The 114972-nt window shown below is 72.8% G+C and carries 97 protein-coding genes, 6 tRNA genes and 2 pseudogenes (1 of these 105 cut by a window edge); 35 read left to right on the top strand and 70 right to left on the bottom strand.

Annotation, left to right across the window (positions count from 1 at the left end):
• On the bottom strand, positions 1-493 hold the 5' portion of the coding sequence (locus tag OG896_RS21975; RefSeq protein ID WP_329367880.1) for a hypothetical protein. Its footprint begins 62 nt before the window's first position; only the first 493 of its 555 coding nucleotides appear in the window; it begins with the start codon at positions 491-493; its stop codon lies beyond the left edge, outside the window.
• A 284-nt stretch (positions 494-777) separates the two neighbouring features.
• Between OG896_RS21975 and cutA the strand changes: the two genes are divergently transcribed.
• On the top strand, positions 778-1110 hold the full coding sequence (gene cutA / locus OG896_RS21970) for a divalent-cation tolerance protein CutA (RefSeq protein WP_329367878.1): 333 nt from the start codon (positions 778-780) through the stop codon (positions 1108-1110).
• 20 nt (positions 1111-1130) lie between these two features.
• Here cutA and OG896_RS21965 read toward each other — a convergent pair whose 3' ends face one another.
• Together OG896_RS21965 and OG896_RS21960 are read right to left on the bottom strand one after the other, a co-directional pair.
• Positions 1131-1622: a hypothetical protein gene (locus tag OG896_RS21965; protein WP_329367876.1), complete on the bottom strand. Its 492-nt coding sequence runs from the start codon at positions 1620-1622 to the stop codon at positions 1131-1133.
• 22 nt (positions 1623-1644) lie between these two features.
• Positions 1645-3072, bottom strand: coding sequence for a helix-turn-helix domain-containing protein (locus OG896_RS21960; RefSeq protein ID WP_329367875.1), 1428 nt, complete (start codon positions 3070-3072; stop codon positions 1645-1647).
• Positions 3073-3305: 233 nt separating this feature from the next.
• Between OG896_RS21960 and OG896_RS21955 the strand changes: the two genes are divergently transcribed.
• Both OG896_RS21955 and OG896_RS21950 read left to right on the top strand, forming a co-directional pair.
• Positions 3306-3893 (top strand): hypothetical protein, encoded by a 588-nt coding sequence (locus OG896_RS21955; protein ID WP_329367873.1) that lies wholly within the window; start codon positions 3306-3308, stop codon positions 3891-3893.
• A gap of 42 nt (positions 3894-3935) precedes the next feature.
• Positions 3936-4427: a DUF6907 domain-containing protein gene (locus tag OG896_RS21950; RefSeq protein ID WP_329367871.1), complete on the top strand. Its 492-nt coding sequence runs from the start codon at positions 3936-3938 to the stop codon at positions 4425-4427.
• A 486-nt stretch (positions 4428-4913) separates the two neighbouring features.
• Here OG896_RS21950 and OG896_RS21945 read toward each other — a convergent pair whose 3' ends face one another.
• The 3 genes from OG896_RS21945 to OG896_RS21935 are packed head-to-tail and all read right to left on the bottom strand — an operon-like array spanning position 4914 to position 6548.
• Complete coding sequence (locus OG896_RS21945) at positions 4914-5771, bottom strand: helix-turn-helix domain-containing protein (protein WP_329367869.1); 858 nt, start codon at positions 5769-5771, stop codon at positions 4914-4916.
• Positions 5772-5785: 14 nt separating this feature from the next.
• Positions 5786-6316 (bottom strand): DUF6879 family protein, encoded by a 531-nt coding sequence (locus tag OG896_RS21940; RefSeq protein ID WP_329367867.1) that lies wholly within the window; start codon positions 6314-6316, stop codon positions 5786-5788.
• Positions 6285-6548, bottom strand: a complete 264-nt coding sequence (locus OG896_RS21935) for a hypothetical protein (protein WP_329367865.1) — start codon at positions 6546-6548, stop codon at positions 6285-6287. Before OG896_RS21935 ends, OG896_RS21940 begins: the two co-directional genes overlap by 32 nt.
• Positions 6549-6772: 224 nt before the next feature.
• Between OG896_RS21935 and OG896_RS21930 the strand changes: the two genes are divergently transcribed.
• Together OG896_RS21930 and OG896_RS21925 are read left to right on the top strand one after the other, a co-directional pair.
• Positions 6773-7069, top strand: coding sequence for a hypothetical protein (locus OG896_RS21930; RefSeq protein WP_329367863.1), 297 nt, complete (start codon positions 6773-6775; stop codon positions 7067-7069).
• 100 nt (positions 7070-7169) lie between these two features.
• A complete protein-coding gene (locus tag OG896_RS21925; RefSeq protein WP_329367861.1) occupies positions 7170-7559 on the top strand; it encodes a hypothetical protein in 390 nt (129 codons plus the stop codon).
• A 449-nt stretch (positions 7560-8008) separates the two neighbouring features.
• On the opposite strand, the gene OG896_RS21920 is transcribed toward OG896_RS21925, so the two are convergent.
• From OG896_RS21920 to OG896_RS21900, 5 genes are all read right to left on the bottom strand, one after another.
• A tRNA-Lys gene (locus OG896_RS21920) sits at positions 8009-8081 on the bottom strand.
• A gap of 65 nt (positions 8082-8146) precedes the next feature.
• Entirely contained in the window at positions 8147-8311 is a 165-nt protein-coding gene (locus OG896_RS21915) for a hypothetical protein (protein ID WP_329367859.1), read from the bottom strand.
• Positions 8312-8379: 68 nt separating this feature from the next.
• Complete coding sequence (locus OG896_RS21910; protein ID WP_329367857.1) at positions 8380-10632, bottom strand: DEAD/DEAH box helicase; 2253 nt, start codon at positions 10630-10632, stop codon at positions 8380-8382.
• 181 nt (positions 10633-10813) lie between these two features.
• Entirely contained in the window at positions 10814-11452 is a 639-nt protein-coding gene (locus OG896_RS21905; protein ID WP_329367855.1) for a hypothetical protein, read from the bottom strand.
• 201 nt (positions 11453-11653) lie between these two features.
• A complete protein-coding gene (locus OG896_RS21900) occupies positions 11654-12004 on the bottom strand; it encodes a metallopeptidase family protein (RefSeq protein WP_328465595.1) in 351 nt (116 codons plus the stop codon).
• A 167-nt stretch (positions 12005-12171) separates the two neighbouring features.
• Between OG896_RS21900 and OG896_RS21895 the strand changes: the two genes are divergently transcribed.
• Positions 12172-12247: transfer RNA gene (locus OG896_RS21895), tRNA-Glu, on the top strand.
• A 286-nt stretch (positions 12248-12533) separates the two neighbouring features.
• Here the strand turns inward: OG896_RS21895 and OG896_RS21890 are convergent.
• The 6 genes from OG896_RS21890 to OG896_RS21865 all read right to left on the bottom strand — a co-directional run bounded on the left by OG896_RS21890 (position 12534) and on the right by OG896_RS21865 (position 20473).
• A complete protein-coding gene (locus OG896_RS21890; protein WP_329367852.1) occupies positions 12534-14147 on the bottom strand; it encodes a hypothetical protein in 1614 nt (537 codons plus the stop codon).
• Between the two features lie 296 nt (positions 14148-14443).
• Complete coding sequence (locus OG896_RS21885) at positions 14444-15910, bottom strand: hypothetical protein (protein WP_329367850.1); 1467 nt, start codon at positions 15908-15910, stop codon at positions 14444-14446.
• Between the two features lie 250 nt (positions 15911-16160).
• A complete protein-coding gene (locus OG896_RS21880; RefSeq protein WP_329367848.1) occupies positions 16161-17336 on the bottom strand; it encodes a mandelate racemase/muconate lactonizing enzyme family protein in 1176 nt (391 codons plus the stop codon).
• Between the two features lie 49 nt (positions 17337-17385).
• The gene (locus tag OG896_RS21875) at positions 17386-18717 is read right to left on the bottom strand and encodes an MFS transporter (protein ID WP_329367846.1); all 1332 of its coding nucleotides are present in this window, start codon (positions 18715-18717) and stop codon (positions 17386-17388) included.
• A gap of 149 nt (positions 18718-18866) precedes the next feature.
• Positions 18867-19814, bottom strand: a complete 948-nt coding sequence (locus OG896_RS21870; protein ID WP_443057136.1) for a sugar kinase — start codon at positions 19812-19814, stop codon at positions 18867-18869.
• On the bottom strand, positions 19811-20473 hold the full coding sequence (locus tag OG896_RS21865; protein WP_329367844.1) for a bifunctional 4-hydroxy-2-oxoglutarate aldolase/2-dehydro-3-deoxy-phosphogluconate aldolase: 663 nt from the start codon (positions 20471-20473) through the stop codon (positions 19811-19813). The genes OG896_RS21870 and OG896_RS21865 overlap by 4 nt, the downstream gene beginning before the upstream one ends.
• A 130-nt stretch (positions 20474-20603) precedes the next feature.
• Here OG896_RS21865 and OG896_RS21860 point away from each other — a divergent pair, with 130 nt between their 5' ends.
• The gene (locus OG896_RS21860) at positions 20604-21383 is read left to right on the top strand and encodes an SDR family NAD(P)-dependent oxidoreductase (RefSeq protein WP_329367842.1); all 780 of its coding nucleotides are present in this window, start codon (positions 20604-20606) and stop codon (positions 21381-21383) included.
• A 166-nt stretch (positions 21384-21549) separates the two neighbouring features.
• Complete coding sequence (locus OG896_RS21855) at positions 21550-22218, top strand: GntR family transcriptional regulator (RefSeq protein WP_329367840.1); 669 nt, start codon at positions 21550-21552, stop codon at positions 22216-22218.
• 81 nt (positions 22219-22299) lie between these two features.
• Here the strand turns inward: OG896_RS21855 and OG896_RS21850 are convergent, their stop codons facing one another.
• Entirely contained in the window at positions 22300-22923 is a 624-nt protein-coding gene (locus OG896_RS21850) for a histidine phosphatase family protein (RefSeq protein ID WP_329367839.1), read from the bottom strand.
• Positions 22924-23019: 96 nt separating this feature from the next.
• Positions 23020-25797 (bottom strand): AAA family ATPase, encoded by a 2778-nt coding sequence (locus OG896_RS21845; protein WP_329367838.1) that lies wholly within the window; start codon positions 25795-25797, stop codon positions 23020-23022.
• A gap of 308 nt (positions 25798-26105) precedes the next feature.
• On the opposite strand from OG896_RS21845, the gene OG896_RS21840 reads away from it, so the two are divergent.
• The 3 genes from OG896_RS21840 to OG896_RS21830 all read left to right on the top strand — a co-directional run bounded on the left by OG896_RS21840 (position 26106) and on the right by OG896_RS21830 (position 30256).
• The gene (locus OG896_RS21840) at positions 26106-28391 is read left to right on the top strand and encodes a helix-turn-helix domain-containing protein (RefSeq protein WP_329367836.1); all 2286 of its coding nucleotides are present in this window, start codon (positions 26106-26108) and stop codon (positions 28389-28391) included.
• A 221-nt stretch (positions 28392-28612) separates the two neighbouring features.
• Complete coding sequence (locus OG896_RS21835; RefSeq protein ID WP_329367834.1) at positions 28613-29311, top strand: alpha/beta fold hydrolase; 699 nt, start codon at positions 28613-28615, stop codon at positions 29309-29311.
• A 102-nt stretch (positions 29312-29413) separates the two neighbouring features.
• Entirely contained in the window at positions 29414-30256 is an 843-nt protein-coding gene (locus OG896_RS21830) for an alpha/beta fold hydrolase (protein WP_329367832.1), read from the top strand.
• A 69-nt stretch (positions 30257-30325) separates the two neighbouring features.
• Here the strand turns inward: OG896_RS21830 and OG896_RS21825 are convergent, their stop codons facing one another.
• The 13 genes from OG896_RS21825 to OG896_RS21765 all read right to left on the bottom strand — a co-directional run bounded on the left by OG896_RS21825 (position 30326) and on the right by OG896_RS21765 (position 45485).
• Entirely contained in the window at positions 30326-31009 is a 684-nt protein-coding gene (locus OG896_RS21825) for a response regulator transcription factor (RefSeq protein ID WP_329367830.1), read from the bottom strand.
• On the bottom strand, positions 31006-32205 hold the full coding sequence (locus tag OG896_RS21820) for a sensor histidine kinase (protein ID WP_329367828.1): 1200 nt from the start codon (positions 32203-32205) through the stop codon (positions 31006-31008). Before OG896_RS21820 ends, OG896_RS21825 begins: the two co-directional genes overlap by 4 nt.
• Before the next feature lie 130 nt (positions 32206-32335).
• A complete protein-coding gene (locus OG896_RS21815) occupies positions 32336-34690 on the bottom strand; it encodes an MMPL family transporter (RefSeq protein ID WP_329367826.1) in 2355 nt (784 codons plus the stop codon).
• Positions 34691-34968: 278 nt separating this feature from the next.
• Entirely contained in the window at positions 34969-36342 is a 1374-nt protein-coding gene (locus OG896_RS21810) for a tryptophanase (RefSeq protein WP_329367824.1), read from the bottom strand.
• A 91-nt stretch (positions 36343-36433) separates the two neighbouring features.
• Positions 36434-37576, bottom strand: a complete 1143-nt coding sequence (locus tag OG896_RS21805; protein ID WP_329367822.1) for a tryptophan dimethylallyltransferase family protein — start codon at positions 37574-37576, stop codon at positions 36434-36436.
• 358 nt (positions 37577-37934) lie between these two features.
• Positions 37935-39278 (bottom strand): cytochrome P450, encoded by a 1344-nt coding sequence (locus tag OG896_RS21800; RefSeq protein WP_329367820.1) that lies wholly within the window; start codon positions 39276-39278, stop codon positions 37935-37937.
• Complete coding sequence (locus OG896_RS21795; RefSeq protein WP_328465621.1) at positions 39275-39877, bottom strand: GTP-binding protein; 603 nt, start codon at positions 39875-39877, stop codon at positions 39275-39277. The genes OG896_RS21800 and OG896_RS21795 overlap by 4 nt, the downstream gene beginning before the upstream one ends.
• The gene (locus tag OG896_RS21790; RefSeq protein ID WP_328465623.1) at positions 39852-40223 is read right to left on the bottom strand and encodes a DUF742 domain-containing protein; all 372 of its coding nucleotides are present in this window, start codon (positions 40221-40223) and stop codon (positions 39852-39854) included. Before OG896_RS21790 ends, OG896_RS21795 begins: the two co-directional genes overlap by 26 nt.
• A complete protein-coding gene (locus OG896_RS21785) occupies positions 40220-40621 on the bottom strand; it encodes a roadblock/LC7 domain-containing protein (protein WP_329367817.1) in 402 nt (133 codons plus the stop codon). The genes OG896_RS21790 and OG896_RS21785 overlap by 4 nt, the downstream gene beginning before the upstream one ends.
• Complete coding sequence (locus tag OG896_RS21780) at positions 40618-41748, bottom strand: ATP-binding protein (RefSeq protein WP_329367815.1); 1131 nt, start codon at positions 41746-41748, stop codon at positions 40618-40620. The genes OG896_RS21785 and OG896_RS21780 overlap by 4 nt, the downstream gene beginning before the upstream one ends.
• A 495-nt stretch (positions 41749-42243) precedes the next feature.
• Entirely contained in the window at positions 42244-42897 is a 654-nt protein-coding gene (locus OG896_RS21775) for a transglycosylase SLT domain-containing protein (RefSeq protein WP_329367813.1), read from the bottom strand.
• A gap of 93 nt (positions 42898-42990) precedes the next feature.
• Positions 42991-43566, bottom strand: a complete 576-nt coding sequence (locus OG896_RS21770) for a TerD family protein (RefSeq protein WP_328465631.1) — start codon at positions 43564-43566, stop codon at positions 42991-42993.
• Between the two features lie 116 nt (positions 43567-43682).
• The gene (locus tag OG896_RS21765; protein ID WP_329367810.1) at positions 43683-45485 is read right to left on the bottom strand and encodes an LCP family protein; all 1803 of its coding nucleotides are present in this window, start codon (positions 45483-45485) and stop codon (positions 43683-43685) included.
• A 500-nt stretch (positions 45486-45985) separates the two neighbouring features.
• Between OG896_RS21765 and OG896_RS21760 the strand changes: the two genes are divergently transcribed.
• Both OG896_RS21760 and OG896_RS21755 read left to right on the top strand, forming a co-directional pair.
• Positions 45986-46192, top strand: a complete 207-nt coding sequence (locus OG896_RS21760) for a hypothetical protein (protein ID WP_329367808.1) — start codon at positions 45986-45988, stop codon at positions 46190-46192.
• A 269-nt stretch (positions 46193-46461) separates the two neighbouring features.
• Entirely contained in the window at positions 46462-47946 is a 1485-nt protein-coding gene (locus tag OG896_RS21755; protein WP_329367806.1) for an LCP family protein, read from the top strand.
• Between the two features lie 145 nt (positions 47947-48091).
• Here the strand turns inward: OG896_RS21755 and OG896_RS21750 are convergent, their stop codons facing one another.
• Positions 48092-48913 (bottom strand): hypothetical protein, encoded by an 822-nt coding sequence (locus tag OG896_RS21750; protein ID WP_329367804.1) that lies wholly within the window; start codon positions 48911-48913, stop codon positions 48092-48094.
• A gap of 331 nt (positions 48914-49244) precedes the next feature.
• Between OG896_RS21750 and OG896_RS21745 the strand changes: the two genes are divergently transcribed.
• The 4 genes from OG896_RS21745 to OG896_RS21730 all read left to right on the top strand — a co-directional run bounded on the left by OG896_RS21745 (position 49245) and on the right by OG896_RS21730 (position 60857).
• On the top strand, positions 49245-49595 hold the full coding sequence (locus OG896_RS21745; RefSeq protein WP_329367802.1) for an ArsR/SmtB family transcription factor: 351 nt from the start codon (positions 49245-49247) through the stop codon (positions 49593-49595).
• Positions 49579-52473 (top strand): HAD-IC family P-type ATPase, encoded by a 2895-nt coding sequence (locus OG896_RS21740; RefSeq protein WP_443057134.1) that lies wholly within the window; start codon positions 49579-49581, stop codon positions 52471-52473. Before OG896_RS21745 ends, OG896_RS21740 begins: the two co-directional genes overlap by 17 nt.
• A 317-nt stretch (positions 52474-52790) precedes the next feature.
• Positions 52791-56738, top strand: a complete 3948-nt coding sequence (locus tag OG896_RS21735) for a GH92 family glycosyl hydrolase (protein WP_329367800.1) — start codon at positions 52791-52793, stop codon at positions 56736-56738.
• 366 nt (positions 56739-57104) lie between these two features.
• Positions 57105-60857, top strand: a complete 3753-nt coding sequence (locus OG896_RS21730; RefSeq protein WP_329367798.1) for a discoidin domain-containing protein — start codon at positions 57105-57107, stop codon at positions 60855-60857.
• Here the strand turns inward: OG896_RS21730 and OG896_RS21725 are convergent.
• Complete coding sequence (locus OG896_RS21725) at positions 60832-61635, bottom strand: AraC family transcriptional regulator (protein WP_443057133.1); 804 nt, start codon at positions 61633-61635, stop codon at positions 60832-60834. The two genes, OG896_RS21730 and OG896_RS21725, sit on opposite strands and share 26 nt — an antisense overlap.
• Before the next feature lie 54 nt (positions 61636-61689).
• On the opposite strand from OG896_RS21725, the gene OG896_RS21720 reads away from it, so the two are divergent.
• On the top strand, positions 61690-63150 hold the full coding sequence (locus OG896_RS21720; protein ID WP_329367796.1) for an MFS transporter: 1461 nt from the start codon (positions 61690-61692) through the stop codon (positions 63148-63150).
• 25 nt (positions 63151-63175) lie between these two features.
• Here OG896_RS21720 and OG896_RS21715 read toward each other — a convergent pair whose 3' ends face one another.
• The 10 genes from OG896_RS21715 to OG896_RS21670 all read right to left on the bottom strand — a co-directional run bounded on the left by OG896_RS21715 (position 63176) and on the right by OG896_RS21670 (position 70440).
• Complete coding sequence (locus OG896_RS21715; RefSeq protein WP_329367795.1) at positions 63176-63610, bottom strand: hypothetical protein; 435 nt, start codon at positions 63608-63610, stop codon at positions 63176-63178.
• A 10-nt stretch (positions 63611-63620) separates the two neighbouring features.
• A complete protein-coding gene (locus OG896_RS21710; RefSeq protein ID WP_329367794.1) occupies positions 63621-63905 on the bottom strand; it encodes a hypothetical protein in 285 nt (94 codons plus the stop codon).
• Between the two features lie 4 nt (positions 63906-63909).
• The gene (locus OG896_RS21705) at positions 63910-65331 is read right to left on the bottom strand and encodes a C2 family cysteine protease (RefSeq protein ID WP_329367792.1); all 1422 of its coding nucleotides are present in this window, start codon (positions 65329-65331) and stop codon (positions 63910-63912) included.
• Complete coding sequence (locus tag OG896_RS21700; protein ID WP_329367791.1) at positions 65328-65660, bottom strand: hypothetical protein; 333 nt, start codon at positions 65658-65660, stop codon at positions 65328-65330. Before OG896_RS21700 ends, OG896_RS21705 begins: the two co-directional genes overlap by 4 nt.
• Positions 65661-65853: 193 nt before the next feature.
• Complete coding sequence (locus OG896_RS21695) at positions 65854-67155, bottom strand: MFS transporter (RefSeq protein ID WP_329367789.1); 1302 nt, start codon at positions 67153-67155, stop codon at positions 65854-65856.
• A 109-nt stretch (positions 67156-67264) separates the two neighbouring features.
• Positions 67265-67513: a DUF6191 domain-containing protein gene (locus OG896_RS21690; protein WP_329367787.1), complete on the bottom strand. Its 249-nt coding sequence runs from the start codon at positions 67511-67513 to the stop codon at positions 67265-67267.
• A gap of 156 nt (positions 67514-67669) precedes the next feature.
• Positions 67670-68029, bottom strand: a complete 360-nt coding sequence (locus OG896_RS21685; protein ID WP_329367785.1) for a peptidase inhibitor family I36 protein — start codon at positions 68027-68029, stop codon at positions 67670-67672.
• A 202-nt stretch (positions 68030-68231) separates the two neighbouring features.
• The gene (locus OG896_RS21680; protein WP_329367783.1) at positions 68232-68621 is read right to left on the bottom strand and encodes a cupredoxin domain-containing protein; all 390 of its coding nucleotides are present in this window, start codon (positions 68619-68621) and stop codon (positions 68232-68234) included.
• Positions 68622-68818: 197 nt separating this feature from the next.
• Complete coding sequence (locus tag OG896_RS21675) at positions 68819-69655, bottom strand: ferritin-like domain-containing protein (protein ID WP_329367781.1); 837 nt, start codon at positions 69653-69655, stop codon at positions 68819-68821.
• Complete coding sequence (locus OG896_RS21670; protein ID WP_329374191.1) at positions 69652-70440, bottom strand: ferritin-like domain-containing protein; 789 nt, start codon at positions 70438-70440, stop codon at positions 69652-69654. The genes OG896_RS21675 and OG896_RS21670 overlap by 4 nt, the downstream gene beginning before the upstream one ends.
• Before the next feature lie 356 nt (positions 70441-70796).
• Between OG896_RS21670 and sigK the strand changes: the two genes are divergently transcribed.
• Positions 70797-71384 (top strand): ECF RNA polymerase sigma factor SigK, encoded by a 588-nt coding sequence (gene sigK, locus OG896_RS21665; protein WP_328465671.1) that lies wholly within the window; start codon positions 70797-70799, stop codon positions 71382-71384.
• Positions 71381-72124 (top strand): anti-sigma factor, encoded by a 744-nt coding sequence (locus OG896_RS21660; RefSeq protein WP_329367778.1) that lies wholly within the window; start codon positions 71381-71383, stop codon positions 72122-72124. Before sigK ends, OG896_RS21660 begins: the two co-directional genes overlap by 4 nt.
• A gap of 98 nt (positions 72125-72222) precedes the next feature.
• Here OG896_RS21660 and OG896_RS21655 read toward each other — a convergent pair whose 3' ends face one another.
• The 7 genes from OG896_RS21655 to OG896_RS21625 form a co-directional block, all read right to left on the bottom strand.
• Entirely contained in the window at positions 72223-73239 is a 1017-nt protein-coding gene (locus OG896_RS21655) for a DUF5954 family protein (RefSeq protein WP_329367776.1), read from the bottom strand.
• A 134-nt stretch (positions 73240-73373) separates the two neighbouring features.
• The gene (locus tag OG896_RS21650) at positions 73374-74147 is read right to left on the bottom strand and encodes an HAD family hydrolase (RefSeq protein WP_329367775.1); all 774 of its coding nucleotides are present in this window, start codon (positions 74145-74147) and stop codon (positions 73374-73376) included.
• Between the two features lie 89 nt (positions 74148-74236).
• Positions 74237-76222: an acetate--CoA ligase gene (acs, locus tag OG896_RS21645; protein WP_329367773.1), complete on the bottom strand. Its 1986-nt coding sequence runs from the start codon at positions 76220-76222 to the stop codon at positions 74237-74239.
• On the bottom strand, positions 76219-76896 hold the full coding sequence (locus OG896_RS21640; protein WP_329367771.1) for an acetate uptake transporter: 678 nt from the start codon (positions 76894-76896) through the stop codon (positions 76219-76221). The genes acs and OG896_RS21640 overlap by 4 nt, the downstream gene beginning before the upstream one ends.
• A 214-nt stretch (positions 76897-77110) precedes the next feature.
• Positions 77111-77701: a DUF5753 domain-containing protein gene (locus OG896_RS21635; protein ID WP_329367769.1), complete on the bottom strand. Its 591-nt coding sequence runs from the start codon at positions 77699-77701 to the stop codon at positions 77111-77113.
• Positions 77702-77953: 252 nt separating this feature from the next.
• A tRNA-OTHER gene (locus OG896_RS21630) sits at positions 77954-78055 on the bottom strand.
• 11 nt (positions 78056-78066) lie between these two features.
• Positions 78067-78315 carry a hypothetical protein gene (locus OG896_RS21625; RefSeq protein ID WP_329367767.1) on the bottom strand — a complete coding sequence of 83 codons (249 nt, stop codon included), beginning with the start codon at positions 78313-78315 and terminating at the stop codon, positions 78067-78069.
• Between the two features lie 308 nt (positions 78316-78623).
• On the opposite strand from OG896_RS21625, the pseudogene OG896_RS21620 reads away from it, so the two are divergent.
• From OG896_RS21620 to OG896_RS21610, 3 genes and pseudogenes are all read left to right on the top strand, one after another.
• Positions 78624-78839, top strand: a pseudogene (locus OG896_RS21620) (helix-turn-helix domain-containing protein); the annotation flags it as partial.
• Positions 78840-79004: 165 nt separating this feature from the next.
• Positions 79005-79991 (top strand): transcriptional regulator, encoded by a 987-nt coding sequence (locus tag OG896_RS21615; protein ID WP_329374599.1) that lies wholly within the window; start codon positions 79005-79007, stop codon positions 79989-79991.
• A gap of 130 nt (positions 79992-80121) precedes the next feature.
• Positions 80122-80339, top strand: a pseudogene (locus tag OG896_RS21610) (IS630 family transposase); the annotation flags it as partial.
• A gap of 72 nt (positions 80340-80411) precedes the next feature.
• On the opposite strand, the gene OG896_RS21605 reads toward OG896_RS21610, so the two are convergent.
• A complete protein-coding gene (locus tag OG896_RS21605) occupies positions 80412-80789 on the bottom strand; it encodes a nuclear transport factor 2 family protein (protein ID WP_329367765.1) in 378 nt (125 codons plus the stop codon).
• A 265-nt stretch (positions 80790-81054) separates the two neighbouring features.
• On the opposite strand from OG896_RS21605, the gene OG896_RS21600 reads away from it, so the two are divergent.
• Positions 81055-81306 (top strand): hypothetical protein, encoded by a 252-nt coding sequence (locus OG896_RS21600; RefSeq protein WP_329367763.1) that lies wholly within the window; start codon positions 81055-81057, stop codon positions 81304-81306.
• A gap of 136 nt (positions 81307-81442) precedes the next feature.
• Here OG896_RS21600 and OG896_RS21595 read toward each other — a convergent pair whose 3' ends face one another.
• The 5 genes from OG896_RS21595 to OG896_RS21575 all read right to left on the bottom strand — a co-directional run bounded on the left by OG896_RS21595 (position 81443) and on the right by OG896_RS21575 (position 88559).
• Positions 81443-83341: a sodium/solute symporter gene (locus tag OG896_RS21595; RefSeq protein WP_329367761.1), complete on the bottom strand. Its 1899-nt coding sequence runs from the start codon at positions 83339-83341 to the stop codon at positions 81443-81445.
• Complete coding sequence (locus tag OG896_RS21590) at positions 83338-84027, bottom strand: hypothetical protein (RefSeq protein WP_329367759.1); 690 nt, start codon at positions 84025-84027, stop codon at positions 83338-83340. Before OG896_RS21590 ends, OG896_RS21595 begins: the two co-directional genes overlap by 4 nt.
• Complete coding sequence (locus tag OG896_RS21585) at positions 83991-84875, bottom strand: LytR/AlgR family response regulator transcription factor (protein ID WP_443057262.1); 885 nt, start codon at positions 84873-84875, stop codon at positions 83991-83993. Before OG896_RS21585 ends, OG896_RS21590 begins: the two co-directional genes overlap by 37 nt.
• Positions 84876-84880: 5 nt before the next feature.
• Positions 84881-86071, bottom strand: a complete 1191-nt coding sequence (locus tag OG896_RS21580) for a sensor histidine kinase (protein WP_402448997.1) — start codon at positions 86069-86071, stop codon at positions 84881-84883.
• 127 nt (positions 86072-86198) lie between these two features.
• A complete protein-coding gene (locus OG896_RS21575; RefSeq protein WP_329367754.1) occupies positions 86199-88559 on the bottom strand; it encodes an FUSC family protein in 2361 nt (786 codons plus the stop codon).
• A gap of 309 nt (positions 88560-88868) precedes the next feature.
• Between OG896_RS21575 and OG896_RS21570 the strand changes: the two genes are divergently transcribed.
• Entirely contained in the window at positions 88869-89405 is a 537-nt protein-coding gene (locus tag OG896_RS21570; RefSeq protein WP_329367752.1) for a MarR family winged helix-turn-helix transcriptional regulator, read from the top strand.
• Positions 89406-89499: 94 nt separating this feature from the next.
• Here OG896_RS21570 and OG896_RS21565 read toward each other — a convergent pair whose 3' ends face one another.
• The 7 genes from OG896_RS21565 to OG896_RS21535 form a co-directional block, all read right to left on the bottom strand.
• Positions 89500-90690, bottom strand: coding sequence for a hypothetical protein (locus OG896_RS21565; protein WP_329367750.1), 1191 nt, complete (start codon positions 90688-90690; stop codon positions 89500-89502).
• 246 nt (positions 90691-90936) lie between these two features.
• The gene (locus OG896_RS21560) at positions 90937-91368 is read right to left on the bottom strand and encodes a hypothetical protein (RefSeq protein ID WP_329367749.1); all 432 of its coding nucleotides are present in this window, start codon (positions 91366-91368) and stop codon (positions 90937-90939) included.
• On the bottom strand, positions 91365-92075 hold the full coding sequence (locus OG896_RS21555) for a vWA domain-containing protein (protein ID WP_329367747.1): 711 nt from the start codon (positions 92073-92075) through the stop codon (positions 91365-91367). The genes OG896_RS21560 and OG896_RS21555 overlap by 4 nt, the downstream gene beginning before the upstream one ends.
• The gene (locus tag OG896_RS21550; protein WP_329367745.1) at positions 92072-93286 is read right to left on the bottom strand and encodes a serine/threonine protein kinase; all 1215 of its coding nucleotides are present in this window, start codon (positions 93284-93286) and stop codon (positions 92072-92074) included. The genes OG896_RS21555 and OG896_RS21550 overlap by 4 nt, the downstream gene beginning before the upstream one ends.
• Positions 93283-94461 (bottom strand): serine/threonine protein phosphatase, encoded by a 1179-nt coding sequence (locus OG896_RS21545; RefSeq protein ID WP_329367743.1) that lies wholly within the window; start codon positions 94459-94461, stop codon positions 93283-93285. Before OG896_RS21545 ends, OG896_RS21550 begins: the two co-directional genes overlap by 4 nt.
• A 224-nt stretch (positions 94462-94685) precedes the next feature.
• A complete protein-coding gene (locus OG896_RS21540) occupies positions 94686-95720 on the bottom strand; it encodes a zinc-binding dehydrogenase (protein WP_329367741.1) in 1035 nt (344 codons plus the stop codon).
• A gap of 181 nt (positions 95721-95901) precedes the next feature.
• Positions 95902-96273, bottom strand: coding sequence for a DUF2255 family protein (locus OG896_RS21535; RefSeq protein WP_329367740.1), 372 nt, complete (start codon positions 96271-96273; stop codon positions 95902-95904).
• Between the two features lie 272 nt (positions 96274-96545).
• Between OG896_RS21535 and OG896_RS21530 the strand changes: the two genes are divergently transcribed.
• Positions 96546-98621: a serine/threonine-protein kinase gene (locus tag OG896_RS21530; RefSeq protein WP_329367738.1), complete on the top strand. Its 2076-nt coding sequence runs from the start codon at positions 96546-96548 to the stop codon at positions 98619-98621.
• A gap of 146 nt (positions 98622-98767) precedes the next feature.
• On the top strand, positions 98768-99592 hold the full coding sequence (locus tag OG896_RS21525) for an FHA domain-containing protein (RefSeq protein WP_329367736.1): 825 nt from the start codon (positions 98768-98770) through the stop codon (positions 99590-99592).
• Here the strand turns inward: OG896_RS21525 and OG896_RS21520 are convergent.
• A complete protein-coding gene (locus OG896_RS21520) occupies positions 99578-100183 on the bottom strand; it encodes a TetR/AcrR family transcriptional regulator (protein ID WP_329367734.1) in 606 nt (201 codons plus the stop codon). The two genes, OG896_RS21525 and OG896_RS21520, sit on opposite strands and share 15 nt — an antisense overlap.
• A gap of 189 nt (positions 100184-100372) precedes the next feature.
• Between OG896_RS21520 and OG896_RS21515 the strand changes: the two genes are divergently transcribed.
• Together OG896_RS21515 and OG896_RS21510 are read left to right on the top strand one after the other, a co-directional pair.
• Positions 100373-101164: an SDR family oxidoreductase gene (locus OG896_RS21515; protein WP_329367733.1), complete on the top strand. Its 792-nt coding sequence runs from the start codon at positions 100373-100375 to the stop codon at positions 101162-101164.
• Between the two features lie 333 nt (positions 101165-101497).
• Entirely contained in the window at positions 101498-103246 is a 1749-nt protein-coding gene (locus OG896_RS21510; RefSeq protein ID WP_329367731.1) for a TIGR03767 family metallophosphoesterase, read from the top strand.
• Positions 103247-103262: 16 nt separating this feature from the next.
• Here the strand turns inward: OG896_RS21510 and OG896_RS21505 are convergent, their stop codons facing one another.
• Together OG896_RS21505 and OG896_RS21500 are read right to left on the bottom strand one after the other, a co-directional pair.
• Positions 103263-103781, bottom strand: coding sequence for a hypothetical protein (locus OG896_RS21505; RefSeq protein WP_329367729.1), 519 nt, complete (start codon positions 103779-103781; stop codon positions 103263-103265).
• Positions 103782-103925: 144 nt separating this feature from the next.
• Positions 103926-104768, bottom strand: a complete 843-nt coding sequence (locus tag OG896_RS21500) for a PhzF family phenazine biosynthesis protein (protein WP_329367728.1) — start codon at positions 104766-104768, stop codon at positions 103926-103928.
• Between the two features lie 261 nt (positions 104769-105029).
• Between OG896_RS21500 and OG896_RS21495 the strand changes: the two genes are divergently transcribed.
• From OG896_RS21495 to OG896_RS21480, 4 genes are all read left to right on the top strand, one after another.
• A tRNA-Asp gene (locus tag OG896_RS21495) sits at positions 105030-105104 on the top strand.
• Positions 105105-105108: 4 nt separating this feature from the next.
• Positions 105109-105182, top strand: a tRNA-Phe gene (locus tag OG896_RS21490).
• 206 nt (positions 105183-105388) lie between these two features.
• Positions 105389-109354, top strand: coding sequence for an ATP-dependent RNA helicase HrpA (gene hrpA / locus OG896_RS21485; protein ID WP_329367726.1), 3966 nt, complete (start codon positions 105389-105391; stop codon positions 109352-109354).
• Positions 109355-109400: 46 nt separating this feature from the next.
• Positions 109401-109475, top strand: a tRNA-Asp gene (locus OG896_RS21480).
• Positions 109476-110210: 735 nt separating this feature from the next.
• Here the strand turns inward: OG896_RS21480 and bldC are convergent.
• Together bldC and OG896_RS21470 are read right to left on the bottom strand one after the other, a co-directional pair.
• The gene (gene bldC / locus OG896_RS21475) at positions 110211-110417 is read right to left on the bottom strand and encodes a developmental transcriptional regulator BldC (RefSeq protein WP_003949541.1); all 207 of its coding nucleotides are present in this window, start codon (positions 110415-110417) and stop codon (positions 110211-110213) included.
• A 503-nt stretch (positions 110418-110920) separates the two neighbouring features.
• Positions 110921-111778: a hypothetical protein gene (locus OG896_RS21470; protein ID WP_328465717.1), complete on the bottom strand. Its 858-nt coding sequence runs from the start codon at positions 111776-111778 to the stop codon at positions 110921-110923.
• A 181-nt stretch (positions 111779-111959) separates the two neighbouring features.
• Here OG896_RS21470 and OG896_RS21465 point away from each other — a divergent pair, with 181 nt between their 5' ends.
• Both OG896_RS21465 and OG896_RS21460 read left to right on the top strand, forming a co-directional pair.
• Positions 111960-113102 carry a Leu/Phe/Val dehydrogenase gene (locus OG896_RS21465; RefSeq protein WP_329367724.1) on the top strand — a complete coding sequence of 381 codons (1143 nt, stop codon included), beginning with the start codon at positions 111960-111962 and terminating at the stop codon, positions 113100-113102.
• Positions 113103-113415: 313 nt separating this feature from the next.
• Positions 113416-113685: a DUF3073 domain-containing protein gene (locus tag OG896_RS21460; RefSeq protein ID WP_328465721.1), complete on the top strand. Its 270-nt coding sequence runs from the start codon at positions 113416-113418 to the stop codon at positions 113683-113685.
• Positions 113686-113774: 89 nt separating this feature from the next.
• Here the strand turns inward: OG896_RS21460 and purM are convergent, their stop codons facing one another.
• A complete protein-coding gene (gene purM / locus OG896_RS21455) occupies positions 113775-114848 on the bottom strand; it encodes a phosphoribosylformylglycinamidine cyclo-ligase (RefSeq protein ID WP_329367721.1) in 1074 nt (357 codons plus the stop codon).
• Positions 114849-114972 lie beyond the last annotated feature (124 nt).

The following is a 114972-nucleotide window of genomic DNA, read 5'->3' as shown; positions in this document are numbered from 1 at the left end:
CCTCGCGCAGGCCGATCCGGGGGTTGACGTGGTGGAGGAGGCCGGGCGCGTGGTGGTGAGCCGTCACGTACGCCTGGTCCAGCTCGCTCTGCTCGTCGTCCACCCACGCGAAAGGGCGGCCCTCGGCGTAGTCCACCACGGCAGCCGTCTTCCAGTGGACTCCGTCGGGACGCTCCCGGAGCAAGGCGTCACCGAAGTCCACGAAGGGGAGTTCGGGGAGACCGAGCACCGGGGCGATCCACCGGTTGGCATCGCCCATCCACGTGGTGGCCCAGCACATCTCGTAGCCGAGCCGGAGCAAGTCGCTCCCGTGCTCCGGGTTGAGCCACACCCTGAGGGGCTGCCGAGAAGCCGGGAGCCCCAGGCGTGCCACGGCGGCCAGGTCCTCTCGGGGCACCCTGAGGGTGGTGTACCCGGCGGGACGCCTCTCCGCCTGGGCCGCGTAAGGGTTGAGGGGCCCGTCAACGTCGAGGAACAGTAGCGGTCGGCTCACGCTCTCCCCCTGCCATGCTCCCCGTCGGACAAACCCGCGGCAGCAGCGCCCCACCCGGACGCCGTGGGCCGCGCCAAGAAGAAGTCCTGGCCAGGGTATGCCGGGCGGTGGAGGACGGCGGGCCACCGTCCGGAACCCGCGGGTCAGACGGCGACAGGCAGCCACTCGTTCGGCGACGGGTGTCGGGTGCCGGCGCATCCGCTCACGCATCTCTCACGCAGGAGGAGTATGCCGGACTTGCTGCGACAGGACTCCAGGACTCCGGCGGTGGATAGGCTCGTCGCGTGACCGACTTCGTGCAGGTGTCCACCGCCACCGAGACGCGGGAGCAGGCAGTTAAGTTGGCGGAGTCCGTCGTACGGGCTCGGCTCGCCGCGGGGGCGCAGGTGGTCGGGCCGGTGACGTCGGTGTTCTGGCACCTCGGGGAGTTCGGGACCGGGGAGGAGTGGCAACTACTGCTCAAGACGTCCTCCGAGCGGTATCCCGCCCTCGAAGAACACCTGGTGGAACACCATCCCTGGGACAAGCCGGAAGTCGTCGCCATACCGATCACCGCGGGTTCGCCCCCGTACCTGCGATGGGTGGAGGACAGCACCGCGCCGAGCCGGAACCCGTAGGCACCGACCGTGCAGGGGGCCTACACCCCTGCGCGCTCGGCTCCCGGCGGCCACACGACGTCCACCGGGACGCCTTCCGCCCGCGCTTGCAGGACCACGTCGGCGGTGCCGCCGCCCTTGCCGCCCGGCGGCCGGCCGTTCCATACGGCGACCAAGCGGTCCGCGCGTTCCAGGAGAACACGGTTCGCCGCTTCGTACGCTTCCCGCCCGGCCGTGGCGAAGGGCGCGACGACCACTTCGGCAGCGGCCTGCACCAGCCGGTCGAACGCGGGAGCATGGCCGGGCTTCACCTTTGCCGCCCGGTAGTCCCGGGACGGAACAACCGCGACCAACTCACCGCCGGCGGCGAGGACTTCTTCCGCGAAGAGGGTGTCGGAACCCGCTGCCAGGCACGAGACACCGACGAGTTCGGTGGCGCGATACCGCGTCACCACCTCGCGCAGCGCCTCTCGCACCAAACCCACAGAGGTGCCGGTGAGATCCATATGGCCGGTGACGGCGAGGACGGTCAACGGGTCAGCTCCCTCTCGGAGTTCAGTCAGCAAGGTGCTCGCGAAGCCGCGAGCGGGCCTCTCGAACCGTAGGCGAGGCCCCGTGGCCGACCGTATAGGAATAAAGGTGGGCCATGCCTTCTCTCACGCGGGCGGAGTGCATCTGCTCACCCGCGTCCAAGGCGGCGTGCGTCTGAGCGCACCCGGATACAAGGTCACCGCAGAGGAAGTACGCTTCAGCGAGTCCCAGACGATCGAGTACATGGCTGCGGCCTGCCTCTGGGCCGCGCCGTGCGAGGGCCGCGCGGATCTGCTCACCTGCCTGTGCCGCATGGAGCCGCGGGTTCTGGCGGGCCAGTTCCAGGAGCCTCCCTCCAGTAGTCCCGGTGAGTTCGGCGTCGTCGAAGTAGCCGATCCAGTACGGTTCGTCGGCAGACGCGTCGGCAAGGTCCTGCCGGGCGAGCTCCGTCGCTCTCTCGAACGCCGTAGTACGTCCGAGCGCGGCCATGGCCCAGGCTTCCCGGGTGCGCAGCATGGCCCGTACCCGTGGCCCGGCGACACCACGCGATCCCTCCTGCGCGAGGCGGACCAATTCGAGGGCGTCGTGCGGTCGACCGTTGTAGAGCATCTGCCGGGCCATGCCTGCCAGCACGTTGGCCCCCCACAACCGATCCCCACCCGCATGTGCGGCCCGTAGCGACAGACGGTAGTAGTCCTGTGCTCGTCGTTGGAGGCCGCTGTCCCATGCCATGGTGGCTGCCGTACCAGCCAGATACGCGAGCACGCGGTGGAGGCGTTCCTCGACCACGGGAGCCTGGTGTTCCTCCAGCGTGGCAGCCACTTCAGAGAGCTGTCCGAGGACGGCTCGGCGGCGCAGGCCCCCACCGTAGCGGTGGTCCCACGTACGGAATGCCTTGGCAGACTCCTCCAGTTGCTCAACATCCCCCAGGCCCAGTCGCCCCGGGCGGGTGCGTCGCCGGCCACCTTCACCCGGGTGCATCCAGCCCTCCAGGCTGTCTAGCAGATGCGCGCCCGACACGGTGGTGGCGGCGAGAGCGCGTGCCAGCGTGCGCCTGTTCATCGCGAGGTCCGCGCTGGTGAGCTGGCCCGCGAGTTCCACGGTCACGTCAGTCTGCCAAGGGGAATCCATGTGTACCGGCACCTCCGCCGTGTCGGGTGGGGGTACGACCTCGCCTTCCCACGGACGCGGGGCAAGGCCGACGTAGCCGCCGGGAATGCCCAGCCCGTCGGCGATGCGCACGAGTACGTCGTACGAAGTGACCTGCGTGCTGCCGGACATGATGGTGGACACCTTGCCGGGCGTCAGACCGCAGGCAATCGCGATCCGGTTCTGTGAGAACCCGGCGTACTGCTTGATGATCCGGAAGGCGTCCGCGAAGTCGTGCTCAGCGAGCGCGCGACGCACATCAGCCCTGGTCACGATCTCCTGCGGGATCTGAAGAGCGGGCATGGGAACTCCTGGCGATTCTCCGCGGCCGTGACCGAACGTACCCAGCGTATTACCGAGGCGGTAACACCCGCCGGTACTTCTCTCGGATCACGACCGGGCCGACGCTGGAAGAACTTCAACTTCCACACATCGAGAGAGCGGCGACCCTGTTGATGACGGCATCGAGTACAAGTACGCAGAGCCACTCCGGCCGCACGACGCAACCGGCTCCACCGACCGTGCCTTCTATTGCCGTGCCGTACGTGACCCTGTGGAGCGGGGAGCGGGACGGGCCGATGCCCGTCGTGGCGCGGCGGGACGGGCGGGGCATCCGGTACGCCGACGAGCGGGCGTACGACCGGGACCAGCGTGGCGTGCTGTGGGCGCGTACGCCGTCCCAACCCGGGCGTGGGGAACCGCAGTTCGGGGCGGTCCACAGCCTGCGGCAACGCCTCGCGATGGCCGGGCTGCGCTGCCAGATCTGCGGAGGGCCGGCCGACCGCACCCCCGACGGCGTGCTCTGGCCCATCGACGCCCGCGCCGAGGAACTCCTCCCCGGCGAGGAGGACACCGCCCACCCGCCGGTCTGCCGCCCCTGCGCCCAACGCTCCACTCGCGCCTGCCCCCACCTGCGCGAGAGCCACACCGCCGTCCGCGTCCGGACGTTCACCCCCAGCGGCGTCAACGGCGTCCACTACGTCCCCACCCGCACCGGCCCCAAGCTCGCGGACTCCGGCCCCATCGCCTTCAGCGACGCACGCCTGCCATGGGTCCGCGCCCACCAACTGATCACGCACCTGGCCGACTTCACCCCGATCGACCTCAACGACCCGAATGCCTGACGGCTGTTCCACCCGACCCGACACCCCGCCCGAGGAGCCTGCATGCCCGCCACGGATCAGCCCCGTACCTGGACCATCACCACGGACACCGGCTTCAGCATCAGCGGCCACCTCCCGCCCTGGGCCACCGACGACCCCAGCGAGCACCAACTCCCCGTCGACCGCCTCGGCATCGCCCTCAGCGACATCAACCACCATCAGGAGATCCACGGCCACACCCTCCCGCTGCGCACCCCCGATCCGTGTCACGCCGACGGCCAGAGCGTCACGGTCTTCCGCGGCAGCATCGACTGCGACCCTTACGCGACCGAGCCCGACCTGCGCATCCCTGTCTTCAACTTCCACCTCGTCGACGATTACCGCCTCGAAGCCCTGGGCCCCGACGACATCACCGAACTCGCCACGACCTTCCGAGCCCACGCGGACCTCCTCGACCACCAGGTACGACCCGCCCTCATCCAGGCCCGCCGCGACTGGCAACTCCACGGCACGCTCCCTCGCGCTGCCGCTGGACCCCACCCCTCGGAACGCTGACGTGCGGTGCCCAGGCGACACACCCGGCCCCGCCGGCTCCACCACGAACCCGAGGCCGCCACCTGGGTGCGGAGAAGGCTGGACTGACCCAACGCGCCCTGGCCGCACACATCGCCAAGATCGCCGACGCCCGCGACTGCCCCCTCGTCGTCCTTTCGCGGGTGGAGCACGCCTGGGTGATGCCCCAGCACTCAAACGCGGGCGGCCTGGACCGCAACGTCGCCGCCTTCGCCTCGACGGCCGCGCTCAAGGCGTGGGCCGACAAGACCAGCACCCCGACCAGTCCGGAGGAGGAAAGCATGCCCACCGCCGCCGATGTCCCGGCCTCGCGCCGGGCGGGGGCCTTCGTGCGTTCAGGACCCGAGCATTGTCGTCCGGGTGACGCGCATTCTCGGGGTCTGCCGCTATCGGTGGCCGCGCCTACGGTGGGAGTCCCTCCACTTGGGCGGTGCGATGGACCGGCCCCGTCAACAGCGCGACGGGGCCTCAACACGTCAGGGCGTCGATGGCTCGCACGATCAACGCCCGGGCCTCCGCCCCGTACACCGCCATGGTCCGCAGTCGCTCGAACGCGGCAACGTACTGCGCCACTTCGCTGGGCTGCGTAATTGTCACCTCGGCCGACAGCAGTTCGACCGACACCATCCGGTCGTCGTAGACGTGGAAGGTCTCCTGTGGCCACATGCGGCGATCCGGCGTCGCGGCGGGGATGACGCCGAGGGAGACGGCGGGTAGGGCGCCTGCGGCAAGCAGGTGGCCGAGCTGGGCGGCCATGGCGTCACCGTCGCCGAGCTGATACCGGAGAGCCGCTTCCTCGATCAGAATGACGAACCGGTGCCCTGCCTGATGAATGATCCGGGACCGTTCGACGCGAGCTGTCGCCGCCTCGGGCCCGTCGTTGACGGGGATTTGCCGGAAGTCAGCGATGGCCGACAGGAGGGCGGCCGCGTATCCCTCGGTCTGAAGCAGGCCGGGCACCATGGTTGTGGAGTAGACCCGGAACAGCTCGGTCTGCTGGTACAGGTCGATGACGCTTTCCTGAAGCTGGCGCAGCCCGGCCCGAATCTGTTCACGCCACTCCCGATACATCGACTCGGCGTTGAGGGACTGGGCGATGAGATCGTCTGCGTCTTGGGGCTGACCGCAGGCTGCCGCCCAGCGCCGTATGTCGGTGGCGTTGGGGGCGGTGTGGCCGTTTTCGATCCTGCTGGTTTTGGCGTGGTGCCAGCCGCACCGGTCGGCGAGTTCAGTCACCGTGAGCCCGGCGCTCTTGCGCATGGTGCGAAGGCGCCGGGCCACGGCCTCGCGCGCTGCTTGGGCGGACGAAGACGGGGAATCGGGCATTGGCGACCTGGGGGTTACTTGATGTTGTACTGGTTGTGCGGGACGGCTCGTTCCCAGATTGTCTCGAAGGCGTTGGCGCAGAGTTTGGCGGTGGCCGGGTGGTTGGTGATTTCCTCTCCCGTCCAGCCACCGTCACCGTTGAAGTGGTTCCAGTGGACCCACTCATTGTCGAACAGCCAGAAGTCGTTGCCGGGCAGGGCGACATCCGACGCCTGCCGACGCGGCAGCCACCGTACCTGCTCGCCGGCGCCGAGGTTGACGAGGGTGCCGGCGTGCTCGTACCGGATGTAGTCGGAGACGGGCTCGCTGACGATGCGGGCTCGGCGCATGGTCACGCCTCGGCTGACGGCCTGTTTGACCCATTCCACCCATGGACCCCAGTAGGGCGATCCCGGGTCCGTGTCCCGTTCGCCGGTCGCTTGCCAGTGGGCGAAGTCGTCGGCCTCATCGGCGACTCCGTAGGCGTCACGCATCTCCAGGTGTACCGCTGAGCGAGTGCAGGTCTCGATCAGTTCATCGAACGTCGGGGTGCCCGTCGAGGGCATCGCACGCCTCCCTGATCATCTGCACCATCCTGGCGGGGACACGGACGACGGCCTCATGGTCCGGGATGCCGACGGCATGGCCCGGCACCTCGAAGGCGGCCGCCTCGGCGAGCGTGTCCTCGTCAGGCTTCCAGCCCTGGAAGACGAATTCGCGCTTCTGTTGGTCAACCCACACGGTGGGGCTCGACTTGGCCCCGGTGTCGGGATCGATCCCGAAGAATTCTAACGACATGGCGACCTCCTGCTGAGTGACGTGCAGTTGTGCGCACCACGGTCACCCCTTGCAGGGTGTGGGTCAAGAGGGCATCGCAGCAAAGGTCGCCAAGTCGATGGGCTACTCGCACATTTCTGCACATCGCTTTCGTGTACGCACAGGACGCTCCTACCGTCGGCAGCAGAATGCCCCGCGACCGTGCGACCGGTCCGGGGTGTGGCCACGCCAGCAAGGGGCGCAGCATGCGGCAGTCCACGGTTCGGCGGTCCGCCGTCGGACGTCTGCTCGATGCGGAGCTGCGTATCCCGCGGGTGCGGTCACTGGAAGCGGCGTGCGCCGAATTGGCCGCTCGTCCGCTCGACGTCACGCTCGCCGAGATCCGCCAGGCCCTCGAAGGGCAGGTCTCCGGCGAGGGCAGGCGGCGCCTGCACGTGCTCGTCAGCACCCTGTACCACCGCGCCGGCGCCTCACTTGACCTCACGATCGCGCTGCGCACCGAGATCGAGGCGGCACCGGCCGCCCCACCCACCGAGGAGTGATCACCATGTCCTGTGGCGTTCCCGGCTGCCGTAAGGGCGGCTGCACCACCGACCCCAAACCCACCACCCCGCCCACCCGCAACCCGACCGAGTCCTGACGATGTCGACCGCCCCCGCAGGAATCCACCACGCCCACCCGCCGATCGTGTGCCGCTCGACGACGCTCCTGCCGCTGAGCACGCTCGCCGCCGCCGTGCGGATGACCGCAGACTCCAGCGCCGTCGACAAGGCCGTGCAGTGCTGCCTCCACCACAAGACCGGCACGCACTACGGACTCGTCGCCGAGATCGACCCGACGCACGCCGTGTGGGCCGTCTGGCGACGAGACGGCAACCCGCACCTCCGAGTCCTCGCCGACTGCCCCGAAACGAGCCCGGACCGGATGGACGGCTGCGCCCTGTACGTCCGACACCGCGGCGCCCACACCTGGCAGACGAGCAGCACCAGCCACAGCCCGCCCCGCTCCGCCATGACCGTCCCGCCCCGATAGCTGCCGCGGTTGGTCCCGCGGCACGGCCGCCCGACATCAAACGGGCGACCACCGGCCCCGGCGCACGCGCCGACCCCTGCCGCGCCGGGGCCACCCACCACCAGCCACACCCGAGGAGACGGGCATGCCCACCACCCCCGCGCCCGAGCCAGACGAACGACATGGCCGATATCGCCCAACTCGCACAGGCCGCCGGCGACGCGAGGCAGCCGCAGCGGAGATCAGGAACATCTCCGACCAGCAGCAGGAGCCCTGACCACCAGCGCCCGGCAGGCCCCCCAAGGCGGCCGGGCGCGGGTCTTGCCGTCCTCGGCAACCGTTCCCGCCTGAGCAACGGTTGACCGCCGGGGGTCCGGACCAGCCCCGACCCTTTGCGGCGTGACCTCCTCCCAGCCCCCCGAAACACCGAGGACCCCAGGCGACCTGTGGTCTGACCTGGGGTCCAGCGGTAGGCCGCGTGGGACTCGAACCCACAACCAATGGATTAAAAGTCCACTGCTCTGCCAATTGAGCTAGCGGCCCGCACCGACAGCATAACGGGGTGGGGGGTGGGAGGGGTGCAGGGATTCGCGGGGGGTCGGTGGAGGTCAGTCCGGGGGCGGGTGGAGGGTGAGGAGGGAGAAGAGGCCGGCGGCGGTCACGAGCAGGGCCGCGACGGTGAAGACGGTGTCGATCCGACCGAAGTGGACCCCGAGCAGGGCGCCGTGGAAGTGCAGCAGGACGGTGCTGGTCAGGAGGGAGACCAGAGCCATGGACAGGACAGAGGCGAACGCGCTCGGCGAAGGCGGGCCCGGACCAACTGGATTACCGGAAGCGGCGGTCAGCCGTTCCGCTTCCACCGCGGCTTGCGGTCACCGTACGACGTCGGCGCGTTGTCGCGGCTGTACGACGACGACGGGCGGCTGTCGCGCTCGCCGCTGCCGCCGAAGGACGGACGGCGGTCCCGGTCGCCGTACGACGGGCGGGAGTCGCGGCGGTCGCGGTTGAACGGCCGGTCGTCGCGCCGCTCGTAGGACGGGCGCCGGTCGTCGCGGTTGTACGCGGGACGGGCGTCACGACGGTCCCGGTCGCCGTAGGACGGACGGGAGTCGCGGCGGTCGTCGCGGTTGTACGCCGGGCGGGCGTCACGACGGTCCCGGTCGCCGTACGACGGACGGGAGTCGCGACGGTTCCGGTCACCGTAGGACGACGAGGACGAGGACGAGGAGGACGGGCGGGAGTCGCGGCGGTCGTCCCGCCGGTCGTCGCGGTTGTACGCGGGGCGCGCGTCACGACGGTCGCCGCCGCGGTCGTCCCGGCGGTCGCGGTCGTTCCGGTACGAGGGACGCGAGTCGCGGCGGTCGTCCCGCCGGTCGTCGCGGCGCTCGAAGTTCCCCCGGTCGTCGCGCCGTTGGTACGACGACCGCTCCTCGCGCGGCTCGGGCACGGCCGCCGCGGCGGCCGCGGCGGCGGCTTCCGCGGCGAGTTCGGCGGCCTTCGCGGCCACCGCCTCCTCCGGGTCCTCGCCGCGCTCGCGGGCGGAACGCGCGGTGAGCCGGTCCGCCTCCTCGCGCAGCTCGTTCGCCCGGCGCTGCACCCGCTCCAACTGCTTGGTCAGCTCGGCGACTTCGCGCTCGGCCTGGGAGGCCGCGTTCTGCACCGCGTCGGCCTGCACGTCGGTGAGCGAGCGCGCGCCGGTGATCCGGGCCACGTCGTCGTCGAACACGCCCGCGCCGCCGATGACATGGCGCGAGGCGTCGACGCCCGCGTCCTCCATCAGCCGGAAGATCTGCTTGCGCTGGTGCGGCAGGGCCAGCGAGACGACCGTGCCGGACTGGCCGGCGCGGGCGGTGCGGCCCGAGCGGTGCAGGTAGTCCTTGTGGTCGCCGGCCGGGTCGACGTTGAGCACCAGGTCGATGCCGTCGACGTGGATGCCGCGGGCGGCGACGTCGGTGGCGACCAGCACGTTGACGTGCCCGCCCTTGAAGTCCTCCAGGGTGCGGGTCCGCGCGCCCTGGGTCATGCCGCCGTGCAGCGCGTCGGCGCGCACGCCGGCCTCGATCAGCTGCTCGGCGACGCGGTCGGCGCCCATCTGGGTGCGGACGAAGATGATGGTGCGGCCCTTGCGGGCGGCGATCGCCGCGGTGACCGGCGCCTTGTCCTTCGGCTTCACGACGAGCACGTGGTGGCTCATGGTGGTCACCGCGCCCTGGGCGGCGTCCACTTCGTGGGTGACCGGGTCGACCAGGTAGCGGCGGACGAGGGTGTCGATCTCGTTCTCCAGGGTGGCGGAGAACAGCAGCCGCTGGCCGCCGGCCGGGACCAGGTCCAGGATCTCGGTGACCTCGGGCAGGAAGCCCATGTCGGCCATCTGGTCGGCCTCGTCGAGGACGGCGATCTGCACCTGGTCGAGCGAGGCGGCGCCCCGGTTGATCAGGTCGCGCAGCCGGCCGGGGGTGGCGACCAGCACGTCCACGCCGCGTTCGAGGGCGTAGATCTGGTTCTGCATGGAGGTTCCGCCGCAGACGACCTTCATCTTCAGGCCGAGCACGTCGCCGTACGGCTGGAGGGCGTCGGCGACCTGCATCGCCAGCTCGCGGGTCGGGGTGAGGATCACACCGCGGGGGTGCTTGCGCTCGGTGCGGCCGCCGGAGAGCAGCGTGAGCAGTGGCAGGCCGAAGGCGAGGGTCTTGCCGGAGCCGGTCTGGCCGCGGCCGAGGATGTCCTGGCCGGCCAGGGCGTCCGGGATGGTCGCGGCCTGGATCGGGAAGGGGCTGACGACCTGGTTCTGGGTGAGCTTGCGGACGATGGCCTCGGGGAGGCCGAGGTCGGCGAAGGTGACGGTGGGCTCGGCGGGCTCTTCGGCCTCGGCGGCGTCGCTGAGCTCGTCGGCCTCGGTGGCGTCGGTGGGCGCCACGGCGTCAGTGGACCGCACGGCGTCGGCGGACCGCACGGGCGCCGCGGACTCCGCGATCTCGGCCGGCTCGTCGGCGACGGTCACGGCCGTGGTCACGGTCGCGGTGGTGCTTGCCGTGACGGCGGCGTCAGCCGCGTTCTCGGGCAGGGTGGAACGGTCGGCACTGTCATTGGACATGCTGAAGCTAAACCTCTCGGAGACTTACGGCACGCGCCAGCTCCGCAGGTTGCTTACAACCGCCTCGATGCGGTCAGCCACAGGAGAAAAGGAACGCGCCACGGGGCGCGTATCAATCAGGCGCCAGGCAGGTGGGATCAAACGATCTACCAGCATACGCATCAGGCGTCACTTTCGCGAATCACCTGTTGAAAGCACGTACGGGGCGGTGTTTCACGGCGTCCGCGCCCGCGTCGGCACCGGCGGAATCGCCCGCCCCGCCGACCCCGCCAGCACCCGCGGCGTCGCCCGCGCCCGCCGTCGGGTCGGCGGGTCCGGTGGGCGCCGCGGGGGTGCTCGGCGGGGCGGGGTCCGACGGGCGGCCCGAGGGCGCGGCGCTGGTCGGTACGGCGGTCGGCGAGCCCTGGGCGGTCGGCCGCGGCTTTCCGGTACCGGGCGTGACGCCGGTCACCCGCGTCGCGCCGCCCGACGGGGTCGCGCTGCTGCCGGGCGAGGCCGCGCCGTCCCGCCCGGAGTGCGGCGACTTCCCGGCGTACGCCCCGCCCCGCTGCGGCGCGTACGGTCCGCCGCCGGACCGGGCGTCCGCGCCCCCCGCCGCGCCGACCGGGGCCCGGGTGGACGCCTTCGAGTCGGGCGACTCGCCGCCCGTGCTGACGCAGGCGGCCACGCCCGCGGCCACGAGCGTCACCAGGGCGGCGGCGCGCACGCCGGCGCGGACCGCCGCACGGGGCGGGCGCGGGGGGCGTACGGGATCGGAGGCGGGCTCGGCCGGCCCGGCCGGTGGGGCGGGGGATGTGGGGGCGGCGGGGACTGGCAGCACGTCGGCACCTCGGGTGGGGGTCGGAGCCGGGGCGCGCGCACGTCATGCGGCTGCGCCGGCAGCTTCTCGCTCCGCCGCGCGCGCCCGGGGGTGTCGCCCTGACCAACGCGGACGCGGCCCGCCAGGACACGCCCGCGCCCGCCCGGGCCGCCAGGACACGCCCGGGCCGGGCCGGGGCCCGCCCGCACCCGGTACGTACGGTCAGCCGTAGCCCAGCGCGTGCAGCCGTTCGTCGTCGATCCCGAAGTGGTGGGCGATCTCGTGCACGACGGTGACCTCCGTCTCGGCCACCACCTCCTCCCGGGTGGCGCACATCCGCAGGGTCGGGCCGCGGTAGACCGTGATCCGGTCCGGCAGCACCCCCGCGTACCACTCGCCGCGCTCGGTCAGCGGGGTCCCCTCGTACAGCCCCAGCAACTCCGGGCTGCCCGGCTCCGGTTCGTCCTCGACGAAGACCGCCACGTTGTCCATCAAACGGGTCAGCTCGGCGGGGACCCGGTCCAGCGCCTCGCCGACCAGTTCCTCGAACTGCTCCCGGCTCATCTCCAGCACGCCCCCATTCTTCCCGCCCCGCCCCCGCCCATCCCCCGCAACCCGCCCCCGCGCCGGCACCATCCGCACCGCGCCACCCCGCCCAACCGTTTTGCCGTTCCCCCGACCCATCCCCTATGCTTCCGGGGTCCCCGAAGTGCGCCGCGAGGCCACCACGGCAGGCCCCAGCCCTCATCGTCTAGTGGCCCAGGACGCCGCCCTTTCAAGGCGGTAGCACGGGTTCGAATCCCGTTGGGGGTACCACAGAATTCCGCGCGTTCGCCTGCTGGGCCGCCGCGTGCCGGAGGGCATGAGCCGCACCCGGCCGCCTCGGTTCTTCCCACGGCTTCCACCGCTTCCACCGCTTCCACGACGGCACCGCCGCGCCTTGGACCAGGCGGCGCAGCGAGCAGATCCGCGCGCCCTCGGACTGCACGACCTCGGAATGCCCGCCCTCAGATCCGCCCACCCCGGGACCGCGCATGCCGCGGCCCGCGGGGCCGTTCCCGGAGTGAACGCCCCGCGGGCCGCGGTGGTGGGGTGAGTGCGGTCAGGCGCGGACGCGGGTCCTGCGGCTGCGGGCGAGGGCGAAGACCGCGCCGCCGAGGGCCAGGGCCGCGGCGGAGGTGAGCGCGATGGTCATCGTGCCGTCGCTGCCGGTGTGGGCGAGCGAGCCGGTGGCGGCCGGGGCGTCGCCGCCCGTGCTGCCGGAGCCGCCGGAGGTCCCGGAAGTCGTGCCGGTCTGGGTGGAGTTCTGGTTGCCGCCACCGGTGCTGCCGGAGCCGCCGGTGGAGCCGGTGCCGGTGCCGGTGCCGGTGGAGGCGCCTCCCGGCACCTTCACGGTGAAGGCCGCCTTGTTGTTGCCCAGGTGGGTGTCGTACGGCGGCGTGCCCAGGTCGGCGAGCTGCGCGACCACGGTGCCGCTGGTCGTGGCCGGGGCGTCGGCGTCCACCTTCACCTTGAAGGTCAGCTTCTGCGTGTGGCCGCTGTCGAAGATGCCGTCGAGGTCGCAGGTGTACTGCGGAGCGCCGAGCGCGGGATCGCGCGTGCCGTTGTCCCACGGGACGCACCCGGCCGGCACCTGCGTGGCGGTGGTGCCCTTGGGGATGTCGACCATCACCGTGAGCTGGTCGTCGTACGTGTACCGGTTGACGGAGGCCGGCCCCAGGTTGGTGGCCGTGGCGGTCAGCGTGGCCGTGTCGCCGGGCTTGGCCGTGGCGGTGTCACCGGTGAGGGCGATGTCGGCGGTGTTGGCCGCGTAGATGCTCTGCCGCCCCTGCCGTCCCTGCTGATCAGGGTCGCCCGGCTGCGCGTTGCCGTCCGGTACGAGGGTCAGGTCGCCGGCGCTGGTGCTCTTCGGCGTCGTCGGCACGCTGCTGGAGGTGACCGTCGGCACGTAGGTGAAGATCTCGTAGAGCGCGGACTTCTTCACGTCGAGCTTCAGCGGCGTGGACAGCCGGTACTTCTTGCCGGGTTCGATCGGCGTGGAGAAGTGGCATGTCGCGACCGTCGCCTCCCACTTCCCGGCGGCGTCGGCGTAGTCGCAGTTCGGGAAGTGCGTCGCGAAGGACAGGCCCGGGGAGATCGCGAACCGGTAGTCCGTGGTCGCGGCGGTCAGCGAGCCGATGTTGGCCACGGTGAGCGGCTTGGTCAGGGTGGTGCCGGGCTTGACGTGGTCGATCTGCGGGAGGCTGTTGACGGCCAGGTCGACCGAGCCGACGCTGACCTTGACGGTGAAGGGCGCGATCGTCACGCCGGAGGCGGTGGCGTTGATGACGGCGGTGCCGCTGGCGCCGAGCTTGGCGTCCGGCTTGGCACTGATGTCGACGATGCCGCCGCTGCCGTGCGGGCCGACGTCACCGCCGGGGAAGGTGCACAGGCCGTTGACGCAGTAGTCGTCCGTCGTGGTGGCGAACGAGCTGATGCCGGTGATGTCGACGGTGACACGCACGTCGTGAAGGGTGCGGCCCTTCGAGTCCAGCCCCCAGCTGACCTGGCCTTCGCCGTCGTCGGGCACCGCGAGCCCGACCGGCGTCCTGGCGGACAGGGTCGGTGCGGACCCGTCGTCCGCGTGGGCCGAGCCGGTGGTCAGCGCCCCTCCGAACAAGGTGACCGCCATCGCGGCCAGAGTGGCCGCCCATCGGCGCCATATGCGTGAGGACATCGTGCGGTCTCCCCCAGGATTCTCGGAGTACAGCTCCAGGACACCCCGTCCGACCGCCGAGCACCTCCGATGGTTGCCCCCGCAGCCGGGCGAAGAGGGGAGGGCCTGGTGGAGCGGCCCGGAGATCGCACGGCGGGAGCGGCGCACGGCGTAGAGGAGCTCGTCCGCCGCCTGGACGGACTCTTCCAGAACCCGGTCCGCTTCGGGCTGATCGCCTCCGGGGCCGCACGGGCCTTCGTCCGGGACCGGCGCGCGAGCCGGCCGGCCCCGGACGCGTCCGGGTCAGGGGTCAGGGGTCAGGGAGTGCGGACCCAGAACTCCACGGACAGCGGCGGCACCGTCAGGGCGAGGGTCGGGCCGCCGAGGGTCGCGAGCGTCTGATTGTGGGTCGCGGGCCCGAAGCGGTGCCCCTGGAAGGTGGACGCGGTCTGCGTGTCGACGGTGTAGCTGAAGGAGTCCGTCGTGGAGCGGTTCGTGACGGCGAAGACCTCCTTGCCCTGGGCGGTCTTCCAGGCCATGATCCGCTGGTCCTCCAGCACCGCGGACTCGTCGACGCCGTAGCGCACCGAGTCCCACGGCAGGTAGCGGACGAAGCCGGCGACCGCGTTCCAGTTCTGCGGGTTGAAGTCCCAGTGCCCGACGGGGATGTCCGGGAAGTGGCTGAAGTCGGTGTCGCCCGGCGGCCGCCAGTAGCCGAGCGAGTAGCCCGGGGCCTCGGCGTTGGTGGTCGGCTTCAGCGCGTGCAGCCAGAACCAGGTGGGCGCGTCCTGGAACACCATCCAGTTCATGATCGACTGGGCGGTGTTGAGGGTCCGCACGTCCGACGTGGAGTTGTCCAGGTACTCGAACTCGTTGTTGAAGACGAGCTTCCCCGCGGCGCCGGAGGTGTAGTCGCCGGTGATCTGCTCGTTGCTGTCCGAGCCGATCCGGTGATAGGTCCACGCGTCCACGCAGGACAGCGCGGCCGGATCGGCCTTGATCGCCTGCCCGAAGGAGCCGCTCCAGCCGTCGAGGCTGTTCGCATGGATCATCACCCGCGGGTACTTGGCGCGGATCTTCGGGGCGACCGCGGCGAAGGTCTGGTGGTACTCGGCGGCGGTGTAGACGCAGGAGGAGTACGCCGTGGAGTACACCGGCTCGTTCTGCAGGCCCCACATCGACACCGGTACGCCCAGCGAGGTGAGGTAGTCCAGGTCGTGGACCATCGCGTCGCCGAGCGCGTCGAGGTCCGCCGCCGCGAAGGAGGCGAGCGTGCCGCCGATGTAGGAGCCGTTGCTCTTCCAGCCGGGCGGGGGCGACCAGTACTCGGCGGAGATGCCCTCGATGCCGGCCTGACCGATCATGTCCGCCAGCAGCGCGGTCTGCCCGGGGTAACGTCCTTGCAGGTACCTGCCGGTGGCGTCCGTCCCCCGGTAGTACAGGCCCAACGCGAGCCGGCAGTAGCGGAATCCCCGGTCGTCGCGCACCTTGAGCATCTGCTGGTAGAAGCGGGTGCGCTCGCTGTCCGTCAGGTCGTACGGGACCCCGCTGACGGTCGCCGGCAGCCCGTCGTTGCCGGAGCCGATCGAGTCCGACTGGATCTCGAACCCGAGGCCGAGGATGGTCTGCTTGCGGGGCTGGTCGTAGCGGATGGTGTACGACCCGCTGGTGGCGGCCGCCGCCGACCATCCGCCGAGCGGGCCGAGCACGGCGGCGGTACCGGCGGCCGCGGCGCCGCCGAGCAGCGAGCGGCGGCTGATGAGGGGGCGCTCCGTACGGCTCATGCGACGTCCTCGATCCGGAACTCGATGGTGTTCGGCGCCACGGTGGCGGCCGGAAGGCCGATCGGGGTGCGTCTGTTGGGCGATGAGCTGCTGGGGGGTGGAGGTTGCGTGGTCACGGTGACTCCTCCGGGGAGAAGGTGCGGCTCGTGGGTGGGGGTTGGAGGGCGGTTCGGCGGAAGCGGGCAGGCCGGAAACAGGCGGGCCTGGAACGGGCGGGGAGCGAGCGGGGAACGGGCGGGGAACGGCAGGGTCAGAAGCGGGCGACGGTGTAGCGGTCGACGGCGGCGTCGTCGAGTTCGAAGCCCAGGCCCGGGCCGGTGGGGACGGTGAGGGCCCCGTCGCGGAACTCCGGCGGGTTGCGCAGGATCTGCTCGCGGATGGGGTTGGGGAGGCGGTTGTACTCGTAGGTGCGCAGGTTGGGGGTGGCGGCGCACAGGTGGAGTGCGGCGCACAGGCTGACGCCCGAGCCGACGCCGTGCGGGGCGATGTCGACGTGGAAGGCGGAGGCGAGGGCCGCGAGGCGGGTGGCCTCGGTGATGCCGCCGCTGCGGGCGACGTTCGGCATGAAGACGTCGATGGCGTGGTGCAGCAGGGAGTCGCGCAGGTCGAACCGGGTGAAGTGGGTCTCCCCGTTGACGAGGGTGAGCCCGGTCCTGCGCCGCAGTTCGGCGAGGTTGGCCAGGTCGTCGACCTGGAGCGGTTCCTCGTACCAGGAGATGTCCAGGTCGCGCAGGACCGCGCCCACGCGGGTGGCCTCGTCGAGGTCGTACGCGCAGTTGGCGTCGGTGAGGATGCCGATGTCCTCGCCGACCGCGGCACGGACCGCCCGCAGGTGGGCGCGGTCGACCCGGACGCCCCGGCCGATCTTGACCTTCAGGGCCCGGAACCCCGCCTCGACGAAGCCGAGCGCCTGGCGCGCCGAGTCCTGCGGGTCGGCGTGCAGCGCGACGGGGCTCGCGTAGCACTCGACCCGCTCCCGGATCGGGCCGCCGAGCAGCCGGTGGACGGGCAGGCCGGCGAGCTTGCCGCGCAGGTCCCACAGGGCCAGGTCGACTCCGGCGATGGCTTCGAGGTAGAAGCCGCGGTTGTGGCCGCCGGCCGCCTGCCCCTGGAAGAGCCGTTCCCACACCGCGGTCGTGGCCAGGGCGTCCTGGCCGACCAGCAGCGGGGCCAGCACGGTGGAGACGACGGTGGCGGTGACCTCCGGGGAGGGCAGGCCGTAGCACTCGCCGATCCCGACGCTGCCGTCCTCGGCGTGCACCTTGACCAGGGTGGCGTACTGGCCGCGCCGGGGCAGCACCAGGTGGCTGGAGGCCGGGTAGCGCAGCCAGCCGGGGACGTCGTCGGGCGAGTCGTAGAGGTCGTCGAAGCTGGCCGACAGGGCCAGGGTCTCGACTTTGGCGATACGAAGGGGGGCGTTGCTCACGGGGTTCTCCACGTGGTCGGTGGCCTGCTCGGGTGGTGCGCGGCCGGAATCATGCGTTGATGGCGCCGAGGGTCCCGGTCTGCTCCTGGGAGGTCTCGCGGCCGGAGAAGACGGCGACGGCCGTCACCACGCAGCCGGCGATGACGTACAGCGCGACGGGCGTGATCGAACCGCCCGCGGCGACCAGGGCGGTGCCGATGAAGGGTGCCGTGCCGCCGAACAGCGCGCCGCCGATCTCCCGGCCGGCGCTGACGCCGCTGTAGCGCACGCGCGCGTCGAACTGCTCCGCCACCAGCGCGGCCTGCGGGCCGAACACCATGTCCTTGCAGATCGGGATGGCCAGCACCATGGCGAGGAAGATCAGCGGGGTGCTCCTGGTGTGCAGCAGCGCGAAGAAGGGGAAGGCGTAGCCGACCGTGCAGACCAGGCCGACGGCGATCATCAGGCGTCGCCCGATGAGGTCGGAGAGCCAGCCCCAGAAGGGGATCGAGCCGATCTCCAGGGCGGAGGCGAGGGCGATGGCCCACAGCATGGTGGTCTTCGACAGGTGCAGCGTGCCGGTCGCGTACGACAGGGCGAACGCCTGGATGAGGTAACCCCAGACGAAGCCCGAGACGGTGATGCCCATCGTCCGCAGCACCGCGCCGGGCTGCTTGCGCAGGGTGAGCAGCAGCGGGAAGCGTACGGTCTCGCCGCGGTCCTCCAACTCGGCGAAGACCGGCGTCTCGTCGATGCCCCGCCGGACGACCAGGCCGAAGACCACCAGGACCGCGCTGAGCAGGAACGGCACCCGCCAGCCCCAGCTGTCGAACGAACCGTCGGGCAGTTGGGACGCGAGGGCGAACACACCGCTGGCGAGCACGAATCCGGCGCCCGTGCCCATCGCCGGGATGGCGCCGAAGAGCCCTCTTCTGCCCGGCGGCGCGTTCTCGACGGTGAGCAGGGTGGCGCCGGCGAACTCGCCGCCCACCGCGATGCCCTGGCACACCCGCAGGAACACCAGCAGGACCGGGGCCCAGACGCCCGCCACCGCGTGGGTCGGCAGGACGCCGACCAGGGTGGTCGCCACGCCCATGCCGAGCATCGTGATCAGCAGGACGTGCTTGCGGCCGATGCGGTCGCCCAGGTGACCGAAGATCACGCCGCCGATGGGCCGGGCGGCGAAGCCGACGCCGAAGGTGGCGAAGGAGGCGAGCGTGCCGCCGACGGAGGAGGAGCCGAAGAAGAGCGGGCCGAACACCAGGGCCGAGGCCAGGCCGTAGAGGTTGAAGTCGTACCACTCCATGACCGTGCCCACGGTGCTGGCGAGCATCGTGCGCCGGTCGGTGCGGTGCTGGGCCATGGTCACGTTGCCGTCTTCGGTCGTCGTCGCACTGGTCATGGGACGCGTTCACCACCTGGGAAGGGGGACGGGGACGAGGCAACCGTATGAGATATACGAAATAAGAACCAGAGGCCGGGGGAACATTCCCGAAACACTTCGCGCCGCGCCGCACCGGGCACCCTCCGTGACCGTCGGGTGGTACGGGGTCACCGCAGCGCGCTGCCCGGTTCGGCCCGCAGGAGCGGCAGTTCGTGCCGGGCGGGCAGCCCTTCCCAGTCGCCGTACGAGGCGACGGCGAACGCGCCGGTGCACACCGCGCGGCGCAGCCGGCCCTCCGGGGGCTCGCCGTCGAGCAGCGCCGACAGGTAGCCCGCCACGAAGGCGTCGCCCGCACCGACCGTGTCCCGTACGGGCACGCGCTCGGCCGGCAGTGACGTGGAGCCGTCCGCCGTGAAGACATCCGCCCCGGCCGCTCCGCGCTTGACCACGACCTCGCGGACGCCGGCCGCCAGCAGCGCGTCCACCCGGGCCCGTTCCGTGCCGGCCGACTCGGGTGCGGCGAGGGCGAGTTCGTCGTCGGACGCCACGAGCACATCGACGTCGCGCACCAGTGGCCGCAGCGTCCGGCCCGCCTGGGCGCGGGACCACAGCCGGGCGCGGTGGTTGACGTCCAGGCAGACCAGCGATCCCGCCGCGGCGGCGGCCCGCACCGCCGACTCGACCGCCCGCCGGGGCTGCTCGCCCAGCGCGGCGGTGATCCCGGTGACGTGGACGATCCGCGCCCCGGCGGCGAGCGCGGGCGCCAGGTGGGCGGCGGTGATCCGGGAGCCGGCCGAACCGGAACGGTAGTAGGTCACCCGCGTCAGGTCGGCGAGCCTCGGCTCGAACACCACGAGGCCGGTCGGTCCCGCGTCGGTGCCGCCGGCGCAGGAGACGTCCACGCCTTCCGCCCTGAGCGTGCGGGTCACCAGGCGCCCGAACTCGTCCGCGCCGGTGAGGCCCGCCCAGCGGACCCGGTGTCCGAGCCGCGCCAGGCCGATGGCGACGTTGGACTCCGCGCCGGCCACCGACAGGTCCAGCGAGCCGCCCAGGAGCAGTGGCCCCCGGGCCCGCAGCGCGGCCATCGTCTCCCCGAAGGTCAGTACGTCGATCACCGCGACTCCCGGACGGCCAGGGCGCGGAACCGCGCGGCGCGCTCGGCCAGTTCGCGCTGTGCGAGGCCGCCGGCGCCGTCCGCGCCGGCACCGTCCGCGGCGTCGCCGACCAGCGGCCCGCCCACGCCGACGGCCACCGCCCCGGCGGCGAGGTAGCCGCGGGCCGTGTCGGCGTCGATGCCGCCCACCGGCACGAAGGGCACCTCGGGGAAGGGGGCGCGCAGCGCGCGCAGGTGCGGCACGCCGCCGAGGCCGGCCGGGAAGAGCTTGACCGCAGCCGCCCCGCCGGCGACGACCGCCGCCACCTCGGTCGGGGTCAGCGCGCCCGCCAGCACCGGCAGGCCCGACTCCCGGCAGGCGGCCACGGCTTCGGTCGCGCCCGGGGTCACCGCGAATCCGGCGCCCGCTTCGGCGGCCCGGCGGGCGTCGCCCGCGGTCAGCACCGTCCCGGCGCCGAGCAGCGCGTCCGGGCCGAGCGCCGCGCGGGCCCGTTCGATGACGTCCAGGGCGCCGGTGCCGGTCAGCGAGACCTCGACGAGGCCGATGCCGGACCGGACGAGGGTGAGCACCGTGTCGAGCGCCGCCGACGGGTCGGCGCCCCTGACGATGGCAAGCAGCCGTTGGGCGCGTAGCGCGGAGAGGAGATCGTCGGGCGTCATGGGAGCCTCCGGAGAACCGTTGCCGTTATTTAGTAGATCGTATACCTTTCCTTCCGGCCGCTCCCCCGGTCCGCTCCCGGCCCCGCATGGGCTCGGACCGCCCCACCCCAGCTGCGCGAGGTAGCCCGCGATGACACGAACAGTCCTGGTCACCGGGGCGGCGGGCGGCATCGGCCGCGCCGTCGCCGCCCGATTCGCCGCGGACGGCCTGCGGGTGGCGGGAGTCGATCTCGCCGATCCGCGGCTGCCCGGCGTCTCCTACCACCGCGCGGACGTGACGCGGGCCGACGAGGTCGCCGCCGCCGTGCGCGAGGCGGCCGGGGAACGCGGCGGGCCGGACGTCCTCGTCGCCTGCGCGGGCGTGACCGAGGGCCGCCCGCTGCACCTCACCACCGAGCAGGAGTGGAACGCGGTGCTGACCGCCAACCTCACCTCGGTGTTCCTGTGCGTCCGCGAGGTGCTGCCGGCCATGATCGAGGCGGGCTCAGGCGCGGTGGTGACCGTCGGCTCGGTGCTGCACCGCACCGCCGCCCCCGGCCTGCCCGCCTACGCCGCGGCCAAGGGCGCGCTCGCCGCGCTCACCCGGCAACTCGCCGTGGACTACGGCCATCACGGGATCTCCTTCGTCACGGTCTCCCCCGGCTGGGTCCGCACCCCGGCCACCGAGTCGCGGCTCGGCGGCGCGGAGGACCTGAGCAGGCTGCGCGAGAGCAACCCCATGCGTCTGCTGGCCTCGCCCGAGCAGGTCGCGTCCGCGGTGGCCTTCGCCGCCTCGCCCGACGCGGCACTGCTGACGGGCGGTGAACTGGTGCTGGACGGTGGCGCGTCCGCGGTCAGCCCGGCGAGCCTGCTGCGGGACGGGCACCGGGAACGGATGGGGCTTCCCCCGCTGCACGGCGAGCCGCGCTGACCCGCGCGGAGCCGTGACGGTCGGGCCTCCGGCGGTCGACGTGACAACGGTCGACGTCACGGCGGTCGACGTCACAACGGTCGACGTCACGGCGGTCGGCCTCACGGCACCCGGAAGCAGGCCGCCCGCGCGGGGACGTGCGGCGGATATCGCATACGATGAACGTATGGCAGAGAACAGCTGGGCCACGAGGCTGCCCACGGTGAAGAGCAAGGCGGACCTGGTCTACGACACTCTGCGCCAGGCCATCGTCACCGGGGATCTGCGGTCCGGCGAGCGCATCAACATGGACGAGCTCGCCCGGAACCTGGGCGTCAGCAAGATCCCCATCCGCGAAGCCGTCAAACGCCTGGAGTCCGACGGCCTGCTCAGCTCCCAACTGCACGCGGGCGTCACCGTCGCCGAGATCGACAAGACCGAGATGCGCGGCGTCTTCCTCGCCCGCGAGGCGATCGAGACCCTGGTCACCCGGCTCGCGGCGGAGCGGGCGGACGACAAGCTGCTGGCCGGCCTGGCGCAGGTCCAGGCCGCGATGCGCGCGGAGCTCGACCAGGGGGCGACGGAGCGCCTCCCCGAACTCAACTCCGACTTCCACCGGCTGCTGTCCGAGGCCAGCGGCTACCGCATCCTGGCGGAACTCACCGAGCAGTTGCTGATGACCATCCGCCGCTACCGCATCACCATGCCGCGCGACGCGCAGAACTGGCGGGCGGTCCTCCAGGAGCACGAAGCCATCATCGCGGCGCTGCGCCAGGGCGACCCGGAAGCGGCGGCGGCCGCCGCCCAGCACCACACCGCCTCCCAGGCCGGCCACGAGATCTCCGACAACGGCTGATCCGCGGCGCGGTGACCGCCCCTCGCACGGGACTCGGCCGCCCGCCGCCCTCGCGTCAACCGTTGCCGCCCGGTACGTGCCTCAGACGTGCAGCTCCGGGGGGAAGCCGGTCCAGCGCAGCTCGACGGGGAGGTGGCCGGTGTCGTTGAAGAGCAGCACCGCCGGGGGGCGGTCGGGTGCGTAGCGGATGACCGTCAGGGCCGCGTTGGCGTGGTTGATGCCCAGCCACCGCCACTTCGGCGCGTCGAGGGCCGCGCGGAGCAGCCAGCCGACGAGGAAGTTGTGGGTGACGACCAGCTCGTGGCGCGGCTCGTCGCCGGCGACAGGTCCGGTGAAGTCCGCGAGGGCCGCGGCGGCGAGCCCGGGGCCCTGCTCGCGTTCCTCGGCCGTGAACTGGCCCAGGAACGCGACCCAGTCGTCGGCCGCCTGCGGCGGCAGCTCCTCGCGCGCCGGCAGGTAGGGCATGTAGTCGCCGGCCGTGTCGGAGCGGCGCAGCGGAACGCCGTCGAGCTGCTCCCCGACCAGGCGGGCGGTCTGCTCGGCGCGGGCGAGCGGCCCGTGGTGGATCGCCGCCAGCGGGACCCCGCGCAGCCGCTGCCCCAGGAGAGCGGCCTGCCGGCGCCCTGCGTCGGTCAGTTCGCTCTCATCCGCCGAAGCCTCGCCGTGCCGGGCGAGATAGAGGTAGCGGGCGGCCGTTCCGGACATAGGCGGGTCCTCCACGGAGTCGATCTTGCGGACCCCAGGGAGGACGCCCCTGCGCACGGGCCCGGTTCCACGCGGGCGGGGCCGGGCGGCGGGTTCCTACCGGCCCTCCGGTTGGTCGAGCTGCTCCAGGGCGTCGCGCAGGGCGGCCCGGGAGGTGACGCCCAGCTTCGGGAAGAGCTGGTGGAGGTGGGTCGAGACGGTCCGGGGGGACAGCAGGAGGCGCTGCCCGATCTGCTTGTTGGTCAGGCCGGTGGCCGCCAGGCGGGCGATCTGCGACTGCTGCGGGGTCAGGGCCGGCCCGCGGGGCGCGGTGCGGGCGAGCACCGGGATGCCGCAGGCCCGCAGTTCGGTGTTGGCGCGCTGCGTCCACGGGTGGGCGCCGAGCCGCCCGAAGGTCTCCGCGGCGCCGGCCAGGTGCCGGCGGGCCCGGGCCGGCGCCTTGCCGCGGCGCAGCCGCTCGCCCAGGTACAGCTGGATACGGGCGTGGTCGAAGGGCCAGCGCTCCGCCCCGTCGACGGCCAGCGCGGCGCCCAGCCCCCGTACCGCCTCCTCGTCGCTCTTCGCCGCGAGCGCGGCCGAGGCGAGCAGCACCGCGGCCAGACGGGGTGAGACCGCGGCGAGGCCGGCGTCCCGGGCCGCCGTGACGTGGTCGGCGGCCTGCTCGCGCCGCCCCGTGCGCACGGCCGCCTCCACCTGGTCCAGGATCGCCCACAGCGCGTGCCCGGCGAAGGGTGCGAAGGTCCCGGTGGGCGTGATCGTGCGGGCATGCCGGTACGCCTCGTCGAAGGCGCCCTGCGACAGGGCGGCCAGCGTCCGGACGTGGGCGGCGTAGCAGGCGACGGCGTGGCCTCGGCGGGACCGCGCCCACTGCTCCATCTGGTCGGCGAGCCGGTGGGCCGCCGGGTGGTCGCCGCACGCCGCGTGCACGCAGCCCAGCACGAACGTGCCGGTCCAGGAACGCAGCGGATAGTCGAGTTCCTCGCACCAGCGCAGACCCCGCTCGGTCACCTGCCGCAACTCGGGCCACTGGCCGGTGAACCAGGCGTGGCTGCTCCACAGGAACGACGCCTGGATGGCCGGGAAGATGTTCTCCCCGGTCAGCCCGCCGCGGGCGGTGAGCCGCAACGGCTCCTCCATCGCCCCGAGCCGGTCGCCGTAGGCAGCGGCCGTGGCGATCCGCACGATCCGTACCGGGTCCGACGTACCGGGAAGCGCCCGGATGGCCGTGTCGAGCCGGTCCCAGTCGGCCGGGCGGGCCCGGGCCGGGTCGGCGAAGGTGGCCCGCAGCAACCGCAGGGTGTCCGGGACCGAGCCGCACCTCGCCACGGCCGCGTCGTAGTCCGACCACAGCTCGCGCCGGCCGCTGTGGACGCACACCATCAGCAGCGTGGACAGGGCTTCCTGGAAGGTGGCGTCCGCCAGGTCATAGGGCTCGGGCTGAAGGGCGATCGCGCCGGACAGCAGGCGATGGGCCGTGTCGATGTCCCCGTAGCTGTTGAGCAGGTACAGCGCGGCGGCCACCGCGACGGCCAGGGAGTCCGCGTCGGGGGCGGCGTGCCGCGCGTCCTCCAGCAGGCGCGGTACGTCGCGTACGTCGCCGGTGAGGTTCGCGCCGACGTACGCGGCCTTCGCCAACCGCCGGGCGTACCCGGCGCCTTCCGGGCTCAGTTCCGCGGAACGGACCAGCGCGGCCACCGCGTTGGGCCCGTCACCGCGGCGGACGCTGGTGTCGGCGGCCTCCTCCAGCAGCGCGGCGACCTGTTCGTCGGGATCGACGGCCGCCTGCGCGAGATGCCAGGCACGCTGCTCGGGGACCGCGATCCATGCCTGGGCCAGTGCGCGGTGCACGCTGCGCCGCTGGTCGCTGGTGGACAGGTCCACGACGGCGGAGCGGATGAGCGAGTGCCGGAAGGCCAGCCGCCCGCTCGCGTCGTCGACGCGTACGAGTTGCATCCGCTCGGCCGGCGCCAGGTGCTTCAGGCTGCACCGCCCGGCCACCGCGCGCCGCACGATCATCAGGTTGCCGCTGCCTTCCAACGCCGCGACGAGCAGCAGGTGCCGGGTGGCCGGCGGCAGCGGGGTGATGCGCGAGGCGAAGGTGGACTGGAGCCGCTGGGGCAGCGGGATGCGCTGCGGCAGGGCCTGGGACGCCCGCCGCTGGGACTCGGTCAGCGCGGCGGGGAGTTCCAGCAGCGCCAGCGGATTCCCTTCGGCCTCGGCGGTCAGCCGCCGTCGGACCCGGGAGGCGAGCGCCGGGAAGCGGCGGCGGAGCAGTTCGTCGGAGGCGGCCTCGGTGAGCGGGCCCAACTCGTGCAGCGGAAGGCCGCTGTGGTCGAAGAAGCCCTCCTCCCCGAGCCGGACCGCGCACACCAGTCCCGCGCCGGTGCCGGGCAGCCGGCGGGCCACCTGCCCCAGGACGACCGCGCTCGCCCGGTCCAGCCACTGCGCGTCGTCCAGCACCAGCAGCACCGGTGCCGCACGCGAGAGATCAGCGGCCAGCGCCACCACGGCCTCGGCGATCCCGTCCTGCCCCGGCGCCGTGTCCTGCTCGACGCCGAGTGCGCCGGCCAGCGCGGGGACGTCCACCGCTCTCGCGCTGATCTCGGGTGTCGACGTGAGCAGTTGCCGTACGGCCCCGTAACCGGCCTGCACCCGGTACTGCACGCCGACCGCGTGCAGCACCCGCATCCCCGCGGACTCGGCCCGCCGTACGGCGGCGGCCAGGAGCGCCGTCTTCCCGACTCCCGGCTCTCCCACCAGCGTCAGCGACCCGCCTTGGCGCGGGAGTTCGGCCAGGAACGCGTCCAGCCGATCCGTGTCGGCCTCCCGGCCGACCAGGAGGTCGTCGCTTCCGTCGCCGGACCGGTCGATCACCACAGCCCCCTACCGCGCCGCTGGGCGGGTGGCAACTCCCGCGGGGCGCACGTCCTATGTCGCACGAGGTGTCCCAGATGCTAACCCCGGCAGAACCGTTTCGCGCAGGCGGTACGGCCCCGCGACCAGCCCCGCTCTCCCGTCGGACCGCGCGCTCACCCGCCGCGACCGGACGACCGCGACCCGGTGGCCGCCAGGGGCCGACCGCTGCCTTTGGCACCGCGACCACGACCGCCGGACTACGTCACTTGACGGAATCGGCACGCTCCACCCGGCCCTTAATGTACCCACATGACGTCGTCCGTCCGATGCGCCCGGAGGAGGTGGCCGCCATCACCGGACACCCGGGTTTCGGCGAGGTGCTGCGCCGCCACCGGCGCGAGGCCCGGCTGACGCTCGAACAGCTGGCGGAGGCGTCCGGCGTCAGCGCCCGGACACTGTCGGACATGGAGCGCGGCCGCAGCCGCGGACCCCAGCAGCGGACCGTCACCGCCCTGGCCGACGCGCTCGTCGTCGGGGACGACGCGCGCGCGGAACTGCTCGGGTTGGCGCGCGAGGGCCGGCTGCGGGATCACTGGACGCGTCCGAGCGGCATGTGCGAACTGCCGCGCGTGATCGCGGACTTCACCGGCCGCTCCGCCGAACTGGTGTGGATCGGCGAGCTGGTCTACGCCGAGAGCGCGCCCGGCGTCGGGGTGATCGGTCTCATCACCGGCTCCGCCGGCCTGGGGAAGACCACCTTCGCCGTGCGGGCCGCGCACACCGTGCGGGCGAGCTTCCCCGACGGGGTGCTCTTCCTCGATCTGCTCGGCATGTCCTCGCACCCGGTGCCCGCCGACGACGCGCTGCGGTCCGTACTGCGGGCGTTGGGGGTCGCCGATCCGCAGATCCCGGACGGCGCGGAGAGCCGGGCCTCCTTGTACCGGTCGATCCTGCGGGAGCGGCGGGTCCTGGTCGTCCTCGACAACGCGGCCTCGGAGGAGCAGGTCCGCCCGCTGCTCCCGGCGGGGGGCACGAGCCGGGCGCTGATCACCACCCGGCGGCTGCTGGCCGGGCTGGAGGGCGTACGCCGGCTGGTCCTCGGGCCGATGCCCGTACCGGAGGCCACCCGTCTGCTGACCGGGATTCTGGGCGAGCGCGCCGCCACCGACGACGAGGCGGACCTCACCAGGCTCTCGGAGCTGTGCGGCGGCCTGCCGCTCGCCCTGCGGATCATCGGCAACCGGCTGGCCAGCCGGCCGGGTTGGGACGCCGGGGAACTCGCCGCGCGGCTGGCGGACGAGGAGCGACGGCTCGACCAGTTCACGGCCGGTGACCTCAGGATCGCCAACGCGTTCGGGATGTCCTACGAGCAACTGGCCGACCAGGCACGGAGCCTGTTCCGGCGGTTGGCCGACGTGCCCGGCCCGGACTTCGACGCCGCCCTGGCGGCCGTCGCGGGCGCGATGCCGGTCAAGGAGGTCTGGGACGCGCTCGACGACCTCGTCGACCTCGGCCTGCTACAGGACAGCACCGCCGGCCGCTACCGCTTCCACGACCTGGTCCGCCTCTTCGCCCGCGAGCGGCTCCGGGAGGAGGGGACCGCGGCCGACCGCGCCGCGCGGGCGGAGCTGGTGGTGCCGTGGCTGCTGCGGACGGCCACCATGGCGGGCCGCTGGTTCGAGCCCGGCTACGGCCGGCCCGAGCGGCCCGACCCCGAACTGCCCGTCCTGGCCTCCGTGGAGGACGCCGACCGGTGGTTGCGGATGAACGTCGACAACTGGCTGGGCGCCCTGCGGATCGCGGCGGGCGACGGCCGGCACGCGCTCGTCCTGGACTGCGCCGAGTCCATGCACTGGTTCTCCGACCGGTGGGCGCACGGCCCGCACTGGCGCGAGGTCTTCACCCTGGGGTCCGAGGCCGCCGCCGCCCTCGGCGACCCGGCCCAGCAGGCGACCCAGCTGAACTACCTGGCCTGGGTGCACTGGGTCCCGCCCAGCGACCCGCACGCCGTCATGCGGTACGCGGCCGAGGCGCTGGAGCTGGCCACCGCGGGCGGCGCCGCCGCGCAGATCGCCTGGTCGCACCAGTACTCCGCCGCGGCGCTGCGCATGCTCGGCCGGCCCGACGAGGCCATCGCGTCGGCGGAAGGGGCGGCGGAGACGTTCAGGAGCATGGGCGACATCGACGCGTACGTGCAGAGCCTGGCGTCCATCGGCGGGTCCCTCAGGGCCGAGGGGCGCCACGCCGAAGCGCTGGAGACGTTCCGTACCGGCCTCGCCGTGATGGCCGACGAGGAGTCGCGGATGACCCCCACCGTGATGACGCAGTGCCGGCCGCTCGCGCTGATCCGCGTCGGCCAGTGCCTGGGGGAACTCGGCCGGAGCGCGGAGGCGATCGCCACCCTCACCGAGGGGATCGCCCTGCTGGACGCGCTGCGGTTGTCGGGCTTCTGGCTGGCGGAGGGCCTGGAGACGCTGGCCGCCCTGCTGGCCGCGGAGGGCCGGGCCGCCGAGAGCCGCGACCGGTACGCGCGGGCGGCGCGGGTGTTCGAGGAGGCCGGCGACGCCGAGGCGAGCAGGCGCTGCCGGCTGCTGGGCACGACGGCCGTCTGACCGCCCGACCCGGTGACCGCCTGGCCTGGTGACCGCCCGACCTGCCTGGGCTTCGGCGCCGCCCGCGCGCCCGACCTGCCCCCGCCCGGCGTCCGCCCGTACTTCTGCGTGCTGTTCTGCGTGGTCCGGTGGCCGCCCCGCGACTTGACTTGAGCGCACCGGGACGGCCTCGACACCGGTCCCGTCAGACCCCATCGGGTCCCACCAGGTCAGGAGCGACCATGGCAACCATCAAGAACATCGTCCTCGTACACGGCGGATTCGTGGACGGATCGGGCTGGCAGGGGGTCTACGACCACCTGACCGCCGACGGCTACCGGGTGTCCGTCGTGCAGAACCCCACGCTGTCGCTGGCCGGCGACGTCGCCGCCACCCACCAGGTCCTCGACGGCCTCGACGGCCCCGCCGTGCTCGTCGGCCACTCCTACGGCGGCGCCGTCATCACCGAGGCCGGCTCGCACCCCCAGGTCGCCGCGCTCGTCTACGTCACCGCGTTCGCGCCCGACAAGGGCGAGTCGGTCAACTCCCTGATCGCCGACCCGCCGCCCGGGGCGCCGGTCCCGCCGATCCTGCCGCCCCGGGACGGGTTCCTCTTCCTGGACCAGGACAAGTTCGCGGCCTCCTTCGCCGCCGACGTGCCCGAGAAGGTGGCGGAGTTCATGGCCGACTCCCAGGTCCCGTGGGGCGTGGAGGCGCTCGAAGGGGTGGTCTCGGCACCGGCCTGGCGGACCAAGCCGTCCTGGTACCTGGTCGCCACCGACGACCGCATGATCCCGCCGCCCGCCCAGCGCGCCATGTCCGAGCGCGCCAACTCCACCGTCACCGAGACGCCCGGCAGCCACGCCGTCTACGTCTCCCGGCCCGCCGTCGTGGCCGCGGTCATCGCCCAGGCCGCCGAAGGCACCGACAGCCCTTCCTGAACGCCTTGTTCGCGCCGCGTCAGCTCCCGCCCGGCCCCCGTCCGGGCGAGCCCGGCGCCCCCACCCGATCCACCGTGCCTGTTCACCTCGAAGGAGTCCGTCATGGGCCCTGACCTCACCCGCCGCCGCGTGCTCGCCACCGGCGCCGCGGCAGCCGGCGCCGCGGCGCTGATGGGACCGTTCAGCTCCACCGCCTCCGCCACCGCCGCGGGACGTTCCGCGAGCGGTCCCCGACCGACCATCGTGCTGGTGCACGGCGGATTCGCCGACGCGTCCTGCTGGAACGGCGTCATCGAGCGCCTCCAGCAGGAGGGCTACACGACCGTCGCGCCCGCCAACCCGCTGCGCGGCCTGCCCACCGACGCCCCCTATCTCGCCGGCGTCCTGCGGTCGATCCAGGGCCCGGTCGTGCTGGCCGGGCACTCCTACGGCGGCGCCGTCATCTCCAACGCCGCCGCCGGCATCCCCAACGTCAAGGCCCTGGTGTACGTCGCGGCGTTCGTCCCCGACATCGGCGAGCAACTCGGCGTGCTGATCGACAAGTACCCCGGCAGCATCATCCAGGCCGCGACCACCCCCGTGCCCTACCCCAAGCCCGACGGCACCACCGGCACCGACCTGTACCTGGTGCCCGACGGGTTCCGCGCCGCCTTCGCCGCGGACCTCCCCGTGCACACCACGCGGCTGATGCAGGCCACCCAACGCCCCTTCGACGCCTCCTCCTTCACCGACCTCACCACCGCTGCCGCCTGGCACACCATCCCGTCCTGGGGCCTGGTGGCCGGCAGTGACAAGGCCATCCCGCCCGCCCTGGAGCGCTACTTCTACCGGCGCGCCGCCGCCCGTGACGTCGTCGAGGTGCCGGGGGCGTCCCACGTGGCCATGATCAGCCACCCGGGCACCACCGCCCGGCTCATCGACACCGCCGCGAAGGCGGTCCGCTGACCGACCGTGCCCCCAGCCTGCACGCCCCGGCCCGCACCCGTCGGGCCGGGGCGTGCGTCGGGACACCCGTCAGGGGTTCGGCGTGCCGGACGACGGTGGGACGAGGCCGTTCTGGTAGGCGATGACCACGAGTTGGGCCCGGTCGCGGGCGTCGAGCTTGGTCATGGCGCGCTGGATGTGGCTGCGTACGGTCAGCGGGCTGACCACCAGGTGCGCGGCGATGTCGGCGTTGGACCTGCCGTACGCGGCCAGGGTCATCACCTCGCGCTCCCGTTCGGTGAGCGTGGCCAGGCGCTCGGGCGGGGCGAGCGGCTGGTGGTCCGGGGTCGCCAGGAAGCGGTCGATGAGGGAGCGGGTGGCCGTCGGGGAGAGCAGCGAGTCGCCGGCCGCCACGGTGCGGATGCCGGCGAGCAGCAGCTCCGGGCCGACGTCCTTGCCGAGGAAGCCGCTGGCGCCGGCCCGCAGCGCCCTGGCCACGTTCTCGTCGTTCTCGAAGGTGGTGAGGATCAGCACCCGGGTGTCCGCGAGTTCGGGGCGGGCGCAGATCTCCGCGGTGGCGGCGAGCCCGTCGGTGCCCGGCATCCGGATGTCCATGAGGACCACGTCGGGCCGGTGGACCAGCGCGAGGTCGACGGCCTCCCGGCCGTCCGCGGCCGCCCCGACGACGGTCAGGTCCGGTTCCGAGTCGATGAGGATGCGGAAGGTGGCCACGAGCAGGGCCTGGTCGTCGGCGAGCAGGACGTTGATGGTCATGGGCCGATGTCGCTTTCGTCGGGGCCGTTCAGCGGGAGCGTGCAGACGACTTCGAAGCCGCCCTCAGGGCGCGGGCCGGCCCGCAGGGTGCCGCCGGCGGCGAGGGCGCGTTCGCGCATGCCGAGCAGCCCGAACCCCTGGTGCGCGGTGGCGGGGCCGGCCGGCGGACGGGTGCCGGGCGCGGTGGAGTTGGTGACGGTGAGGGTCAACCGGTCGGGCGTGTACGCCAGCCGGACCCGGGCGGTGTGCGTGGCCGCGTGCTTGGCGACGTTGGTGAGCGCCTCCTGGATGACGCGGTACGCGGCGAGGTCGAGCCCGGGGGCGAGGTCCCGCCGCTCGCCCGCCACGGTGACGGCGACGTCGAGGCCGGCCGCCGCGTAGCTCGTGACCAGGTCGGGCAGCCGCCCGAGGCCGGGAGCGGGCGCGATCTCGTCGTCGGGGTCGGTGTCCTGGCGCAACAGCCCCACCGTGGACTTGAGTTCGCGCAGCGCGGCGGCGGTCGTCCCCGGCAGCCGCGCGATGATCTCGAACGCCTGCTCCGGCCTGGTCGCGGCCAGGTGTGCGGCGGTGCCCGCCTGGGCGTGGGCGAGCGCGAGGTGGTGGGTGACCACGTCGTGGAGTTCGCGCGCGATACGCATCCGCTCCTGGACGACCCGCCGGCGGGCCTCCTCCTCCCGTTCCTGCGCGGCGTGCTCGGCCCGGGAGGCGGCGTACTCGCGCCGCACCCGTACGTAGCTGCCGAGGGCGGCGACCATCAGCACCCACGTGGCCGGGTTGAGGACGGCCAGCAGCAGCGCGTGCCGGAACGTGCTGAGGAACCCGGTGACGACGATGCCCACGGTGCAGGCCAGTGCGCTGTTCCAGGCGGTCCTGCGGGGGGCGAGCAGGTTCGTGAAGTACTGCGCGACCAGGAGGGGGCCCATGAGCAAGGGGGTCAGCAGGTATCCCAGGGCGCCCTCGACCATGGTGCACACCGCGGTCACCGCGAGGACGGGCAGCGGGTGGCTGCGCCGCCGGAGCAGCGCCGCGCAGGACAGGACGGACAGCACGAGGCCGGGCCACAGGGTGGGCGAGTGGTCCGTGACCGAGCGGGTGATCAGGACCCCCGAGCCGGTCGCGGCGAGCAGCAGCGCCAGCAGGGTGGTCTCCACCGCGCGCGGGTGGCGCGCCGACCACCGCTGCCAGCTTGTGCTCATCGCGTCTATCTCCGGGGTAGGGCCGATCAGGACAGCGTCGCAGAAGCGGGCCGCGCCACGCGGTGGACCGGCGGCCCGCGTGTGGCGCGCCGCGGCCCGCCCCGCGACGGGCGCGGCCCGGGTCCGCCGCTCAGGTACGGGCCGGCTCCTGCGGCAGCGCCCCGCTCTCCCCCGCCTCCGCCGCGGGCCCGGACGCCCCTGGGTCCCCGGACGCCCCGGACGCCCCGGACTTCGCGGTGAGCCCGGTGCCCTCGACGTCGATCCGTGGCAGCGCCCGGTCGAGCCATCGCGGCAGCCACCACGCCTTGGCGCCGAGCAGCGCCAGCACGGCCGGGACCAGCGCCATGCGGACCACGAACGCGTCCAGGAGCACCGCGACGGCCAGCCCGAAGCCGATGGTCTTGATCATGGACTCGTCGGACCCGACGAACCCCGAGAAGACCGCGATCATGATCACCGCCGCCGCGGTCACCACCCTGGCGCTGTGCCGGAACCCGCTCACGACCGCCTGCGCGGGCCGCTCCCCGTGGACGTACGCCTCCCGCATGCGGGCGACGAGGAAGACCTCATAGTCCATGGCGAGGCCGAAGACGATGCCCACCAGGAAGATCGGCATCAGGCTCATGATCGGGCCGGTCTGCTCGACGCCGAGCAGCCGCGCGCCCCAGCCCCACTGGAAGACCGCGACCACGGTGCCGAGCGAGGCCAGCACCGACAGCAGGAACCCGAGGGCCGCCTTCAGCGGCACCAGCAGGGAGCGGAAGACCAGCAGGAGCAGGGCGAGCGAGAGCAGGACGATGACGCCGAGGTAGGGCACGAGCGCGTCCTGGAGGGCGCCGGCGACGTCGATGTTCATCGCGGTGGTGCCGGTGACCTCGTAGGTCGCCCCGGTGTCCGCCGCCAGGGCGGGCCGCTCCGCGCGGATCGTCCGCACGATGTCCTTGGTGGCCTGGTCGCTCGGGCCGGTGGCGGGCACGGCCGAGAACAGCGCGGTGTCGCCGGCCGCGTTGAACCGCGCGGGCGAGACGGACACCACGCCGGCGGTCCGCTCGATCGTCGCGGTGACGTCCTGGACGGCCGACCGCGGGTCGTGCGCGCCCTTGGCGTCGACCACGACCGTCAGCGGACCGTTGAACCCGGCGCCGAAGCCGTGCGCGAGCGCGTCGTAGGCCCGCCGCTCGGTGGTGGAGGTGGGCTTGGCCTCGTCGCCGGGCATGCCCATGTCCAGGTGGGTGGCGGGCAGCGCCAGCGCTCCCAGGCAGGCCACGCCCACCAGCAGCACCGCCAGCGGGCGGCGCTGCACGAACCGGGCCCACCGGGCGCCGCCGTTGTCACGGTCGCCGGCCTGGTCCTGGGCGGTGGCTCCGCCCGTGGCGGTCCCGCGCGCCCGGCCCACCTCGCCCGCCTCACGGCCCCGGGCCGCCTTGCGTGTTCGGCCCGCCTTCCGTGCCCCGCCCGCCTTGCGGGTCCTGCGGGCCAGCACCGCGTTCGGCCACATGCCGAGCAGCGCGGGGACCAGGGTCAGCGCGATGAGCACGGCGGTGACGACCGCCCCGGCCGCGCACAACCCCATCTTCGTCAGCATCGGCACGCCGATCACCGACAGCCCGGCCAGCGCGATCACGACGGTGAGCCCGGCGAAGACCACCGCGGAGCCCGCGGTGCCGACCGCGCGGCCCGCCGCCTCCTGCGGGTCGCGACCGCGCGCCCGCTCCTCCCGGTAGCGGGAGATGACGAACAGCGCGTAGTCGATCCCGACCGCGAGCCCGAGCATGGACGCCAGCGTGCCCGTGGTCAGGTCGAGCCCGAAGGTGCTGCCGAGCGCGAGGATGGCGCACATGCTGATCCCGACGCCGATGACGGCGGTGAGCAGCGGCAGCCCGGCGGCCGCGAGCGACCCGAAGGTGACCAGCAGCACCACGGCGGCCAGGGCGATGCCGATCACCTCCGCGGAGCCGCCGGCAGCGGGCTGGGTGGCCAGCGCGGTGCCGCCCACCTCGACCGTGAGGCCGCTGTCGCGGGCCTGCGAGACGGCGCCCTCCAGGGCGTCCTTGCTCGCGTCGCTGACGTCGTCGGCCTTGACCTTGTAGGTGACCGTCGCGTAGGCGGTGGACGCGTCCTTGCTCACCGCGTGGGCCTTGAACGGGCTGACGGCGCTGTCCACCTGGGGTTCACCGGCGGCCTCGGAGACCAGCGTGTCGATCGCGGCGCGGTGGTCGGCGGCGGTGACCTTCTCGCCGCCGGGCGCGATGAAGACGATCCGGGCGGTGGCGCCGTCGGCGTCGGCACCCGGGAACCGCTGCCCGATCAGGTCGAACGCCTTCTGCGCCTCGATGCCGGGCATGAAGGTGGTGCCGCTGTCACCGGTGGCCGGCGCCTTGGCGGCCCCGACCCCGACCGCGACGAGGACCACCGCCCACAGCAGGGCGACGAGCCGGCGCCGCCGGAAGGCGGTACGGCCCAGTCGGTAAAGGAGGGTAGCCACAGCGAATGCCTCTCCGGGGTCATGGTCTCGGGCACTGCCAAGGCTGTCCTTCGGGACCCCGCCGGCGCGTCGTGCGGCTGCCGTCACTTCCGCCTGGTGAGAACGCACGACAAGGTGCGCGCCCCTCCTCCCTGAGGACTACCCGACGCCTCTCCCTCGCGCCGGCCCCTGCCGGTCGGCCGCCCCGCTCCCCCGCGCGCGTCGGCGCTCCCCGCGCATGCCCGCGGCCCGGGCCATCACCCAGGCCCGGGCCGCGAACGGTGCTGCGTCGAACCAGGTCAGCCGGTCACCGGGACCGGGGCGAGGGTCGCGCGGAAGTGGCGCAGGATCGGGGACTGGTCCACGATCCGGAACCCGTAGACGCTGTCGGCGTTCTTGGTGATCTTCGCCAGGGTCTCGCCGACGTGGTCGTAGTGGCTGCGGGTGTAGACGCGGCGCGGCAGGGCGAGCCGGACCAGCTCGTAGGGCGCGCTCTTCACCGGGTTGCCGTCCTCGTCCTCCTCACCGAGGTAGAGGGAGCCCAACTCGGCCGAGCGGATGCCCCCTTCGAGGTAGAGCTGGACGGACAGCGCGTGGCCCGGGTAGTTGTGGGCGGGTATGTGCGGGAACAGCCGCCCCGCGTTGAGGTAGAGCGCGTGCAGGCCGGGCGGTTCGAGGATGTCGACGCCCGCCGAGCGCACCCGGTGGGCGAGGTGCGAGGCGATGTCGGCCCGCTCGGCGAGGTAGGACGGCTCGGTCACCTCGGTGAGCCCCTGGGCGATCATGTCCAGGTCGCGCCCCGCCAGGCCGCCGTAGGTCGCGAAGCCCTCGGTGGCGATGAGCAGCAGCTCGCACCGCTGGGCGAGGTCCGGGTCGTTGAGCCCGATGAACCCGCCGATGTGGACGATGCCGTCCTTCTTCGCGCTCATCACGCAGCCGTCCGCCAGCCGGAACGCCTCCTCGGAGACCTGCCGGGGGGTGCGGTCGGCGTAGCCGGGCTCGTGCCGGGTGACCAGCCAGGCGTTCTCGGCGAACCGGGCGGCGTCCAGGAAGAAGGGCACGCCGTGCGCGCGGCACAGCGCGGACGTCTGCTTGAGGTTCTCCATGGAGACAGGCTGCCCGCCGCCTCCGTTGTTGGTGATGGTGACGACCACCATCGCGACCCGGGAGCCCTCCGGCCCGGCGAGCGTGCGGCGCAGCTCGTCCAGGTCGATGTTGCCCTTGAACGGGTGGGTGCTGTCCAGGTTCCGCGCCTCGGGACACGGCAGGTCGCGCGCCTCGGCGCCGGCCAGCTCGACGTTGGCCCGGGTGGTGTCGAAGTGCGTGTTGGACAGCGCCAGCTTGCCGGGCTCCAACAGCGTGGTGAACAGCACGCGTTCGGCTGCCCGGCCCTGGTGGACCGGCAGGATGTGGGAGTAGCCGGTCAGCTCGGTGATGGTGTCGTGGAACCGGTAGAAGGAGCGCGAGCCCGAGTAGGACTCATCGCCCGCCATGCCGGCGGCCTGCTGCGCGGCCGACAGCGCGCCGGTGCCGGAGTCGGTCAGCAGGTCGATGGTCACCTCCTCCGCCCGCAGGTCGAACAGGTTGTAGTGCACGCGCTTCAGCGCTTCCTCACGCTGCTGCCGCGTCGTGACGGGGATGGGTTCCACTACCTTGATCCGGTACGGCTCCATGCAGACCGCTGCTCCTGTCTTTCTGTCGTGCGAAGTGGTGTTGCGGGTGTGTCAGCGCCCGATCCCGTGACCGGCACGGGTGGGGAGCGGTTCAACGGGGCGGTTGCACCTCGTACGCCTCCGAGGAGACGTAGACGGTGACCCGCGGGGCCTGGCCGCGCTGGTGGACCAGCGCCACGTAGGCGACGAGCCCGACCCCGTCGCTCAGCGGGCGGGTGGTCACCGCGGCCAGCGCGCGGTCGAGTGCGGCGCTGTCCATGCCGTAGCGGCGCAGCACCGCCACCGCCCGCTCGCGCGCCTGTCCGTCGTGCTCGACGTACGTCCGCACGGGCATGTGCAGCGTGAAGCCGCTGGGCAGGCCGGTCGCCGTCTCGGTGAAGGAGTGGCAGGTCAGGGCGCGCCGGGTGAGCGGCCCCCGGGCATCGTCGGCGGCGCCGCCCGCGCCGTCGTTGCCGGTGCCGGCGATCGTGTGGAAGAAGCCCATCGTCTGGTCCCGGCCCTCGTCGGGCGCGAGGCGGGAGTACGCGCCGGCCTGCTCGGCGGCGAGGCTCTCGTGGGTGCAGTAGACCTTCACCCGCGGCGCCTGCCACGCGCCGAGGTCGAGCGCGACGAAGGGGAAGTCGTCGGCCGGCGGCAGCGCGTCGAACGCCTGCCGGTGGCCGAGCCGGGCGAGCGCCTCCCGTACGGTCTCCGCGCGCCGGTCCCGGCCGTTGGCGGCCGGGCTGAGGTAGACCTTCACCGCGGGGACGCCGCCGGGCCGCAGTTCCAGCGCGCACCACAGGGCGAACGCCCCGGCGGGTGCGGCCGGGAAGAACAGGTCCTCCAGCCGGTCGAGTTGGTCGGTGGAGAAGTTCCAGCGGTCCGCCATCTCGCGGATCACCCGCAGGCCGGTACGCCCGTTCGCCGCCAGGTCCCCGCTGCCGCAGCCGGGTTCGAGCAGCACCCGCAGGGCCGGCGTGGAGCCGGGCAGGAACGCCAGCGAGTACTCGACCGGCGTGTGGTCGTCGGAGAGCAAGGTAGGCGAGGGCGGGGGCAGCGCCAACGACCGTTCGGCCGCCGGGCCGAGGCTGTCGGCGAGGACCTCGACATAGGTCTCCGTGTCCGCACGGTCCAGCCGCACCACCTCGCACAGCCGGGCGAGCTGCCCGGTGACGAGACCGCCGAGCTGGGCCGGCTCCAGCCGGGAGAGGCCGGAGCCGGCGAAGTCGCGGATCGGGGAACGGCCGCCGGTCATCGGAGCCCTCCCCTCGCGATGGCATATGCCGGAACACGCCCGTGGTGGGCGAAAAGAGACCCGCCCCGGAGGGCGGGTTCGGCGGGCGGCGCATCCCCCGGCACGCACAGGTACTCGGGATGAGAACAAATGTTCGATGATCCGGAGTGAACATCCGACGGTCGGGGTAGGGGTAAAACAGCCGGTCGTAGCGGTACGGGCGGATCGGCGGCAGCAGGCACGGTGACAACTCCTTTAGTCCTGGCCAACGATTTTCGCCCAGGTGACTACCCGTCCCGTCGAACGATCATGTGAGTTGCAGGCATATGCGCGTCGTGACCTGAATCACGCATGCTTTTTGGCCACTTCCGCGGCTGGATCACACCTTCCACCAGGCCAGGAACGAACTCCACAAGCCTCCCTTTTGCGCCTTGCCCTGCGATGGGCCCTGTTGTCCGGCCGTCGCCGCAGGCTTCCCCTGCGCCCCGGTCTGCGGGCCTTTGTCCACCCGTATCGGCGCGAACCGGGCGGGCAGCGCGGCCAGCGCGCGGTTGAACGGCCCCGGCCGCCAGGTCAGGCTGTCCACCGGCACCGCCAGCTCGATGTCCGGGAGCTGGTTGAGCAGGTTCTCGATGGCCGCGATCGTGATCAGCTGGGCCGGGTCCTTCGCCGGGCAGCCGTGCGGGCCGGTGCTCCACGCCAGGTGGGCGCGCTTGCTGAGCAGTTGGCGCGAGCCGGACAGCGCCGGGTCGGTGTTGGCCGCCGCGAAGCTGACCAGCACCAGCTCGCCCGCGTCGATCCGGCGCCCGGCGAACTCGATGTCGGCCACCGGGTAGTGGGGCGCGTAGTTGGACATCGGCGGGTTGTTCCACAGCACTTCGTCGATGGCGTCCTCGACCAGCAGCCCGCCGTCGGAGAACCGGTCGTCGGAGAGGATGAGGCACAGTCCGTTGCCGATGAGGTTGCGCAACGGCTCTGCACCGGAGCCCAGCAGCAGGATCAGCTGGTGGACCATCTCCTCGTCGGTGAGCTTCGCCGGGTGCTGCATGAGCCATGACGTCACGTCATCACCCGGCTGCGCCCGCCGCAGCGCGACCAGCTCGGCGACGGACTGGCCGAGCACCTCGTTGGCCTTCTCGGCGTTGATGCCGTCGAAGATGCCGTTGATGCCGAAGATGACCCGGTCGCCGATGTCGGCGGGGCAGCCGAACAGCTCGCTGAAGACGAAGAGCGGCAGCAGCTTGGCGTAGTCGTTGAGCAGGTCGACCGAGCCGCGGGTGCTGAACTGCTCGATCAGGTACCGGGAGACCCGGTCCACGTTCCGCTTCAGCAGGTGGCTGTCCACCCGGGCCATGGTGTCCGTGACGGCCTGGCGCAGCCGCAGGTGGTCCGCGCCGTCGGTGAACATGCAGTTCGGCCGGTAGGCGAGCAGCGGCACCACCGGGCTGTTCGGGTTGACCTTGCCCTCGTTGAAGGCGCGCCAGCGGCGCGAGTCCTTCCGGAAGGTGTCGGGGTCCTGGAGCAGTTGCAGCGCCGCCGAGTAGTCCGTGACGAGGGTGGCGTTCACCCCGGGCGCCAGCTCCACCGGCGCGGTGGGGCCGAAGTTGCGCATCCAGGCGTAGTACGAGTCGGGGTCCGCCTGGAACTCGGGGCCGTGCAGGGGCACTCGGCCGTGTGCGGGGCAGCCGGGCGGAGGGGAGGGGAAGCCTGAGTCGGTACTCACGTGGTGCTCCTAGCGGTACGCGTCTGGAGATACCGGACCAGGGCGATCAAAGCGTCGGCGGACGATTTCTGGTCGCGGGCATCGCAAGTGACGATGGGGGTTTCGGGCAGCAGGTCGAGGGCGTCGCGCAACTCGTCGTCGGAGCGGACCGGCGTGTCGTCGAAGTGATTGACGGAAATCGCGTAGGGAAGCCCGTATTGTTCGACGAGGTCGATGACGGGGAAGGACTCCTTGAGCCGCTCCGGGTCGACCAGGATCAACGCGCCGAGCGCGCCTCGGGTCATGTCCTCCCACACCTGGACGAAGCGTTCCTGCCCGGGCGTTCCGAAGAGGTACAGCACGAGTTGCTCGCTCAGCGTGATGCGGCCGAAGTCCATGGCCACCGTGGTGGTGGTCTTCCCCCGCACTCCCTTGAGGTCGTCGACCAGGGCGCCGGCCTGGGTCATCCGCTCCTCGGTGCGCAGCGGCGGGATCTCGGACATGGTGCCGATGAACGTCGTCTTTCCGACCGCGAAGTGCCCCACGACCAGGATCTTGGCCGCGGTCTTCACCGCTCCGTCGAGATAGACGCCATCAGCCGAATCGGGCCTGGAGCCCATTCAGCACCTCCTGAAGGAGCGATACGTCGGCGAGTTGGGCACGAGGCACCGGGGGCCGGACCACCAGGTAGCCCTCCGACGACAGGTCGGAGAGCAGCACCTTGATGATGCCGATCGGAAGCTTCATGTGCCCGGCTATCTCGGCCACCGAGAGCATGCCGCCCGAACACAGGTCCAGGACACTGTGCTTCTCCGGGTCGAGATGGACCGGACGCGGCTGATCGGACGCGGTGACCAGGGTGATGAGGTTGAACTGGTCGTCGGCCGGCAGGCCGCGACCGTTCGTGATGACGTACGGTCGCACTAAATCCGTGGACTGCGCTACGGGCTCATCCGATTCGTTCATACCTGGGTACTCGTGTTTTCGCGAGGCGGCGCGGTCAGGACCTTGCCGAGTTGGCCGACGAGTTGCTGCATCCGGAAGGTGATGGCCGCCATGTCGACGTCCGGAGCGGACGAGACGGCCAGATAGGCGCCCGCACCGGCGGAGATGAGGAAGACCCAGCCGCCGTCGAACTCCACCAGGGTCTGGCGCCAGACCATGTCCGGGCCGCCGCAGAAGCTGCCCATCGTGCGGCTCAGCGACTGGATGCCGCTCATGGCCGCGGCGACGGTGTCGGCCTCGTCCTTCCTGACCTGCTGCGAGCGGGCCATCAGCAGCCCGTCGGCGGAGATCAGGATCGCGTGGCGCGCCCCGGGGACCTCCAGGGCACTCTCAAGCATCCATGACAGGTCGTTGTTCACTGCGGTTCATGCCCTTCCCTTTGTGCGGAGCGCCCGGACTGTGTGCCGAGCTGGAAGGCGCCCATGATCGAAGCGGCTTCCTCGTTCGTCCGGGTGGGGGGCGCGGGGGCGTCCGCACTCGGCACGATGGAGATCGATCCCTTCCGGCTCCGTCTCGGCAGACCGCCGGGGGTCGAGCTGGACGGCCGCTCCGCCGGCGCGGCAGCCCCGGCGGCCACCCCGTTGGGAGCGGGGGTACGGGAGGCCGGCGGCTCTTTCGGCTCGGGCATGTTGGTCAGAAGCTCCTCGGGAAGAAGCACCACCGCGCGTACGCCGCCGTAGGGGGAGGAGGAGTCGACGGACACGTTGAAGCCGTACCGCTGGGCGAGCACGCCGATGACCGCGAAACCGAACTGCGGCGGGTTGCCCAGTCCGGCGACGCCCGCCGGGCCCTGGCCGGACAGCAGCTCGTCGGCGCGCGCCTTCTCCTCCTCGTTCATACCGACACCGGCATCGTCGATGATGATGCAGACACCCTTGGGCACAGTGCGGGTGGTGATGTCGATCGGGGTGTCGGGGGCCGAGTAGCTGGTCGCGTTGTCCAGCAGCTCGGCGAGGGCCAGCGCCACGGGCTCGACGGCGCGGCCGATCAGGGCGAAGTTGGTCTGCGAACGGATCTCGACCCGCGTGTAGTGCCGGATACGGCCCTTCGCGCTGCGCACCACGTCGTAGACCGACGCGGCGACCCGCTGCCGGCCCAGCCACCCGTCGCAGAGCACGGCGATGGACTGCGCACGCCGGCCGAACTGCGAGTTCATGTGGTCGATCTCCAGGAGGTCCTGGAGGACGTGGTGTTCGCCGAACTTGTCCTGGGCCTTGGAGATGGCCACCTGCTGCTCGTTGGCCAGGCCCTGGAGGGTCCGCATGGCCGACTTGAGCGCGCTCTTGGTGGCGTCCTCCGCGCGGACCCGGGCTTCCTGCACCGACTCGGAGTAGCCGCCCTCGAGTTCCGCGTAGCGGCTCTCCAACTCGGCGTTCTCGGTCCGCAGTCTGGCCCGCGCTTTCCGCCCGCGGAGTATGACGGTTGCGGCGAACGGCGCGCCGGCGATCAGAGCCCAGAGCGCCGGGTCCTGTATGTAATGCGTCATGAGACTCTCTTCAAGCGACTAGACGACCACCAGGGACTTAAGGGGGGCTGCGTCTCTGCGTCCGGGGGGTACTGATGTGCGAGGGTGCCGCTAAGGCACCCGCGCGACCCGGGGCGTCGCACGCGCCTTGCCGGCGGCAGCGCAGACGGGTCGGCACAACTAAGAGCGCCCGTATGCCCGACTGCGGCATGGTGCTCCTCGGTGTGGTGGACCCTCTCGACCCGATCGCCGTCTGTCCTGCACGCTCATTGGCTAGCCTGGCAAGCGGGCCGATCGTACCACCATGATCAGCCACGGGGCGCGCAAGTGCCGCTGGCACGTGAAATCCTGACGCGACGTCAGTACAATGCCCGCGCAATTCCCCGGCGAACGCCCTTCCGGGCTCGGTACTTTGCCCGGATGCGTGCCGACTGGTTCGGGGTACGGGCGGCCGTCCCGCCCCGCACCAGCGCGTTTGTGAACGTTGTGCGAAGGCCGACCGCCTTTTCGGGAAGGCTACTTGAGAGCCTGCGCCGCCTTGGACCAGTTGCCGCGGAGGGTGTCGAGATAGGAACGGGCCTGCGAGCCGGGGCTGGTGCCCTCCGCGAACAGCCGCATGTTGCCGGTGCCGGTGTTGTAGCCGAGCGCGAGCAACTGGTCGGTGGTGTACGCGCCGGTGCGGTGCGCGGGGAGTTGGGCCTGGAGGTCGTGCAGGTACCAGGCGGCCGCCTGGATCGCCAGGTCCGGGTGGTCCGGGAGCTCCTCCCAGCTGCGGTTCGCGAACGGCCGGCCGCGCTTGGTGTCGTCGAACGCGGCACGGTGCATGTTGGCGATGCCGAACGCGGCGTCGGGCTTCGACTTCTGCCAGGCGCGCTCGAAGGCGGGGTCGTGCGGCTTGTACGACTCGTTGTAGAGGATCGCCATCAGCAACTGGGCGTGCACACCGGCTTGCCGGGCGTACTTGACGACGGGCCCGGCGAACTGCGCCGGGTCGTTCGGGTCCGGTGTCGCGGACCGGGTCGGGGCCGATGTCGTGGGCGCCGCCGTGCTGTGCGGGGCGGTGCTCCGCGCGTCGGCGTCGTGGTCGCCGTGTCCGTGGCCGACCGCCAGGAAGGCGGCGACCAGGCCCGCGACGGCGAGCCACGGCCAGATGCTGCGTCCGCCGGCCACGCTCGCCTCCTCATCGGTCGGGTCACCCGCTGCGAGGGTAACCCGGGCGGGCCGGGGCGGGCCCGGCGGCCGAGGCCGGCCGGGCCCGTCGGCTCAGACGTTGACGCCGAAGTCGCTCGCGATGCCGGCCAGGCCGGAGGCGTACCCCTGGCCGATGGCGCGGAACTTCCACTCCGGGCCGTGCCGGTACAGCTCGCCGAAGACCATGGCGGTCTCGGTGGAGGCGTCCTCGGTCAGGTCGTAGCGCGCCAGTTCGCGGCCGTCGGCCTGGTTGACGATCCGGATGAAGGCGTTGCGGACCTGGCCGAAGCTCTGGCCGCGCCCCTCGGCCTCGTAGATGGAGACGGGGAAGACGATCTTGTCCACCTGGGGCGCGACACCCGCGAGGTTGACCTTGATCTGCTCGTCGTCGCCGTCGCCGCCGCCGGTGAGGTTGTCCCCGCTGTGCTCGACCGAGTGGTCCGGGCTGGCGAGGTTGTTGAAGAAGACGAAGTGCTGGTCCGACAGCACCTTCCCGGCCGTGTCGCACAGCAGGGCCGAGGCGTCCAGGTCGTAGTCGGCACCGGTGGTGGTGCGCACGTCCCAGCCCAGCCCGACGGTGACCGCGGTCAGCCCCGGCGCCTCCTTGCTCAGTGAGACGTTGCCGCCCTTGGACAAAGTCACGCCCACGAACTACCTCCGGTTGTCCTCGTCGTTCCGTGTTCGGCTGCTTGCCGGAACCGACGCCGCACGGCGTGCCACGGTTCCCGGCTTGCGTAAGAGCTCAAGCTTTTCGGCCCGGCCCGTCAGTCGTCGGAGTCCTTCTTCCCCGGAGAGGCCGCGTACGCCTGCCCCGGCGTCATCGGGACGCCGTTGATCTCGACCGTCTTGTACGTGCTGACCTCGGCGCAGGACGACGACTTGTCCGCGGTCTCGGGGTGCGCGTTGGCCAGCGCGGTCTTCGTGTCGCCGGCGGAGGCCGTGCCGCTGCCGCCGGGGAAGCTGGTGCCGCTGGACCAGTCGGAGCCGATCACCAGCGTGACGCCGGCCGCCGTGCCCTGCTTCAGGTGCGACGACGGCAGCCCGAGCGCCTTGGCCGCGGTCTGCGCCTGGCCCTTCTGCCCGGGGCCGTAGGTCAGGGTCGTGGTGGCCGTGGCGTCGGCGTTGCCGCTGCTGGTGGCCGGGTCGAAGCCCTTTTTGACCAGCGCGCCGGCGATGTCGCCGGCCCGCCCGCCGACGGTGGTGCCGTTCCGCACGCTGACCGTGACCTGCGAGGCGGGCACCGCGGTGGCCGACGGGCTCGCGGTCGCCTTGGCCGCCGCGGACTTGCCACCGCCGGCGGTGGTCAGCGCCTGGTCGCCCGCGATGGTGGAGAAGAGCGTCTGCGCGCCGGCGCCCACCACGACCCGGTTGGAGTCGCTCGGGTCGGGCGCGGTCTGCATGGTGGTGAAGGTGATCCGCTTGGACGGCACCTTGTTCACGTCGTCGGCCAGCCCGATGAGCTTCTTGACGCTGCCCAGCCCGGTGTCCACGGTGAGCGCCTTGGTGGCGGCGTTCGCCAGCTTGTAGACGGCCTCGGGGTTGGTCAGGGTGCCCGCGCTCTTGAACTTGCGGATCAGCGAGCTGAGGAAGGCGTGCTGGGCGTAGGTGCGCCCGAGGTCGCTGCCGTCCCCGAAGCCGTGCCGCGAGCGCAGGAACTCCAGCGCGCCCACGCCCTTGAGGGTGTGGGTGCCCTTGGAGAGCTTCAGGTGGGAGTACGTGTCGTACACGTCGCCGCTGACGCAGACCGGCACGCCGCCGACCGCGTCGGACATGCTGACCACGCCGGAGAAGTCGACCTGGATGAAGTGGTCGATGGGGATGTTCGTCAGCTGGTGGACGGTGGCCACCTGGCACGCCTGCCCGTACGCCAGCGCGCTGTTGATCATGCCGTGGTAACCGGCGGTCTTCGCACCCGTCTTGGGGTCGGTGCAGGCCGGCACGTCGACCTCGGTGTCGCGCGGGATGCTCATCACGGTGGCGTTGGAGCGGTCGGCGGATATGTGCAGCACCATCTCCACGTCCGCGTTGCCCCCGCTCTGCACGCCGGTCTTGGCGCAGCCGCCGCCCAGCTTGCAGTCCTCGGTCGAGGTACGGCCGTCGCTGCCCATCACCAGGATGTTGATCGGGGTCCGGCCGAAGGCGTCCGCCTTCTCCTTGCCGGCGCTGTCCTTCCCGACGCCGTTGGTGAGCGAGACGCTGGTGATGTTGCCGTTCAGGTGCTGGTAGAACCACCAGCCGGCGCCGGCGGTGACCACCACCAGCAACGACACGGTGATCGCCGCGATCCGCAGGAACCGCCGCCCTCCGCTGCGGCGCTTCGCCCGGCTGCCGCCGCGCCGCCGCGACCCGCCCCGGCCGTGCGCCGCCGCCCGGGCCGCGGCCCGCCCGCCGGATATCCCGCCGCCGGAGTCCCCGGGGTCCGGGTCGCCGCCACGGGCGCGGGAGCCCCGGTCGCCGGGTCCGGCATCGTGGGAGCCGCCGCGCGGCCCCGGCGGTTGCGGTGCGCGGTCGTACGGCACCCGGCCCTCCGGCGGGCCGCCGGCCGGCCTGTCCCAGGGATCACTCATCTCCCACTCCCTTGTCCGAGCAGTCCTCGCGAGGCCCGCGGCCGGTTACGACCAGTGAAGCGGTGACTCCACTCCGTTTTCACGCTTGCGCAATGCGGCAAGGATAGGTCATGCCCCTGTGCGGACCCGATGAGTTCGGGCCGGCCGGCCCGGGTCACCCGAGCGCCGGGCAGCGAGGCCGCCCCGGCCCGCCGGCCCGCAGTGGACGGCGAACGGGGCGAGCTGCGCCCGCTCTCGAAGTACGGCTCCCGCCGGAGGGCTGGGCGATGCGGCGGCGCACGGATCACGCGGGCGATGCGGTGACGCGAGTGGTGCCAGTGACGTGAGCGACACAGGTGATCCGCGCCACACCGGGCGCCCGGGGCCCGCAGCCGACCCCGTACGCGGCACGACGCCCCCCGCCCCGTAGAGGGTGTTCATGGTCGCCATGGTTCCCGGCTTACGCAAGCTCTAAAGTGTTCGCCATGCAGCAGGCGGCGAGGCGAAGCGGGAGGGTGCCGGTGACCTGGGAGACGGCCGAGCTGGAGGGGGGACCGGCGGACGGCACGCGGATACGGGTGACCGGGCGCCCCAAGGTGCTCCAAGTCACCGTGGACTGCCCGGTGGAGGAGGGCGCGCCGGAGGTGAGCGTGGCGGCGGTGTCGGTCTACCGCCGCAAGGCCGGCCCGCTGCCCCTGCGTTACGGCTGGGACGGCGCGAGCCCCTGAGCCGGGCGGGCAAGTGGCGGGCGGGCGGCGGCGGGTCAGCGGGCGGCCAGCGGCTGGACGCCCGAGCCGCACGCCCGTGCGAGCCGTACGACCCGCACGGCCGTCCGACCCGGATCTCCCCCGATACGTACCGGCCCCGAAGCGAGTTGACACCACCGGGTGACAGCACGCGCAGACGCCCTTCCGGCCCGACAAAGATTGCTAGGTTGCGCAATCGGGAAACGGGAAAACCGGAGAATCCGGATCATTCGGCGTCGAAGAGGGAGCATATGCCGGGTCGTCACAGCGGAAGTCCTGGACGTCGTGAGGAACTTGCGGCCGCGGCCCGGCGCCGGCGGAGCCGCCGGGGCACGGTCGTGGCGAGCGTGGTCTCCGCGCTGGTGCTGCTGGTCTCCGGGTGCGGCTGGATCGCCCTGCACGCGAGTGCCGACCCGCACACGTTCACCGCGGACGGCATCAGCGGCGAGCGGCCCGCCTCCGGCGACGGCCAGAACATCCTGCTCATCGGCTCGGACTCGCGCGCCGGGACGAACCGTCGACTCGGCGGCGGGAAAGGCACGGTGGGGCGCTCCGACACCACCCTCCTGCTGCACGTCTACGCCGACCGGCGGCACGCGGTCGGCGTCTCGATCCCGCGCGACACCCTGGTCGACATCCCGCCCTGCCTCCTGCCGGACGGCACGTGGTCGGCGCCGCAGAAGAGCACCATGTTCAACGGCGCCTTCGCCACCGGGCTGACCGCGGACGGCAATCCGGCGTGCACGCAGAACACCGTCGAGCACCTGACCGGCCTGCGCGTCGACCACACCGTGGTGGTGGACTTCGCCGGGTTCGCCGCCATGACCGCCGCGGTCGGCGGCGTCCAGGTCTGCCTGCCGCAGGACGTCTACCAGAAGGACCTCAGCCCGGGCCGGGCCACGCGCGGCGCGCTGCTCTTCCACCAGGGCCTCCAGACCGTGTCCGGACAGCGGGCGCTGGACTACGTCCGTATCCGGCACGGCATCGGCGACGGCTCCGACATCGGCCGGATGAAGCGCCAACAGGCTTTCCTGGCAAGCCTCTTCAAGAAGGTCAAGGCCAAGGGCTTCGACCCGACCGTGCTGTTGCCGCTGGCGAACGCCGCCGTCCGCTCGCTCACCGTCGATTCGGGACTCGGCTCCGTGCCGAACCTGCTGAAGTTCGCGCTGTCGCTGAAGGACATCGACCTGCACAACGTCCAGTTCGTCACCGCCCCCTGGCGCTACGACGGCCCGCGCGTCGCCCTCGTCCACCCGGCGGTCGACCGGCTCTGGGCCGACCTGCGCGCCAACCGCCCGCTGCCGGCGGCCACCACCGCGCCCGCGCCGCACCCCTCCGCCACCCCGGCCCCGACGGGCGCACCCGGCGCCGGCATCAGCGTCGCGGTGGACAACGGCACCACCGTCTCCGGCCTCGCCGCGCAGGCGGCCGCGGCCCTGACCACCGCCGGTTTCACCGTCACCCGCACCGGCAACGCCCCCGGCCAGGCGCCGACCACCACCGTCGTCGAATACGGCGAGGGCGACCAGGCCCAAGCGGCCGCCGTCGCCCGGCTGTTCCCCGGGGCGCGGCTCCTGCCCGTCGCGACCGGCTACGGCGTCCGGCTGATCCTCGGCCCGGACTACGCCGGCCACTCCGCCTCCGCGGCCCCGCCGGAGGACACCAGCCCGCCCCGCTCGGCGAGCGACAGCCCCTGCGACGACCTCTCCTACGGCGGCCCCTCGTCCGGAGGGTGAGCCGGCACCGGGGCACCGCTCAAGCGGGGCCGTTGCGGGGCCGTTGCGGCTCAAGCAGGCGCGCCCGCAGGCCCATCGACGTCAAACAGGCGCGCCCGCAGGCCCGTTGCCGCCCGGGCAGGACCGCCCCCACGCCCATCGACGCTCAAGCGGGGCCGCCGGCGGGGCCGTTGCTGCCCGGGCTGGTGAAGCCGGGGCTGCCGAAACCCAGCCGCGGCCGCCTCACGACCAGGCCGGAGCCGTCGAGGTCGCCCTGGCCCCCACCTTCGCCCGGCGGTCCGGGTGCCGCGGTGCGGAAGGGCGCCGCCGTTGCGCCGTGGGCGAGTTGCTGCCGTAGATAGGGGAGGACGCCGCGCACCAGCAGTGCCTGCCGCCAGGCCGCGCGGGCCCGGGCCACCTGCTGGGCGGCGCGGGCCTCGGCGGCGTCCCGCCGGGCGGTGAGCATCAGGCCCACCCCGCCGACCACCAGCGCGACACCGAACACACCCGCGACCGCGTACCCGATGTCGATCAGCGGCGTGCCCGCGCCGCCGACGTCGCCGGCGGCCCGCAGTCCGTATCCCAGCACCAGGAAGAGCACGGCGGCGGTGCCGCTGAGCATCGGCACCAGGACGGCGAAGGGCGCGAACAGGCCGGGCCCGCGGGCTGCGCGTCCGGCGCCGGCGCCGGACGGGGAGTCGTGACCGTCCTCCCTGTCCTGCCCGTCCTCCCCGTCTTCCCCGTCCTGCCCGGCCGGCAGCGAGGGGAAGGCGTCGCGCAGCGCGGCGTATTGGGCGTACTCGGGGGCCGCCGTCGCGGTGATCGCGGCCATCGCGTTCAGGGCGCGGGCCCGCAGCTGCTCGACGGTGGGGCCGCCGGGCCGCCGGCCGCGCACCGCCCCGAGGATCTCCTCGCCGCGCAGCGCCTGGTCCAGCACCCGTGTGAAGTCGGCCCGGTGCGGGCCTGCCCACCGCTCGTCGCCGCGCATCGTCCGCCTCCCGTTGCCCCGCACCACGAGCCGGCCCGCCGCCCGGTCCGGCCCTGCCTCCTCCAGCATAGTCAGTCGGCTTGCGTGATTGCGTAATGGTGCAATGATGTCGTCCCCGGAGTCGCTCAAGGGCCGGCCCCACGACCGGCCCCGGAGCCGTACCCGGGAGCCAAGCCCGAGGCCCCTGCGCGAGACCGGACTTGGGGACCCGTACCGGGCCGCGGACCCGGGAGCGGCCGGGGACCTGCCCGCCGCCCGTTCGCGCGGGAAGCGCGGCAATCGCGGGTGCGTACCCTGGTGCCTGCACATTGCCGCGGTCAGGGAGGTTCACGTGACAAGGTCTGGCGGACAGCTGGGCGAGCCATCTGCAGAGGTGCTGCAGAGCGTGGCCGCGGCTTTCGGTCTGCTGGCCTCTCCGATGCGCCTGCACATCGTCTGGATTCTGGCGCAGGGCGACTGCGACGTCACGGGACTGGCCGAGCGGGTCGGCGCCACGCTTCCTGCGGTCAGCCAGCACCTGGCCAAGCTGAAGCTCGCCGGTCTGGTGCATGCCCGGCGCGAAGGCCGCAGACAGGTCTACCTGGTGGACGACCCGGACGTGGTGACCGTGGTGCGGCTGATGGTCGGTCAGCTCGCCGAGCGCCCCACCCCGGCGCGAGGCGTCCGTGGCCTGGGCGCCTGACAGGCTCGCCGGCTCCGCCCGCCCCCTGGCCGCCCCGCAACGCGACGACCTCGCGGACGCCACGGCCCTCGAAGTACTGCGCGGCCTGGAGAGCGGCCCGCGCGGGCTGACCGAGACCGAGGCCGAGGAACGCCTCGCCCGCTACGGCGAGAACAGCATCCCCGGCTGGCGCCCCGCCTCCTGGCCCCGGCGCTACGCCCGCTCCCTGCGCGACCCGTTCACCGCGATCCTGCTGGGCCTCGGGCTGGTCTCCGCGCTGGTCACGGCGTGGGGCACCGCCTGCGTGATCACCGTGCTCGTCCTGGTCAGCAGCGCGCTGCGGTCCCGCACGGAGTACCAGGCCGACCGGTCGGCGGACGGGCTGCGGCACCTGGTCGCCGCCACCGCGACCGTCCAGCGCAGATCCGCCCCCGGCGCGGCCCCCCGCTTCCGCGAGATCCCCGTCGTCCTGCTGGTGCCGGGCGACGTCATCCGGCTGGGCCCGGGCGACGTGATCCCCGCCGACGTACGGCTGCTGCGCACCCAGAACCTGACCCTGCACCAGGCCGCGCTCACCGGCGAGTCCGCCCCCGCGGCCAAGCGGCCCGACGACGTGCCGCGCGCCGCCGCCGGCATGTTCGAGCGCGCGCACGCCTGCTTCCAGGGCAGCAGCGTGGCCTCGGGCAGCGGCACCGCGCTGGTCACGGCGACCGGGGCGGCCACCGAGTTCGCCCGCGCCTACCGCGGTCCCGGGCGGCGCCGGGAGTCCGCGTTCGACCGCGCGGTCAACGGGATCTCCTGGATTCTCATCCGGTTCATGCTGCTGACCCCGCCGCTGGTGCTGCTGGCCGACGCCGCGCTGCGCGGCCGGGGGCTGGAGACGCTGCCGTTCGCGGTGGCGGTGGCGGTCGGGCTGACCCCCGAGATGCTGCCGGTGGTCGTCACCACCGTGCTCGCCCGCAAGGCCGCCGCCCTCGCCCGCGACCACGACGTCATCGTCCGCTGGCTTCCCGCACTGCACAACGTCGGTGCGATCGACGTCCTCTGCACGGACAAGACCGGCACCCTCACCTGCGACCAGCCCGTCCTCGACAGCTCCCTGGACGCGTTCGGCCGTCCCGACCCCGAAGTCCTGCACTGGGCGGCCGTCAACAGCCTGTGGACACTCCAACTCGCCGACCTGCCCGCCCCGGACGCCCTGGACGAGGCGGTCCTGGACGCCGCCACCGCATCAGCCGAACCACCCGCCGACAGCCTCACCGCGTACGACGCCTACGACGGAGTAGCCGCACTGCCCTTCGACCCGGTGCGCCGCCTCGCCACCGCGGTCGTCCGCCGCCCGGGCCACCGCGGCCTGCACACCCTGGTCACCAAGGGCTCCGTAGAGGAGGTACTACGCCACTGCACGCGGCTGCGCGCGGCCCCCGCGGAGCAGTCCGGCACCGTACGGGAACTCCAGCCGGACCCCAACCCCACGACCGCCCTGCCGGACCGCAAGAACACCACCACCCTCCTTCCGGAACGCAACCCCACCACCGGGGAACCGGACCCCACCCCCACCACCGCCCTGCCGGACCGCAACACCACCACCGCAGAACCGGACCCCAACCCCACCACCCTCCTTCCGGCCCGAAAGAACCCCACCACCGGGGAACGGGACCTCGACGACAGCGAGCGGGAGCGTCTGCTCGCGCTTGCCGCGGGCCAGGCAGCGCAGGGACTACGGCTGCTCGCGGTCGCCGTCGCCGAACGCCCCGCCCGGCTGGGCGACTACGGCCCCGCCGACGAACAGGCGCTGACCTTCGCGGGGTTCGTCGTGCTGCGGGACGCGCCCGCCGACACCGCCGCCGACGCGCTGGCAGCGCTCGCCGACCGGGGCGTCGCGGTCAAGGTGCTGACCGGAGACCACCCGGGCACCGCCGCCCGCGTCTGCCGCGACCTCGGTCTGGAGCCCGGCACCCTGCTCACCGGCGACCGTATCGACGGTATGGACGATACGGACCTCGCGCGGCAGGCCGAGCACACCACGGTCTTCGCCCGCTGCACCCCGCAGCACAAGGTCCGGGTGGTGCGGGCACTACGGGCGGCCGGGCACACCACCGGCTTCCTCGGCGACGGCGTGAACGACCTGCCGGCGCTACACGCAGCGGATGTCGGCATCTGCCCGCGCGACGCCGTCGATGTCACCCGGGAGGCGGCCGACGTCGTCCTCGCGGCCAAGGACCTCACCGCCATCGACCACACCATCACCGCCGGCCGGCACTCCACCGGCACCATCGCCACCTACCTGCGGATCGCGCTCTCCTCCAACCTCGGCAACGTCATCGCGATGCTCGTGGCCGGCCTGCTACTCCCCTTCCTGCCGATGCTCCCGGCCCAGGTCCTCCTGCAGAACCTCTGCTTCGACGCCGCCCAACTCGCCCTCGCCTACGACCAGCCGGGCCCGGACGCGCTGCGCCACCCCTCCCCGCTGCGCACCCACGACTTCCTCCGCTTCATCACCGCCTTCGGCCTGCTCAACGCCGCGGCCGACCTCGCCACCTTCGCGGCCCTCGCGCTGATCGTCCCCGCCTCGGCCCACATCTCCGGCCAAGCCGCCTTCCACTCCGGCTGGTTCACCGAGAACCTCATCACCCAGGCACTGGTCATGGTCCTCCTCCGCTCCGGCACCCGCGCACCGCTCCCCATCCGCACCGCCGCGGCCGGCCTCGCGGCGATCGGCCTGCTCCTCCCCCTCCCCCCACTCGCCCACATCCTCGGGATGACCACCCTCCCCCTCACCTACTACCTCCTGCTCGCCTCGATCCTCGCCGTATACACAGTCGTCCTCTTCACCGCCAAGTCCCGCCACCTCAGGCGCTACACACCCCCCTTCCACCCCCAACTCCACCGCGTGTAGCCACCACCAGACAACACCCCCGGCCGCGTATCCCCCTGAAGCGCCCCCTCGCGTGAGCCACCCCGGGCCGGAGGACGGCCCGGAGGGGTGGGGGTCCGAAATGCTGCCGCATATTTGTGGGCCGCCAGGCCCGTAAATATGCGATTTCGGACCCCCACGCCGCAGGGCCGGACGACCCGCACCCCCGACCCCACCCCACACACCACCCGCGCACACCACACCGCGCACACCACAGCGCACACCCGCCCCGCCACAACTGTTGACAACGTTGCCACCGCCACTGAGACTACCCGCGACGTCAACGGAGGAGCCTCCCCATGGCACTACCCGTCCGCCGCTCGCGTACCACCGTTCGACCAAGACGACTCCGTCGGCCGGCCACCGCCGCCGCCCTCGCGGGCATACTCCTGGCGGCACTACCCGCCGCAACCGCCCACGCGGCAACCGCCCACGCGGCAGCCGCCATCAGCTCAGCGGGCGGCACCACATCCCGCACCCCCGACCGCACCGCCTTCTCCTCCTCGTTCGAGGCATCCGACCCCGCACCGGACTGGCAGAGCACACCGGAATCCGGCCCCGACGGCCGACCACTGGCAACCGGGGTCGCCCCGGACAACGGCGGCGCGCTGCCGGGATCGGTGATGGCGTCGGTCACCTCGGTCACCGCGAGTTCGGAAGTGCCGCCCGACCACGGCGCCGCCAAGGCCACCGACGGTGACGCGGCCACCGCCTGGCAGGCCGGCGCCCCGTCCGCCTCGCTGACCGTCACTCTCGGCGACGCGTCCCGGGTGACGCGCTACACGATGACCTCGGCGGCCGACTCCCCCGCCCAGGACCCGAAGTCCTGGCAACTGCAAGGGTCGGACGACGGGAAGAGCTGGCAGGTGGTCGACGGCGAGAGCGGCCAGGACTTCCCGCAGCGCGGCGAGACCCGGCTCTTCACGGTCCGGCACCCGGGGACGTACAGCCGCTACCGGCTCGCGGTGTCCGCCAACCACGGTGACGGGAAGAGCCAGTTGGCCGAGCTGGCGCTCGCCGCGGGAGACGGCGGCACCGCCGGGATGACCACGTCCGTCGGCGACGGCCCGTCCACCGGCCCCACCCTCAAGAAGGACGTCGGCTTCACCGGCACCCACGCGTTGAAGTACGCCGGGTGGCAACTCGCCGGCCACGGAAGCGTCGAGGACAAGATCTACCGGGTGTCGATCCCGGTCCGGCACAACACCCGCCTGTCGTACGCGATCTTCCCCGAGCGCACCGGCAACGACCTTTCCTACCCGAGCACTTACGTCTCGGTGGACCTGGTGTTCAGCGACGGCAGCCGGCTCAGCGGGCTCGGCGCGACCGACCAGTACGGCAAGGGACTGTCGGCCGGCGCCCAGGGCGCGGCGGAGATCCTGCACGCCGGGCAGTGGAACGCGGTCGACGCCGACCTCGGCACCGTCGCCGCGGGCAAGACCATCACCCGCGTCCTGGTCGACTACGACAACCCGGGCGGCCCCGCCCACTTCAGCGGCTGGCTCGACGACATCACGGTGCGGGCCGCGCCGCCGGCGAACGACTGCGCGCACCCCTCCACCTGCGTGATCACCACGCGCGGCACGGACTCCTCCGGCGACTACTCGCGCGGCAACGACTTCCCGGCCACCGCGGTCCCGCACGGCTTCAACTTCTGGACGCCCGAGACCGACGCGGGCACCACCAGCGCGATCTACACCTACCAGCAGGACAACAACGCGGCCAACGAACCGGTGATCCAGGCGTTCGGGGTCAGCCACGAGCCCAGCATCTGGGTGCAGGACCACCAGACGTTCCAGGTCATGCCGTCGGCGTCCAGCGCCCCAACGACCGCCGACCGCACCACCCGCGGCCTGGCCTTCAGCCACGACCACGAGACCGCGCAACCCGACTACTACGGCGTGACGTTCGACAACGGCATCCGTACCGAGATCACGCCCACCGACCACGCCGCGGTGATGCGGTTCACCTTCCCCTCCGGCGCCGACAGCCTGATCTTCGACAACGTCAACGACAGCGGCGGGCTGACCGTGGACCGGGCACACGGCACCGTCACCGGCTACTCGGACGTCTCCGGATTCTGGGGCGCGCCGCGGATGTTCGTCTACGCGACCTTCGACCGGCCGATGACCGGCACCGGCTCCCTCACCGGCGGCGGCGGGCCCGACGTCGGCGGCTACACCTCCTTCGCGCTCGGCTCCGGCCGGCAGCTCACCATGCGGATCGCGACCTCCTTCATCAGCGTCGACCAGGCCCGGCGCAACCTCGACCAGGAGGTGGGGCGGCGCGGCTTCGACGCGGTGCACGCCGCCGCGCAGGCCGCCTGGGACAAGGCACTCGGCGTGATCACGGTCCGCGGCGCGAGCCAGGACCAGCTCACCTCGCTGTACTCCAGCCTGTACCGGCTCAACCTCTACCCGAACGAGCTGTACGAGAACACAGGCACCACCGCGAGGCCGGACTACCGCTACGCCAGCCCCTACGCGCCCGCGGCCGGCGCCAACACCCCCACGACGACCGGAGCCGCGATCAAGTCCGGGCAGCCGTACGCCAACGAGGGCTTCTGGGACACCTACCGCACCGCCTGGCCGCTGGACGCGCTGCTCTACCCGCAGCTCACCGGCAAGATGATCGACGGTTTCGTGCAGCAGTACCGGGACGCCGGCTGGATCGGCCAGTGGACCGCGCCCGGCTACCTCGGCTTCAGCGGCACCAACTCCGACGTGGCGATCGCCGACGCCTACCTGCGCGGTGTCACCGACTTCGACGTCCAGGGCGCCTACGAGGCGGCCGTCAAGGACGCCACCGTGCCGTCCTCGGGGCTGACCGGCCGGCCGGACGTGCAGGAGTCCACGTTCCTCGGCTACACCCCGCAGACCAGCGGGTCGAGCGCGTCGGTCTCCCTGGAGGACTACCTCGCCGACTACGGCATCTCGCAGATGTCGCAGAAGCTCTACCGGACCACCCCGGCGAGCGACCCGCACCACCGCGAATACCTCGACAACTACCGCTACTTCCGGGACCGCGCCCAGCACTACGTCGACCTGTTCGACACCTCCACCGGCTTCTTCCAGCCGAAGAACGCCGACGGCACCTTCGAGCACAGCGCCGCCACCTACGACCCGCTGGACTGGAACGCCACCGACTACACCGAGGGCGACGGCTGGACCTACGCCTTCGCCGCCCCCGAGGACGGCAACGGCCTCGCCGACCTGTACGGCGGCCGCACCGGGCTGGCCGACAAGCTCGACCAGTTCTTCGCCACCCCGGAGACCGCCCAGTACGGCGGCGGCTGGGGCGGGCCGTACCACGAGATGTTCGAGTCCCGCGACGACCGGGTCGGCCAGTGGGCCTTCAACGACCAACCCTCCATGCACGTCCCCTACATGTACGACTACGTCGGCCGGCCGGCCAAGACCGCGCAGCACGTCCGCGACGCGATGAGCCGCCTCTTCACCGGCAGCACCATCGGCCAGGGCTACCCGGGCGACGAGGACAACGGCTCCATGTCCGCCTTCTACATCGACAACGCGCTGGGCCTCTACCCGCTCCAGTCCGGCTCCCCGACCTTCGCCCTCGGCTCCCCCCTCTACGACCAGGTGACCCTCCACCCGGCCGGCGGCCGCCCCCTCACCCTCACCGCCCACGGCAACTCCGACCGCGACATCTACGTCCAGTCCATGACGGTCGACGGCAAGCCCTACGACAAGACCTACCTCCCCCACGCCGACCTCACCCACGGCGGCCGGATCGACTTCCGGATGGGCCCCCACCCCTCCACCTGGGGCACCTCCCCCACCTCCGCACCCCCCTCCCTCACCACCGGCCCCCACCCGGCCACCCCACCCGCCGACCTCACCGGCCCCACCCACGGCACCGCCACCCTCAACGGCGCCCCCGCTCCCGCCGCCCTCTTCGACAACACCTCCGCCACCTCCACGACCCTCCCACCCGGCCCCACCTCCCTCACCTACTACTTCGACCAGCCCCAAACCCTCGACCAGTACACCCTCACCAGCGGCTCCACCCCCAACGGCGACCCCTCCACCTGGACCCTCAGCACCTCCGACGACGGCACCCACTGGACCGTCGTCGACCGCCGCACCCACCAAACCTTCCCCTGGCGCCAGCAAACCCGGGCCTTCACCCCCACCACACCCCCGGGCGCCCACACCTACTACCGCATCGACTTCACCGCCCCCACGGCCACAACCCTCTCGGAAGTCGAACTCCTGGGACGCGCTTGATCGGTGACCGATCCGTCCACCCAGCCCCACCCGCGCCGCACCGGACCATGCGGCCGCCTGTGGCTGACCGCGCAGTTCCCCGCGCCTAGGTGCACCTCCTTCCGTGAGCCACCCCACCCCACCAGAAGCACCCCCCACCAGAAGCGCCCCCACCAGAAGCGCCCTTTCGCGTGAGCCCTCCCCGGGCCGGAGGACGGCCCGGAGGGGTGGGGGTCCGAAATGCTGCCGCATATTTGTGGGCCGCCAGGCCCGTAAATATGCGATTTCGGACCCCCACGCCGCAGGGCCGGACGACCCGCACCCCCCGACCCCGCCCCACGCACCACCCGCGCACACCACACCGCACACCCGCACCCCGGAGCCCTGATGCCCGAGCAGACCCCCGGCACGTCCCGCCGCACCTTCCTCCGTACGAACGCCACGCTGCTCGCCGGCTTCGCGCTGTCCACGGCACTGCCAGAAGCCGCCCACGCGGCAGGCACCGAACCCAGCACCGAACCCAGCACAGGCACCGGCACAGGCACCGGCACCGGCAAAAGCACCAACCTCGCCCAGTACCGCCCGGTGACCGCCTCCTCCACCGACTGGGCACCCACACCCGCATCGTTCGCGGTGGACGGCCTCGCGCAAACCGGAGTTCGCGGCTCCGGCTGGCGCGCCGCGGCCGGCGACCCGCAGTGGATCACCGTCGACCTCCAAGCCCGCAGCACCATCGAATCGGTCGTGCTCGTCTTCGAAGCGGACAGCTCCGACCCCGGCTTCACCCCCGACCCGGGCGTGAACCCGTTCCTGCACACGACAGGCTTCGAGGCCCTGTCGAGCTGCGCCGTCGCGTTCTCCCTGGACGTGTCCGACGACGGAACCTCGTGGCGCACGGTGCACGAGACGTCCACCGGCACGGGCGGCAGGACGACGATCACGCTGCCGCAACCGGTGACGGCCCGCTGGATACGGATGACCTCCACGAAGCGGGCGAACGCCAACCCGGTCGGCCTGAACAGCTTCGAGGTGTACGGCAGTTGCACCACGCACCGGCCGTCCGCGACCGGCTGGACCGACTGGGGCCGGCACACCGCCCAACCCCCCGCGCTGACCGTCGCCGGCGACGGCACCGTCCCGCTGGAGTCCGGCTGGACCCTCACCATGGACGACTGGGCGGGCTCGACCGACGGCGCCGCGCTGTCCGCCCCCGCCGTGGACGTCAGCGGCTGGCTGCCGGCCACCGTACCCGGCACCGTGCACGCGGCACTCGTGGAGCAGGGCCACCTGCCGGAGCCGACCGTCGGCTTCAACAACATGCGGGCGCCCGAGGCGCTGTCCCGGCACGACTGGTGGTACCGCCGATCGTTCCGGCTGCCGTCAGGGCTCGCCACCGGGCAGGGCCGCCGCGTCTGGCTGGAGTTCGACGGCGTCAACCACCAGGCCGAGGTGTGGCTGAACGGCCGCAAGGCGGGCGAGGTGACGTACCCGGTCGCCCGCGCCGCCTTCGACGTGACCGACGCCCTCGGCGGCGGACGGCAGGCGGGGGCGAAGGAGAGCGCGGAGGAAAGCGCGAAGGGAGGAGCGAAGGACGCCGAGCAGGTGATCGCCGTCCGCATCGCCCCGATGCCCCACCCCGGCAACCCGGGCGACAAGGGTCCGTCCGGCATCTCGACCCTCAACTCGGTCGCCGCCCAGGCCGATTCCCCGACGTACCTGTCCATCAGCGGCTGGGACTGGATGCCGGCGGTGCGCGACCGGGCGGCGGGCATCTGGAACCACGTGCGGCTGCGCTCCACCGGCGACGTCGTGATCGGCGACCCGCGGGTGGACACCGCCCTGCCGGACCTGCCCGCCCCGGCCGGCTCTCCCGACCTGCCCGAACTCGCCACCGCCGAGGTGACCGTGGTCGTCCCGGTCCGCAACGCCGGCAGCACATCGCGGACTTCGACCGTCACCGCGACGCTGCACGGCGCGCGGGTGAGCGGCTCCGTCACCCTCGCGGCGGGCGAGAGCCGCGAGCTCACCTTCAGCCCGGCCGACCACCCCCAACTGCGCATCCGCAAACCGCGGTTGTGGTGGCCGAACGGCTACGGCGAGCCCGCCCTGCACGACCTGGTGCTGACCGCCACCGCCGACGGCCGCGGCTCCGACCGGCGCACCGTGCCGGTCGGCCTGCGGCAGTTCGACTACCACTACGTGCAGCCCATCGTGATCGGCTCCGACGGCCACTCCCCGCCGCAGACCGTCAACCTGCCGAAGCAGCAGGCCCGTTACGTACGCATCCAGTGCGGCAAGCGGGCCACCGGCTTCGGCTCCTCGATGTGGACCCTGTCGGTGCTGGACAGCGCCGCGCCCGGCAGCGACCTGGCGCTGCACAAGGCCGCGACGGCCTCCTCCAGCGACAACGACAACGACCTGCCGGCCAACGCGGTCGACGGCGACGCCACCACCCGCTGGTCGTCCGGCTACTCCGACGACCAGTGGATTCAGGTCGACCTGGGCGCGTCCACCGCCTTCGACCAGGTCGTCGTCACCTGGGAGACCGCCTACGCCCTGACCTTCACCGTGCAGGTCTCCGACGACGGGGCCGGCTGGACCGACGTGCAGTCGGTCAGCAACACCGGCACCCAGCTGCAGATCTCCGTCAACGGGGTGCGGGTGCTGTGCCGCGGCGGCAACTGGGGCTTCGACGAACTGCTGCGCCGGGTCCTGCCCGACCGGATGGACGACGCCGTCGGCATGCACCGCGACATGAACTTCACGATGATCCGCAACTGGATCGGCTCCAGCAACCGCGAGGAGTTCTTCGCCGCCTGCGACCGCAACGGCATCCTGGTCTGGAACGACTTCTGGGAGGGCGACGCGATCTTCCCGCCGGACGCGGGCGTGCCGGCCTTCCTCGACATCGGCCGCGACACCGTCCTGCGCTACCGCCACCACCCGTGCCTGGCGGTGTGGTGCGCCACCAACGAGAGCGACCCGCCGGCCGCCGTCGACGCCGGGCTGCGGGCCGCCGTCACCTCGCTGCACCCGGGCATCCTCTACCAGGGCAACTCCGCCGGGGGGATCGTCACCGGCCACGGCCCGTACTCCTGGATCGACCCGGCGGCGTACTTCTCCGGCGACACCTACTCCATCGGCAGCTACGGCTTCCACTCCGAGATCGGCATCCCCACCGTGCCGGTCGCCGAGAGCATGCGGAACCTCGCCGCCGACCAGCCGTCCTGGCCGATCGGCGACGTCTGGTACCACCACGACTGGTGCACCCGCGGCGGCCAGAACCCGGACACCTACCGCGCCGCGATCGACGACCGGTTCGGCGCCTCGGACACCCTCGACGACTTCTGCGCCCGCGCGCAGTTCGTCAACTACGAGAGCATGCGCGCCATCTTCGAGGCGTACAACGCGAAGATGTGGGACGACGCCTCCGGCGTGCTGCTGTGGATGTCGCACCCGGCCCACCACAGCACCGTCTGGCAGACCTACGACTACGACCTCGACGTCAACGGCAGCTACTACGGCGCCCGCAAGGGGTGCGAGCCGCTGCACGTCCAGGCGAGCCTGGCCGACTGGCAGGTGCACGCGGTCAACCAGACCGCCGCCGGCCTCACCGGCGCGACGGTGACCGCCCGGCTCGTCGACCTGCACGGCGCCTCGCTGGGCGCGGCGCGGCAGCAGACCCTGGACGTGCCCGCGTCCTCGGCGGCGGCCGCGTTCACCGTGCCGTTCACCGCCGCCCTGCCCGCCGCGCACCTGCTGCGCCTGACCCTCACCGACCGGCACGGCTCCCGCGTCTCCGACAACACCTATCTGCGCTACCGCGCGGCCGGTGACGTCCGGGCGGTGGGCGACCTCGCACCCGCCCGGCTGCGCGGCACCGTGCGCCGAAAGGGCCGCGACGGGGCGACGGTCACCGTGCGCAACGACGGTGGCAGCGTGGTCGCGCTGCTGCGGCTCGGCGTGCGGGACGCGCACAGCGACGCCCGGGTCCTGCCCGCCCGTTACAGCGACAACTACCTGTGGGTGCTGCCCGGCGAGAGCCGCGACATCACCGTCTCCTGGCCGGCCCGGGCCCTGCCCTCGGGTGAACCGCGCTTCACCGCGGAAGCGCTCAACATGCCGCTGCGCCGGCTCTGAGGTGCGCGGCCGACCGGTAGGCGCCGGGCGTCTGCCCCATCGTGCGAGCGAAGGTGTCGATGAACGCGCTGGTCGTGGCCCAGCCGCAGCGGCGGGCGGTCGCGGTGACGGACGCTCCCTCGGCGAGCTGGATCATGGCGTGGAAGACCCGGGTGTTGGTCCGCCACTGCGGGTAGGTCATGCCGAACTCGGCGCGGAAGAGCCGGGTCAGGGTCCGCTCGCCGACGCCGACGCGGCGGGCCAGCGCGGCCATGGTGCGGGGCGTGCCCAGGTCGGCCAGCACCAGCCGGCAGGCGTGCGCCAGCCGGGGGTCGCGCGCGGTGGGCAGCGCGAGGGGCTGGATGTGGGCGCGGCGCAGCCGGTCGGCGAGCACCGCCCGCAGCCGTCGCGACTCGGGTTCCGGCAGGCCGGGTTCGGTGCAGGCGATGAGCAGTTCACGGAGCAGGCCGTCGACGGCCAGGATGGTCGGCCCCTCGACCGGCAGCGGCGGGTCGGCCACCGGGAAGCCGACGGTGTGTACCGAGCTGTGCCCGTAGACGCGGTGCTCGTGCCAGATGTGCGCGGGGTTCCAGACCGCCCGGTCCCCGGAGGCGACCCAGGCGCCGGCCTCGGTCTGCACGGCGAGCACCCCGGTGCTGACGTAGATGAGCTGGTGGTAGTCGTGCCGGTGGCGGCCGATCACCTCGCCGGGGGCGTGGTCGTGGGCGCCGGTCGGCGGCAGGGTGGTGGCGGGCGGCAGCGGGGTGGCGGCGGTCGGGCCGCGGCTGTTATGCGACACAAGTAGGCAGAATATGGGAAGTATGCCAGCAGGTGCGCGTGACAGCGTGACGTCATGGACACAGCGCAAGGGGGCTCGGGGCGCGGCGGCGGCGAGCCCGGGGGCAGTCGCACCGCGGAGGTCGGCCCAGCGGACGGCGGCGCGGGAGAGGGCTGCATAGCGGAGGGCGGCCCAGGGGACGGGCCCGGAGGCGTGGCCACCGCGGGCGGGACGGCCGGCCCGGCCTCGGGCGCCGGGCCGCCGACCGCCGTCCTCGATCGGCCGACCGAACCCCGTACCGGCATCGCGGACCGGCTGCGCGGCGCCGCCGTCGACACCCGCCCGCTCGCCGTACCGGCCTTCCGGCGCGTGCTGATCGGGCAGGGCGCCTCACTGGTGGGCACGATGATCACCGAGGTCGCCATCCCGGTGCAGATCTACGCGATGTCGCACTCGTCGTTCTACGTCGGCGTGGCCGGGCTCGCCGGCTTCGTGCCGATCGTCGTCTTCGGCCTGTACGGCGGCGCCGTCGCGGACCGGGTCGACCGCCGCCTGCTGTGCCTGTGGTCGTCGCTGGTGACGTGGGCGGTGACGATCGCGCTGCTGGCCCAGACGCTGCTGGGGGTCGGCTCGGTGGGCCTCGTCCTCGCCCTGGTCGCCGTCCAGGGGGCCGGCTTCGCGATCTCCTCCTCGACCCGCGGCGCGATCATCCCCCGTATCGTGCCGCCCGGCCTGGTCCCCGCCGCCAACACGCTCAGCTTCACCGTCGGCAACGTCGGCCAGGTGCTCGGCCCGCTCGCGGCCGGCGTGCTCGTCGCGCTCCCGCACGGGTTCGGCTACGCCTACGCCGCGGACGCCGTGCTGTTCACCATGTCGCTGTACTCGACGTTCCGGCTGCCGCCGATCAAGCCGGCCGGCGCCATGGCCCGCTCCGGGCTGCTCGCCGTGCTCGACGGGCTGCGGTTCATCGGCGGCAACCCGGTGCTGCTCATGTCGTTCGGGGCGGACATCGCCGCGATGGTGCTGGCGATGCCCAGCGCGCTGTTCCCGCAGGCCGCCGCGGCCCGCTTCCACGGCGGGATCGGCCTGCTCTACTCCTCGGTCGCGATCGGCTCGGTGCTGGCCGGGCTGTGCAGCGGGTGGATCGGCCGGGTCCGCCGCCAGGGCGTCGCGCTCACCTTCGCGGTGGCCGGCTGGGCGGCCGCGATCGCGCTGGCCGGTTTCGCCCGCACCCTGTGGCTGGCCGTCCTGCTGCTCGCGCTGGCCGGCGCCGCCGACCTGGTCAGCGCCGTCTACCGGCAGACGATCCTGCAGACCCACGCCCCCGACGAGATGCGCGGCCGGATGCAGGGCGTCTTCACCGTCGTGGTGTCCGGCGGCCCGCGGCTGGGGGACCTGCGCGCGGGCGCCATGGCCGCGACGACCACGCTGACCGTCGCCTGGTCCGGCAGCGCGCTGCTGTGCATCGCCCTGGTCGTGGTCGCGGCCCTCGCGGTGCGGCCGTTCTGGCGCTACGACGCGCACCGGGTGGAGTGACCCCGGCGCGCGTCGCGGGCCGGGGTCAGGTCGCCGCCGGGTCCACCTGGACGTCGATGGCGTTGTGGTCCGGGTTCGGCATCTGCCAGATCTTGAGCACCTTCACCTCGACGCCGAGCGCGGTGACGGTCTGGCCGGTCCTGACCACCTGGACCTTGGCCGGGACGGAGGTGTCGCTCCCGTCCCGGATCATGAGGATCGCCCGGCCCGGCGCGGGCTGCTTGCCGGTGTTCTGCACGCCGAGCTCCACCTCGGTGCCGTCGGCCCGCTTGCCGTAGCCGGTCGGGCTGGACGGGTTGCCCTGCGCGACGACATGGAGGCGTTGGACGTCGGCCGGGTGGCCGCCGAGCGGTGGCGGGGTGCGGCCGGCGTCGTCGTCGGAGTTCTTCCGGGAGTGCAGCACCACGGCCACCACCACCGCGGCCACGCACACCGCGACCAGCCCGGCGACGGCCGCCATCAGGCCCCGCCTACTCGGCCGACGCATCGTTCTCCCCCTCCGGCCAGGCGACGGTGAAGGCGACGTGGCCGTCCCGGGTGCCGGGGACCACCTCGACCAGGGTCAGCACGTGCCGCCCGACGGGCACCTCGTCGCCGACCCGCACCTCCACGACGTCGCCGGTCCTGGCGCCCTCGTCGAGGAGGTTGAGGCGGGCCCAGGGGTCGTCGGGATCGACGCTGGTGCGCACGATGCCGACGACGAGGTCGCCGCGGCGGAACTGGGCCCGGCGGCCGAGGCGGTAGGTGTGGGGCATCGGCTCATACTCCTGACGGCGTGAACGACACTTCGTTCAGGTTCTTGCGGTACTGGTCCTCGGTCAGTGTGACCTCCTGGGGCATCTGCCTGGTGCCTTCGTACTGGCCGGAGCCCCAGGGGTTGAGGAGGGTGATGGTCGGCGGGTGGGCGTTCATGTCGACCCGCTCCACCGAGTACTCGTGCCCGGACACCAGCCGGTCGTCGTGCACGTCGCCGTCGCCCTTGGTGCCGATGGTGACCGCCTCACCCTTGCCGATCCTGGTGCTGATGTCGGCGAAGGAGACGTCGCCGGGGCTGTGCCGGGTGGCCGGCTGCCCGGTCAGGTCGGACATGCCCACGTCGCCCCAGCCGCCCTCGATCTTCTTGTAGCCGCCGGAGTACTGCGCGAACGCCTTCCCGTAGATCGCCACCCAGGTGGCACCGCTGCGCGTGTCGGCGTAGACGGGGTGGCCGTTGGAATCCACCGGGAGCTTGTTGTCGACGGTGACCTCGACCGGTGTGGGCGGCATCCCCGGCAGCGGGCCCTTCTGGTAGAAGGTCACCGTGTAGGTGCCGTTGGCGTTCTGCTTGATGTGCTCCTGCGGCCAGTTCGGGTCCCGCTCGGTGATCGCGGCCAGCGAGGACAGGAACCAGCAGTCGCCGTCCTGCCCCTGGCGCAGGTCGTTCATCAGGTCGGGCCCGTTCGGGCCGAACAGCGGGTCGTCGACGGCCTGGTAGTGCGCGCCGTCCACGGTGGTGTCCGGCTGCCACTTCAGGTTCGACAGCGCGGGCTCGATCCGGGCCAGCGTGGTCGGGCCGCACTCCTTCTGCAGCATGTTCTCCCAGCGGGCCTTCACCGCGCCGTCCGAGTCCCCCGCGCCCCACCACGACGAACCCTCGCCCAACTGGCCGTTGAGCTTCTTCAGTTGGCTGTCCGACATCCGGGACATCACGGCGTCGAGTTCGGCCGGCGACAACTTCGCGAAGTCGTCGAGGACTTCCTTGCCGCCCTGGGCCGAGTCGGACCACAGGAAGCCGCCGGAGTCGCCGATGTGGTCGTCGAAGTACTTCAGCGCGTCCTTGATCTTCTGCTCGTCCGGCGGTGGCTCGTCGTCGAAGTACAGGCTCGGATCGACGGTGTAGCCCTGCTTCTCCAGGGTCTGCACCGCGTCGAGTTGCTTGCAGCGGCGGTCCATCGACGCGGAGGTGTCGTCGAGTTCGGGTTGCAGGGACGCCGGCAGACCGGAGTAGAACAGCGGGAAGACCTGGCCGAGCAGCGGCTCCAGTCGCGGGCTGGTGGTGGCCGGCTTGCCGTCCATCAGCCCCTGGACCTCCAGCAGCAGACCCGCCACCTTGCCGTGCAGGGTACGGGCGGAGGGGCCGACGGACTTCATGTGCGCGGCCATCGAGCGTATCTGAGCGGTGTCGAAGCCGTGGAAGCTCACTTGTGGCCTCCGGCGGCCTTCTTGGCGGTGTCGGTGGCGGCCTCGTCGTCCAGCCGGTCCGCCTCGGTCTGCCAGCGCGCCGCGTCCCTGAGCAGGTCCTCCGCCATCGCGCGCAGGCTCGCCCGGCGGTCCACGAGCGTGCCGGTGGTGGTCTGCGCGTACGCCCCGGCCCAGATCGGCGGGTTCGCGGTGGCCTGTGTCACCGTCGTGTCCAGCAGTGCGGCCAGCGATCCGGCGATGCTCCGCGCCCGTTGCGCGCAACCGCGCAGGTTCTCGGCGCGCGCCTTCTTCTGCGCGGGCGTCTCGGCCTGCGCTCCCCCGTCACCCATGCGACCCCGTTCGTATGGCAAACGTGTTAGAGGACTGGGACCTTACGGGATTCGGCACCCGTCCGGAACCTCCGATCCACCGCCGGCACGCAGCGCCGGACGACCGCCGCCAGGGCGCTTCGGGCGAGGGCCGTGGGGGAGCACCAGACGCCACGGGCCCCGCCCTTGGGGCGGACGGCGCTCCTTCACGGCACTAGGCGCCGGCGGCGGGGAGTACGGCGGTGGGGCCGGGCAGCGGGAGGTCGCGCATGCCGCGCAGCGGGGAGAAGAACAGCCACAGGCCCGCGCAGCAGCCGCCGATCACGGCGAGCCACAAAGTGGGCCGGACGCCGAGCGACGTCGCGAGGGCGCCGCCGGCCAGGCCGCCGAGCGGGAGGGTGCCCCAGTTGATCCAGCGCGCGGCGGCGCTGACCCGGCCGAGCAGGTCGGGCGGGCAGGCGGCCTGGCGGTAACTGGTCAGCGAGATGCTCGAAACGGTGGAGGAGAAGGTCCACGAGATCCAGCCGGCGCCGAACAGCAGCACCCGCCAGCCGCGCCCGGTCAGCGGGATCAGCAGGCCGGGCAGCGACATCACGGTCATCGCGAGCCAACTCACCCGCGCGGAGCCGACCTTGCGCGCGAGGCCCTTCGCCGCGACGCCGCCGGCCACCCCGCCGACCGCGCCCAGCGCCAGCAGCAGCCCGACCAGCGACGAGCCCAGGTGCAGGGTGCGGATCAGGTAGACCGGGCCGAGCGTCTCCACCATGATCACGAAGAAGTTGGCGGTACCGGTGAACGCCAGGGAGTGGCGCAGCACGGGGTCGCGCGCCACGTGGGCGAGGCCGGCGCCGATCTGCGCGCGCAGCGTGGGCCGGGGCGTCCCCGCCGCCGCGCGCGGCCGGCGCGGCTCGCGGCCGCGGATCGCCGACAAGGACGCGGCCGACACCGCGAACGACAGCGCGTCGGCGGTCATCGCCCCCGCGGCGCCGACCAGCGCGACCAGCCCGGCGCCCAGACCGGGGCCGGCGATCTGCGCGGCCGACTGCGACGCGGCCAACTTGCCGTTGCCGGACATGAGTTGATCAGCTTCCAGCAGCGTCGGCAGGTAACTCTGGTAGGCGATGGAGAAGAACACCGACAGCACGCCGGCGACGAACGCGACCCCGTAGAGCTGCGCGAGGGTCAGCGTTCCGAAGGCGTGGCCGAGCGGCACCGACGCGATCACGGCGCACAGCGCGAGGTCGCAGCCGATCATCAGCCGGCGTTTGGCCACCCGGTCCACCACGGCGCCGGCCGGCAGCGCCACCAGCAGGTACGCGCTGGTCTGCGCGACCGACAGCAGGCCGACCTGGAACGCGGTGGCCTTCAGCAGCACCACGGCGACGAGCGGGAGCGCGAGCACGGAGACCTGCGAGCCCACCTCGCTCACCGTCTGGCCGCTCCACAGCAGCAGGAAGTCACGATCGCGCGGCGCCCGCGGGCGCCGTCCCTCGGTTTCGGCGCCGGCATCACCCATCGACCGATCGTGTCACCGGCACCCGCCCCGCACCCGTGCGATGTGACCAAGGCCACATCGGGCGGTCCGGCAGCGGTGAGGCAGCAGCCAGGCGGCGGTCAGGCGGCGGTCAGGCGGCGGGATCGTCCGGGATGTCGCGATCGTCCGGGACATCGGTGTCATCGCTGTCATCGGCGTCGTCGGCGTCGTCGGCCGCCTTGTCCGGGACCCGCACGGTGACCGTCCCCGAGGCGAGGTCTATCGGCCCCCGCGCCGGGTCGCTGCTGCCCTCGTCCTCCCGGGTCAGCTCCAGCCGGTTGCGCTCGTCCTCGGTGTGCTTGCGGCCCGGCGCGAACAACTCGTCGAAGAAGTTGAACATCGCGGCCCTCCGATGACCTCGGCAATACGCCCAGGCTACGCCTCGCCCCGTCATCCCGACGGCCCAGCGGAAAGCACGACGTATGGCGTACGCCCGCGCGCGGGCCCGTGCCAGGCACCCGCGCGCACGGTCGAAGGACCCCGGAAGGGCCGCCGGTCAGCAGGAGCCGGGGCCGACCCCGTCGATCTGGCCGCCGAAGTCCTCCAGGTAGGTGGCCCGCCAGTCGCCGTTGAGGACCTGGCGCTTCTGGACCGGCTGCCAGTTGATGAAGCAGGCGTTGACGCCGGCGACGAAGGAGCCGACGTGGTCGTGGAACTGCGGCGGCATGTCGCGGTAGCCGCTGGCCGCGGTCCACTCCCAGGTGGCCCCGGAGAAGCCGTCCTCGCTCCAGAAGCAGATCGAGCCGCCGCTGCACGGCGGCGGGGTCACCGCCGAGGCGGACTGTGCGGGTACGGCGGACAGCAGTGCGGCGCCCATGACGAGTGCGAGCAGGCCGGCGCGCTTGCGGATCTGCATGAGGGGTCCTCCACATCGGTCGTCGATCGTCGGTCGGTGCCGGCGCGGCCGCGGAGCAGCGCGGCGGCGACGGCACGTTTCCATGATCACGACGTCCGCGGAGGACCTGTGGAGGCCCGGGCCGTTTTCACCCGGTGGACGCAATCGGCGTGCGCCCTACGGAGGTCAACTCGCCGGACCTCGGCTCTTCTTGAGCCGGCCCTCAGCTCACCTTGAGGGTGCCGGTCATGAACTGGTGGATCGTGCACATGTAGGCGTACGTCCCCGCCTTGCCCGGAGCGGTGAACGTCGTGGTCTTCCCGGGAGCGACGTGGCCGGTGTCGAAGAGCTTTCCGGTGTCGGCCGTCACGGTGTGGGCGGTGGTGTCCTCGTTGGTCACGGTGACCTTCGCGCCGGGGTGGACGGTCAGCGTGGCCGGGTGGAAGGCGAAGTCCTTGATGGTGATCTTCGTCGCGCCGGCCGCCGACGGACTCGCGGAGGACCCGCCGGAGCCGGACGACGAGGAGGAGCAGCCGGACAGGACGAGCAGCGCGGCGGCCACGGCGAGGGCCGCGCCCTTGCCGCGCCGGGCGGGGATACGGAAGTCGGTCACGTCGGGCCTCGGGTGGGGACGGGGGCGGGGACAACGGGGACGGCGGGGACGGGGACGGCGGAGACGGCGCGGGACGGCGAAGGCGGGTGGGCCGGGCCGGGCCCGGAAGGGCGCCCGGTAGGGGTGGCCCGCCCCTTGCGCGTGGGCGGACCACCCGGTCCCTGGGCACCGTCCGGGCGGCGTTCCGAACGGCCGGGTCAGACCGTCAGAAGCGCGGGACTGGCGGCCTTGTCCGTCGGCAGGAAGTCGTCCGGCACCGGGTACTTGCCGAGCACGAAGTTGAGGATCGCCGCGTGCATCGCCTCGACCGGCGCGATGGTCGCCGCGGTGGCGATACCCGCCGCCGCGCTCACGTTGTACGTCGCGAACAGGTACGTCTGCGCGGCCTGGTCCTCCAGCGTGAGCGCCAGGTTCGCGACGTCCGTCACCGTCTTCGCCTTGCCCAGCGCCGCCAGCGTGGCGGGCTGGTTGGACAGCGGCACGTTCGTGATCGCCGGCTTGCCGGCGCCGGTGAGCACCGCGTTCCACGCCTTGGCGTGGTCGGCGTGCTGCGCCATCGCGGTGGTCACGAAGGTGGCGACGGCCGGCGGCACCGTACCGAGCTTGCCGGCCTTGGCCGCCTTGAGCGTCGCCTGGTACGCGCCGACCGCCTGGTTCTCCAGCGCCACCGCGAGCGCGACGACCTTCAGGTCACCGGTGTACTGGCTCTTGGAGGAGCCGGACGCGGAAGCGGAGGCGGACCCGGAGGGCGCGGCGGCGGAGTCGTGCTTGTCGCTGCTGGAGCAGGCGGCCAGCGCCATCGCGGCCGCGAGACCGCCGGCGCCGAAGAGGAAGCGGCGGCGGGCGGGGTCGCTCGGCCCGTCCTCCCGCGCGCCCTGCTTGCCGAGGTTGCCGCGGATGTCCTCGGCGAGGTCCACCGCACTGGCCCGCATGGCGGGCAGGGTGTCGCGGTGGGCGGTCTCCATGTCGCGGGTGAGCCGGGCGAGCTGGTCCTCGCTGATCGGCATGTCCCAGCCGTCGCGTGCGGTGGTCACTTCACGGCCCCCTCAGTGATCGGCGAGGCGTTCTTGGTCGGGTAGAAGGCGTTGGGGAAGCCGACGCTGCCGATGGCCGCGGGGAGCTTGGCGACGTCGGTCGGGATGGCGACCAGGTCGCCGAGGTTGTCGGCGAGCAGCGCCTGCACGGCGAGCAGCGTCGCGCGGTGCTGGGCCTCCACCGGCGCCACCGAGGCGAACAGCTTGCGCAGTTCGGCGCTGCTGACCTGGCTGACGTTCTTGGTGTACGTCTGCGCGGCCACGTCCTCCAGCGTGATGGCGAGCTTCACCACGTCGGCGGGGGTCTTGATGGTGGGCAGCGTCTTCTTCACCACGGCCGCGTACTTCGGGTCCGGGCCGGTCTGCTGCTTGCCGCCGGCCTGGGTGACCGCGGCGTTGAACGCCTTCACGTGCGCCTGGTGCTGCGTGGTGGTCTTCGCGATGAAGGCCACGATCGTCTTGTTGCCGTCCTTGATGAACGGCAGGCCCGCGGCGGTCTGGTAGACGCTGATCGCCAGGTTCTCGATCGACGCGGCGGTCTGCAGCGCCATGACGTCGTTGCTCGACGTGGCGGCGGCGGCGCGCACCGACGTCAGCAGCGCCGCGGCACCGGCCGCGCCCGCGACCGCGCTTCCGCGCCGCCACCAGCGGCGCGGCTGCGGCCCGGTGGCCTCCGCGAAGTCGGCCAGCGCGTCCTGGGTGATGCGTACGGCGTCGCTGTTCAGGTCCTGGGACTGCTCGGTCAGCTCTTCGAGCAGTCGGGTGTCGATGCGCTCTACGCCCATCACGCCCCATCTCTCCTCGCACCCGCTCGGTCCACGGGCGCTCTGCGACACGTTCGCCGCTGCGACCGGCGCGGATTGGTCCACTGCCCGAAAGCCGCGCCAGGTCCACCCCCACGGGTGAAGACACCGCCGGGTGGCTGACGGCGCGGAGGCGAAAACACCCGGTGAGCCGTCCGGGACCCGCCGCGGACCCGGCCCGGCCCGGATCGCGGTGGGTTAGCGTCGCGAGGGCCGGCCGGGCACACGAGGCCGTACCCCCGTACGGCTCCGCGCCCGCATCCCCGCCGGTTCGCGACCAATCCGCGCGCCGGACAGCGACGAATGACCGGTGACCGCATGACAGTCCGGAGGTGTCCATGCGCGTGGCAGCACGTGACGGCCAGTCCCCCGCGCCCCGCTCCGGGGTGCTGGAGGCGTTGCTCGACCGGGTCTCCCGGGGCGACCAGGAGGCGTTCGAGCACCTCTACACGGCGGTCGCCGGCGCCGTGCTCGGCCTGGTCCGCCGGGTGGTGCGCGACTCGGCCCAGTCGGAGGAGGTCGCGCAGGAGGTCCTCATCGAGGTCTGGCGGTGCGCGGCCAGGTTCGACCCGCAGCAGGGCAGCGCGATGGCGTGGATCATGACGATGGCGCACCGCCGCGCCGTGGACCGGGTGCGGTCGGCGCAGGCGGCCGCCGACCGGGAGCACAAGGCCGGGCTGCGCGACCGGGTGCGCGCCTTCGACGAGGTCACCGAGCAGGTGGAGCGGCGGCTGGAGCGCGAGCAGGTCAGGCGCTGCCTGGAACGGCTCACCGAACTCCAGCACGAGTCGGTGACCCTCGCCTACTACCGCGGCTACACCTATCAGGAGACCGCGGAAGTGCTCGGGGTGGCCCTGGGCACGGTCAAGACCCGACTGCGGGACGGACTGATCCGGCTCCGCGACTGCTTGGGGGTGGCGTCGTGACCGAAGTCGACCTGCACACGCTGACCGGCGCGTACGCGGTCGGCGCGCTGGAGGACCGGGAGGCGCGGGACTTCCGCAGGCACCTGACCCGGTGCGAGGCGTGCGACCAGGAGGTGCGCGAACTGCGCGAGACCGCGGCCCGGTTGGCCCTCGCGGTGGCCGAGGTGCCGCCGGTGGGGATGCGCGGCCGGGTGCTGGCCGCACTGCCCGAGGTGCGCCAGCTGCCGCCGGAGCCGTCGGCTACGCAGCGGTCCCTCCGGCGCAACTGGCGCCGCCGGCTGCCGTACTACGCGCTCGCCGCGTGCCTGGCCGGCGCGATCGCCTCCGCGGGCATAGCGATCCAGGCCGAGCACACCGCCGACCGGCAGCGCGACCGCACCGCGCGGGCCGAACACCAGGCGGATCAGCTCAGCACGCTGCTCACCGCGCCCGACGCGTCCTTCCACACCCAGGGGCTCAAGGGCGGCGGCACCGCGACCGTGGTGTCCTCGGCGCGGGCCGGGCAGGCCGCGCTGGTCTACCGCGACCTGCCGAAGCTGCCGGGCTCGCGGGTCTACGAACTGTGGTTCAGCAGGAACGGCACCATGGTGCCCGCGGGCCTGGTGGACTCCGCCACCGCGTCCGGGTCGGCCCTGCTCAAGGGGCGGACGGACGGCGCCGACGCGGTCGGGGTGACCGCGGAACCGCACGGCGGCTCCCCCGCGCCCACCTCCGCGCCGCTGGCCGTACTGCCCCTGTGACCGGCGGCTGCGCCCGTGGTGGCCTCCCGCCGGGCGCAGCCGCCTCCAGCGCGGGCCACGGCTGCCGCTGCCGTGGCGGCTGCTCCCCGCCGTAGCGGCTACTCCTCGCTGTAGGTGATGGTGCCGTGCTCGTCCATCGTCGGGCGGATCTTCGACGGGCCGTAGGGGTCGATGTCGGAGGGGCGGGGCGGTTCGGGGCCGTCGAGGCCGAACCGGACCATGCGGCCGACCCGGACCACGAAGAACCGCCGGTCGTGGACGGACAGTTCGTTGGCGCGGCCGGCGGCCTGGAACCGCGCGGCGACCCGGTCGTACTCCGCCTTCTCCTGCGGGGTGAGCTTGCGCATCCGCGGCCACATCTCGGTGAGCGCCGTCACCAGGGTGCGGCGGGCCGCGTGCGGGGTGGCCACGATCATGGAGAAGGGCTCCCAGCCGTCCTCGGTGCGCTCCACCACCCGGAAGGCGGCCGGCAACACCACGGTGCCGGGGTGGGTTTCCAGCGCCCGGCGGGAGTCGGCGCGGACGTCGGCCGGGTAGCGCTCGCTGCGGTAGTGCAGTTCGCGCAGCGCCAGCCGCTCGGAGCCCGCCACCACCCCGGTGACCGCGGAGTGGTCCATCACGAAGTCCTGGTCCACCCCCGGCTCGTCGGGCGAACCGTCCCAGTCGAGCACCAGGGCGTCCCGGTCGGCGGGGCGCGGCGGTTCCAGGCCGTCCTCGTTGCTGTAGACGTACTCCTCGGCGCGCACCACCCGGTAGCGCACCCCGCACACGGTCAGCTCGTCGAGCGGCTCCTGCTCCAACCTGGCGACCGCGGCGAGCAGTTCGCGGCGCACCACGGGGTCGTCGGTGTCGTCCTTGGCCTTCAGCCACAGATACGAGTTGAGCGCGTCGCGGGACGCCTGCGGGAAGCCCTCCACCGCCGGCTCCACCATCCGCCAGCCGGTCTCGCCCGGGGTGTGCGCGGCCAGCCCGAACACCGGGCCGCGGATGATGTAGTGCGCGTAACGGCGCGCGGCGTCCGCCGCGTCCGCTTCCTCCGCGGCCGCCACCGGATGGTCGACCGGTCGCACCCGCATCACCAGACCGTCCGGCTCGACCTGTTCCTCGCTACTCATACGAGCATTGTGCTCACACAGGGTGCATCCTTGTCAGGCGTTCGCCACGACTCATATGCACAGCATCAACACGCTTTCTCCCGAACGCAGTTGGGATTACGTCCGACCGCTGCTCGGCGGGGTCGCGTCGGCGGTCAGCGGGGAGCGGCCGTCGCGCGCAGCGCCGCGCGCAGTCCGTCGACGCCCGTGTAGTGCAGGCCGGCCATCCCGGCGGCCTCGGCGGCGGCGACGTGTCCGGCGGTGTCGTCGACGAACAGGCAGCGGCGCGGGTCGGCGCCGGCCAGCGCGGCAGCGGCGGCGTAGACCCGGGGATCGGGCTTGGCGGCGCCGAACCGGGCGGTGTTGAGCACGGCGTCGAAGGCGTCGGCGAGGCCGATGGCGGCCAGGTACGACTCGAACCGGGTGGTGGCGTTGGAGACCAGCACCACCGGGACCCGGCTGCGTACGGCGGCGAGCAGCGCCAGCACCTCGGGGTCGAGGCGGCCGGTACCGGCGGTCCACTGCGCGACCATCGCGGTGGCGGCGGTGGAACCGCAGACGGCGGCCAGGTCGGCGGCGACGCGCACCCGCCACTCCTCGTCGGTGATCGCGCCGGTGATCGCGAGTTCGAGCAGCGCGGGCCGGAACGCGGCCCCGGCCATTGTCCCTTCGGGCAGGCCACGGGCGCGGTCGAGCGAGGACATCGCGTCGGGCGCCCACAGGTGGACGACGCCGTCGAAGTCGCAGAGCACCGCGTCGTAAGGGCAGCCGTCCGTACGGTCGTACGCGCGGCCGTCCGCGAACTCCGGTGCCTGCCTGGGCCGTTCGGACTGCCGTTCGGGCCGCCGTTCCGGCCCCTCCGCCGGCCCCTGCTCCGGATGCCGCTCGGGTCGCGCGTTCTCGGCCGCTCGCCGCTCGCTGTCCGTCACCCGCTCACCGTAGCGCCGGCGGCCGGGACGGACGGCGGCGCGGTACGGCCCCCCTCGGGTCGTACCGCGCCGCGCGACGGGTGGGCGGGCTACTCCTCGTCTCCCCCGCCGGAGGCTCCGCCCGGCAGGCCCTCCCTGATCGCGTCCATCACGGTGGAGTCGGTGAGCGTGGTGACGTCGCCCAGCGCGCGGTTCTCCGCGATGTCCCGCAGCAGGCGGCGCATGATCTTGCCCGAGCGGGTCTTGGGCAGCTCGGCCACCACCAGGAGTTGCCGGGGCCGGGCGATCGGTCCGATCTCCTTGGCCACGTGGGAGCGCAACTCCTTGGCCAGATCGTCCCCTTGGGCCTCAGCGGCGGCCCGCTCGCCCGCGCCGCGCAGGATCACGAACGCCACGATGCCCTGCCCGGTAGTCGCGTCGGCGGCGCCGACCACGGCCGCCTCGGCGACGTACGGGTGCGAGACGAGCGCGGACTCGACCTCCGTGGTGGAGATCCGGTGCCCGGAGACGTTCATGACGTCGTCCACCCGGCCCAGCAGCCAGATGTCGCCGTCCTCGTCCTTCTTCGCGCCGTCGCCCGCGAAGTAGTACCCGGGGAAGCGCGACCAGTACGTCTCGATGTACCGCTGCTCGTCGCCCCAGATGGTGCGCAGCATCGACGGCCACGGCTGGGTGAGCACCAGGTAGCCGCCGGAGCCGTTGGGCACCGGCCGGCCCGCGTCGTCGACGACCTCCGCGGAGATCCCCGGCAGCGGCCGCAGCGCGCTGCCGGGCTTGCACGTGCTCACCCCCGGCAGCGGGCTGATCATCTGCGCGCCGGTCTCGGTCTGCCACCAGGTGTCGACCACCGGGCAGCGGTCACCGCCGATCGCCTGCCGGTACCACACCCACGCCTCGGGGTTGATCGGCTCGCCGACCGACCCGAGCAGCCGCAGCGAGGACAGGTCGAAGCGGGCCGGGATCTCCTCGCCCCACTTCATGAAGGTGCGGATCGCGGTGGGCGCGCAGTACAGGATCGTCACGCCGTACTTCTGCACGATCTCCCACCAGCGGCCCTGGTGCGGGGTGTCCGGGGTCCCCTCGTACAGCACCGAGGTCACGCCGTTGGCGAGCGGGCCGTAGACGATGTACGAGTGGCCGGTGACCCAGCCGATGTCCGCGGCGGTCCAGTAGACGTCCCGCTCGGGCTTGACGTCGAAAACCGCCCAGTGCGTCCAGGCGGCCTGGGTGAGGTAGCCGCCGGTCGTGTGCAGGATGCCCTTGGGGCGGGCCGTGGTGCCGGAGGTGTACATGATGTAGAGCGGGTGCTCGGCGTCGAACGCCTCCGGGGTGTGCTCCGCGGGCTGCGCGTCGACCAGGTCGTGCCACCACACGTCACGGTCCTCGGTCCAGGCCACGTCCTGCCCGGTCCTGCGCACCACCAGCACGTTGCGCACGTCCGGGCACTGCGCCACGGCCTCGTCCACCGCGGGCTTCAGCGCCGACGGCGCGCCCTTGCGGTAGCCGCCGTCGGCGGTGATCACCACGTGGGCGTCGCAGTCGAGGATGCGGCCGCGCAGCGCGTCGGCGGAGAAGCCGCCGAAGACCACGGTGTGCGGGGCGCCGATCCGGGCGCAGGCGAGCATCGCCACGACCGTCTCGGGGATCATCGGCATGTAGATCGCGATCCGGTCGCCGGACTGGACGCCCAGCGCCTCAAGCGCGTTGGCGGCCCGGCAGACCTCATCCTTCAGGTCGGCGTAGGTGAGGGTGCGGGTGTCGCCCGGCTCGCCCTCCCAATGGAACGCCACCCGGCCGCCGTTGCCGGCCTCGACGTGCCGATCGACGCAGTTGTGGGCCGCGTTGAGCCGGCCGCCGACGAACCAGCGGGCGAACGGCGGGTCGCTCCAGTCGCGCACCTGCCGCCACGGCGCGGCCCAGTCCAGCCGGCCGGCCGCCTCGGCCCAGAACGCCTCGCCGTCGGCGGCGGCCCGGTCGTACGCCTCGGCGGTGACGTTGGCCTCAGCGGCGAGGGCCGCCGGCGGGGGGAACCGGCGGTCCTCGGACATGAGGTTGGAGAGGGTCTCGCCACTCATGCGTGCGGCTCCTCGACCGGTCCGCCCCGGCGGCCGAGCGCGGCTCCGGTGAGCGGGCCGAGCGGGATCACCGGGCGCTTCCACGTCGAGTTGGTGACGACGGCGAACGACGCGTACCAGGCGAACACCGCGGTGACCAGGCCGATCCAGCCGCCGACCTTGGTGACGGTGACGCTCGTCGCGAACTCCCCGACGGCCAGCACGATGAAGGTCGCGGACAGCGCCACGAACACCGCGAGCAGCGCCGCGTTGGTGCGCAGCGCGGCGGCCGTCATGTAGACCGTGAACACGGCCCAGACCAGCAGGTACAGGCCGGTGGCCTGGTGCGCGGTGTCCGGCGGCAGCGTGCCGACCACGAACTTCACGTAGGCCGCGTACGACAGCCAGAACGCGCCGTACGACGCGAACGCGGTCGCCCCGAAGGTGTTGCCCTTGCGGAACTCCCACATGCCGGCGAGGAGTTGTATCAGGCCGCCGTAGAACAGCGCGAGCGGCAGCACCACGGTGAGCAGGTTCTGGTCGATGAGGTGCGCGTTGAAGGAGCTGAGCACGAACGTGGTGGACGCGAAACCGGCCAGCCCGAGCGGTCCGGGGTCGGCGATCGTGTCCGCGGCGGCGGACGCGGGTGCGGGTGCCGGCGTGGCTTCTGCTGAGGTCGGGGCGGGGATGCTCATCTGCGGGGTTCCTCCTCGTCGAGGAAGGCAGCGGTAGGCGAGGGCGCGCGGGCCTGCGGCCGGGTGCCCAGGGGCCGTTCCCGGCCCCCGCTTCACGCTAGGACGAATCTCGGCCACGTGACCTGCCTCACACCCAGCCGTTCGCCCAGCGGTCCCCTCCACTCGGTGGACGGTCCCCCTCACGCGCCGAACGGTCACGGCGGGCTCTCTCCCGTCACCTCGCGGTGAGGCGTTCCATCACGGTGTGCTCCTCCAGCGCGGCCCGGAGGAAGGTCACGGATTGGGTGGGCGTGAGGGCGTTGTCGCGGAGCAAGTCGTAGGCCAGGCGCAGCGGTTCGACGTCTTCGGGTTCCTCGACGAGGTGGCCGCTCCAACTGCTCTGCGTGTAGGCCACGACGTGGCCGTCCTGGAAGAAGATCAGCTCCAGGCAGCTGCGGATGTGGTGCGGACCGGTGCCGAACGGGACGACGTGCAGGGAGACATCGGGCTGCTGGGCGGTCGTGATCAGGTGTTCCAGTTGGGCGGTCCACGTCTGCGGGTCGCGGGCTTTGCGTCGTAGTACGGCTTCGTCGATCAGCGCGCGGTAGTGGACGGGGTTCGGGCCGGTGAGACGGTCTTGCCGCTTCAGCCGTGCGGCGACCTGGGCGCTCAACTGCTTGATGCTGTGCGGGCGGGCGGTGCGGAGCTGTTCCTCGGCGTAGGCGCGGGTCTGGAGCAGGTACGGCACGGCGCTGACCGCGTATTCCTGCACGCTCACCGCGTCCGCCTCCAACGGGGCAAGTCCGAGGAACGGCTTGCTGTTCATACATGCACAGCCCCGCGAGTTCCAGCAACGTCAGGCCCGCCTGCTGCCGCCGATAGGCCAGCTCACTGGCGTACAACTCCCGCGCGGACAACCACTCCCAGTCGATGAGCATCCTGGTGGTGCCCTTCTCGCCGCTTCCGCTCCCGCCTTTTCCGCTGGTGCCGCTCATACGGATCTCCTCTCCACGTGGTCGGTCGTGCTGGTGCTATGCGCCCCTGAGTTCAGGGGAATTCCGCGTGCCGGGGCGCCACGTCCCCTTGTCCGGACTCGAACCGGAGTCATCGGGCCTGCCCGCACGCATGAACGGAGAGTGTGCGGGGCCGCCCGGGCTCTTCCTGACTGAGCTACAAGGGGGAGTTCATGAATCAAAGGGACGGCTGGGTTCCTGTCGGGGGCAGGTCCAGCAGCGCACCACGGCTGTCGGCAACGCGCAGCGCGTCCGACAACGCCGTGCACAAGTGCGTCACCATGCCGTGGAGTTCGGTCTCCGACGGAGCCGCCTCCCCGAGCGTCTTACGCACGAAACCCAGCAGCTCCCAGCCCATCCCGAGCTGCACCGACTCCATCTCGTCCGCCAACCGCCACAACGCCGACGACGCGCCACCCCCCTCCAAGGCCAGGTAACACGCCCGCCCACCAGGCCCCACCCACGGAAGCAACCGGTCGCCGCTCACTGGCGGTACCCGTATTCGCCCGTGTCCCCGGTGAGCGACCGCCAAGCGGAACCCGCTCCCGCCCGTGGTCGCCGAATATCCGTAAGCTCTCGCATGTCCGTCTGCTTTCCTCAGGTCCGCCACGCCCCGGGCCCGGTGCCACGGTTGCCGGAGTTCGTACGGTTCCATCGAACCGTCGGGGGTCTTTCTCGTGGGGAGCCGGACAAGGGGCCAGGGGAGGGGCCAGACTGGTCCACGAGGGGGCCAGAATGAATGACGATGAACGGCGCCGACAGTTCGGTGCCTACCTCGCGGGGCTTCGACAGCTCACCCGAAAGTCGCAAAGTCAACTGGCGTCTTGCCTTTCCGAGTTATCCGGTACGGCGTCGGTCACGCGCCACGAGGTTTCGCGCTGGGAGCGAGGCGCACGTATCCCTCTTGCGTGGCTGCCTGACCTGGCCCGCGCACTGGATACGCCTCTTGCTGAACTGGAACGCGCCGCCGAGTACACGCGTGATCGGACAGGCGCGGCTTGGCCCGGACGCGGAATCGCACCGCCCGTGCGAGCTGTCCACCGGCGGACAATGGCCCTTACCGTTGACGGTGACGGTCTGGCGGGTGCGGCCATCGGCGGAGCGGAGGGCACTGAAGTGGACAGACGACGGTTCCTCGGAGTGGTCGCCACGGCTACGGCCGGGTCGGGCACGCTGGCGGAGATCGCCGAAGCGCGTCAGGGCATCGACTCCGCGCTCTCCGGCTCGGACGCCGGCGATCTCGCCTACCTGGAGGGCGCGTTCGAGCGGCACCGCGGCGGCTACCGTGGTCGCGCACCCGCGGTGGTGCTCGGCCAGATGCGCGGCGACCTCGACCTGTTGCGGGCGGTGCTGAATCGTCCGCACACGGCGGCCACCCGTACCCACCTGGCCCGTATCGCGGCCGGGATCGTCGGCCTGGTGGCGATCATCCAGCATGACCGTGGGGACCAACGCGAAGCTCATCGCTGGTTCACCACCGCCGAACGGGCGGCCCAGGAGTCCGGCGACCGCCACATGCTCGCCTGGGCGCTTGCGCGGCACGCGATGGTCCCGCTCAACTACGGTGCCCCTGAAGCCGCCGCCGACCTTGCGCGTCGGGCCGGAGCCGCGGCCGGCCGGGCTCCTTCCGCGTCGGCGGCGCTCGCCGCCGCGGTCACCGCGAGGGCGCTCGCCTCGAACGGCGACCGGCAGGGCGCGTTGCGCGAGGTGGCCGCCACGCGCACCATCGCCGAGCAACTGGAGGGGGCGGAGACGGCCGACACCTGGTTCGGCTATCCGATGCAGAAGCACCACGTCCACCTCTCGCAGGCGTTCACCCTGTTGGGGAATACGCAAGAGGCGTACGACGAACAGGATGCCGCCCTCGGGCTGACCCGGGCGCCGTCCGTGATGACCCGCGCCCTGCTGGACATCGACAGGGCGACGTGCATGAGCACCGAGGGCGACCCCGCTCATGCGGCCGAGAAGGCGGCAGGGGTGTGGGAGGCGCTGCCGACGGCGTACCGCGGCGGGCTCGTGCGCGAACGCACCTCGACACTGTGCGACACGATCGCGGACACGGCGCCGACCGTGGCCCAGGAACTGCGCGCCGCACTCGTCTAGTGCGGTGACGGTGAAGGTTCGCCGGGTTGGCGGTCGCGACGGTCGGGTGTGCGGTGACGTCCGATCCGATCGCTGGAGGCGCGGTGGCCGGGCCTGTCCGTGTACGCGGACCGACCGACCAGGAGGGACCGAGGCCCACTTTGGTCCGCTGCGGCAGTTCACCCCGGCCGGCTCCCACCACCGCAGCCACCCCGCGCAAACCCGGGCACCTCACCGCTACCTGCGCCGGCGCAACAGCAACGCCCGCCACCCCGACGTACCTCGCCGCCCCACGCGAGGAACGTGCCCGCCCCCGCAGCGAAAAAGGCATCTGCTGGGGCGGACGTTCCACTCAACACCGCACCCTGACCCACCGCGAACAGCAGCCCCCGAGCACCGAAGGGGGCCGGTTCAGGAGCAGCACAGCGACAGAAGGACGGCTCAGGGGGCGGACGGCTCGATCTCCCCCGCGAAGACGATGACCTGGTCGATGAGGCTCCGCCGCAGATGGACGACGTCCGTTCCCGCCAGGCGGGGGCCTCCGTCCGGCATGGTGAAGACCCACTGGTACCGGGCCCACTCGTCAGGCATGTCCACCGCTGAGCAGCGCACCATCGTGCCGGTCCCCGCCGGGTGGCGCCGGATGTCCAGCACGAACCGCTCGACCGCCGCGATTCCTTCGCTGCGGCCCAACGGCCCCCAGAAGACCACGTCTGAGGTCAGGGCCTGGGAGAGCAGGGCGGTCACATAGTTGTCGTCCGAGGCGTTGAACGCCGAGATGAACGTGTCGATCGCGGAGCGAGCGGTCTCTTCCTGCATGCCCCCAGTAATACCAGCCGTTTCGCGTGCGCTCCTCCCGCGAGCCGCCTTCCGATCACGGTGGACCATCCGGTCACAGCACTGGCCAGGGCCGCACGCCAGGTGCGGGTCGGCGCCGGACATCAGGTCGGCGCCGGGCCATTACGTCCGCGCCGGGCGGCCTCGGCCGGCCGGGCATCGTACGCGGCGCGGGCCGTGCGCAACGGTCCGCGTGGGCCGTGGACCAGCCGGGGATCGGGGCGGTGAGCACGCCTGCTTCGCGGCCGTGGCAGCCGCTCGCCCCGGCCACGCGGAGCGCACCTCCCTGCTGACGGGTCCGGGACCCGTCGCCCACGCCGACGTGGCGGCCGAGCTGACCCGCGCCCTGGGCCGGGCGATCGCGTACCGCGGGGTGACGCCCGACGGGCACGGCGAAGGAATGATCGAGGCGGGGCTCCCCGAGCAGGTCGCCGGCCTCCAACGCGCCCAGCTCTTCTGGCTGCTCGCCCGAGGGAGACGCCGCTTGGCACTCCGATGACATCGTCGCCCTCACGGGCAGCGGTCCCCCGCGATCTGCGCACCTACGTCACCGACCGCGTGACCGCTTTCCGGTGGACCTAGAGACCTGTATCCCCGCGGTCGGCGCTTCCCGGGAGGAAAGACGCTTCTCCGGCCTACGGTTCACCCGCGCCTGCGGGGCTGGGGCTACCCACCGGCGGCGGCTCAGGGCCGGTGACCTCCTCGGGCAGATGCATGCGCAGCATCACCCGGTCCACGGCGGCGGGCGAGAGGCGGCCGCGGGTGAGGAGCGAGCCCACCACCATCACCGCGAAGGCGACCGGCACCGTCCAGGCGGCCGGTTCCTCCAGGAGCGCGGCGCCCCAACCGTGCCCGGGGCCGCGGACGCTGGTGACCACGACGGCCACCGCGGCCAGCCCTCCCCCGGCGACGAGCCCGGCCAGCGCGCCGCGGTCGGTGAGCCCGCGCCACCAGATCCCGAGCACCAGCAGCGGGCAGAAGGAGGAGGCGGCGACCGCGAACGCGAGCCCGATCGCGTCGGCGACCGGCAGCCCGGACGTCATCGTCGCCATCACCAGCGGGGGCACGCCCGCCACCAGGGACGCCCAGCGGAAGCCGCGCGCCGACCCGCGCAGCAGGTCCTGCGAGACCACCGCGGCCACCGACACCGTCAGCCCCGACGCGGTGGAGACGAACGCGGCGAAGGCCCCCGCCGTGGCCAGCGCGGCCAGCAACCGCCCGGCCTCCCCGCCCTGCACGACCTGCGGCAGCACCAGAACGGCGGTGTCGGTCCGCCCGGTGAGCAGGAGTTGGGGCGCGAACACCCGGCCGAGTGCCCCGTACACCGGAGGCAGCAGGTAGAAGACGCTCAGCAGCACCAGGACCAGCAGCGTCGTACGGCGCGCGGCCTGCCCGTCCGGGTTCGTGTAGAAGCGCACGAGGACGTGCGGCAGGCCCATCGTGCCGAGGAAGGTGGCGAGCAGGATCGAGTACACCGCGTACAGCGGGTGCCCGCGGCCGCCCGCGCCGGACAGCGGCCGGGCCCACTGCGAGCCGGTCGCGGGCGCGAGGCCCACCTGGTGCGGCACGGGCACCCCGGCGGGGAAGGTGAGCCGCGCCCCGGCGGCGGCGGAGTGCTCGCCGACCGCGAGCCGTACGGTCCGGGTACGGCCGCCGGTCCCCAAGTCGCCGCCGCCCGAGGGGTTTCCGGCCTCCTCGGTGCCCGCTCCTGCGTCGGCGCCCGCAGCCACGGCAGTGCCCGCGCCCGCGCCAACGGCCGAACCCGCCTGCGCGCCCTCGGCCTTGTACGTCCTGCCGTCCAGGCCGCCGCTGACCGCGATCGTCACCGGTGCGCGCACGTCGAAGCGCACCGGGTCCTGGATACGCACCACCGTGGTGTGCGGGAAGCGCGGCACGTCGGGCCCGGTCAGCGCGGGCGACCCGGCGGTCCGCCAGGCCATCACCAGGAACAGCGCGGGCACCGCGATCGCGATCAGCTTCAGCCAGAAGTGCAGGCCCTGGACGAGGGTGACGCTGCGCATGCCGCCCGCCGCCGACACGACGACCACCGCGACCGCGACCACGACCGCGCCCGCCCACCGGGGCGCCCCGGTCACCGTCTGCAACGTGAGCCCCGCGCCCTGGAGTTGGGGCGCCAGGTAGAGCCAGGCGATCACCGCGACCAGCACGCTCGCCACCCGGCGCACCGCGGTGGAGCCGAGCCGCTCCTCGGCGAAGTCCGGCAGCGTGTACGCGCCCGAGCGCCGCAGCGGCGCCGCGACCAGCAGCAGGAGGACCAGATAGCCGGCCGCGTAGCCGACCGGGTACGCCAGCATGTCCACGCCGTACGCCATCACCAGGCCCGCGACGCCGAGGAAGGACGCCGCCGACAGGTACTCCCCGCTGATCGCGCTCGCGTTCCACAGCGGCGAGACCTCGCGGGAGGCCACGTAGAAGTCCGAGGTGGCGCGGGACAGCCGCAGCCCGTAGACGCCGACGGCGACGGTCGCCACGAGTACGGCGGCGAGCGCGGCGAGCCCGAGCGCGGGGTTCACCCGGCACCGGGTCGGGAAGCGGACGGGCCGGGCCCCTCGGGGGTGGGGGCGGCGGACCCGGAAGCGGCGGAGCCTGGAGTGGCGGAGTCTGGAGCCGCAGCCCCGGAAGCGGCGGAGCCTGGAGCGGCCGAGCCCGGAGCCGCAGACCCGGAAGCGGCGGACCCGTGCTCCGTGAAGTGCGGCTCCACTCCGTCCGAACCAGCCTGCCCACCAGAGGAGTTCTGGGCTCCATCCGGCTCCTGCGAAGCCACCGTCGGGTCCGGCCCGCGCAGCAACTCCGTGAAGTCCCGCTCCACCCGTTCCGCGTGCCGGACGTGGAACCAGGCCATCCCGAGCAGCACCGGATACGCCACCACCCCGAGCAGCAGCCAGGCCAGCCGGAAGCCGAAGACCTCGGCGGTGCGCAGCCCGGGCAGCAGCGCGAACGCCGCGGGCACCCCGCCGAGCACGACCGCGAGCACCGTCAACACGCCGAGTGCGAGCCGTAGTTGGTCGCGGACGAGGGAGCGTACGTAGACCTGGCCGAGCCGGGGCTGCGCGTGCAGGTCGGCCGGTCTGGCGCGCGCCGACCAGCCGCCGGGGCGGTGCCGGCGCGGGCCCGACACCGCGGTGCGGCGGGGCGGCGGCGGTTGCGGCTGGTGGCCGCCGATCACGGCCGGCCGCCCGGCCCGGGCCGCGGCGCCCACCGGGTCAGCAGGTCCCGCAGCTCGCGCGAGTGCCTCCTGCTGACCGGGAGTTCGCCGCCGGCCACCCGTACCGTCCAGTGCCCGGCGTCCGAGCGCAGTTCCTCCACGTGTCCGAGCGCCACCAGGAACCGCCGGTGTATGCGCAGGAATCCGTGCGGGCCCCAGCGCTCCTCCAGCACGGCCAGCGGGATACGGAGCAGGGGCGCGCCGCCGCGCGTGTGCAGGCGTACGTAGTCGCCCTGGGCCTCGACGTAGGACACCTCGTCGCGGGAGACGAAGCGGGTGACGCCGCCCACCTCGACGGGTATGCGCTCGTCGGACCGGTCCGGTTGCCGGACGGGTCGGTCCGGGGGCGGCGGCCAGCCCGACGGCATGAGCCGGTCCGGGGCCGAACGGTCCTGCGCCGGGAGGGCGTTGGGGTCGGGCGGAGATGCGGGTGCCGGGTCGGATACGGGTGAGCCGGGGGCGCCCGGGGCCGTGCCGCCGCTCTCGATCAGCGCGGCCACCCGCCGTACCGCCTCCGCCAGGCGCTGCGGGCCGACCGGCTTGAGCAGGTAGTCGCAGGCGTTGAGGGCGAACGCCGACACCGCGAAGTCCTCGTAGGCGGTGACGAACACCACCGCCGGCGGGTGCGCGAACCGGCCGAGCACGCGCATCAGGTCCAGGCCGTCCAGCCCGGGCATGCGGATGTCCAGGAAGACCGCGTCGGTGCTGCCGTCCTCCAGCAGCCGCAGCGCCTCCTCGCTGCCGCCCGCCGCCAGCACCCGGCCCACCCGCCGGTCGCCGCGCAGCAGATACGTCAACTCCTCCAGCGCGGGCGGCTCGTCGTCCACCGCGAGGACCTGCAGCGGTCTCACGAAGCGTGCACCCCGTTCCGGTACTTGGGCACCCTGACGTTGATCTTCGTCCCCGCACCCCGTGCGGTCTCCACCACCAACCCGTACTCGTCGCCGAACACCGCGCGCAGCCGTTCGTCCACATTGCCCAGGCCCAGCGAGTCCCCGCCGGCCTTCCCGGCGAGCTGTGCGCGCACCTGCTCAGGGTCCATGCCCACGCCGTCGTCCTCCACACTGATCCGGCACTCCGCACCGGCGTCCTCGGCCCGGATCGTGATCCGGCCCGAACTGGCCTTCGGGCCGAGGCCGTGCCGTACCGCGTTCTCCACCAGCGGCTGCAGGCAGAGGAACGGCACCGCCACCGGCAGCACTTCGGGGGCGATCAGCAGGTCCACCCGCAGCCGCGCGCCGAACCGGGCGCGCTCCAGGCGCAGATAGCGGTCCACCGAGTGCAACTCCTCGGCGAGGGTGCTGAACTCGCCGTGCCGGCGCAGGCTGTACCGGGTCAACTCGGCGAACTCCAGCAGCAGTTCGCGGGCCTGGTCCGGGTCGGTGCGGACGAAGGACGCGATCGCGGTGAGTGAGTTGTAGACGAAGTGCGGGGAGATCTGCGCGCGCAGCGCCTTCAACTCCGCCTCGATCACCCGGGTTCTGGACCGGTCCAGCTCGGCGAGTTCGAGCTGCGAGATCATCCAGTGCGCGACCTCGCCCGCGGCCCGGACCAGCCCCGCCGACACCTGCCGCGCGTACACCGACAGCGCGCCCACCACCAGGCCGTCCACCACCAGCGGCACCACCACGGCGCTGCGCACCGGGCAGTCCAGGTCTTCGCACGCGATCGCCTCCGCGGGCACCACCCACGGACGGCCGGCGTCCATCGCGTCCTTCGCGTGCGCGACCGCCTGAGCCGCGTGCCTGCGCCCCGGGCCCTCCCACGCGAGGAGGGTCTCCTCCCCCACCACCGCCAGCGCCGGCGTGCCCAGCAGTTCCCTCAGATGGCGCGCCGCCCGCTTCGCGGAGTCCGCGTTCAGGCCGTCCCGCAGGGGCGGCGCCGCCAGTGACGCCTGGTGCAACGTCGCGAACGCCGCCCGGTCCGCGGGCGTGCCGAACCCCCTTCGCCCCCGCACCAGCCAGAACAGCGCCGCCGCGGCGCCCGCGATCACCAATGCGACCGACACCACGGTGATCACCGAGCTCATATTTCGCATTATGACCACACCGGCTCACCCGTAACAGAGCCGTGCGCCATCTTCCCGTGCGTCCTCGCGGCAGTCCGTCGCCGGCGGGGCGCGGACGGAGTCGCCGGGCCCAGGGGCCGCGAGGCGCCGCGCCGTCCTAACGGATCGTGCTCCGGGGGCCGACAGAGCGGGAGGGGGTGGGGCCGTCGCTGGCGGCGACGATGCGCGAGGTGGGGGCGGCGGACCCGGGGGTTTCGGGGGCGGGCCCCTGGACCGCGAGTTCGCGCAGCAGCTGGCGCAGGCGGAGCAACGGCCTGGTCACCGCGGGAAGTACGGTCCCGGGTGCGGGCCGAGCCGCGAGCATGGCGGCGTCGGCGGCCCGAAGCGCCCGCTCCACCTCCGCGGCCGGCCGGCTCTGCGGACTCGGCGCGAGCGCGAGCGCGGTCGCGGCGTCGGCGAGCGCCCGCGCGGCGGCGGCGAGGTGCGGCGCCGGCGGCAACCCGGGGGCACGCCGCGGCCCCACCGCGAGCGCCCTGATCTGCCGGGTGACGGCGGCGTAGAGCGTGAGCCGGTGCCGCATCACCCGGGGGTCGTTCCCCCAGACCAGCGGCCTGGTCAACGGCCTTGCCACCAGAGCGAGTTGCTGAAGCCGGTGGTCGACCACCCGCACCTGCGCGTCCAGTCCGGGCGCCTCCGCGGCCGGCTCGCCCGCGAGTTGCGCCGCGCAGGCCCGCAACAGCTCGCCGAGCGCGGTGTAGTAGCCGACCCGTGCGCTGTAGACGGTGTCCCGGGTGCTGGTCGGCAGGACGACCAGCGCGACGCCGATCCCGATCGCCGCCCCTATCGCGGTCTCCTCCAGCCGCAGCATCAGCAACCCGGCGGTGAACTCGTGCAGTTCGCTGTAGAGCTGGGAGACCATGATCGTGACGAAGAAGATCATGGCCGCGTAGGAGATGCTCACCAGGTAGAACCCGCAGGACATGCTGAGGATGATGACCGTGATGATCCAGTAGGTGTGCCCCGCGGTGAGGTGGGCGAGGCCGATGCCCGCGCCGAGCCCGACCAGCGTGCCGACCACGCGGTTGCTCGCCTTGATGAACGTCTCGGAGCGGGTCGCGGTGCCGGTGAAGGCGATGAACGTCGCGATCACCGCCCAGTAGTAGCGGGCCTGCGACAGCTCGCGCCCGACGAGGATCGCGAGGGTGCCCGCGACCGCGACCTGGACCGCCTGCCGGGTGGTGAGCGAGAGCTTGCCGAGCGGGTTCCAGCGGCTGCGCGCGCTGACCGAGAAGGCCACGGCGGCGGACCCGGGCAGCGCCCCCATCGCGAGCGTGACCGCGGGTTCGAAGACCTCCTCGCCGTCGACGGCCGTGTCGGGCACCCCGGCCTGCCCGGTGAGCGTGGTGAACTCCCAGGCGGCGGTGGCCAGATGGTGGGCGAGGCAGTCGACGTCCCGCAGTGCGGACCGGTTCGCCGCCGAGGCCGAGGCCGAGGCCGGGGCCGACGCAGGGGCCGAGGCCGGGAACGGGGCCGGCGCGGGGGCCGGGGCCGGGTCGGTCCGGCCCGCCTCGTCGTACCGGTCGACAAGCCTGCGCGCGGCCCGCCCGGCCGCGTCATAGTCGCTGCCGGCCAGATGATCGGCGATCCTCGCCGCGTCCGCGATGTGCCGCGCGTCGGTCCCGGCCATCGCGTCAGCGGCGGTGGCCAGCGCGTCGATCGCGAGATGGGCGTCGAGCACCCGGCGCCGTACGGTCGCGGCCGAGAAGCCCTGCGGGATCGCGCCCGGCGTGCCCGACCAGCCCTCTATCACCAGCGCGGTCTCGGCCAGCCGGAGCTGCCGCGAGTGCAGCTTGCGGCGCAGCCGGGCCAGTCGGCGCGCGTCCCGCGGGTCGGCCTCCAGCAGGTCGGCGCAGACCCGGGCGACCGAGCGGGCCCGGGCGCCGAACGCCCGCCGGACCCGGGCCAGGGTGCGCTGCGCGTGCGTACGCAGCACCGTCGTCATCAGCAGCAGCACCCAGGCGGCGGCGATGGCGACCGCGATCAGCAGGGAGGGGAGTTGGGCGAAGGTGGCGCCGAGGAAGGACGCGAAGAAGTAGCCCATCCAGATCATGAAGCCGTAGAAGAAGAACGGCATGCCGAATCTGCGGATGAAGACGGCCACGAACATCACGGCGACGAAGACCGCGAGCTTGGTGTCGGTGTGCTTGGCCACGCAGACCCCGACGGTCATGCCGGCGCCGAGCGCGACCGGGAAGAACACGGCGGTGGCGATCTTCCGCCGGGCTCCGGCGGCGTCGCCCAGCGCCATCGAGCCCATCATCGCCATCATGGTGCCGAGCAGCATCACCACGAGGGTGCCCTGCGGTCCGCGGTCGGTGACCCGGCCGTACACGTACTCGATGCCGAGCGTCGTGCTCATCGCGACCGCGGCGGACAGCGCGGAGCGCAGCCGCTGAAGTCCCGGGTCGGAGCCGACCACACGGTCCCACGTCTCGGATATCCAGCCGGTAGCCGCCATACGTGTCCAGTGCCCCTCTCGCCGTGCCCTCGCTGCCGTCGGTGCCCGCACCCACCGCGGGCACCGCACGGGTGCCACGCGGGTTCCGCGGTTCGCGCGGTGCCCGCGGCCGTCGGTCCAGCCGTACTCGCCGGTGGCGCAGGTGATGCAGGTGGCGCAGGCGACGCCCCGGTTCCGGCGTCCGTCCTGCCCTACGCTGCCCTGGTCGGGCCCTGTCACGGCTCCCCGCCGTGCGCTCCCCGGGCCACCGACAATCATCGGTATAATGCCGATATTAACATGCATCGTACCGGTATTGGAGCGAGACCCGTGAGCGTGGACGGCAGCCTTGAGGCGCTTGACGTGATCGAACGCCAGACCGCGGTGCTGGTGCGCAACTTCGAGATGTTCTACCGCCGCACCGACATCCACGACGATCTGGACCGGGCGGAGTACCTGCTGCTGCGCACGCTCTCCGAGGTCGGGCCGCAGGACATCAACACGCTGGCCGCCTCGCTCGGCCTCGATCCGTCCACCGCGGGACGGCAGGTCTCGGCGCTGTGCCGGCAGGGCCTGGTCGAGCGCGCGGCGGCCGCCACCGACCGCCGGCGCAGCATCATCACGCCGACCGCCGCCGGGCTGCGCCGCATGGACGCGGTCCGCACCGCCCGCGCGGAGAGCCTGGCCGACATGCTCGGCGGCTGGACCGAGGAGGAACTGCACACGCTGGGCGCGATGTTCGCCAAGTACAACGGTGCGGTGGCTCGCAAGTTCCTCGCCGATGCCCATGCCGATGCCGATGCCGGTGTCGGTGTCGGTGTCGATGCCGACGCCGAAAGCGCGCCCGCGCCCGTCAACGCCCGCTGACCGTAAGCCCGTTGGCGGTCGGGCCGCACCGCGCCGCCGTACGGCCGGTGCTCTCCGACCCGCTCCGACCCGCTCCGCCGTGCGTCCGGGCGGCTCACAGCGCCGACTTCGAGACGTACGACGTGCTCCACGTCGCCTTGCCGCCCTCGTACGCGGTCAACTTCCCCGACACGAAGCGGTAGTCGACGCTGCCCGTCGCGCCGGTCCCGTCGACGGGCACGTCGAAGCCGCCGGTGATCCGCTTCGCCGCGCTGGCGCCCTCGATGGTGCCCGACGGGCCGGGCGGTCGGTCGTTGAAGTAGAAGTCGCCGCCGGAGGTGTGGCAGAAGGCGTACTCCTCCGCCCCGTCCGTGCGCCGGTACACCGCGAGCAGTTCGGTGCCCTCGCGGTACTTCGCCGGAAGCACTTCGAGCAGCACCTCCGGGCAGACGGTGCCGGCCCGGACGGTGGCCGTGGCCTTCGCGGGCTCCCCCGCGGACGTGCTCGCGGCCGTACTCGCGGCCGGGTCGGACGGCACCGGGGAACCGTACCCCGACCCCGACCCCGACCCGGACCCGCCGAACATCGCGTCCCAGTGCGAGACCAGCAGCACGATCCCCGTGACCACCGCCGCCACGACGAGCAGCAGGCACCCGCAGCCGATCACCTCGTCCTTGGTGCTCGGCGCGGGCCTTTCCGCCCCCTCGGCGGCGGTGCGCGAGCCGGCGGTACGGGCCGGGGTGCGCGCAGTGGTGCGAGGCGGGGTACGGGGTGGCTTGCGGCCCGATCCGGAGCGGGGCGCGCCGGGGCGCGGGCTCAGCGTGGCGGGGCGGCTCGGCTTGGGACGTTCGAGCGCGTCCGCGAGACCGGGGACGCCGGTCACCAGATCGGCCTTCGGGGTGCCGTCCGGGTGGAAGAGGTCGGGCAGCAGCCGGACCATGTCGGGCGTGGCCCGGAGCCCCGGCGGCCAGCCGACCCGGCGCAGCACCTCGTCGGACGGCTCCCCGAGAACGCCGCCCGGGTCGCGGGCGGTCCGGCCGGGACCGCCCGAGCCGCTCTTCGCGGCGGGCCGGGGCCCGGTCCCTTTGCGCTTCGCGGCGCCCTTGGACCCGCCCTTGGGCCCACCCTTCGAACCGGCGGCCGCGCCAGCCCCCCGTCCAGTCGCGGCCGCCGGGGCCGCGGGGGCCGCTGGCGCGGCGGGCGCCTCCGTACGCTCGCTGCGTTCGGTGCCGCAGATGTCGCACACGGCCGCGGCGGCGCCGTTGTACGTGTCGCACGCCGCGCACCGCCAGGTCGGCCCGGTCACGCGCGCCTCCGTCCCCCGCGCCACCGGCAGCCCACCGGGAACGATCCGCCCGTACGGCAGCGCGGCCACGGCCCCGCCGGCACCCGGCCGGGGGCGGGCCACCGCGGTCCCGGGCACACCGGCGGCCGGCCCGGGACCCGGCCGCACCTCCCGGGCCGGCCGGACCGCCCACCCGGCGAACCCGGGATACCCGGCTCACCCGGTCCGTCCGGCCCGTCCGGTCCGTCCGGTCCGTCCGGCGGCATCTCACACGTCCGCGTCGGTGAGGCGCCGGGTCACCCAGCACAGCAGCGCCTCGGTGGGCGGGGAGGCGGGGGCGGCCAGCCAGTCCGGGTCGTCCGGCGGTATCCGGGCGGGCCGTTCGGCCACCACCTTGCTGCCGTCGGTCCAGGCGGCGTCCTCGATTCCGTAGACACCCACCAGCGTCTGCACGAACCGCCAGGCGTCCTCGGCGTGTTCGGGTCCGATCACGGCGGCGACCGTGACGTGCCCGTCGTTGGGCCCCGCGTCGCCGGGCCGGAAGCGGAACACCAGCCGCAGTCCGCCCTCGCGGCCGAACGGGTGCCCGTAGACCGCGACGCACGCCTCGGGCGCCATCGACAGCTGGTTGCCGCCGGCCCACCGGAACTCCAGCCGCTGCCCCGCGGTGAGCAGCGCGTCCACGCCCTGCAACCTCACAGGCTGTTCGCGATCGTCTCGATGATCTCGTCCATCTCGAACTCCTCCAGCCCCTCGCCCGCTTTCGACGGAAAGTGCAGCGTGAGGTCCCACTCCTCGCCGATGGCCTCCTTCCAGGGCTCCTCCTCCGGCGCGAAGAGCACCAGCCGCTTCGCCGACTGCTCCATCACCGCCATCTGGCTGCGCGCGTAACCCCACTGCTCGAACAGCTCGTCCAGGCTCGCCGGGATGTCGCGCGGATACGTCTGCGTGCCCTCGCCGACGGTGCCCAACGGGTGCGCGGGCGCGTCGGTGAAGACCACGATCACGTGCCGGCGCCGGTCAAGGCCCTTCTCCCAGGGCGAGTTGACCGCGAGCGCGAGGGCTTCGAGGCCGGACTCGGGGTAGTCGCCGCCGCCGGTGGCGCGCAGCCCGCGGACGAACCGCTCGAACTCGGCCGCCTGTTCGGGCAGCCGCAGGAAGCCGGTCTGCTCGATCGCGTCGTCAGGGTTGTCGCCGAAGTCGCGGAACGCCACCACCCGCAGGCGCAGTTGGCTGATCTCCTTGCCCTTGCTCGCCATCATCCCGTGCAGCCGCTGGTGGAAGCGGAGCGAGCTCTCCTTCACGGCGTCCAGCACCGGGTTCATGCTGCCGGTGATGTCGATGCACATCACGATGTCGACGGCGTACTGCAGGTTCCCGCGGTACTTCTCGATCTCCGCGCTCATGGGTCCTTCCTCGGCTCAGGGGTGGTGGGGTGGCGGCCGGCTCGGCCACCGAGGTTGATCCGGACCCGGGACCGGGTGGGTGCGGGGGCGGGCGGCACGGACGGCGGCCCGGTACGGTCGGCGGCGGGCGCGCCCGGTCCCGGGTCCGGGTCCAGGTCCGGGTCCGGAACCGAAGAAGCGTCGCGAGGAAGACCGGCGGGCGAACCGGGCGATGTATCAGGCGAGTTGCCGGCAGACCTGCCGGCGGGCCCTTCTGCGGGCCGGTCGGATGACCTGTCCGGCAGGTTGACCCGCAGCCGGCTCTCCCGGTGCGGCTCGCCCAGCGCGCACACCCCGGGGTCCCGCAGCGCCGCGAGGAACTCCTCCGCGCTGGGCCGGTCCCCCGGCTCCCGCGCGGCCATCGCCTTGACCAGGCGCCGCATCGGGGTGCTCAGCCGGGGGTCGTACGCCAGCGGCTCACCGGAGTTCACCGCGTCGGCCGGCGAGCCGAACCGCTCGCCGTAGCTGGGGAGTTCGCCGGTCAGCCAGAGGTGGGTGATCAGGCCGAGCGCGAAGACGTCGACCGCCGTGGTGAGGTCGGCGCCGTCGACCGACGCGGCGCCCTGGACGTAGCGCCGCCACTCCGGGGCACCGTAGAGCGAGTCGCCGGCGATCTCCTCGCGGCCCGGCGGCTCCCCGGCCACGTAGGCGTCGTCGAAGTCGATCAACTTGGCGGTGTGGAAGGCGGTTTCGGCGCGCTTCCGGACCAGCACGTTGGCGGGCTTGAGGTCGCCGTGCACCACGCCGATGCCGTGCAGCATGCGCACGCTGGCGCCCAACGTCTTCAGCAGGACGGCCAGTTGGTGCGGGTCGAGGGTGTGCGGGTGGTCCAGGGTGCTGGTGTCGATCCGCTCGGTGACCTTGTAGTAGGTGCTGCCCTGGTGGAAGAAGTCGGTGGCGAGCACCAGGTTGCCCGCGCCCGGGGCGTCCGGCCGCAGCAGTTCCATCACGGCCCGGTGCCGCGCCTCGAAGTGCCGGCAGGTCTCCATCCGGATACGGCGGCTCTCCGCGCTCCCGCCGCCGCCCTCCCGGGGCCGCTTGGGCTCCAGGAACCGCTTGAGGAAGTACTGCCCGCCGTCCTTCTCGGCGAACGCCCACACGCACTTGCCACCGCCCGCGTTGGTCGGGTCGGTGGCGACCAGGTAGCCGCCGACCACGTCGCCTCTCTTCACGCGCCCGCCTCCGGCCCCGCCGGCGGCACCACACGCCGCTCCGGCCGCTGTGCGGGCAGTACGGGCGGCAGCGGCGGCATGTACCGCTCGTAGCCGGGCCGGTACGCCCGCCAGGTCTCCTCCTGCCAGTGCCGCAGCGCGTCGAACCCGGCCGTGCCCGCGCCGAACCCGCCTCCCCCGTCCGGCACTTCGGCCCCCGCCCGGCCCGCCTCCCGATCCCCGCCGTACCGCTCGGGGAAGGTGGCGACGTATGCCGCGACCACCGCCCGGTACCGCTCGCGGAACGCCTCGCGCAGCGCCCGGAAGTCCGGGAAGCCCAAGGCGGCGAGACCGAGCGACGCGTCGTCGGCGGTGTACGCCTGCACCGCCGTCCGCAGCCGCGCCGCCCAGTCGGCCATGTCCCCGGCCCGGCCGAGCGTGCTCAGCAGCAGGTACTCGAAGAGCGCGGGCGTGTGCACGTAGCCGAAGAAGCCGTCGGTGCCGGCGAGCAGCACGCACGGAAGCGCGAACTCCCGCCTCCCGGACGCAGGTTGGGCGTCGACGGTGAAGTCGCGGTCGGCGCAGACCACGTTCGTCATCGGCGGGTCCTGGCGGAGCTGGTCGAGCGCGTCGTCCTCGGTGGTGTGGTCCCGGGTGAGCGCGTGCAGTCCGCTGCCGGGCAGCAGGGCGTACGACCGGGAGTCGCCGGCCCACAGGGCGCGCCAGCTCACCCGGTCGGGGCCCAGGCGGTAGGCCACGGCGGACAGCGTGGTGGGCAGGGCGCGCCGCATGGAGCCGGTGATCTTGCCGCGGGCGGGGGGCGCCGCGGCGCGCAGGGTGCCGCGCAGATGCTCGGCGAGCCGGTCCGCGGTGTCGGGTTCGCCGTGCTCGACCAGGCGCTGGAACCAGCGTTCGGTGCCGAGCCTGGCCGCCCGGGCGCCCACCCACGCCCCGGTGTACGTCCGCCCGTCCGCCCCCTGCCAGGCCGGTGCCGCCCCCGAGCCGCCCGACCCGTCGAACACGGCCAACAACCCCGCCCCGCTGGGCACATGGTGCAGCACCAACGGTTCCGCGTCCTCCCCGTGACCAGGCCGCCGCTCCGTCCACACGCCCAACAGCCGCACCCCGTCCGCCCGCCCGGCCCACGACGACTCCCCCGGCCGCGCCCCCACGGCAAGGTGCTGCGACGCACTCATCCGTCAGCCCCTCCGCCGTCCCGACCGCTCCGCTCCACCCCCTTTACCTACCGCCGCTCCAACGGGACCCCTCCCGCGCCCGCACCCCAGGAGCGCGCGGGGGTAGCGCCCAGGCGTAGCTCCGGGGGGAGAACGGCGCGGCCCCGAACGGGCGCGGGGAACGGCGCGACCAGCCCCCACCGCCAGGTGGTCCCTCAACCGACAGCACCACCCACCCCGGAGGGTCAGGGGCGGACCAACACCTTCAGGGCCTCGCGGTCGTTCATCGCCCGGTACCCGTCGGCGATCTCCTCCAGGCCGACCGTACGGTCGAAGACCCGCCCGGGCGTGATGGAGCCGTCCAGCACGTGCGGCATCAGCTCCTCGATGTACGCCCGCGCGGGCGCCACCCCACCCGTGAGCGTGATGTTGCGCATGAAGTCGGGGAACCCGAACGGGACTTCGGAGAACTGCGGCGCACCGACCCGGCTGATGGTGCCGCCGGCCCGCACCACCCCGAAGCTCTGCACGATCGCGTCCTTGAGCCCGACGCATTCGAGCACCTTGCGGGTCCCCTCCCCCCGGGTCAGCTCCCGCACGCGGGCGACGCCCGCCTCACCCCGCTCGGCCACCACCTCGGTGGCACCGAAGTCGCGCCCGAGGTCGGTGCGGGCCTTGTGCCGCCCCATGAGAATGATCTGCTCGGCGCCCAGCAGCTTCGCGGAGATCACCGCGGCCAGCCCCACCGCGCCGTCGCCGACGACGGTGACGCTGTCACCGCGGCCGACCCCCGCGGTGCGCGCCGCGTGGTATCCGGTGCAGAGGACGTCGGAGAGCGTCAGCAGGTCCGGCAGCAGCTCCGAGTCCTCCGTGACCGGCAGCCTGACCAGGGTCCCGTCGGCGTACGGCACGCGGGCGATCTGCCCCTGACCGCCGTCCACACCGTTCACGCCCCACTGCCCGCCGTGCAGGCAGGAGGTCTGCAACCCCTCCCGGCAGTACACGCAGGTGTTGTCGGCGTAGACGAAGGGCGCCACGACCACGTCGCCGGGCCGCAACCCGCGCACCTCGGAGCCGGTCTCCGCCACGACACCGAGGAACTCGTGCCCCATGTGGCGAGGGTTGTCCGTGGGCGGCAGCGACTTGAACGGCCACAGGTCGCTGCCGCAGACGCAGGACAGCACGATCCGTACGACCGCGTCGGTCGGGTTCTTGATCTCGGGGTCGGCGACATCCTCGACGCGTATATCGTCGGCCGCGTACAGCAGTGTGGCGCGCATGAGCAGGTGTTCCTCACGGTGTCTGGGATGTCCCGGGTGATCCGGGTGATCCGGGTGATCCGGGTGATCCGGGTGATCCGGGTGATCCGGGTGATCCGGGTGATCCGGGTGATCCGGGTGATCCGGGTGATCCGGGTGATCCGGTGCGGGGGTCGGCGGGGCGGCCGGCCGGGGTCGGGCGTCAGCGCGGTTCGAGCCCGAGCGTGGCGGTCCGGGCACCCTCGGTCAGGACGTGCTCGACGATGCCCGTGTAGCGCCCGTACTTCGTGCGATACGCGGCGTCCACGTCCGCGTACTCTCCGGGATCGGCGTCGCGGAACGCCACCTGCCGCCGTACGCCTCCGGCCTCGACGAGGCCCTCGTGCCGAGATCGCGTGCCCCGGTACCAGGGGCCGTCCGTGCCCTTCACCGAGCGCACGTAGAGGCGGTCCCCCACGCGCACCACCCACATGGTCACCGGTGCCCGCAGGGTGCCGTCGGCGCGTTCGGACCGCAGGTCGAGCTCCCCGGCCGTACCGATCTTCTCCAGGTCCGCGTCGTTCCAGTGCGTCATGCCCTCACTCCCTCAGAACCGTGACTGCCCCCTCATCCACGGTCACGCGATCCCGGCGCCCCGGCCAGCCGAACGCCCTCGCCCCCACCCTGCCGCCTCCGCCCACCCCCCAACCAGGCCGAGCCCACCCAGGGAACCCCCAGCGGGGGCACACCAGGACCCCCCACCGCCAGGTGCCCCCGGAACCGACAGAACCAGCCACCCCCGAGGGTCGGGGACGGCCATACTGTCTGCGGCGGATGGGTCATGCGTGACGGGTGAGGGATGCGCGAGTGCGCCTGGGTGCGAAGGTCGGCGAGCGCTACCGCCTGACGAAAGGCCCGATCCGAGGCGGCTCGGGCGAAGTCTGGCTCGCCCACGACGAGGAACTGGGCCGGGACGTCGTCCTGAAGAGGGTCCTGGGCGTCGAGAGCCCCACCGGCTTCGACCGGCTCCGCGCCGAAGCCCGCGTCCTCGCCCGTTTCAGCCACCCCCACGTGGTGACCCTGCACGACGCCGTCCGCGTCGGCCGGCGCAACCGCGCGACCACCTACCTCGTGATGGAGTACGCCCCCGGCGGCAGCCTGGACCACCGCCCGCCCCTGCCCCCGCACCTCGCCGCCCACCTCGGCGCGCAGATCGCGGACGCGCTGATCGCCCTGCACACGGAGGGCATCGTGCACGGCGACATCAAACCGGGCAACGTCGTGGCCACCGGCCCCCGCACCGTGAAACTCGCCGACTTCGGCGCCGCGTACCGGGTCGGCGGCAAGGAGACGATCACCCCGAACAGCGCGATCGGCTACACCCCCGACTACGCCGCGCCCGAAGTCGTCCGCGGGCAGCCCGAGCCCGCCTCGGACGTCTTCTCGCTCGCCGCGATGGTGTACGCCCTGATCAGCGGAGATCCGCCGCGGCCCCCGGGTGCGCCGGGCGCGGGATCGTACCGGCCGGGCCCGGAATCCCGGCGGAACGTCGAACTGACCGCCGACGTGGGCCCGTTGCGGGAGCCCCTGACCGCGATGCTGCGCCGCGACCCGGGCGCGCGGCCCAGCGCGGCCGAGGCGCTGGAGCTGCTGCGCGCGGCGGCCGGACCGGTCGCCGAACTGCCCGCGCTTCCCGACCCGTTGGAGCCGACGGAGCGCAGCAGCGGTACCGCGGAGGACCGTTCGGAGCCCGCCCGCTTTCCTCCCGGCCTGTTCCGCCCCGGCCTGTTCCGCCCCACCCCCTTGCGTCCCGGCCGATTCCTACGGGACCACCTGCGGTCGGTCGTCGCGGTCTCCGCGGCCGTGGTCGTGCTGGCGGCGGCCGCCGGAGTGTGGGCGGCGAGCGGCGGTTCGGGCGGGGCGTCGGCCGCACCCGGTTCCGCGCCCTCGGGCCGCCCCGCGCCGAAGGCGCCCACGTCCGCCGGCTCCGTCTCCGCGGCCCTCTTCGGCGACCAGCGCACCGCCGACCCCTGCGCGCTCGCGAAGCCCGCCGTGCTGGCGAAGTACGGCGACGCCGAACTCGACCCGGCATACGGCAACTTCGACCGGTGCGACGTCATCGTGGACACCAGGTCCGGGCCGGAGATCGACATCGAGGTGGAGTTCGTCGACGGCTCGGCGCAGCCCACCGGCACCGTGCACACCGCGGGCCGGGTGCGCGTCGTGGACGAGCCGGCGGACGGCGGCGAGTGCGACCGTACGCTCCTGCTCGACGGCGCCGCGGACACCGGCGGCGGCAACAGCGCCGGCAACAGCAACAGCGGCAACGGCGGCCACGACCACGGCGGGCGGCACCGTTCCACCAGCGTGCACGCCGTCGTCACCGCGAAGCCGGCCGACGACTCCGACCCCTCCTCCACCGTGCTGTGCGGCATGGCCGACACCGCCACCACCGCCGCGGTCGCCGCCCTCAACGCCGTGCCGACCGGCGGCCGACTCCCGCGCCGCACACCCGCGTTGCCCGCCGAGTCGCTGGTCGACACGGACGCCTGCACGCTGCTGACCGCGACGGCGCTCGAAGTCGTCCCCGGCATCGACGCCAACGACCCGGACGTCTCCTACGGCAACTGGGACTGCTCGTGGCAGAGCACCACCAGCGACATCGACGTCGACCTCGCCTTCGACCGAGGCGAGCCGCCCACCGCCGACGACGGCACCTCCACCCGCCTCGGCGGCCACCGCGCCTTCGTCGCCCCGCCCGACTCCGACGGCGACCACACCGCCGTGGTCGAGGTGGTCTACCGCACCTACACCGACGACCACGGCGACCGGCTCGCCGAGACCTTCGAGTTGGAGGTCAGCGGCTCGGGCGGCGACGCGAGGCTGCGCTCCATGGCGACCCGGCTCGCCGCCGCGGCCGCCGCCCGGCTCCCCACCCGCTGACCGGTCTGCGGAGGGGTCCCGCGCCGGCCGGGCACACTCGGACAAAGAGGTGCGCGACGAGAGTGGAAGGCGCACGGGGGACACCGCGGGGCCGTGCACCGGAGGGGAGCGCGCGGCCCACCCCCGCCGCCGATGAGGAGGAGACAGTGAACAGCCCGGACAGCCTCGCGCGGGGCGCCGCGCCCGCCAGCCCCGGCACGCTCCACGCCCGCACCGTGACCGGCGGCATCAAGGTGGCACCGCGCGCCGGGCTGGTGGTCAGGTTCGGCCGCGGCGAGCGCCCGGACGACGTGGACCTGCCGGTCGGCGAGGACGACCTGCGGGTCAGTCGCCGGCACGGCGAACTCACCTACCGCAAGCGCCAGTGGTGGCTGCGCAACACCGGCCGGCAGCTCGTCCGCCTGCCGCACGGCCGCCTGATGCACACCACCACCGACCCGATCCCGCTCGTCCCCGGCTACACCCCGGTCTTCGTCAAGGGCTCCGGCTTCCGCGAGCACCTGGTCGAGCTGTACGTCACCGGCCACGACGAGCGCGGCGCCGTACCCCGCCGCCGCGCCGAGACCCTGCCGCCCAAGCTGTGGCCGCTGGACGACGACGAACGCCTGCTGCTGGTCGTCATGGGCCAGCACTACCTGCTCTACGAGGACGGCCCGCGTCCGCTGGCATACCGGCAGACCGCCGAGCAACTCGCGTACCTGCGCCCCGACGACAACTGGAGCGTGCGCCGGATCGAGTACAAACTCGCCTCCGTACGGCGGCGGTTGCACGAGGGCGGCTTCCCGTACCCGCTGATGCACGACGGCGACGCGGGCACCCCGTGGGACAACAACCTCCTGCACAACCTCCTCAAGGGCCTGGTCGAGTCCACCACGCTGGTGCCACCGGACCTGGACCTGATGGAGACCGAGCCGGACGAGGACGGCTTCGGCGACGAGCCCGCGGACGCCCCCGGGTCACGCCCCCGCTGAACCCTCCGCCGACGCACCCGCCGACGCACCCGGCCGCGCCCGCAGCCCGTCGAGCACGAGGCCGAGCAGGTGCCGGGTGCGCGGCTCCCAGTCCGGCCCCTGGTCGCTGCGCCACAGGAAGTCCACCAGGAGCAGCACGTCCGGCGCGTCCACGTCGGCGCGCACGGCGCCGGCGTCCTGCCCGGCCCGCAGCAGCGAGCCGATCGTGTCGATCACCCGGTCGTAGTACTCGTTGGACAGGTCCGCCCGGGTCGCGGCCTCCACGGCCTGCGCGACGCCGTGCTTGATCCGGCCGTACGCCGCCAGCCGGTCCAGCCACAGCCGCAGGGCGTCCAGCGGCCGCTGCTCGTGGGCGCGCAGCAACTCGGGTGCGGCGCGCAGCAGTTCCTCGATGTCCTGCCGGTAGACGGCCAGCAGCAGCGCCTCTCGGGTGGCGAAGTGCCGGTAGAGCGTGCCCTGGCCGACCCCCGCGCGCTTCGCGATCGAGTTCAGCGTCGCGTCGGCCGACTCGGTCAGCGCGACCCGGGCCACGTCCACGATCCGGGCCCGGTTCTGCTCCGCGTCGGCCCGCCGAGGTGCTCGCTCGGTCACGAGGCGCCCTTCCTTCCCTCCGGTCCGGCCGCGCCGCCGCACCGCGCCGCGCCGTGGCAGGGCGCGGCAGGGCGGGACCGGGCCGGGTCCTTTGCTAAGCGGACACCTGTCCGCTACGTTGGAATGGAAGTGGACGCGTGTCCGCTTCCCCCTCCGACGATACCGCGAACCCCCGGCAAGGAGCAGTCCATGTCCACCGCAGCACCCGCGACCCCCGCCTCCGCCGCATCCCCTTCCTCCCCCACGCCCCCGCTGCACGGCAAGGTCGTCGCCCTCACCGGCGCGAGCAGCGGCATCGGCGAGGCCACCGCGCTGCTGCTCGCCGCGCGCGGCGCCCGGCTGGTGCTCGGCGCGCGCCGCACCGACCGGCTGGACGCGCTCGCCGCGCGGATCACCGCGGCCGGCGGCGAGGCCGTCACCGCCAGGACCGACGTACGCCGCAGCGAGGACCTGGCGGCGCTCGTCGCCCTCGCCGGGCAGCGCTTCGGCCGGCTCGACGTCCTGGTGGGCAACGCCGGCATCGGCCCGGTCTCCCCGCTCGACGACCTGCGGCTCGAGGACTGGGCGGACATGGTCGACATCAACGTGAAGGGCCTGCTGCACGGCATCGCCGCGGCCCTGCCGGTCTTCCGCGCCCAGGGCTCGGGGCACTTCGTCACGACCCTGTCCACCGCGGGCCTGCGGATCGTCCCCGGCCAGGTGGTCTACGCGGCGACCAAGAACGCCGCCCGCACCATCTGCGAGGGCCTGCGCCAGGAGGCCGGCCCGCACATCCGCGTCACCTCCGTCTCCCCCGGTTTCGTGCACACCGACTTCGCGGCGGGCGCGGCCGACCCGCGGGTGCGCGCCGAACTCCTCGCCAAGCGCGACGAGATCGCCATCCCGCCGGACGCGATCGCCCGGGCCATCGGCTACGCCATCGAGCAGCCGGCGGACGTGGACGTCAACGAGATCGTGATCCGCCCGACCGCCCAGAGCTGAACTCCCCCGAGCAAAGCCGCACTTCACCCCGCGAACCCGAACCCGGCCACGTGCCCCCGTACGAACCTGCGCCGCGTACGGGCATCCGCTGCGTACGGACCTGCGCCGCGTACCGCCGCCGTCGCTTCACGGCCGGTTCACGCGGCGGCCAACCCGCCGTGAAGATGCGGCGGGACCCTGGCGGTTGGCCATTACCGGCTGGTAATACGGAGCTGGGCGCGCGCCGGGCACGTCTCCGGCACGGGCCGAGCGACGCCCGACACGCCGGCCGGCGAACGGCCGGAGCAGCAGCCGCACGAGCGCCAACCCCGCCCACCGTCAGGAGACTTGTCCATGCGCGCAGCCAGCAGACGCCAGTTCCTCTCCGGTGCCTCCGCCGCGGCGGCGGCCGCCGCCCTGACCCTCGTGGACAGCCCGTTCGCGTCGGCCGCGGCCCACGACCGCGCGGTCGCCGCGACCGCCGCGCGCGCCGTCGCGGTCGAGGGCACCACGCTCGCCCAGGCCGCGACGGCGACCGGCACCGGCACGTACAAGAGGCTTGCGGCCGGGCCCGGTTGGCCGCTGGTGGTACGCGGCGAGCTGGCCGCGGCCGGCTCCGGGCGGGACACCACGCGGACCGGGCTCGCCTCCTTCGTGCAGTTCACCGACCTGCACCTGGCCGACACCGAGTCGCCCGTGCGCTTCGAGTACCTGGCGCAGTACATCGACTCCGCCTACCGCCCGCACGAGGCGCTGACCGTGCGCGGCGCGGCCTCGCTGGTGGACCGGGTCAACTCCCTTTCCGGCGGCCCCTACACGGGCCTGCCGTTCTCGCTGGTGATGGCGACCGGCGACAACACCGACAACCACGAGCAGGTCGAACTCGACTGGTACCTCACGGTGATGAGCGGCGGCGCGATCACCCCGAACACCGGGGACACCTCGCGGTACGAGGGCGTGCAGAACTCCGGTTCCGCGCTGTACTGGAACCCCGAGTCGTCCTACCAGGACCACTACAAGGCGGCCGGCTTCCCGCAGGTGCCGGGCTTCCTGGCCGCGGCCGGGAAGCCGTTCACCGCGACCGGGCTGCGCACCCCCTGGTACACCACGGTCGGCAACCACGACGACAGCATCGAGGGCACCCTGCCCGACCTGGGCCTGCTGGGCTCGCTCTACACCGGCGGCGGCAAGATCGAGGGCGTGGACGACGCGACCGCGGCCAAGCTCGCCGACGCGATCCAGCACGACCCGGCGACCGCGGTCGCCCTCCTGCTCGGCCTGCTCGAAGGCGGCGGCCCGGTCCGCTCGGTCACCCCCGACGCCCGCCGCGCCCCCTTCACCCCGAAGCAGTTCGCCCAGGCGCACCTCGACACCGCCCGCACCGGCCCCGGCCCGTACGGCCACGGCTTCACCGCGGCGGCGGCCGACAGCGGCAAGCTCTACTACACCTTCCCGATCTCCGACGGCGTCCTCGGCGTCAGCCTCGACACCACCAACCGCGCCGGTTGGGCGGACGGCTCCATCGGCTCCGCCCAGCTCAAGTGGCTGGAGTCGGTGCTCCAGTCGTACAGCACCCACTGGTACGACACCGACGGCAACGTGGTCCGGCGCGGCTCCCAGGACCAGCTCGTCGTCCTGTTCAGCCACCACACCAGCACCACCATGGGCAACACGCTGCCCGACCCGTACAACCTCCTCGACGGCCGGCACACCGGCACCGAACTCGTCACCCTGCTTCAGCGCTACCCCAACGTGGTGGCCTGGGTGAACGGCCACACGCACGCCAACCTCATCACCCCGCACGGCCACGCCGTCCCCGAGCGGGCGTTCTGGGAGATCAACACCGCCTCCCACGTCGACTTCCCGCAGCACGCCCGGCTGATCGAGATCGCCGACAACCACGACGGCACCCTGTCGCTCTTCACCACCCTCGTCGAGTCCGCCGCCCCCTACGCCACCGACTTCGGCACCACCACCGAGCCCAACCTCGCCGCCCTCTACCGCGAGCTCTCCTTCAACGACCCCTACGCCACCCCCGCCGCCAAGCTCGGTACCTCCGCCGACCACAACACCGAACTCCTCCTGGTCAAGCCGAGCACCTGACCGCCCGCGCGGCGGATCAGCGGTGCGAGATCGACAGGTCCGCGGTGCCCCCGTGCACCGACCGGACCCGTACCGAGATGCCGTTCAGCGCGGCGGTGCCGCCGGGGCTGACCCCGGACTCCAGGTGGGTCCCGGCGCCGTTCGCCTCGATGGTGACCCCGTCGGGGCCGATGTGGGTGACCTTGAACGCGGAGAAGCCGAACCGGCCGTCCACCGGGACGGTGACCGGCCGGGAGACGGTGATCTCGCAGGTGCCGTCGTAGCAGGCGTGGAGATCGGTGGTGGCGGCGCTCGGGGACGCGGTGGCGGGAGTGGTCGCGGTGGTGGGAATGCTCGCGGTGGCGGGCGGGACCGGGGGCGGCGCGGGCGCCGGCGCGGTGGAGGTCGCGGCCGCGGTGGTCGCCGGTGTCCGCCCGGCCCCCTGGGCGGTCCCGCTCCCGTGCCCGTCGCCGTGCCCGCCCGACCCGCACCCCGCCAGTACCGCGGCCGCCAGCACCGCGCCCGCGACGTACCCGCACCGCATGTGTCCGGCCATCGCTCGACTCCCCGCTCGCGCCCCCGGTCCACCCGGGTCCGCCCCTTCCGGCGGCTCCCCCAGGTCTACCCGGTGCGACCCGGGACCCGTCCCGAGCCGGCCGTACCGCCCCCGTACGGGTGACGCGCGGCGCCGGGCCTGACGTCAGTCCGGGATCGGTACGGCCGCGCCGCGCACGCTGATGCCCTCGGCGGGGTCCGCGGGGACGCCGACGGTCAGCACGCTCGGCCGGCCCATGTCGTCGCCCTGGTGGATGGTGAGCTCGGCCGGCAGCGCGACCAGGCCCAGCTCCCGCAGGTAGCCGCCGAACGCGCCGGCCGCCGCACCCGTGGCCGGGTCCTCGACCACACCGCCGGGCGGGAAGGGGTTGCGGGCGTGGAAGACGGTCTCCGACTCCCGCCAGACCAGGTCGACCGTCGTCCAGTCGCGGCGGCGCATGAGGTCGCCGAGCGCGGCCATGTCGTAGTCGAGCGCGGCCAGCCGCTGCCGGGTCGAGGCGGCGATCACCGGGTGCCATGCGCCGGCGTAGGCGATCCGCGGCGGCAGCGCCGGGTCCAGTTCGTCCGCGGACCAGCGCAGCGCGGCGAGCAACTCCGGCAGGTCGTCCGGGGCCGGCGGCACCGACCTGGGCGGCACGCTCACCAACTCGGCGGTGATCACGCCGTCGGCCCCCACCGAGGTCCCGACCCTGACGAGCCCGGCCCGGGTGTGGAAGTCCCGTGCGCCGGGGCCGTGCTCACGCGCGTGGGCGACCGCGGTGGCGATGGTCGCGTGCCCGCAGAACGACACCTCGGCCAGCGGGCTGAAGTAGCGGACGTCCAGGCCGCCGTCGGGGCGGGGCACGGCGAACGCCGTCTCCGAGTAGCCGACTTCGGCGGCGACGGCCAGCATCGCGGCCTCGTCGGCGCCGCTCGCGTCCAGCACCACGCCCGCCGGGTTCCCCCCGGAGGCGTCGGTGGCGAAAGCCACGTACCTCAGCACGTCCATGGCCGCACGCTACCCAGCGCGTCATGACACCGTCAAAGCTCTTTCCCAAGCCGTACCTGCGCCCGCGCGGACCTGGTGCGTACGGGACCCCGCCCCGATTCTGCTACGCTGATCCAGCGACATCAGCCCGCCGAAATGTCCGAACGGTCACAGGAAATCCCCAGGGGTTTCCGGGGGCCCGGAAGGCATGGCGCGGGCGTCGCGGAAAACCGGTGCGAGAGCGGGGCACATCATGTGTCACACTTGTGCCGCACCAAGCAAGGTCCTGTGGAGCAGTTTGGAGTGCTCGCCACCCTGTCAAGGTGGAGGCCGCGGGTTCAAATCCCGTCAGGACCGCTGCGGCTGGGTAGCTCAGTTGGTACGAGCGACCGCCTGAAAAGCGGTAGGTCGCCGGTTCGACCCCGGCCCCAGCCACCGCACGACACAGGGCCCGTTTCCATCGGAGACGGGCCCTGTGTCGTTGGCGCGGGCGCCCCGGCAGGCCCCCCGACGGGCACCCGGTAAGCAACCGGCAGGCACCCGCGGGCACCCCGTGGACCGCGCCCGCGTCCGGACGCCCCGAAAACCCCGCCGAAATGGGTTCGCCCGTCCTCCCCGGCAGGTGCGATGCTGGATCGCGTATGTCTACGCAACCCTCCTCCTCCGCCGAGTTCTCCGGACTCGCCGCGCGGCTGCCCGCGCTCTCCTCGCGCGACGAGCAGCGGCTCGGCCGCCGGCTCGACGGCGCCCGCCGCATCCGCAAGCCGGAGGCGCGCACCGCGGTGCTCACCGAGATCGACACGGAGATCGGGAGGGCCGAGGCCCGGATAGCCGCCCGCCAGGCTGCTGTGCCGCGGATCACGTACCCCGAGTCGCTGCCGGTCAGCCAGAAGAAGGACGACATCCTCGCGGCGATCCGCGACCACCAGGTGGTGATCGTCGCCGGTGAGACCGGCTCAGGCAAGACCACCCAGATCCCGAAGATCTGCCTGGAGCTGGGCCGGGGCGTGCGCGGCCTGATCGGCCACACCCAGCCGCGCCGGATCGCGGCCAGGACGGTCGCCGAGCGCGTCGCGGAGGAGCTGCGCACCCCGCTGGGCGAGGCGGTCGGCTGGAAGGTCCGCTTCACCGACCAGGTGGGCGACTCCACCCTGGTCAAGCTGATGACCGACGGCATCATGCTCGCCGAGATCCAGACCGACCGCGAGCTGCGCGCCTACGACACGATCATCATCGACGAGGCCCACGAGCGCAGCCTCAACATCGACTTCATCCTCGGCTACCTCGCGCAGCTGCTGCCGCGCCGCCCCGACCTCAAGGTCGTGATCACCTCCGCCACGATCGACCCGCAGCGCTTCTCCCGGCACTTCGGCGACGCCCCGGTGGTGGAGGTCAGCGGGCGCACGTATCCGGTCGAGGTGCGCTACCGGCCACTCCTCGAAGAGGGTTCCGCGGAGGCCGACCGGGACCAGATCACCGCGATCAGCGACGCGGTGGACGAACTGCAGGCCGAGGGCCCGGGCGACATCCTGGTCTTCCTCTCCGGCGAGCGGGAGATCCGCGACACCGCCGACGCCCTCACCAAGCGGCAGTTGCGCGGCACCGAGGTGCTGCCGCTGTACGCGCGGCTGTCGTCGGCGGAGCAGCACCGCGTCTTCCAGCAGCACACCGGCCGCCGCATCGTGCTGGCCACCAACGTGGCGGAGACCTCGCTGACCGTCCCGGGCATCCGCTACGTGATCGACCCCGGCACCGCCCGCATCTCCCGCTACAGCCACCGCACCAAGGTGCAGCGGCTGCCGATCGAGCCGATCAGCCAGGCCAGCGCCAACCAGCGCAAGGGCCGCTGCGGCCGCACCTCCGACGGCATCTGCATCCGGCTCTACGACGAGGACGACTTCCTGTCCCGTCCCGAGTTCACCGACGCGGAGATCCTGCGCACCAACCTCGCCTCGGTGATCCTGCAGATGACGGCGGCCGGGCTCGGCGACATCGCGAAGTTCCCGTTCATCGACCCGCCGGACAGCCGCAACATCAAGGACGGCGTCCAGCTCCTCGAAGAGCTCGGCGCGCTCGACCCCCAGCAGAAGGACCCGCGCATGCGGCTCACCCAGACCGGCCGCAAGCTCGCCCAGCTCCCGGTCGACCCGCGGCTGGCCCGCATGGTGCTGGAGGCGGACCGCAACGGCTGCGTGCGCGAGGTGATGGTGATCGCGGCCGCGCTGTCCATCCAGGACCCGCGCGAGCGCCCCGCCGACAAGCAGGCGCAGGCCGACCAGCAGCACGCCCGGTTCAAGGACGAGAGCAGCGACTTCCTCTCCTTCCTGCACCTGTGGGCGTATCTGCGCGACAAGCAGAAGGAGCTGTCCTCCTCCGCCTTCCGCCGGATGTGCCGTTCCGAGTTCCTCAACTACCTGCGCATCCGCGAGTGGCAGGACATCTACAGCCAGCTCCGCTCGGTCGCCCGGTCCCTCGGCATCACCATCGAGCCCGAACCCACCGGCGACCAGGACGCGGCGGACCCGCAGCGGGTCCATGTGTCGTTGCTCGCGGGGCTGTTGTCGCATCTGGGCCTCAAGGACACCGACAAGAACGAGTACCTGGGCGCCCGTAGCGCGAAGTTCGCGGTCTTCCCCGGCTCCGCGCTGTTCAAGAAGCCGCCGCGCTGGATCATGTCGGCCGAGCTGGTGGAGACCTCCCGGCTGTGGGCGCGGGTCAACGCGAAGATCGAGCCGGAGTGGGTCGAGCCGCTCGCCGAGCACCTGGTCAAGCGCAGCTACAGCGAGCCGCACTGGGAGAAGGACCAGGCCGCGGTGATGGCGTACGAGAAGGTGACGCTCTACGGCGTCCCGCTGGTCGCCCAGCGCAAGGTGAACTACGGGCGGATCGACCCGGAGACCTCGCGCGAGCTGTTCATCCGCAACGCCCTGGTCGAGGGCGACTGGCGCACCCACCACCAGTTCTTCCACGACAACCGCAAACTCCTCGGCGAGGTAGAGGAGTTGGAGCACCGCGCCCGCCGCCGCGACATCCTCGTCGACGACGAGACGCTCTTCGACTTCTACGACGGCAAGCTGCCCGAACACGTCGTGTCCGGCGCCCACTTCGACTCCTGGTGGAAGCACAAGCGGCGCGAGGAACCGGAGTTGCTCAACTTCGAGCACTCCATGCTGATCAACGAGAACGCGGAGGCGGTCACCAAGGCCGACTACCCCGACTCCTGGCGGCAGGGCGCGCTGAAGTTCCGGGTGACCTACCAGTTCGAGCCGGGCGGGGACGCCGACGGTGTGACCGTGCACATCCCGCTCCAGGTGCTCAACCAGGTGGTGCCCGACGGCTTCGACTGGCAGATCCCCGGCCTGCGCGAGCAGGTCGTCACCGAGCTGATCCGCTCGCTGCCCAAGCCGATCCGCCGCCACTACGTCCCGGCGCCGAACTACGCGCAGGCGTTCCTCGACCGGGTCGCGGCCGGCCCCGACCCGCTGCCCGTGGTGCTGGCGCGGGAACTCCAGCGGATGGTCGGGGTACGGGTCTCGGCGGAGGACTTCGACCTGTCGAAGGTGCCCGACCACCTCAAGATCACCTTCCGGGTGGTGGACGAGCGGCGCCGCAAGGTCGCCGGCCACGCGGAGGACAAGGACCTCGACGCGCTCAAGCAGCGGCTGCGGCCGAAGACGCGGGAGGCGATCACCAAGGCGTTCGAGCGGGCCTCGGACCCGGCGCTGGCCACCATGGAGCAGCGCACCGGCCTCACCGACTGGACGGTGGGCGCCCTCCCGCGCACCTTCGAGACCAGGCGGGCCGGGCAGCCGGTCAAGGCGTACCCGGCGCTGGTCGACGAGGGCGCCACGGTCGCGGTGCGGCTGTTCGACACCGAGCCGGAGCAGGCCGAGGCGATGTGGCGCGGCACCCGCCGGCTGATCCTGCTGAACGTCCCGGTCAACCCGGCGAAGTTCGCCGCCGACAAGCTCTCCAACCAGCAGAAGCTCGCGCTGTCCCGCAACCCGCACGGCAGCGTGCAGGGCCTCTTCGAGGACTGCGCCACCGCGGCCGCGGACCGGCTGATCGCCGAGCACGGTGGGCCCGCCTGGGACGAGGAGAGCTACCGCAAGCTGTTCGACGCGGTACGGGCCGACCTGGTCGAGCTGACCGGGCGCTCCATCCAGCAGGTCCAGCAGGTGCTCGCGGCCTGGCACTCCTGCGAGCGCCGGCTGAAGGACACCGCGAGCCTCGTCCTGGTCGCGAACGTCCAGGACGTCAAGGAGCAGCTCGCCGGGCTGGTGTACCCCGGTTTCGTCACCGGGGCGGGCCTGAAGCGCCTCCCGGACCTGCTGCGCTACCTGGTGGCCGCCGACCGCCGCCTCCAGCAGATGCCGACGGGCGTCCAGCGCGACACCACCCGTATGGAGAAGGTCCGCGAGATCCAGGCGGAGTACGCCGAGCTGCTGGCCGCCCAGCCGGCCGGACGCCCGGTCCCCGCCGCCGTCCGCGACATCCGCTGGATGATCGAGGAGCTGCGGGTCAGCTACTTCGCGCACGCCCTGGGCACCGCGTTCCCGGTCTCGGACAAGCGCGTCTTCAAGGCCCTCGACGCCGCCTGGTCCTGAGTTCGACCGCACCCCCTGACCTGCTGTACAGTCTGACTCGCAACGAGGTCCTGTGGAGCAGTTTGGAGTGCTCGCCACCCTGTCAAGGTGGAGGCCGCGGGTTCAAATCCCGTCAGGACCGCAGCAGATGGCAAAGCCCGTCCCCCGAGCCCCGGGAGGCGGGCTTTCCGCCGTCCCCCCCCACCAGACAACGAAAGCCCCTCACCCGGACCCCGGGAGGCGGGCTTTCCGCGGTCCCGTCCAGGCTCGGGCGAGCGTTCGGCCGTCCCCACCCAGGTCGCGGCCCCACACCGCCAACCACACCCCCGTACGCGGGCTTTCCGCCGCCCCCTGGGACCCGCCGGCACGCGGGGGCGCGCTCCGCGGCCCCAGGCGCGCGCGTGCGGGCCGTTCCGCGCGCCGGGGCGACCCGGCCACGCGCCCGGCAAGTCCCGTCGGCCTGCGAGGAGTTGAGGGCTTCCGTCCCGCCGGGCCGGCGACCGGGGCAGCCGCGGAGGCACGACGGCACCGAAGACCCTAACGGGCCAAGCCGGTTCATTACCGCATCGCAGGCAACAACCTCAAGTGCCGCACATGTGACGGGAGTCACGCGAACTTGTGGGACACATAAGGAACTGGAGGCCCTGCGCAAGGCTCTCGATTTAATATGTGCAATGGTACCCACCTGCATCACGTGTGACCGGGCACACAAAAAAGAGGATCGCATCGGACCCGGCGGAGTCCGATGCGATCCTCTTACGGTCATACGGTGTTGCGTCCTGCTGTTCGCCCTCCCCTCGGGCCTCCTGATGGGGGCAGGTGGCCTTCGGACGGCGACGTATGGGGTAGGGGCCCCACAAGCCGCCCAAAAGGGCTGTCAGGCCTCGCTGCGCTGCTGCGGAATGCCCGCAAGCAGCGCACGGACCTCCGCCTCGCGGTAACGGCGGTGCCCGCCGAGCGTGCGGATCGACGTGAGCTTGCCTGCCTTGGCCCAGCGCGTGACCGTCTTCGGGTCGACGCGGAACATGGTGGCGACCTCAGCGGGTGTTAGCAACGGCTCGGCATCAGGGGTGCGAGCGGTCATGAGCGGCCTCCTCGAGAGAACCGAACCAACGCGGTTCTTTCCTCTTAAATTCTGCACCTTGACCCGCGTTGCCCGATATGGGCGAACGCGGGCCGAGTCGGTAATAGGACGAACGGCTTGTCCTCGGCACTACAACTACACCATCCGTCCAGCCGCGTCGGCCAAACCGATGGATTTGCCCTCTCAGGTGTTCAAGCTCGACGGAAGCCGATGGACCGGGCCATAGCGGACAGTCACACCAACGTGACGATCAGTCACAGCGCGATCATCCGCCACATCCCCACCTTCGATGCGAGCCCGAGGCGGACCCGATGTCCCATTTTGGCATGACAGATGGTGATGCAGGCAAGAGTCCGGTTACGTGCTCTGCGTCACGCTTGGGCCAATAGCACCATCACCAGGGGCAGAAGCACGTCGCGGGCCGGACCGGAGACAACACCCGGCCCACCCGGAGACAACAACCCGTCAGATACCGACCGCCCCGCCGTGCACCACGGCCCGGCTCAGTTCGCGAACTGGAGCTCGCGCACCGCCCGCCACCGATCGGTCAGCCGCTCGTACGCCGTGCCGGCCGCCGCCGAGTCGCCCTCGCGCAGCGCCGCCAGCCCCTCGGCCGCGTCCGCCGCCGAGCGGTCGGCCGCCAGCGCCTCCGGGCCGATCACGTGCACCAGCCCGCCGTAGTCCAGTTCGACCAGCGAGCGCGGGTGGAACTCCTCCAGCCAGCGCCCCACGTCGATCAGCCCGTCGACCAACGGGCTCTCGTCCAGCGCCTCCTTGAGCACCCGCAGGCCGCGCGCCACCCGGCGCCGCGCCTGCACCATCGGGGTGCGGTAGCGCATCATCGGCTGCTTCGACCCGCCCGTGGCGTCCTCCGCGCCGACCGGTTCGTACTCCCGCTCGTCGTCGCCGACGAGGATGAACCAGCGCACCGGCACGTGCCAGGTCGCCGAGCGAATCCAGGGCCGCGCGTCGGGGTTCCGCTCGCGCCACGCCTCGTGGTCGGCCGCGGCCTGCCGCCTGACCACCGGCGGCACCATCGCGTCGAGCACCGGGGCCGGCAACTGTCCCTCCAGTTGCTCCAGCGCCATCCAGCCGCGCAGCCGGGTCCGCCACGGGCAGACGTGCGTGACCCCGCCCACCTCGGCGATGAACGCCTCCCGGCTCTCGTGCACCGGCACCGCGATCGGCGGCACCGGCACCAGCCCGGCCAGCGACTGCCTCAGCTCGTCCTGTGCGCCGCGCTCACGGCCCGCGGCCGCATACCGGTACCAGTGGGTGCGTTCGGGCTCGGGAAAGGCCGCCAGCGGCTCGTACACCCGCAGATACGACGTGTACGGGACCAGTACCGCCGAACCGCCCACGCCCGCTCCTCCAACGCCGTACCCGCCGTGCCGACGCCTCCGATCGTCCCACGGGACCGCCTCCGCCGGAGGTGATCCCGGCCACTGGGTGCAGGGCCTACGCTGAGGCCATCGAACCCTCCGCCACCCGTACGGGGGGCGAGACACCCGAACCCAATGGGACCGCGAGCACCACCGGACTATGGGAGTCACCACCGTGACCGACGTACGTCAGACCGACGGCGGCAACGGCGCCGCCGTCATCGCCAAGCTGTTCCGATCGGAACAGGGCGGACACGAGCAGGTCGTCCTGTGCCAGGACCGCCCGACCGGCCTGCGGGCCGTGATCGCACTCCACTCCACCGCCCTGGGCCCGGCCCTCGGCGGCACCCGCTTCCACGCCTACTCCTCCGACGAGCAGGCCCTGGACGACGCCCTCAACCTCTCCCGCGGCATGTCGTACAAGAACGCCCTGGCCGGCCTCGACCACGGCGGCGGCAAGGCCGTCATCATCGGCGACCCGGACACCCTCAAGACCGAGGAGCTGCTGCTCGCCTACGGCCGCTTCGTGGCCTCGCTCGGCGGCCGCTACGTCACCGCGTGCGACGTCGGCACCTACGTCGCCGACATGGACGTGGTCGCCCGCGAGAACCGCTGGACCACCGGCCGCTCCCCCGAGAACGGCGGCGCCGGCGACTCCTCGGTGCTCACCGCCTTCGGTGTCTTCCAGGGCATGCGCGCGGCCGCCAAGGCCCAGTGGGGCGAGCCGACGCTGCGCGGCCGCCGGGTCGGCGTCGCGGGCGTCGGCAAGGTCGGCCACCACCTGGTGGGGCACCTCGTCGACGACGGCGCCGAGGTCGTGGTCACCGACGTGCGCGCCGACGCGGTCGCGCGGATCACCGCCCGCCACCCGGGCGTGACCGCCGTCGCCGACGCCGACGCGCTGGTGCGCACCCCGCTGGACGTCTACGCCCCCTGCGCGCTGGGCGGCGCGCTCGACGATCCGACCGTCGCCGCGCTGACCGCCACCGTGGTCTGCGGCGCGGCCAACAACCAGCTCGCCCACCCCGGCGTCGAGAAGGACCTCGCCGACCGCGGCATCCTGTACGCCCCCGACTACGTGGTGAACGCCGGCGGCGTCATCCAGGTCGCCGACGAACTGCGCGGGTTCGACTTCGAACGGGCCAAGGCGAAGGCCGCGAAGATCCACGACACCACGCTGGCCATATTCGAACGCGCCAAGGTCGACGGAGTGCCGCCCGCGGTGGCCGCCGACCGGCTCGCCGAGCAGCGGATCGCCGAGCGCACCCTGGCCGCCGACTGGCTGCGGCCGAGCCTGGGTTGAGCCTGGGTTGAGCCGTCGTCGAGGTCCCCGGACAGGGGCGGAACGGGCCCGTCCGGGGGCCTCGGCGTGACCGATAGCACGGCCCGATAGCAAGTTCGCGCTAGAAGAAGGTAAAATCGGGTCTGACCAGGAACGACAGGGCCGCAAATATCCCCTGTTCCGACGCGCGTCGTGCGGGCGACGTACCGTGCGGCGTCGGAAGCAGGTACCGTTGAGGCCCTACGGACCGGTCTCTCTCCAAGGAGGCCGTCCGGATCATGAACGCGTGTCAAGACTCGGGGCCGTCGAGCCCCGCCGTTAAGGGGGTCGAGCCATGGGGCGCGGCCGGGCCAAGGCCAAGCAGACGAAGGTCGCCCGCCAGCTGAAGTACAACAGCGGCGGCACGGATCTCTCACGTCTGGCCGACGAGCTGGGCGCATCGCCGTCGAGGCCGGTTAATCCGGAGCCAGTCGAGGACGATGACGACGAGTTGGACGACGACCCGTACGCTCAGTACGCGGATCTGTACAACGACGACGACGAGGACGATGACCAGGACGAACAGTCCGAGCCGTCACCGTCGTCTCAGCGCCGTCGCGCTTGACGCCGCCAACGCTTGAGGCCCGGCCCGGGGTCCGCCCCGGGCCGGGTTTCGTCGTCGGCATGTTTCCTCACCGCGGGTAACCGTCCGGGTCAGGCGTCGTCGCCGTAGTCGCCGACCAGCTCCACGGCCGACGCGCCGCTTTCGCGCGCCCGGATCTCGCCGGCCACCCAGGCGTCCACGTCACGGTCCGCGAGCACCGCGAGCGCCACGTCGACCGACTCCTGCGGCACCACGGCCATCATGCCGACGCCCATGTTGAGCGTCTTCTCCAGCTCCTCGCGCCGCACCCCGCCCAGCTCGCCGACCACTCCGAAGACCGGTCCCGGCGTCCAGGTGGGGCGCTCCACGGTGGCGTGCAGGTGGTCCGGGATCACCCGGGCCAGGTTGGCGGCCAGACCGCCGCCGGTGATGTGCGAGAAGGCGTGCACCTCGGTGGTGCGGGCCAGCGCCAGGCAGTCCAGCGAGTAGATCCTGGTCGGCTCCAGCAGCTCCTCGCCCAGCGTGCGGCCGAACTCGGGCACCTCGCGGTCCAGCGCCCAGCCGGCCCGGTCGAAGAGCACGTGCCGGACCAGGCTGTACCCGTTCGAGTGAAGTCCGGAGGACTCGATCGCGATCACCGCGTCGCCCGGCCGGACCCGGTCCGCGCCCAGCAGCCCGTCGGCCTCGACCACGCCGGTGCCCGCGCCCGCCACGTCGAAGTCGTCGGCGCCCAGCAGCCCGGGGTGCTCGGCGGTCTCGCCGCCGACCAGCGCGCAGCCGGCCAGCACGCAGCCCTCCGCGATGCCCTTGACGATGGCCGCGACCCGCTCCGGGTAGACCTTGCCGACGCAGATGTAGTCGGTCATGAACAGCGGCTCGGCGCCGCACACCACCAGGTCGTCCACGACCATGCCGACCAGGTCGTGGCCGATCGTGTCGTAGACGCCCATCCGGCGGGCGATGTCCACCTTGGTGCCGACGCCGTCGGTGGCCGACGCGAGCAGCGGGCGCTCGTAGCGCTTGAGGGCCGAGGCGTCGAAGAGCCCGGCGAAGCCGCCGAGGCCACCGACCACCTCGGGGCGGGACGCCTTGCGCACCCACTCCTTCATCAGGGTGACGGCGCGGTCGCCCGCCTCGATGTCGACGCCCGCGGCTGCGTAGCTGGCACCGGTTGTCTCAGACATGGCTGGGGAAACCTTCGTGTCGGTCGTACGGGTCGTACGGTCGCGGCGCCCGGCCCGGGCCGGGGTGGCCGGGGCGGGGGCACGGGTGGGGGCTGCGGTGCGGGCCGGCGGCCCGCGGGGCAGG

This window comes from Streptomyces sp. NBC_00669, assembly GCF_036226785.1.
Lineage (GTDB): Bacteria > Actinomycetota > Actinomycetes > Streptomycetales > Streptomycetaceae > Actinacidiphila.
The sequence above is the reverse complement of the archived record's forward strand: the minus strand, read 5'-3'. Positions and strand labels throughout refer to the sequence as shown.

What these genes read in the sequence shown, in the direction of transcription:
- OG896_RS21960 (WP_329367875.1), bottom strand. Translation starts at nt 3,072, where the DNA reads ATGCCCGCTCTTCAGATCCCGCAGGAGATCGTGACCAGGGCTGATGTG.
- OG896_RS21950 (WP_329367871.1), top strand. Translation starts at nt 3,936, where the DNA reads ATGCCCGCCACGGATCAGCCCCGTACCTGGACCATCACCACGGACACC.
- OG896_RS21945 (WP_329367869.1), bottom strand. Translation starts at nt 5,771, where the DNA reads ATGCCCGATTCCCCGTCTTCGTCCGCCCAAGCAGCGCGCGAGGCCGTG.
- OG896_RS21940 (WP_329367867.1), bottom strand. Translation starts at nt 6,316, where the DNA reads ATGCCCTCGACGGGCACCCCGACGTTCGATGAACTGATCGAGACCTGC.
- OG896_RS21935 (WP_329367865.1), bottom strand. Translation starts at nt 6,548, where the DNA reads ATGTCGTTAGAATTCTTCGGGATCGATCCCGACACCGGGGCCAAGTCG.
- OG896_RS21930 (WP_329367863.1), top strand. Translation starts at nt 6,773, where the DNA reads ATGCGGCAGTCCACGGTTCGGCGGTCCGCCGTCGGACGTCTGCTCGAT.
- OG896_RS21925 (WP_329367861.1), top strand. Translation starts at nt 7,170, where the DNA reads ATGTCGACCGCCCCCGCAGGAATCCACCACGCCCACCCGCCGATCGTG.
- OG896_RS21915 (WP_329367859.1), bottom strand. Translation starts at nt 8,311, where the DNA reads ATGGCTCTGGTCTCCCTCCTGACCAGCACCGTCCTGCTGCACTTCCAC.
- OG896_RS21910 (WP_329367857.1), bottom strand. Translation starts at nt 10,632, where the DNA reads ATGTCCAATGACAGTGCCGACCGTTCCACCCTGCCCGAGAACGCGGCT.
- OG896_RS21890 (WP_329367852.1), bottom strand. Translation starts at nt 14,147, where the DNA reads ATGTCCTCACGCATATGGCGCCGATGGGCGGCCACTCTGGCCGCGATG.
- OG896_RS21885 (WP_329367850.1), bottom strand. Translation starts at nt 15,910, where the DNA reads ATGAGCCGTACGGAGCGCCCCCTCATCAGCCGCCGCTCGCTGCTCGGC.
- OG896_RS21875 (WP_329367846.1), bottom strand. Translation starts at nt 18,717, where the DNA reads ATGACCAGTGCGACGACGACCGAAGACGGCAACGTGACCATGGCCCAG.
- OG896_RS21865 (WP_329367844.1), bottom strand. Translation starts at nt 20,473, where the DNA reads ATGACGCCCGACGATCTCCTCTCCGCGCTACGCGCCCAACGGCTGCTT.
- OG896_RS21860 (WP_329367842.1), top strand. Translation starts at nt 20,604, where the DNA reads ATGACACGAACAGTCCTGGTCACCGGGGCGGCGGGCGGCATCGGCCGC.
- OG896_RS21855 (WP_329367840.1), top strand. Translation starts at nt 21,550, where the DNA reads ATGGCAGAGAACAGCTGGGCCACGAGGCTGCCCACGGTGAAGAGCAAG.
- OG896_RS21850 (WP_329367839.1), bottom strand. Translation starts at nt 22,923, where the DNA reads ATGTCCGGAACGGCCGCCCGCTACCTCTATCTCGCCCGGCACGGCGAG.
- OG896_RS21840 (WP_329367836.1), top strand. Translation starts at nt 26,106, where the DNA reads ATGCGCCCGGAGGAGGTGGCCGCCATCACCGGACACCCGGGTTTCGGC.
- OG896_RS21835 (WP_329367834.1), top strand. Translation starts at nt 28,613, where the DNA reads ATGGCAACCATCAAGAACATCGTCCTCGTACACGGCGGATTCGTGGAC.
- OG896_RS21830 (WP_329367832.1), top strand. Translation starts at nt 29,414, where the DNA reads ATGGGCCCTGACCTCACCCGCCGCCGCGTGCTCGCCACCGGCGCCGCG.
- OG896_RS21825 (WP_329367830.1), bottom strand. Translation starts at nt 31,009, where the DNA reads ATGACCATCAACGTCCTGCTCGCCGACGACCAGGCCCTGCTCGTGGCC.
- OG896_RS21820 (WP_329367828.1), bottom strand. Translation starts at nt 32,205, where the DNA reads ATGAGCACAAGCTGGCAGCGGTGGTCGGCGCGCCACCCGCGCGCGGTG.
- OG896_RS21810 (WP_329367824.1), bottom strand. Translation starts at nt 36,342, where the DNA reads ATGGAGCCGTACCGGATCAAGGTAGTGGAACCCATCCCCGTCACGACG.
- OG896_RS21805 (WP_329367822.1), bottom strand. Translation starts at nt 37,576, where the DNA reads ATGACCGGCGGCCGTTCCCCGATCCGCGACTTCGCCGGCTCCGGCCTC.
- OG896_RS21795 (WP_328465621.1), bottom strand. Translation starts at nt 39,877, where the DNA reads ATGGGCTCCAGGCCCGATTCGGCTGATGGCGTCTATCTCGACGGAGCG.
- OG896_RS21790 (WP_328465623.1), bottom strand. Translation starts at nt 40,223, where the DNA reads ATGAACGAATCGGATGAGCCCGTAGCGCAGTCCACGGATTTAGTGCGA.
- OG896_RS21780 (WP_329367815.1), bottom strand. Translation starts at nt 41,748, where the DNA reads ATGACGCATTACATACAGGACCCGGCGCTCTGGGCTCTGATCGCCGGC.
- OG896_RS21765 (WP_329367810.1), bottom strand. Translation starts at nt 45,485, where the DNA reads ATGAGTGATCCCTGGGACAGGCCGGCCGGCGGCCCGCCGGAGGGCCGG.
- OG896_RS21755 (WP_329367806.1), top strand. Translation starts at nt 46,462, where the DNA reads ATGCCGGGTCGTCACAGCGGAAGTCCTGGACGTCGTGAGGAACTTGCG.
- OG896_RS21750 (WP_329367804.1), bottom strand. Translation starts at nt 48,913, where the DNA reads ATGCGCGGCGACGAGCGGTGGGCAGGCCCGCACCGGGCCGACTTCACA.
- OG896_RS21735 (WP_329367800.1), top strand. Translation starts at nt 52,791, where the DNA reads ATGGCACTACCCGTCCGCCGCTCGCGTACCACCGTTCGACCAAGACGA.
- OG896_RS21730 (WP_329367798.1), top strand. Translation starts at nt 57,105, where the DNA reads ATGCCCGAGCAGACCCCCGGCACGTCCCGCCGCACCTTCCTCCGTACG.
- OG896_RS21720 (WP_329367796.1), top strand. Translation starts at nt 61,690, where the DNA reads ATGGACACAGCGCAAGGGGGCTCGGGGCGCGGCGGCGGCGAGCCCGGG.
- OG896_RS21715 (WP_329367795.1), bottom strand. Translation starts at nt 63,610, where the DNA reads ATGGCGGCCGTCGCCGGGCTGGTCGCGGTGTGCGTGGCCGCGGTGGTG.
- OG896_RS21710 (WP_329367794.1), bottom strand. Translation starts at nt 63,905, where the DNA reads ATGCCCCACACCTACCGCCTCGGCCGCCGGGCCCAGTTCCGCCGCGGC.
- OG896_RS21700 (WP_329367791.1), bottom strand. Translation starts at nt 65,660, where the DNA reads ATGGGTGACGGGGGAGCGCAGGCCGAGACGCCCGCGCAGAAGAAGGCG.
- OG896_RS21695 (WP_329367789.1), bottom strand. Translation starts at nt 67,155, where the DNA reads ATGGGTGATGCCGGCGCCGAAACCGAGGGACGGCGCCCGCGGGCGCCG.
- OG896_RS21690 (WP_329367787.1), bottom strand. Translation starts at nt 67,513, where the DNA reads ATGTTCAACTTCTTCGACGAGTTGTTCGCGCCGGGCCGCAAGCACACC.
- OG896_RS21685 (WP_329367785.1), bottom strand. Translation starts at nt 68,029, where the DNA reads ATGCAGATCCGCAAGCGCGCCGGCCTGCTCGCACTCGTCATGGGCGCC.
- OG896_RS21670 (WP_329374191.1), bottom strand. Translation starts at nt 70,440, where the DNA reads ATGGGCGTAGAGCGCATCGACACCCGACTGCTCGAAGAGCTGACCGAG.
- sigK (WP_328465671.1), top strand. Translation starts at nt 70,797, where the DNA reads ATGCGCGTGGCAGCACGTGACGGCCAGTCCCCCGCGCCCCGCTCCGGG.
- OG896_RS21655 (WP_329367776.1), bottom strand. Translation starts at nt 73,239, where the DNA reads ATGAGTAGCGAGGAACAGGTCGAGCCGGACGGTCTGGTGATGCGGGTG.
- acs (WP_329367773.1), bottom strand. Translation starts at nt 76,222, where the DNA reads ATGAGTGGCGAGACCCTCTCCAACCTCATGTCCGAGGACCGCCGGTTC.
- OG896_RS21640 (WP_329367771.1), bottom strand. Translation starts at nt 76,896, where the DNA reads ATGAGCATCCCCGCCCCGACCTCAGCAGAAGCCACGCCGGCACCCGCA.
- OG896_RS21635 (WP_329367769.1), bottom strand. Translation starts at nt 77,701, where the DNA reads ATGAACAGCAAGCCGTTCCTCGGACTTGCCCCGTTGGAGGCGGACGCG.
- OG896_RS21605 (WP_329367765.1), bottom strand. Translation starts at nt 80,789, where the DNA reads ATGCAGGAAGAGACCGCTCGCTCCGCGATCGACACGTTCATCTCGGCG.
- OG896_RS21580 (WP_402448997.1), bottom strand. Translation starts at nt 86,071, where the DNA reads ATGCGAAATATGAGCTCGGTGATCACCGTGGTGTCGGTCGCATTGGTG.
- OG896_RS21575 (WP_329367754.1), bottom strand. Translation starts at nt 88,559, where the DNA reads ATGGCGGCTACCGGCTGGATATCCGAGACGTGGGACCGTGTGGTCGGC.
- OG896_RS21555 (WP_329367747.1), bottom strand. Translation starts at nt 92,075, where the DNA reads ATGAGCGCGGAGATCGAGAAGTACCGCGGGAACCTGCAGTACGCCGTC.
- OG896_RS21545 (WP_329367743.1), bottom strand. Translation starts at nt 94,461, where the DNA reads ATGAGTGCGTCGCAGCACCTTGCCGTGGGGGCGCGGCCGGGGGAGTCG.
- OG896_RS21540 (WP_329367741.1), bottom strand. Translation starts at nt 95,720, where the DNA reads ATGCGCGCCACACTGCTGTACGCGGCCGACGATATACGCGTCGAGGAT.
- OG896_RS21535 (WP_329367740.1), bottom strand. Translation starts at nt 96,273, where the DNA reads ATGACGCACTGGAACGACGCGGACCTGGAGAAGATCGGTACGGCCGGG.
- OG896_RS21515 (WP_329367733.1), top strand. Translation starts at nt 100,373, where the DNA reads ATGTCCACCGCAGCACCCGCGACCCCCGCCTCCGCCGCATCCCCTTCC.
- OG896_RS21510 (WP_329367731.1), top strand. Translation starts at nt 101,498, where the DNA reads ATGCGCGCAGCCAGCAGACGCCAGTTCCTCTCCGGTGCCTCCGCCGCG.
- OG896_RS21505 (WP_329367729.1), bottom strand. Translation starts at nt 103,781, where the DNA reads ATGGCCGGACACATGCGGTGCGGGTACGTCGCGGGCGCGGTGCTGGCG.
- OG896_RS21500 (WP_329367728.1), bottom strand. Translation starts at nt 104,768, where the DNA reads ATGGACGTGCTGAGGTACGTGGCTTTCGCCACCGACGCCTCCGGGGGG.
- hrpA (WP_329367726.1), top strand. Translation starts at nt 105,389, where the DNA reads ATGTCTACGCAACCCTCCTCCTCCGCCGAGTTCTCCGGACTCGCCGCG.
- bldC (WP_003949541.1), bottom strand. Translation starts at nt 110,417, where the DNA reads ATGACCGCTCGCACCCCTGATGCCGAGCCGTTGCTAACACCCGCTGAG.
- OG896_RS21465 (WP_329367724.1), top strand. Translation starts at nt 111,960, where the DNA reads ATGGGAGTCACCACCGTGACCGACGTACGTCAGACCGACGGCGGCAAC.
- OG896_RS21460 (WP_328465721.1), top strand. Translation starts at nt 113,416, where the DNA reads ATGGGGCGCGGCCGGGCCAAGGCCAAGCAGACGAAGGTCGCCCGCCAG.
- purM (WP_329367721.1), bottom strand. Translation starts at nt 114,848, where the DNA reads ATGTCTGAGACAACCGGTGCCAGCTACGCAGCCGCGGGCGTCGACATC.